Annotated in this window: 101 protein-coding genes and 1 pseudogene (2 of these 102 cut by a window edge); 45 read left to right on the forward strand and 57 right to left on the reverse strand. The window is 73.9% G+C overall.

What is annotated here, in order from left to right:
* The 3 genes in view from ACIP4P_RS15785 to ACIP4P_RS15795 are tightly spaced (each overlapping or abutting the next) and all read left to right on the forward strand, a layout consistent with a single transcriptional unit that may run on beyond the window.
* Nucleotides 1-2011, forward strand: the 3' portion of a protein-coding gene (locus ACIP4P_RS15785) for an adenylate/guanylate cyclase domain-containing protein (RefSeq protein WP_400918381.1). 1190 nt of this gene lie to the left of the window's left edge; the window shows 2011 of its 3201 coding nt (coding positions 1191-3201); its start codon lies off the left edge, out of view; it ends in the stop codon at nucleotides 2009-2011.
* Nucleotides 2008-2904, forward strand: a complete 897-nt coding sequence (locus ACIP4P_RS15790; RefSeq protein WP_400918383.1) for a S8 family peptidase — start codon at nucleotides 2008-2010, stop codon at nucleotides 2902-2904. Before ACIP4P_RS15785 ends, ACIP4P_RS15790 begins: the two co-directional genes overlap by 4 nt.
* Entirely contained in the window at nucleotides 2888-3445 is a 558-nt protein-coding gene (locus tag ACIP4P_RS15795) for a GAF domain-containing protein (RefSeq protein WP_400918386.1), read from the forward strand. Before ACIP4P_RS15790 ends, ACIP4P_RS15795 begins: the two co-directional genes overlap by 17 nt.
* Here ACIP4P_RS15795 and ACIP4P_RS15800 read toward each other — a convergent pair.
* The 8 genes from ACIP4P_RS15800 to ACIP4P_RS15835 form a co-directional block, all read right to left on the reverse strand.
* Nucleotides 3436-3762, reverse strand: a complete 327-nt coding sequence (locus tag ACIP4P_RS15800) for a hypothetical protein (RefSeq protein WP_400918389.1) — start codon at nucleotides 3760-3762, stop codon at nucleotides 3436-3438. The genes ACIP4P_RS15795 and ACIP4P_RS15800 overlap by 10 nt on opposite strands.
* Nucleotides 3763-3768: 6 nt before the next feature.
* The gene (locus tag ACIP4P_RS15805) at nucleotides 3769-4641 is read right to left on the reverse strand and encodes a virginiamycin B lyase (protein WP_350513055.1); all 873 of its coding nucleotides are present in this window, start codon (nucleotides 4639-4641) and stop codon (nucleotides 3769-3771) included.
* Nucleotides 4642-4717: 76 nt separating this feature from the next.
* Entirely contained in the window at nucleotides 4718-5800 is a 1083-nt protein-coding gene (locus ACIP4P_RS15810; RefSeq protein WP_400918392.1) for an AI-2E family transporter, read from the reverse strand.
* An 80-nt stretch (nucleotides 5801-5880) separates the two neighbouring features.
* Nucleotides 5881-6987 (reverse strand): winged helix DNA-binding domain-containing protein, encoded by a 1107-nt coding sequence (locus ACIP4P_RS15815; RefSeq protein WP_400918395.1) that lies wholly within the window; start codon nucleotides 6985-6987, stop codon nucleotides 5881-5883.
* Complete coding sequence (locus ACIP4P_RS15820; protein ID WP_400918397.1) at nucleotides 6984-7727, reverse strand: glycerophosphodiester phosphodiesterase; 744 nt, start codon at nucleotides 7725-7727, stop codon at nucleotides 6984-6986. The genes ACIP4P_RS15815 and ACIP4P_RS15820 overlap by 4 nt, the downstream gene beginning before the upstream one ends.
* Nucleotides 7724-8164 carry a hypothetical protein gene (locus ACIP4P_RS15825; protein ID WP_400918400.1) on the reverse strand — a complete coding sequence of 147 codons (441 nt, stop codon included), beginning with the start codon at nucleotides 8162-8164 and terminating at the stop codon, nucleotides 7724-7726. The genes ACIP4P_RS15820 and ACIP4P_RS15825 overlap by 4 nt, the downstream gene beginning before the upstream one ends.
* Nucleotides 8165-8224: 60 nt before the next feature.
* The gene (locus ACIP4P_RS15830) at nucleotides 8225-8641 is read right to left on the reverse strand and encodes a helix-turn-helix transcriptional regulator (RefSeq protein ID WP_350513050.1); all 417 of its coding nucleotides are present in this window, start codon (nucleotides 8639-8641) and stop codon (nucleotides 8225-8227) included.
* 83 nt (nucleotides 8642-8724) lie between these two features.
* Nucleotides 8725-9909, reverse strand: a complete 1185-nt coding sequence (locus ACIP4P_RS15835) for an ROK family transcriptional regulator (RefSeq protein WP_400918404.1) — start codon at nucleotides 9907-9909, stop codon at nucleotides 8725-8727.
* Nucleotides 9910-9997: 88 nt separating this feature from the next.
* Here ACIP4P_RS15835 and ACIP4P_RS15840 point away from each other — a divergent pair, with 88 nt between their 5' ends.
* Nucleotides 9998-11236 (forward strand): MFS transporter, encoded by a 1239-nt coding sequence (locus ACIP4P_RS15840; protein ID WP_400918407.1) that lies wholly within the window; start codon nucleotides 9998-10000, stop codon nucleotides 11234-11236.
* Nucleotides 11237-11297: 61 nt separating this feature from the next.
* A complete protein-coding gene (locus tag ACIP4P_RS15845; RefSeq protein WP_400918410.1) occupies nucleotides 11298-11837 on the forward strand; it encodes a HEAT repeat domain-containing protein in 540 nt (179 codons plus the stop codon).
* Between the two features lie 4 nt (nucleotides 11838-11841).
* Here ACIP4P_RS15845 and ACIP4P_RS15850 read toward each other — a convergent pair whose 3' ends face one another.
* The 3 genes from ACIP4P_RS15850 to ACIP4P_RS15860 form a co-directional block, all read right to left on the reverse strand.
* Nucleotides 11842-12672 carry a TIGR04222 domain-containing membrane protein gene (locus ACIP4P_RS15850; protein WP_400918412.1) on the reverse strand — a complete coding sequence of 277 codons (831 nt, stop codon included), beginning with the start codon at nucleotides 12670-12672 and terminating at the stop codon, nucleotides 11842-11844.
* A 70-nt stretch (nucleotides 12673-12742) separates the two neighbouring features.
* Nucleotides 12743-13390 (reverse strand): response regulator, encoded by a 648-nt coding sequence (locus tag ACIP4P_RS15855; protein ID WP_400918415.1) that lies wholly within the window; start codon nucleotides 13388-13390, stop codon nucleotides 12743-12745.
* Nucleotides 13375-14634 (reverse strand): sensor histidine kinase, encoded by a 1260-nt coding sequence (locus ACIP4P_RS15860; protein ID WP_400918417.1) that lies wholly within the window; start codon nucleotides 14632-14634, stop codon nucleotides 13375-13377. Before ACIP4P_RS15860 ends, ACIP4P_RS15855 begins: the two co-directional genes overlap by 16 nt.
* A 273-nt stretch (nucleotides 14635-14907) precedes the next feature.
* On the opposite strand from ACIP4P_RS15860, the gene ACIP4P_RS15865 reads away from it, so the two are divergent.
* From ACIP4P_RS15865 to ACIP4P_RS15885, 5 genes are all read left to right on the forward strand, one after another.
* Nucleotides 14908-15708, forward strand: a complete 801-nt coding sequence (locus ACIP4P_RS15865) for a TVP38/TMEM64 family protein (RefSeq protein ID WP_400918419.1) — start codon at nucleotides 14908-14910, stop codon at nucleotides 15706-15708.
* 104 nt (nucleotides 15709-15812) lie between these two features.
* A complete protein-coding gene (locus tag ACIP4P_RS15870) occupies nucleotides 15813-16328 on the forward strand; it encodes a DinB family protein (protein WP_400918422.1) in 516 nt (171 codons plus the stop codon).
* A gap of 272 nt (nucleotides 16329-16600) precedes the next feature.
* Nucleotides 16601-16993: a cell division protein SepF gene (locus tag ACIP4P_RS15875; RefSeq protein ID WP_350513041.1), complete on the forward strand. Its 393-nt coding sequence runs from the start codon at nucleotides 16601-16603 to the stop codon at nucleotides 16991-16993.
* Nucleotides 16994-17129: 136 nt separating this feature from the next.
* The gene (locus ACIP4P_RS15880; protein ID WP_400918425.1) at nucleotides 17130-17759 is read left to right on the forward strand and encodes a TetR/AcrR family transcriptional regulator; all 630 of its coding nucleotides are present in this window, start codon (nucleotides 17130-17132) and stop codon (nucleotides 17757-17759) included.
* Nucleotides 17756-19315 carry an MFS transporter gene (locus tag ACIP4P_RS15885; protein ID WP_400918428.1) on the forward strand — a complete coding sequence of 520 codons (1560 nt, stop codon included), beginning with the start codon at nucleotides 17756-17758 and terminating at the stop codon, nucleotides 19313-19315. The genes ACIP4P_RS15880 and ACIP4P_RS15885 overlap by 4 nt, the downstream gene beginning before the upstream one ends.
* Before the next feature lie 72 nt (nucleotides 19316-19387).
* Here the strand turns inward: ACIP4P_RS15885 and ACIP4P_RS15890 are convergent, their stop codons facing one another.
* The 3 genes from ACIP4P_RS15890 to ACIP4P_RS15900 all read right to left on the reverse strand — a co-directional run bounded on the left by ACIP4P_RS15890 (nucleotide 19388) and on the right by ACIP4P_RS15900 (nucleotide 24325).
* On the reverse strand, nucleotides 19388-21850 hold the full coding sequence (locus ACIP4P_RS15890) for a SpoIIE family protein phosphatase (RefSeq protein WP_400918431.1): 2463 nt from the start codon (nucleotides 21848-21850) through the stop codon (nucleotides 19388-19390).
* Nucleotides 21851-21995: 145 nt separating this feature from the next.
* Nucleotides 21996-22616: a TetR/AcrR family transcriptional regulator gene (locus ACIP4P_RS15895; protein WP_350513037.1), complete on the reverse strand. Its 621-nt coding sequence runs from the start codon at nucleotides 22614-22616 to the stop codon at nucleotides 21996-21998.
* Between the two features lie 107 nt (nucleotides 22617-22723).
* Nucleotides 22724-24325 carry an AMP-binding protein gene (locus ACIP4P_RS15900; RefSeq protein WP_350513036.1) on the reverse strand — a complete coding sequence of 534 codons (1602 nt, stop codon included), beginning with the start codon at nucleotides 24323-24325 and terminating at the stop codon, nucleotides 22724-22726.
* Nucleotides 24326-24548: 223 nt separating this feature from the next.
* On the opposite strand from ACIP4P_RS15900, the gene ACIP4P_RS15905 reads away from it, so the two are divergent.
* Nucleotides 24549-25283, forward strand: coding sequence for a hypothetical protein (locus tag ACIP4P_RS15905; RefSeq protein ID WP_400918435.1), 735 nt, complete (start codon nucleotides 24549-24551; stop codon nucleotides 25281-25283).
* On the forward strand, nucleotides 25270-25950 hold the full coding sequence (locus ACIP4P_RS15910) for a class F sortase (RefSeq protein ID WP_400918437.1): 681 nt from the start codon (nucleotides 25270-25272) through the stop codon (nucleotides 25948-25950). Before ACIP4P_RS15905 ends, ACIP4P_RS15910 begins: the two co-directional genes overlap by 14 nt.
* A 33-nt stretch (nucleotides 25951-25983) precedes the next feature.
* On the opposite strand, the gene ACIP4P_RS15915 is transcribed toward ACIP4P_RS15910, so the two are convergent.
* The 4 genes from ACIP4P_RS15915 to ACIP4P_RS15930 all read right to left on the reverse strand — a co-directional run bounded on the left by ACIP4P_RS15915 (nucleotide 25984) and on the right by ACIP4P_RS15930 (nucleotide 32499).
* A complete protein-coding gene (locus tag ACIP4P_RS15915) occupies nucleotides 25984-27156 on the reverse strand; it encodes an acyl-CoA dehydrogenase family protein (protein ID WP_400918440.1) in 1173 nt (390 codons plus the stop codon).
* Between the two features lie 97 nt (nucleotides 27157-27253).
* Nucleotides 27254-29182, reverse strand: a complete 1929-nt coding sequence (locus tag ACIP4P_RS15920) for an acetyl/propionyl/methylcrotonyl-CoA carboxylase subunit alpha (RefSeq protein ID WP_400918888.1) — start codon at nucleotides 29180-29182, stop codon at nucleotides 27254-27256.
* A 15-nt stretch (nucleotides 29183-29197) separates the two neighbouring features.
* Nucleotides 29198-30796: an acyl-CoA carboxylase subunit beta gene (locus ACIP4P_RS15925; protein ID WP_400918443.1), complete on the reverse strand. Its 1599-nt coding sequence runs from the start codon at nucleotides 30794-30796 to the stop codon at nucleotides 29198-29200.
* On the reverse strand, nucleotides 30793-32499 hold the full coding sequence (locus tag ACIP4P_RS15930; RefSeq protein ID WP_400918446.1) for an acyclic terpene utilization AtuA family protein: 1707 nt from the start codon (nucleotides 32497-32499) through the stop codon (nucleotides 30793-30795). Before ACIP4P_RS15930 ends, ACIP4P_RS15925 begins: the two co-directional genes overlap by 4 nt.
* A 195-nt stretch (nucleotides 32500-32694) precedes the next feature.
* Between ACIP4P_RS15930 and ACIP4P_RS15935 the strand changes: the two genes are divergently transcribed.
* From ACIP4P_RS15935 to ACIP4P_RS15955, 5 genes are all read left to right on the forward strand, one after another.
* Nucleotides 32695-33198 (forward strand): N-acetyltransferase, encoded by a 504-nt coding sequence (locus ACIP4P_RS15935; RefSeq protein ID WP_400918449.1) that lies wholly within the window; start codon nucleotides 32695-32697, stop codon nucleotides 33196-33198.
* A complete protein-coding gene (locus ACIP4P_RS15940) occupies nucleotides 33191-33976 on the forward strand; it encodes a class I SAM-dependent methyltransferase (RefSeq protein ID WP_400918452.1) in 786 nt (261 codons plus the stop codon). Before ACIP4P_RS15935 ends, ACIP4P_RS15940 begins: the two co-directional genes overlap by 8 nt.
* Nucleotides 33977-34055: 79 nt before the next feature.
* Entirely contained in the window at nucleotides 34056-34799 is a 744-nt protein-coding gene (locus ACIP4P_RS15945) for a class I SAM-dependent methyltransferase (protein WP_400918455.1), read from the forward strand.
* Between the two features lie 190 nt (nucleotides 34800-34989).
* On the forward strand, nucleotides 34990-35403 hold the full coding sequence (locus ACIP4P_RS15950) for a VOC family protein (protein ID WP_350513027.1): 414 nt from the start codon (nucleotides 34990-34992) through the stop codon (nucleotides 35401-35403).
* Between the two features lie 118 nt (nucleotides 35404-35521).
* The gene (locus ACIP4P_RS15955; protein WP_400918457.1) at nucleotides 35522-37885 is read left to right on the forward strand and encodes an ATP-binding cassette domain-containing protein; all 2364 of its coding nucleotides are present in this window, start codon (nucleotides 35522-35524) and stop codon (nucleotides 37883-37885) included.
* A 6-nt stretch (nucleotides 37886-37891) separates the two neighbouring features.
* Here the strand turns inward: ACIP4P_RS15955 and ACIP4P_RS15960 are convergent, their stop codons facing one another.
* The 3 genes from ACIP4P_RS15960 to ACIP4P_RS15970 all read right to left on the reverse strand — a co-directional run bounded on the left by ACIP4P_RS15960 (nucleotide 37892) and on the right by ACIP4P_RS15970 (nucleotide 41569).
* Nucleotides 37892-38401, reverse strand: coding sequence for a GNAT family N-acetyltransferase (locus ACIP4P_RS15960; RefSeq protein WP_350513025.1), 510 nt, complete (start codon nucleotides 38399-38401; stop codon nucleotides 37892-37894).
* Between the two features lie 76 nt (nucleotides 38402-38477).
* Nucleotides 38478-40355: an endonuclease/exonuclease/phosphatase family protein gene (locus tag ACIP4P_RS15965; RefSeq protein ID WP_350513024.1), complete on the reverse strand. Its 1878-nt coding sequence runs from the start codon at nucleotides 40353-40355 to the stop codon at nucleotides 38478-38480.
* A gap of 317 nt (nucleotides 40356-40672) precedes the next feature.
* Entirely contained in the window at nucleotides 40673-41569 is an 897-nt protein-coding gene (locus ACIP4P_RS15970) for a Gfo/Idh/MocA family oxidoreductase (protein ID WP_350513190.1), read from the reverse strand.
* Nucleotides 41570-42173: 604 nt separating this feature from the next.
* Here ACIP4P_RS15970 and ACIP4P_RS15975 point away from each other — a divergent pair.
* Nucleotides 42174-42893 (forward strand): annotated as a pseudogene (locus ACIP4P_RS15975) (glycosyltransferase 87 family protein); the annotation flags it as partial.
* A gap of 195 nt (nucleotides 42894-43088) precedes the next feature.
* Nucleotides 43089-44249, forward strand: coding sequence for a glycosyltransferase family 4 protein (locus tag ACIP4P_RS15980; RefSeq protein WP_400918891.1), 1161 nt, complete (start codon nucleotides 43089-43091; stop codon nucleotides 44247-44249).
* Here the strand turns inward: ACIP4P_RS15980 and ACIP4P_RS15985 are convergent.
* Genes ACIP4P_RS15985 through ACIP4P_RS15995 form a run of 3 tightly spaced genes read right to left on the reverse strand, consistent with a single transcriptional unit; the run spans nucleotide 44227 to nucleotide 47148 of the window.
* Entirely contained in the window at nucleotides 44227-44916 is a 690-nt protein-coding gene (locus tag ACIP4P_RS15985) for a response regulator transcription factor (RefSeq protein ID WP_350513023.1), read from the reverse strand. The two genes, ACIP4P_RS15980 and ACIP4P_RS15985, sit on opposite strands and share 23 nt — an antisense overlap.
* On the reverse strand, nucleotides 44904-46181 hold the full coding sequence (locus ACIP4P_RS15990; RefSeq protein ID WP_400918462.1) for a sensor histidine kinase: 1278 nt from the start codon (nucleotides 46179-46181) through the stop codon (nucleotides 44904-44906). The genes ACIP4P_RS15985 and ACIP4P_RS15990 overlap by 13 nt, the downstream gene beginning before the upstream one ends.
* Nucleotides 46182-46236: 55 nt before the next feature.
* Nucleotides 46237-47148, reverse strand: a complete 912-nt coding sequence (locus tag ACIP4P_RS15995; protein WP_400918465.1) for a LysR family transcriptional regulator — start codon at nucleotides 47146-47148, stop codon at nucleotides 46237-46239.
* Between the two features lie 272 nt (nucleotides 47149-47420).
* On the opposite strand from ACIP4P_RS15995, the gene ACIP4P_RS16000 reads away from it, so the two are divergent.
* A complete protein-coding gene (locus ACIP4P_RS16000; protein WP_400918468.1) occupies nucleotides 47421-48803 on the forward strand; it encodes a TolB family protein in 1383 nt (460 codons plus the stop codon).
* A 122-nt stretch (nucleotides 48804-48925) separates the two neighbouring features.
* On the opposite strand, the gene ACIP4P_RS16005 is transcribed toward ACIP4P_RS16000, so the two are convergent.
* The 3 genes from ACIP4P_RS16005 to tdh all read right to left on the reverse strand — a co-directional run bounded on the left by ACIP4P_RS16005 (nucleotide 48926) and on the right by tdh (nucleotide 53112).
* A complete protein-coding gene (locus tag ACIP4P_RS16005) occupies nucleotides 48926-50527 on the reverse strand; it encodes a CocE/NonD family hydrolase (protein ID WP_400918471.1) in 1602 nt (533 codons plus the stop codon).
* Nucleotides 50528-50841: 314 nt separating this feature from the next.
* On the reverse strand, nucleotides 50842-52035 hold the full coding sequence (locus ACIP4P_RS16010) for a glycine C-acetyltransferase (protein ID WP_400918474.1): 1194 nt from the start codon (nucleotides 52033-52035) through the stop codon (nucleotides 50842-50844).
* Between the two features lie 48 nt (nucleotides 52036-52083).
* Nucleotides 52084-53112, reverse strand: a complete 1029-nt coding sequence (gene tdh, locus ACIP4P_RS16015) for an L-threonine 3-dehydrogenase (RefSeq protein ID WP_400918477.1) — start codon at nucleotides 53110-53112, stop codon at nucleotides 52084-52086.
* Between the two features lie 471 nt (nucleotides 53113-53583).
* On the opposite strand from tdh, the gene ACIP4P_RS16020 reads away from it, so the two are divergent.
* The gene (locus tag ACIP4P_RS16020; protein WP_400918480.1) at nucleotides 53584-55056 is read left to right on the forward strand and encodes a serine hydrolase domain-containing protein; all 1473 of its coding nucleotides are present in this window, start codon (nucleotides 53584-53586) and stop codon (nucleotides 55054-55056) included.
* Nucleotides 55057-55127: 71 nt separating this feature from the next.
* Here the strand turns inward: ACIP4P_RS16020 and ACIP4P_RS16025 are convergent, their stop codons facing one another.
* A complete protein-coding gene (locus tag ACIP4P_RS16025) occupies nucleotides 55128-56189 on the reverse strand; it encodes an ATP-dependent DNA ligase (RefSeq protein ID WP_400918482.1) in 1062 nt (353 codons plus the stop codon).
* Nucleotides 56190-56255: 66 nt separating this feature from the next.
* Here ACIP4P_RS16025 and ligD point away from each other — a divergent pair, with 66 nt between their 5' ends.
* Together ligD and ACIP4P_RS16035 are read left to right on the forward strand one after the other, a co-directional pair.
* Nucleotides 56256-57269 carry a non-homologous end-joining DNA ligase gene (gene ligD, locus ACIP4P_RS16030; protein WP_400918485.1) on the forward strand — a complete coding sequence of 338 codons (1014 nt, stop codon included), beginning with the start codon at nucleotides 56256-56258 and terminating at the stop codon, nucleotides 57267-57269.
* Between the two features lie 118 nt (nucleotides 57270-57387).
* On the forward strand, nucleotides 57388-58038 hold the full coding sequence (locus tag ACIP4P_RS16035) for a GNAT family N-acetyltransferase (RefSeq protein ID WP_400918894.1): 651 nt from the start codon (nucleotides 57388-57390) through the stop codon (nucleotides 58036-58038).
* A 44-nt stretch (nucleotides 58039-58082) separates the two neighbouring features.
* Here the strand turns inward: ACIP4P_RS16035 and ACIP4P_RS16040 are convergent, their stop codons facing one another.
* The gene (locus ACIP4P_RS16040; protein WP_400918488.1) at nucleotides 58083-58415 is read right to left on the reverse strand and encodes a putative quinol monooxygenase; all 333 of its coding nucleotides are present in this window, start codon (nucleotides 58413-58415) and stop codon (nucleotides 58083-58085) included.
* 98 nt (nucleotides 58416-58513) lie between these two features.
* On the opposite strand from ACIP4P_RS16040, the gene ACIP4P_RS16045 reads away from it, so the two are divergent.
* Nucleotides 58514-58846: an ArsR/SmtB family transcription factor gene (locus ACIP4P_RS16045; protein ID WP_400918491.1), complete on the forward strand. Its 333-nt coding sequence runs from the start codon at nucleotides 58514-58516 to the stop codon at nucleotides 58844-58846.
* Here ACIP4P_RS16045 and ACIP4P_RS16050 read toward each other — a convergent pair.
* From ACIP4P_RS16050 to ACIP4P_RS16065, 4 genes are all read right to left on the reverse strand, one after another.
* Nucleotides 58830-59327, reverse strand: coding sequence for a hypothetical protein (locus ACIP4P_RS16050; protein ID WP_400918494.1), 498 nt, complete (start codon nucleotides 59325-59327; stop codon nucleotides 58830-58832). The two genes, ACIP4P_RS16045 and ACIP4P_RS16050, sit on opposite strands and share 17 nt — an antisense overlap.
* Nucleotides 59305-59817 (reverse strand): hypothetical protein, encoded by a 513-nt coding sequence (locus tag ACIP4P_RS16055; protein WP_400918497.1) that lies wholly within the window; start codon nucleotides 59815-59817, stop codon nucleotides 59305-59307. The genes ACIP4P_RS16050 and ACIP4P_RS16055 overlap by 23 nt, the downstream gene beginning before the upstream one ends.
* 18 nt (nucleotides 59818-59835) lie before the next feature.
* Entirely contained in the window at nucleotides 59836-60378 is a 543-nt protein-coding gene (locus ACIP4P_RS16060) for an RICIN domain-containing protein (protein WP_400918500.1), read from the reverse strand.
* Between the two features lie 122 nt (nucleotides 60379-60500).
* Nucleotides 60501-61745, reverse strand: a complete 1245-nt coding sequence (locus tag ACIP4P_RS16065) for an 8-amino-7-oxononanoate synthase (RefSeq protein ID WP_400918503.1) — start codon at nucleotides 61743-61745, stop codon at nucleotides 60501-60503.
* A 384-nt stretch (nucleotides 61746-62129) separates the two neighbouring features.
* On the opposite strand from ACIP4P_RS16065, the gene ACIP4P_RS16070 reads away from it, so the two are divergent.
* From ACIP4P_RS16070 to ACIP4P_RS16080, 3 genes are all read left to right on the forward strand, one after another.
* Nucleotides 62130-62903, forward strand: coding sequence for a hypothetical protein (locus ACIP4P_RS16070; RefSeq protein ID WP_400918506.1), 774 nt, complete (start codon nucleotides 62130-62132; stop codon nucleotides 62901-62903).
* On the forward strand, nucleotides 62896-63633 hold the full coding sequence (locus ACIP4P_RS16075) for a hypothetical protein (RefSeq protein WP_400918509.1): 738 nt from the start codon (nucleotides 62896-62898) through the stop codon (nucleotides 63631-63633). The genes ACIP4P_RS16070 and ACIP4P_RS16075 overlap by 8 nt, the downstream gene beginning before the upstream one ends.
* 77 nt (nucleotides 63634-63710) lie before the next feature.
* On the forward strand, nucleotides 63711-66203 hold the full coding sequence (locus ACIP4P_RS16080) for a DEAD/DEAH box helicase (protein WP_400918897.1): 2493 nt from the start codon (nucleotides 63711-63713) through the stop codon (nucleotides 66201-66203).
* A 267-nt stretch (nucleotides 66204-66470) separates the two neighbouring features.
* Here the strand turns inward: ACIP4P_RS16080 and ACIP4P_RS16085 are convergent, their stop codons facing one another.
* Nucleotides 66471-67316: a hypothetical protein gene (locus ACIP4P_RS16085; RefSeq protein ID WP_400918511.1), complete on the reverse strand. Its 846-nt coding sequence runs from the start codon at nucleotides 67314-67316 to the stop codon at nucleotides 66471-66473.
* 273 nt (nucleotides 67317-67589) lie between these two features.
* Between ACIP4P_RS16085 and bioB the strand changes: the two genes are divergently transcribed.
* The 4 genes from bioB to ACIP4P_RS16105 all read left to right on the forward strand — a co-directional run bounded on the left by bioB (nucleotide 67590) and on the right by ACIP4P_RS16105 (nucleotide 71436).
* Nucleotides 67590-68858 carry a biotin synthase BioB gene (bioB, locus tag ACIP4P_RS16090; RefSeq protein ID WP_400918514.1) on the forward strand — a complete coding sequence of 423 codons (1269 nt, stop codon included), beginning with the start codon at nucleotides 67590-67592 and terminating at the stop codon, nucleotides 68856-68858.
* Nucleotides 68859-68876: 18 nt separating this feature from the next.
* Nucleotides 68877-70181: an adenosylmethionine--8-amino-7-oxononanoate transaminase gene (locus ACIP4P_RS16095; RefSeq protein ID WP_400918517.1), complete on the forward strand. Its 1305-nt coding sequence runs from the start codon at nucleotides 68877-68879 to the stop codon at nucleotides 70179-70181.
* The gene (gene bioD / locus ACIP4P_RS16100) at nucleotides 70178-70912 is read left to right on the forward strand and encodes a dethiobiotin synthase (RefSeq protein ID WP_400918520.1); all 735 of its coding nucleotides are present in this window, start codon (nucleotides 70178-70180) and stop codon (nucleotides 70910-70912) included. Before ACIP4P_RS16095 ends, bioD begins: the two co-directional genes overlap by 4 nt.
* Nucleotides 70913-70989: 77 nt before the next feature.
* Nucleotides 70990-71436 (forward strand): hypothetical protein, encoded by a 447-nt coding sequence (locus ACIP4P_RS16105; RefSeq protein WP_400918523.1) that lies wholly within the window; start codon nucleotides 70990-70992, stop codon nucleotides 71434-71436.
* A 21-nt stretch (nucleotides 71437-71457) separates the two neighbouring features.
* Here the strand turns inward: ACIP4P_RS16105 and ACIP4P_RS16110 are convergent, their stop codons facing one another.
* Nucleotides 71458-71940 (reverse strand): GNAT family N-acetyltransferase, encoded by a 483-nt coding sequence (locus ACIP4P_RS16110; RefSeq protein WP_400918526.1) that lies wholly within the window; start codon nucleotides 71938-71940, stop codon nucleotides 71458-71460.
* A 244-nt stretch (nucleotides 71941-72184) separates the two neighbouring features.
* Between ACIP4P_RS16110 and ACIP4P_RS16115 the strand changes: the two genes are divergently transcribed.
* Nucleotides 72185-73285: a UDP-N-acetylglucosamine--N-acetylmuramyl-(pentapeptide) pyrophosphoryl-undecaprenol N-acetylglucosamine transferase gene (locus tag ACIP4P_RS16115; RefSeq protein WP_400918529.1), complete on the forward strand. Its 1101-nt coding sequence runs from the start codon at nucleotides 72185-72187 to the stop codon at nucleotides 73283-73285.
* A 10-nt stretch (nucleotides 73286-73295) separates the two neighbouring features.
* Here ACIP4P_RS16115 and ACIP4P_RS16120 read toward each other — a convergent pair whose 3' ends face one another.
* The 3 genes from ACIP4P_RS16120 to ACIP4P_RS16130 all read right to left on the reverse strand — a co-directional run bounded on the left by ACIP4P_RS16120 (nucleotide 73296) and on the right by ACIP4P_RS16130 (nucleotide 75658).
* Nucleotides 73296-73505, reverse strand: a complete 210-nt coding sequence (locus ACIP4P_RS16120) for a hypothetical protein (RefSeq protein WP_400918532.1) — start codon at nucleotides 73503-73505, stop codon at nucleotides 73296-73298.
* Between the two features lie 284 nt (nucleotides 73506-73789).
* Nucleotides 73790-74293, reverse strand: a complete 504-nt coding sequence (locus ACIP4P_RS16125; RefSeq protein ID WP_400918535.1) for a hypothetical protein — start codon at nucleotides 74291-74293, stop codon at nucleotides 73790-73792.
* 108 nt (nucleotides 74294-74401) lie between these two features.
* The gene (locus ACIP4P_RS16130) at nucleotides 74402-75658 is read right to left on the reverse strand and encodes a helix-turn-helix domain-containing protein (protein WP_400918537.1); all 1257 of its coding nucleotides are present in this window, start codon (nucleotides 75656-75658) and stop codon (nucleotides 74402-74404) included.
* 152 nt (nucleotides 75659-75810) lie between these two features.
* Here ACIP4P_RS16130 and ACIP4P_RS16135 point away from each other — a divergent pair, with 152 nt between their 5' ends.
* From ACIP4P_RS16135 to ACIP4P_RS16145, 3 genes are read left to right on the forward strand one after another with little or no spacing between them, the layout of a single operon-like run.
* Nucleotides 75811-75984 (forward strand): hypothetical protein, encoded by a 174-nt coding sequence (locus tag ACIP4P_RS16135; RefSeq protein WP_350514099.1) that lies wholly within the window; start codon nucleotides 75811-75813, stop codon nucleotides 75982-75984.
* The gene (locus tag ACIP4P_RS16140) at nucleotides 75981-77165 is read left to right on the forward strand and encodes a methyltransferase domain-containing protein (protein WP_400918541.1); all 1185 of its coding nucleotides are present in this window, start codon (nucleotides 75981-75983) and stop codon (nucleotides 77163-77165) included. The genes ACIP4P_RS16135 and ACIP4P_RS16140 overlap by 4 nt, the downstream gene beginning before the upstream one ends.
* A gap of 16 nt (nucleotides 77166-77181) precedes the next feature.
* Entirely contained in the window at nucleotides 77182-77436 is a 255-nt protein-coding gene (locus ACIP4P_RS16145; protein WP_400918544.1) for a DUF6087 family protein, read from the forward strand.
* Between the two features lie 251 nt (nucleotides 77437-77687).
* On the opposite strand, the gene ACIP4P_RS16150 is transcribed toward ACIP4P_RS16145, so the two are convergent.
* Both ACIP4P_RS16150 and ACIP4P_RS16155 read right to left on the reverse strand, forming a co-directional pair.
* Nucleotides 77688-77915 (reverse strand): hypothetical protein, encoded by a 228-nt coding sequence (locus tag ACIP4P_RS16150; protein WP_400918547.1) that lies wholly within the window; start codon nucleotides 77913-77915, stop codon nucleotides 77688-77690.
* An 8-nt stretch (nucleotides 77916-77923) separates the two neighbouring features.
* The gene (locus ACIP4P_RS16155) at nucleotides 77924-78112 is read right to left on the reverse strand and encodes a hypothetical protein (RefSeq protein ID WP_400918550.1); all 189 of its coding nucleotides are present in this window, start codon (nucleotides 78110-78112) and stop codon (nucleotides 77924-77926) included.
* A 273-nt stretch (nucleotides 78113-78385) separates the two neighbouring features.
* Between ACIP4P_RS16155 and ACIP4P_RS16160 the strand changes: the two genes are divergently transcribed.
* Both ACIP4P_RS16160 and ACIP4P_RS16165 read left to right on the forward strand, forming a co-directional pair.
* A complete protein-coding gene (locus ACIP4P_RS16160; RefSeq protein ID WP_400918900.1) occupies nucleotides 78386-79270 on the forward strand; it encodes a helix-turn-helix domain-containing protein in 885 nt (294 codons plus the stop codon).
* Nucleotides 79271-79413: 143 nt separating this feature from the next.
* Complete coding sequence (locus ACIP4P_RS16165) at nucleotides 79414-82215, forward strand: BTAD domain-containing putative transcriptional regulator (protein WP_400918553.1); 2802 nt, start codon at nucleotides 79414-79416, stop codon at nucleotides 82213-82215.
* A 590-nt stretch (nucleotides 82216-82805) separates the two neighbouring features.
* Here the strand turns inward: ACIP4P_RS16165 and ACIP4P_RS16170 are convergent.
* The 3 genes from ACIP4P_RS16170 to ACIP4P_RS16180 all read right to left on the reverse strand — a co-directional run bounded on the left by ACIP4P_RS16170 (nucleotide 82806) and on the right by ACIP4P_RS16180 (nucleotide 85436).
* Complete coding sequence (locus ACIP4P_RS16170) at nucleotides 82806-83450, reverse strand: hypothetical protein (RefSeq protein ID WP_400918556.1); 645 nt, start codon at nucleotides 83448-83450, stop codon at nucleotides 82806-82808.
* A gap of 48 nt (nucleotides 83451-83498) precedes the next feature.
* Nucleotides 83499-84548, reverse strand: coding sequence for an ArsR/SmtB family transcription factor (locus ACIP4P_RS16175; protein ID WP_400918559.1), 1050 nt, complete (start codon nucleotides 84546-84548; stop codon nucleotides 83499-83501).
* A gap of 225 nt (nucleotides 84549-84773) precedes the next feature.
* A complete protein-coding gene (locus ACIP4P_RS16180) occupies nucleotides 84774-85436 on the reverse strand; it encodes a helix-turn-helix domain-containing protein (RefSeq protein WP_400918562.1) in 663 nt (220 codons plus the stop codon).
* Between the two features lie 120 nt (nucleotides 85437-85556).
* Here ACIP4P_RS16180 and ACIP4P_RS16185 point away from each other — a divergent pair, with 120 nt between their 5' ends.
* Nucleotides 85557-87011 (forward strand): aminopeptidase P family protein, encoded by a 1455-nt coding sequence (locus tag ACIP4P_RS16185; RefSeq protein WP_400918565.1) that lies wholly within the window; start codon nucleotides 85557-85559, stop codon nucleotides 87009-87011.
* A 92-nt stretch (nucleotides 87012-87103) separates the two neighbouring features.
* On the opposite strand, the gene ACIP4P_RS16190 is transcribed toward ACIP4P_RS16185, so the two are convergent.
* The 4 genes from ACIP4P_RS16190 to ACIP4P_RS16205 form a co-directional block, all read right to left on the reverse strand.
* Nucleotides 87104-87544 carry a GNAT family N-acetyltransferase gene (locus ACIP4P_RS16190; RefSeq protein WP_400918568.1) on the reverse strand — a complete coding sequence of 147 codons (441 nt, stop codon included), beginning with the start codon at nucleotides 87542-87544 and terminating at the stop codon, nucleotides 87104-87106.
* A 127-nt stretch (nucleotides 87545-87671) separates the two neighbouring features.
* The gene (locus ACIP4P_RS16195) at nucleotides 87672-88346 is read right to left on the reverse strand and encodes a class I SAM-dependent methyltransferase (RefSeq protein WP_400918571.1); all 675 of its coding nucleotides are present in this window, start codon (nucleotides 88344-88346) and stop codon (nucleotides 87672-87674) included.
* A gap of 81 nt (nucleotides 88347-88427) precedes the next feature.
* Nucleotides 88428-89858 (reverse strand): sensor histidine kinase, encoded by a 1431-nt coding sequence (locus ACIP4P_RS16200; protein WP_400918574.1) that lies wholly within the window; start codon nucleotides 89856-89858, stop codon nucleotides 88428-88430.
* Nucleotide 89859: 1 nt separating this feature from the next.
* On the reverse strand, nucleotides 89860-90537 hold the full coding sequence (locus ACIP4P_RS16205; protein WP_350514084.1) for a response regulator transcription factor: 678 nt from the start codon (nucleotides 90535-90537) through the stop codon (nucleotides 89860-89862).
* A 143-nt stretch (nucleotides 90538-90680) separates the two neighbouring features.
* On the opposite strand from ACIP4P_RS16205, the gene ACIP4P_RS16210 reads away from it, so the two are divergent.
* Both ACIP4P_RS16210 and ACIP4P_RS16215 read left to right on the forward strand, forming a co-directional pair.
* Nucleotides 90681-91295 carry a hypothetical protein gene (locus ACIP4P_RS16210; RefSeq protein ID WP_400918578.1) on the forward strand — a complete coding sequence of 205 codons (615 nt, stop codon included), beginning with the start codon at nucleotides 90681-90683 and terminating at the stop codon, nucleotides 91293-91295.
* Between the two features lies 1 nt (nucleotide 91296).
* Nucleotides 91297-92139, forward strand: a complete 843-nt coding sequence (locus tag ACIP4P_RS16215) for a hypothetical protein (RefSeq protein WP_400918581.1) — start codon at nucleotides 91297-91299, stop codon at nucleotides 92137-92139.
* 109 nt (nucleotides 92140-92248) lie between these two features.
* Here the strand turns inward: ACIP4P_RS16215 and paaK are convergent, their stop codons facing one another.
* Nucleotides 92249-93586 carry a phenylacetate--CoA ligase PaaK gene (gene paaK, locus ACIP4P_RS16220; protein ID WP_400918584.1) on the reverse strand — a complete coding sequence of 446 codons (1338 nt, stop codon included), beginning with the start codon at nucleotides 93584-93586 and terminating at the stop codon, nucleotides 92249-92251.
* 277 nt (nucleotides 93587-93863) lie between these two features.
* On the opposite strand from paaK, the gene ACIP4P_RS16225 reads away from it, so the two are divergent.
* The 3 genes from ACIP4P_RS16225 (at nucleotide 93864) to ACIP4P_RS16235 (ending at nucleotide 97218) form a co-directional block, all read left to right on the forward strand.
* Nucleotides 93864-95408 (forward strand): hypothetical protein, encoded by a 1545-nt coding sequence (locus ACIP4P_RS16225; RefSeq protein WP_400918587.1) that lies wholly within the window; start codon nucleotides 93864-93866, stop codon nucleotides 95406-95408.
* Between the two features lie 117 nt (nucleotides 95409-95525).
* A complete protein-coding gene (locus ACIP4P_RS16230; protein ID WP_400918590.1) occupies nucleotides 95526-95807 on the forward strand; it encodes a hypothetical protein in 282 nt (93 codons plus the stop codon).
* Nucleotides 95808-96054: 247 nt separating this feature from the next.
* Entirely contained in the window at nucleotides 96055-97218 is a 1164-nt protein-coding gene (locus ACIP4P_RS16235; protein ID WP_400918593.1) for an ROK family protein, read from the forward strand.
* A gap of 3 nt (nucleotides 97219-97221) precedes the next feature.
* Here ACIP4P_RS16235 and ACIP4P_RS16240 read toward each other — a convergent pair whose 3' ends face one another.
* The 3 genes from ACIP4P_RS16240 to ACIP4P_RS16250 all read right to left on the reverse strand — a co-directional run bounded on the left by ACIP4P_RS16240 (nucleotide 97222) and on the right by ACIP4P_RS16250 (nucleotide 99071).
* The gene (locus ACIP4P_RS16240) at nucleotides 97222-97650 is read right to left on the reverse strand and encodes a hypothetical protein (RefSeq protein ID WP_400918595.1); all 429 of its coding nucleotides are present in this window, start codon (nucleotides 97648-97650) and stop codon (nucleotides 97222-97224) included.
* A gap of 96 nt (nucleotides 97651-97746) precedes the next feature.
* Nucleotides 97747-98175 carry a hypothetical protein gene (locus tag ACIP4P_RS16245; RefSeq protein ID WP_400918598.1) on the reverse strand — a complete coding sequence of 143 codons (429 nt, stop codon included), beginning with the start codon at nucleotides 98173-98175 and terminating at the stop codon, nucleotides 97747-97749.
* A gap of 122 nt (nucleotides 98176-98297) precedes the next feature.
* Nucleotides 98298-99071, reverse strand: a complete 774-nt coding sequence (locus ACIP4P_RS16250) for a GntR family transcriptional regulator (protein ID WP_400918601.1) — start codon at nucleotides 99069-99071, stop codon at nucleotides 98298-98300.
* Nucleotides 99072-99389: 318 nt separating this feature from the next.
* Here ACIP4P_RS16250 and ACIP4P_RS16255 point away from each other — a divergent pair, with 318 nt between their 5' ends.
* Nucleotides 99390-100190, forward strand: coding sequence for an exodeoxyribonuclease III (locus ACIP4P_RS16255; protein WP_400918903.1), 801 nt, complete (start codon nucleotides 99390-99392; stop codon nucleotides 100188-100190).
* A gap of 260 nt (nucleotides 100191-100450) precedes the next feature.
* On the forward strand, nucleotides 100451-104095 hold the full coding sequence (locus ACIP4P_RS16260) for a WGR and DUF4132 domain-containing protein (protein WP_400918604.1): 3645 nt from the start codon (nucleotides 100451-100453) through the stop codon (nucleotides 104093-104095).
* A gap of 48 nt (nucleotides 104096-104143) precedes the next feature.
* Here ACIP4P_RS16260 and ACIP4P_RS16265 read toward each other — a convergent pair whose 3' ends face one another.
* The 6 genes from ACIP4P_RS16265 to argC form a co-directional block, all read right to left on the reverse strand.
* Nucleotides 104144-105430: an MDR family MFS transporter gene (locus tag ACIP4P_RS16265; RefSeq protein WP_400918607.1), complete on the reverse strand. Its 1287-nt coding sequence runs from the start codon at nucleotides 105428-105430 to the stop codon at nucleotides 104144-104146.
* A gap of 112 nt (nucleotides 105431-105542) precedes the next feature.
* Nucleotides 105543-107243 (reverse strand): ABC transporter substrate-binding protein, encoded by a 1701-nt coding sequence (locus ACIP4P_RS16270; RefSeq protein ID WP_400918610.1) that lies wholly within the window; start codon nucleotides 107241-107243, stop codon nucleotides 105543-105545.
* A gap of 217 nt (nucleotides 107244-107460) precedes the next feature.
* The gene (locus tag ACIP4P_RS16275; protein ID WP_400918613.1) at nucleotides 107461-108441 is read right to left on the reverse strand and encodes a transketolase family protein; all 981 of its coding nucleotides are present in this window, start codon (nucleotides 108439-108441) and stop codon (nucleotides 107461-107463) included.
* Complete coding sequence (locus ACIP4P_RS16280; protein WP_400918616.1) at nucleotides 108438-109265, reverse strand: 1-deoxy-D-xylulose-5-phosphate synthase N-terminal domain-containing protein; 828 nt, start codon at nucleotides 109263-109265, stop codon at nucleotides 108438-108440. Before ACIP4P_RS16280 ends, ACIP4P_RS16275 begins: the two co-directional genes overlap by 4 nt.
* Entirely contained in the window at nucleotides 109262-111136 is a 1875-nt protein-coding gene (locus ACIP4P_RS16285; protein ID WP_400918619.1) for a M20/M25/M40 family metallo-hydrolase, read from the reverse strand. Before ACIP4P_RS16285 ends, ACIP4P_RS16280 begins: the two co-directional genes overlap by 4 nt.
* Nucleotides 111133-111388: the 3' portion of an N-acetyl-gamma-glutamyl-phosphate reductase gene (gene argC / locus ACIP4P_RS16290; protein ID WP_400918622.1), read on the reverse strand. The gene runs 812 nt beyond the window's last position; 256 of the gene's 1068 nt are visible here — the last part of the coding sequence; its start codon lies off the right edge, out of view; it ends in the stop codon at nucleotides 111133-111135. Before argC ends, ACIP4P_RS16285 begins: the two co-directional genes overlap by 4 nt.

Here is a 111388-nt window from a genome sequence, read left to right on the forward strand (position 1 = left end):
GGTACTGCTGCTCTGCCTGTCCCGGCCGGAACTCCTCTCCGCTCGCCCGGAGTTGCCGGTCCTCCCGGTCGGCGGCCTGTCCTGGGACGAATCCGCCCTGCTGGCCGCCCAGTTGACCGAGCTGAGCGCCCACCAGGACGCGGTGCCGACCCGGCTGCTGGAGCGCGCCGAGGGCAATCCGCTGCACCTGGAGGAGCTGCTCGCCGCCCTCACCGAGGCCGACGGGCTGAACGGCCCCGCCCTCCCCGACGAACTCCCGCCCACCGGAAGGGCGTTGCTCAGTGCCCAGATCGACGGCCTGGAGCGGGACGAGCGCACCACCCTGGACCTCGCCGCCGTCCTCGGTCGCGTCTTCACCGCCGCCGAGCTCGCCGAACTCGCCCACGGCGGCACCGATCAGGACGCCTTCGCCGACCCCGAGGACGACGTGTTCACCGGCCCGATCGACGGCCTGCCCAGCACCCCGCCCGGCACCGGCGACACCACCCCGCCCCGAATGCACGCCGCACTGGCCCGACTGGCCGACCGCCGCCTGATCGAGCCGACCGACGGCATCACCCCACCCCGCAGCTCCGAACCGCCCACCACCGGCTACCGGTTCAGCAGCGGCCTGGTCCAGGAGTCCGTCTACCAGTCGATGTCCAAGCGGGCCCGCGCCGAGCGCCACGAGCGCGCCGCCGACCTCCCCGCCGTCCGGGCCGCCGGAGACGCCGCCGTCGGCGGCCACCTGGAGCGCGCCCACCGCTACCGGCTCGAACTGGGCCTGCTGGACGCCCGCACGGACACCCTGCGCACCCGGGCCGCCGCCGCCCTCGGCGCCGCCGGGGCCCGCGCCCTCGCGGGCGCCGAACTGCTCAAGGCCGCCGACCTGTTGGAGCGCTCGGTCCGGCTGCACTACCCCAACGAGCGCACCGCCGGCCCGGTGCTGCGCCGCCTCGGTGAGACCCGGCTGGCGCTCGGCCGCGCCGACGAGGCGCTCCCGGTGCTGGCCCAGGTGCGGGAGGCCGCCGCCGATCCGCTGGACGCCGCGCACGCCCGCCTCGCGCTGGCCGCCCGGGGTCTGCCGCCCGGGCCGGAGCAGCCCGCCGCCACCGCCCGCGCCGTGCTGCCGCTGTTCACCGACAGCGGTGACGCCCTCGGCCTGGCCCGCGCCCGGCTGCGGCTGGCCGAGGAGCACCTGTTGGCCGGCCGGCACACCGAGGCCGAGCGGCTGCTCGACCAGGCGCTCGACGAAGTCTCCGGCACCGACGCCGAGTTGGACCGCGCCGCGGTACTGGCGGCGCTGGCCGCCTCGCTGCTGGCCGGCCCCGAGCCCGCCGCCGGCGCGACGTTCCGGCTGCGTGCCCTGCTCGCCGAGCACGGCACCGGCCGGCGCACCGTCCGCGTGGCGCTGAACGGCCCGCTGGCGGTCCTGCTCGCCCTGCGCGACCGTCCGGACGAGGCCGAGCTGCTGCTCGCCGAGGCCAACGGGCTGGCGGGCGAACTGTCGCTGGCCGAGGCGATGGTCTCGCTGCCCGCGCTGACCGCCCAGGCCGCGGCCGCCACCGGCCTGACCGCCCACGCCCTGGACCTGCTGGCCGACGCCGCCGAGATCGCCCGCCGCCAGGGCAGCGCCGCCCCGCTGCCGCGGCTGGCCCTGACCACCGCCCGCGTCCTGCTGGACACCGACCGCCCGGCCCAGGCCGCCCGGCACCTGGACGGCGTGGACGCGGCCGCCGCGCTGCCGCCCGTGCTGGCCGTCGAACTGGACTCGCTGCGCGGCCGGTTGGCGGCGACCCGGGGCGAGTCCGAAGCCGCGCTGGAGCTGACCGAGCGCGCCCTGCGGGCCGCCGGGGCCACCGAGTCGGTGCTGCTCCAGGCGCTGACCGCGCTGGACCGGGCGCACGCCCTGCTGCTGCTCGACCGGCCCGCCGAGGCCGCGGTGGCCGCCGCGACCGCCCGGGACCGCTTCGCGGCCAAGGGCCACCTGCCGGGCGTGCGCCGGGCCGAGCGGCTGGGCGGCGGGCGATGACCGCCCCGGCGGGCCTGACCTGGAGCCTACGGGAGCGCCGCAGCGACGAACTGCCGGTGCTGGCCGACCTGGTGGACCGGTACGACCTGAAGGACCGGCGCGACCCGGCGGACCAGCACGCCCCGCAGGGCGACCACGCCGGCGGCACCGGCCGGGGCGTGCGGGTGTGCGTGGTGGACTCCGGCATCGAGCCCGACCATCCGCTGATCGGCCCGCTGAACGGCTCCTGGGCGGTGGTCCGGGACCCGGTCACCCGGGAGCTGGCCGTCCGCCCCGACACGGTCGGCGACGCCTGCGGCCACGGCACCGCCTGCGCGGGCATCATCCGCCGCACCGCCCCGGACTGCGAGCTGTACAGCGTCCGGGTGCTCGGCGAGCGGTTCACCGGCACCGGCGACATGCTGATCGCCGGGCTGCGCTGGGCCGTCCGGCAGGGCTTCGACGTGATCAACCTCAGTCTCTCCACCACCCGGACCCGCTTCCTGGAGGAGCTGCACGCGATCGCCGACGACGCCTACTTCGCCCGCACCGCGATCGTCGCCTCCGCCCACAACACCCCGGTGGAGAGCTTCCCCTGGCGGTTCTCCTCGGTCATCTCGGTGGGCAGCCACCAGGAGGCGGACCCGGAGCTGCACCTCTACAACCCGGCGCCGCCGGTCGAGTTCTTCGCCCCCGGCCAGAACGTCCGGGTGCCCTGGCTCGGCGGCGCCACCATCCGCACCACCGGCAACAGCTTCGCGACCCCGTACGTGGCCGGGCTCTGCGCCCGCATCCTGTCCCGGCGGCCGCGGCTGACCACCTTCCAGTTGAAGAGCGCGCTCTACCTCACCGCGGCCAACGTCCAGGTCCCGTCCACCCCCACCCCGGAGGCGTCCGATGACCCTCAGCACTGACCCCGCCGTCGACCCGCTCGCCCGCGAGCTGCTGCAGTCCGTGGTGGACGTCGCCCGGGCGATCTTCGGCGCCCAGGCGGGCTCGGTCTGCCTGCTCGACGAGGCGTCCGGCGAGTTGGTCTTCCGGGCCGTCTCCGGGCGCGGCGAGGAGTCCCTGGTCGGCCGCCGCTTCCCGGCCGGCCGGGGCATCGCGGGCTGGGTGGCCGCCTCCGGCGAGCCGATGGTGGTGGACGACCTGGCCGCCGACCGCACCTTCGACCGGGCCTTCGCCGAGTCGACCGCCTACGTCCCGAACTCCCTGATGGCCGCCCCGCTCACCCACGGCGACCGGGTGCTCGGCGTGCTGGAGGTGCTGGACCCGGCCCCGCAGGCCCGCGCGGGCCTGACCGAGCTGGACCTGCTGGCGATGTTCGCCCGGCAGGCGGCGGCCGCCCTGCGGGTGGTCGCCGAGCGCTCCCCGGCCCCACGGCCGGTGCCGGACCGGGCGGCCGCGCTCGGCCTGCTGGCCGACCTGGAGGAGCTGCTGCGGCGTCAGCCCTGAGGCTCCTGGGCGTCCTGAGGCCCCCGGACGTCCTGAGCCCCCCGGGCGTCCTGAGGCCTGTCGTTCAGGCGGCGCATCCGCACCTGGTACCAGGTCGGCCGCACCAGCCGCCCGCAGAGCATGTCGCAGGCCAGCTCGACGTCCTCGGGGAGCCCGCCTTCGTGCAGCTGCCGTACGAAGGCCCGGTGCTCCGCCGGGTCCTGGGTGCTGAACAGCACCTCCCACGGCCCGGCGGTGGCCTCGACGGCGGCCCGCCGCTCCTGCCGCCGCCGCCGCTCCTCGTCGCGCTTGCGCCTGCGGGCCCGCTGCCCCGGCACGGCGGCTCAGCCCGCCAGCCGGGCGATCTGGCCGCGCTCCAGCGCCGCGTACACCGCCCCGTCGGGGCCGACCGCGATCCCGTGCGGCTCGGCGTCCGCGCCGGGGATCGGGTGGCCGTCCAGCCGCCCGTCCGGGTCCAGCACGCCGATCCGGCCCGAGCCCCACTCGGTGAACCAGAGTCGCCCGTCCGGGCCCGCGGTGATCGCGTGCGGTCTGGCGGACCGGTCGGCCAGCGGGTATTCGGTCACCCGCCCGTCCACCGTGATCCGCCCGACCAGCCCGCCGCCGATCCCGACGTACCAGAGCGCCCCGTCCGGCCCGGCGGTGATGCCGACCGGCGCCGTCCCCTCGGTGGGGAGCCGGTGGACGGTCACCTCGCCCTGGAGGCTCACCCGCGCCACCGCGTCCGCCTGGTTGAGCGTGCACCACAGCGCGCCGTCCGCCCCGGCGGTGATCAGGGCGGGGAACGCCCCGGTCACCGGCAGCGGGTACTCCGTCACCTCGCCGTCCACCGTGATCCGTCCGACCAGGTCGACGTTGAGCTCGGTGAACCAGAGCGCCCCGTCCGGCCCCGTGGTGATCCCGCCCGGCCCGACGCCCGGGCCGGACAGCGGAAACGAGGTGGCCTGCCCGTCCAGGGTGATCCGGCCGATCGCGCCGGCGTTCAGTTCGGTGAACCAGAGCGCCCGGTCCGGCCCGACGGTGATCACCGACGGTGCGCACCGCGGCCGTCCCAGGTCGAAGCGCCGCACCGTCCCGTCCGCGGCCAGCCGTCCGATCTCGCCGGTGTTGATGAGCGTGAACCACATCCCGCCGTCCGGCCCCACCGTGATCCCGTACGGCCTGGCCCCCCGCTCGGCCACGTCGAACAGTTCCATGCCCACCCCTCGCTACTATCGCGAACCTTGTCGCATTAGTGATGCTGTCACGCCCACCCGCCGAGGGCAACCGGTTTCACGTCCCCCCGTTCGCCACGCCCCGGAGCACCGAGATCACGCCCATCCCCGCCGCGCACACCGGCACCGCCAGCAGCGCCCCGATGATGCCCGCGATGCCCGAACCGGCCACCACCGCGACCATGATGGTCGCCGGGTGCAGCTCCACCGTCCGGCTCTGGATCATCGGCTGCAGGATGTTGCCCTCGATCATCTGCACCGTCAGCACCACCCCGAGCGCCCACAGCGCCGTCCCCAGCCCGCCGTCGGCCAGGGCCACCAGCACCGCCACCGTCCCGGACAGGAAGGCGCCGACGAACGGGATGTACGCCCCCATGAACACCAGCGCGCCCAGGCCCGGCGCACCTGGGACGCCCAGCGCGAGCAGCCCGACGGTGATGAAGGCCGCGTCGATCAGCGCGATCAGGGTGGTGCCGCGCATGAAGCCGGCCATCGCGTCGAAGGCCCGTTCGGCGCAGGCCACGACGGTGTCGGCGCCGCGGCCGGGCAGGTAGGAACGGATGGCGTCGCCGGTGCGGTGGCCGTCGCGCAGGAAGAAGAAGACCAGGGCCAGCGCCAGCACCCCGCCGGTGATCACCTGGGTGAGCAGGCCGAGTCCGGACAGCACGCCGTTGGTCAGGGTGGAGACCAGCGAGTTGGTCTCGCCCTTGGCGTTGGTCAGCGCGTGCTCGATCTTCGCGCCGAACGGCCCCAGCCAGTCGGCCAGCCGCCGCCCCGCGGTCGGCAGCGAGGCGGCGATCTGCGGGGCGCTGTGCACCAGGGAGTTGACCAGCAGCACGATCACCCCGGCCACCGCCGCCACCAGCAGCACGCAGGTCAGCGCGGCCGCCAGGCTCCGGCCGACCCCGCGCCGGACCATCCAGGGCACCACCGGGTAGAGCAGCGAGGCGCCGAGCAGGGCGAGGATGAACGGCACCGTCGCCGCCCGCAGCTCGACCAGCGCGAAGACCACCAGCGAGCCGACGGTGATCAGCAGGATCACCGCCACCGACCAGGCCGCCGCCTGCCGCACGGCGGGCGGCAGCATCAGGTACGGCCTGCGGTGGTCGGGCCGCCCACCGGGCGGGCGCTCCACGGACACGGCAACCTCCGCCGGGGATCGTCGTTGGGTCCCAACCGACCCAGCTCAGCAGAGAACCTGACGATCCGCCCGTCGTGCGCCTAGCGGGCGTCCCCCTCGAACCGCACCTCGCCGCCCCCGCCCGCGAAGGCCAGCACCCGCCGCGCCTCGGCCTCCGCCGCCTCCCGCTCGGCCCGCGCCAGCCGCCCGAACGGCCGCACCACGACCTCCGCCGCGCCGGTCAGCTGCCACGTCCCCGCGACCAGCCCGTCCACCAGCAGGGTGCCGGCCACCAGCCCGTTCACCGTCATCACCCGCTCCTTGTACTCCTCCGGCAGCACCCGGCCGCGGTCGGCGTGCGAGAGCAGCAGGTTGTCGAACGGCGCGACCAGCCGCACCGGCGCCGGGGTGTCCGGAGCGGGCCGGGGCGCCTCCGGCAGGTCGTACAGCAGCCGGCCCCGCTCGTCCCGGAAGGTCAGCAACTGCGGCGTCAGCCGCTTCAGCACCGGGGCGAGCCCGCCGAGGCCGGACCACTTGCGCAGGTCGGCCGCGCTCGCCGGGCCGAAGGCGGCGAGGTAGCGCAGCACCAGGGCGTCCGGCGCGGCGGCGGGCGCGGGGTCGAGCGGTCGGCCGAGCCAGGCCTCGGCGGTGGTGTGGGCGGCCGGCCCGGTGCGCCCCCACAGTCCGCGCGGCGGCACCTGGACCAGCGGCAGCAGGCAGCGTGCGGCCTGGGCGAGCGCCGCCGGATCGCGTTCCGGGCGACCCGCCGCCAGTAGCGCGCCGAGCTGCTGGAAGGTGCGCGGCTCGGCCTCGACCAGGGTCCGCGCCTCAGCGGCCAGCGCGGCGAGGTCGAGCCCGGCCAGCCGCTTGCCGTAGGTGGTGGTCAGCGCCTGGTCCAGGACGGGCTGGAGCAGCGGGCGCAGCGTCCGGCAGTCCTCGGCGGTGACCAGGTGGATGGTGCCGCGCTGGAGCGCGATCCGGACCGCCGCCCGCTGCTCCAGCAGGGTGCTCAGCCCGTCCGGGGTGAAGCCGTCCAGCCGGGAGAGCAGCCCGAGGTACGGCGGCTGGGGTGCGGCCTGGGCCTGGAGGCCGCCGAGGTGGTGGAGGAGTGCGGCGGGCGTCAGGTCGGTGCGGGCGAGCAGGTGCTGACGGGCCAGCAGGGCCCGGCCGAGCGCCCGCCGTCCCAGCACCGGCGACGGTTCGGTCACCGGCGGCCGTCCAGCACCGTGCGCAGCACGGAGATCCGGTTGCTGGTGATGGAGGCGGCCCCGGTGTCGCGCAGCCGGCGCATGGTGCGGCGCAGGTCGGCGGTCCAGGTGGAGACGGCGAGGCCCTGCTCCGCGGCGGCGGCCACGAACGCGGGGGTGACCAGCCCGAACGGCGGGTTGAGGAAGCGCGGGCGCAGGTCGCGCAGCAGGGCGGGGGCGGGCATCCGGGGCTGCTTCCAGGTGAGCGAGATCTCGGCGTCCGGGCTGAGGGCGCGCACGGCGAGCATGGCGGTGACGGGGCCGCAGAAGGCCACCACCCGTTCGGCGCCGAGTTCGGTGACGACGGACCAGGTGGCGGCGGCCGGGCCGGGTTCGTCCAGGTCGATCAGCAGCCGGGGGCCGTTCGCGGCGGCCACCGCCTCGACGGCCTCGGCCAGGGTGGGGACGGCCAGTTCGCCTTGGCGCAGCTCGGCCAGCTGCTCGGTGGTGACCCGGCCGATCGCCCGCGGGTCGCCCCAGAGCCGTTCCAGGGTGGTGTCGTGCAGCAGCACCGGCACCCGGTCGCGGGTGAGCTGGACGTCCACCTCTACGGCGTCGGCCCCGGCGGCGAGCGCCGACCGGACGGAGGGCAGGGTGTTCTCGCGGTACCGGTAGGGGTCGCCCCGGTGGGCGACGGCGAGCACCGGGCGACGGTCGGCGGGGGTGGTCGCGGCGGTGGCGGTCGCGGCGGCGGTGGTCATCGGATCCTTCCGGAGAGCCAGGGGGTGAGGTCGCGCGGGCCGACGGCCTCGCGGTAGCCGGGCTCGCCCGGGACGGTGACGATCAGGGTGGTGGAGGGCGGGAAGGCCCGGGCCTTGACGTGCACCAGGTCGGACCAGACGGAGTTCAGGAAGGCCGGGACGCTGTCGCGCGGGACGTCGAACTCGATGCCCTCGACGGTCACCACGGCCTCGTCGTGGGTGAACAGCCGGACGCCGGTCGCCGGGGTCCCGCCGAACTCCAGCAGCGCCTCGTGAGGAATGGCGTCCGGCTCCCCGGCGTCCTGGCCGACCAGCCCGGCGAAGGTCTGGTCGCGCCCGATGTCGTGCTGGGCGCGGACGGCCCGGCCGTGGCGGGCGGCCAGCGCCTCGATCGCCAGGACGGCGGCCTGGGTGGTCGGCAGCTTCGGAGGGGTCATCGGGCCTCTCGATCAGGAACGGGTGCGGCCGGTACGACGGGTGCGGCCGGTACGGGACGACTAGCGCCGCTCGATCATCACATTGGTCGACTTGATGACCGCCGTGGCGGGGGCGCCCGGCACCAGGTCCAGCTCCTCCGCCGACTCCCGGCTGATCAGCGACACCACCCGGAACGGCCCGGCCTGGACCTCCACCTGCGCGGCCACGTCCCCGAGCCGCACCTCGGTGACGATCCCGGGGAAGCGGTTGCGCGCGGAGGACGGCCGGCCCTCCGCCTCGGCGATCTCCGGCCGGGCCAACTCCCGGGCGAAGGCCGCGAGTTCGGCGCCGGGGATGATCCGGTGCCCGTGCTCGTCCCGCACGGCGGCGAGCTTCCCGGCGTCCACCCAGCGGCGCATGGTGTCCGCGCTGACGCCGAGCAGCGCCGCCGCCTCACCGATGCGGTACGGGTTGACCGGCACGTCGGGCTGGCCCATGTGCGACTCCTGACGGTGGTTCGAGGTACGGGGTACGTGCCCCCCGACCGCCATCCTGCCGTACCGGGGAGGGCGACAGAGATCTAGGGTTCCCCGAAGAGGTCCCGCCGCGCGGCGTCGCCGGCGGTGAGCACCGCCCCGGCGAGCACCGCGCCGCCGCCCGCCGTTCCGGCCCGGACCTCGGTGCGCAGCGGGGAGAGCCGGGCCAGTCGGCGTTCCACCCGGCCGGCCAGCTCGGCGCCGCCGGCCCGGCCGACCTCGCCGCCGAGCACCACGCAGCCCGGGTCGAGCACCACGCAGACGGCGGCCGCGCCGAGCGCGATCCGCTCGGCCAGTTCGTCCAGGAAGGCCGCGCCGTCCGGCCCGGCGGCGAGGGCGGCGCGGACGGCGGCCTCGGCGGCGGGCGCGTCCCCGGCCAGGTCGGCGGGCAGCCCGTGGGCGCGGGCGAGCGCGCACAGCGCGGCGCTGCCGACCAGGCCGTGGAAGCCGCCCTCGCAGCTGTCGGCGCTGGGCAGCCCGGTGGCGCCGGGGACGGGCAGGAAGCAGATCTCGCCGGTGCCGCCGGAGAAGCCTCGGCGCAGCCGCCCGTCCAGGATGACGGCGGCGCCGACGCTGTGGCCCAGCCACAGCAGGACGAAGGTGTCGCGGTCCCGGGCGGCGCCGACCCGGTACTCGGCGCGGCCGGCCAGGTTGACCTCGTTCTCCAGGATCACGTCGGTGCCGGGCAGTGCTCTCAGCGCGGTGAGCAGTTCGGCGTGCCAGCCGGGGAGCTGGCCGGTGCTGTGCAGTCGGCCGGTGGCGGGGTCGACCAGGCCGGGGGCGCCGACCGCGACGGTGTGCAGCCGTTCGACGCCGGCCGCGCGGGCGGTGTCCAGCAGGGTGCGGACGACCGCCGGGGCGGTGTCGGGGGCGCCGGCGCCGTCGACCGGGATCTCGGCGGTGCCGAGGGTGCGCCCGGCGAGGTCGGCGACGACCAGGCTGACGCCGGCTTCGCGGACGTCGAAGGCGGCGAGGTGGGCCCGGGAGGCGACCAGCGCGTAGAGCCGGGCGTTGGGGCCGCGCCGCTGTTCGCCGCGTTCGCCGACGAGGGCGACCAGGCCGGTGCGCTGGAGGCGGTCGAGCAGGTCGGCGACGGTCGGCCGGGACAGGCCGGTGAGGTCGCGCAGCTCGGTCGCGGTCAGCGGGCCCTGTTCGAGCAGGAGGTTGAGCGCCAGCCGGTCGTTGATCGCCCGGGCGGTGCTCGGCGTGGCCGTACGCGCGGTGGTCATGGCCGATCATCCTTCCAGAGTGTTTCTATCAGGGTCCCTTCCTGATAGTTTATCCAACCGTTCGGACCATCCGCGGGAGGGAACGCCCATGCCAGCCAATGCCCTCGAACCACTCGCCGACCCCCGCCGCTCCCGACTGGGCATCGCGCTGGTCTTCGGCGTGCACGGCGCCGTCAGCGGCACCTTCGTCACCCGCATCCCGTGGCTCCAGGACCGGCTGGACCTCTCCCCCGGACAGCTGGGCCTCGCCCTGGTGATGCCCGCCGTCGGCTCCTCGCTGGCGATGCCGCTGGCCGGGCGCTTCGTCCACCGCTACGGCGGCCGGGCGGCGGTGCGCGGGCTGATCTCGCTCTGGTGCCTGGCCCTCGCCCTGCCCGCGCTCGCCCCCTCGCTGCCGGCGCTGTGCGCGGTGCTGCTGGTGTACGGCGCCACCGCGGGCATGGCGGACGTCGCGATGAACGCCCAGGGAGTGGAGATCGAGCAGCGGCTCGGCCGCTCGATCATGTCCGGGCTGCACGGGATGTGGAGCGCGGGCGGCCTGGTGGCCTCCGGCTTCGGCATCCTGGCCGCCCACCTCGCCCTCGACGCCCGGCTCCAACTCGCCGTCACCGCTCTCGTGTTGGTCGTCCTGGCGCAGCCGGTCTGCCGGATCCTGCCGGACCTGCGGGCCCCCGAGGAGGCGGAGGAGCCGCCGCGCTTCGCCCTGCCGCCGCGCAGCTCGCTGGTGATCGGACTGGTCGGCTTCTGCGCGGTGTTCGCCGAGGGCGCCTCGATGGACTGGAGCGGCGTCTACCTCAAGGACATCACCCACGCCTCCGCCACCGTCGCCGCCGCCTCCTACACCGCCTTCGCGCTCACCATGGCGGTCAGCCGGCTGGCCGGGGATGCGGTGATCCGCCGCCTCGGCGCCGTCCGCACCACCCGGCTGAGCGGCGCCGTCGCCACCCTCGGCGGCCTGCTGGTGGTGGCCGCCGACACCCCGGCACTGGCCGTCCCGGGCTTCGCCCTGATCGGCATCGGCATCGCGGTGATCGTCCCGCTCGCCTTCGCCGCCGCCGGACGGACCGGCGGCAACCCCAGCCAGGCCATCGCGGGCGTCGCCACCGTCACCTACACCTCCGGCCTGATCGCCCCCGCCGTGATCGGCGCCCTCGCCCAGGCCACCTCGCTGACCGTCTCCTTCGGCCTGGTCACCCTGCTCGCCCTCGCCCTGCTGCTGGGCGCCGGCGCACTGCGCCGGGCCGAACCGAACGCCCCGACCGAAGCCGCCGCCCCGACGGCCCGCCCCCACACCCCGACCGAGGACTGCGCCACGAGTCGGCCGTGACCCCCGACCCCGGCCCGAAATCCCTTTGCCCGTACGGGCGTTGCGGTCCCACACTGACGGCATGCTCGGATTCGTACGGACCGACGACCAGGCCCTGGTCTCCTGCCTGGGCGACCCCCAGCGCACCGTGGCCGCCTACCAGGAGCTGCTCCGGCGCGGAGCGGGCGCGCTCGACGCCATCCGGGCCGGACTGGACGACCCTCGCGCGGCCGTCCGGGAGGGCTGCTGCCGGCTGCTGGACCACCTGGTCGACAGCGACTCCATGGACCGGCTGATCGCGATGGCCGACGACCCGGACGCCGGGGTGCGGATCGCCGCGTTCCACGCCCTGGCCTGCGACCGGTGCAAGGGCGACACCTGCGCGCCGGGCGCCGACCGGGTGCTGGACCCGGCGCTGCGGCACCTGGCCGGGGACCCCGACCCGGCGGTCCGAGCCCGGGCGGCCGAGCTGGTCGGCAGGTTCGCCCACACCGACCCGCGCGCCGCAGCCGCCCTGGAGGCCGCCCACGGCGGCGACCCGAGCCCGGCGGTCCGCAAGAAGGCGGGCTGGTACGCCCCCGGCGGGACGATCCACCGACGGACCGCGCCGCGACCGGGGTAGTGGGTCAGACCCCGCCGAGGCCGCCGTTGCCCTTGTCCTCCTCCCGCCGCCGGCGCTCCGCCAGCCCCCGGGCCTGGGAGGCCCGCCAGGCGGTCCTCAGCGGGTGCCCCGCCGGCAGCCCGTGGTAGCCGCGCAGCGCGACCCGGCCCGGCACGTCCTGCCACCGGGGGTCCCGCCGGGCCAGGACGAGCACCCGCTCGCCGTGCGGCGTGGTCCGCCGGTCCTCCCCCTTGAGCGTCCGCTCGCCGACCAGCAGCACGAGCCCGGACAGCAGCACGAACGCCACGATCGGAAGCAGCACGTTGTGGTGCTCCCGCGCCACCCAGATCACACTGACCGTTCCGAGCACCACGACCAGCGGGACGGCGCAGCCGCCCCACTCCACCGCCCGGTTGAGCTGCCGGCGCAGCTCCTCGTCGCGGAGCAGCCCGCGCTCCGCGAGCCCCCGGCGGACCTCCCGCAGCGCCGGTCGTCGGCCCAACTCGGCCTCCACCGCGAGCAGATCGCCGCCCGGGCAGCTCTCCACCACGGTCGGTACGGCGGTGCGGAGGCCGTCGCCACCGGGCCGTTCCAGGACCGTCAGGCGACCGTCCGCACCGGCCGCCACGGCTCCGCGCTCCACCGCCTCGTACAGCAGCAGCTGCGCCGAGTGGCCCGCCGTCGCCGCCAGTTCCTCCAGCGTCAGCGTCAGCTCCGGCCCCGACTCCGGCTTCGACTCCGGCCCGGCACCGGCCCGCTCGGACCGGTACAGCTCCGCCCGCGCCGTCCGGTACCACAGCACCGTCCAGCCCAGGTACGCCGTCATGCCGACGAAGAGCACCAGGAACGCCGTCACACCGCCACCCCCTCCACCCAGTCTGGGGACGCCCGGCCCGCCCGGCAACTCCCCCGGTGTCAGCGGTGGTTCACGACTGGTTCAGGTACGCCAGCACCGCCCGCACCCGCCGGTTGGTGTCCTCGTCGTCGTCGATCCCGAGCTTGCCGAACATCGAGGTGGTGTACTTGCCGATCGCGCTGTCGCTGAGGAACAGCCGTCGGGCGACCGCCTGGTTGGACAGCCCCTCGGCCATCAGCCCCAGCACCTCGTACTCCCGCGCGGTGAGCTGGCCGAGCCCGCGCTCCGGCGGGCTCGCGGACAGCAGCTTGGCGATCACCGCCGGGTCCATCGCCGTCCCGCCCGCCGCGACCCGCTCCAGCGAGCCGATGAACTGGTCGGCGTCGAACACGCTCTCCTTCAGCAGGTACCCGACCCCGCCGGAGCCGTCGGCCAGCAACTCCCGCGCGTACAGCTGCTCGACGTGCTGGGACAGGATCAGCACCGGCAGGCCGGGCACCTCGCGGCGCGCCTCCAGCGCGGCCCGCAGTCCCTCGTCGGACTGGGTCGGCGGCATCCGGACGTCGACCACCGAGACGTCCGGACGGTGGGTCCGCAGCGCTTCGAGCGTCTCGGGCCCGGTGGCGGCGGTGGCCACCACCTCGTGCCCGCAGGCCTCGATCAGATGGACCATCCCGTCGCGCAGCAGGTAGAGGTCTTCGGCTACGAGGATTCGCATGGCACCGTCATCCTGACATTGGTCGGTCCGCCGGGCGGACTGGTGATCTCCAGGGAGCCGTCGAAGGCGTCCAGGCGGCGGCGCAGGCCCGCGAGCCCGCCGCCGGGCCGTTCCCGGACCCCGCCCGAGCCGTCGTCCTCGACCTCGACAACCAGCCCGAGTTCGTCCTGGCGGAAGGTCACTCCCGCCCGGGTCGCGCCGCCGTGCCGGACGGCGTTGGTGAGCAGCTCGGCGACGCCGAAGTAGACGGCGGACTCGATCGGCGGGTCCACCCGCACCGGGGCGGCGGCCTCGACGGTCACCGTCAGCCGCAGGTCCAGGGCCAGCGCGCGGACGGCGTCCACCAGCCCGCGTTCGGTCAGCACCGGCGGGCTGATCCCGTGGACCAGCTCGCGCAGTTCGGCCAGCGAGGCCCTGGCGCCGTCCTGGGCCTGCCGCATCAGCGCCTTGGCCCGCTCCGGGTCGCGCTCCACCAGCCGCTGCGCGGTGGCCAGCGACAGCCCGAGCGCCACCAGCCGGGCCTGGGCGCCGTCGTGCAGGTCCCGCTCGATCCGGCGGATCTCGGCGGCCTGGGCGACCGTGGCGTCCGCCCGCTGGGCGGTCAGCTCGGCCACCCGCTCGGCCAGCGCCATCGCCCGGGAGGGCCGCAGGAGGCGGACGGCCACCGGCACCACCACCCGCCAGGCGTACGGGGCGCAGCCCACGGCCAGCGGCAGGCCGAGCGCCCCGAGCAGCCGGGCGGGCCCCTCCGGCCGGGTCAGCGCGTAGCCGGCGACGGCCAGCGCGACCGGCGGCAGCGCGGCGACCGGGCCCGCGCCGAACGACGCGATCGCGACGAACCGCAGATCGCGCAGGTTGGCGGGGTCGCGCCAGCGGACCCGCCAGCGCTGGTCCATCAGCGCGTCCCGCCGGGTCCGCTCGTAGCCGAAGCCGTTCCACCAGTACCCGGTGGACATCCGGACCACCGGCGGGGTCTGCCGGTACCCGTCGGGCAGCACGGCGCCGTCCCAGCGGGCGACCAGGGCGCGCACGGCCCGGCACACCGGGCGGCACAGCGCGAGGGTGCCGGCGACCACCAGGACCAGCGGCAGCAGCCACGACCACGGGTTGGCCGGCCCCCAGTACCACCCGAGCGCCGCCGCGCCCGCCCAGCAGAGCGGGACCGCCAGGAGCACCGCCCCGACGGCGCACGCCCGCACGAATCCCACCGCGGCCCGCGCCGCCCACCTGCCCGAACGCCCCATAACCCTTCCCAACCCCCGTCCCGCGTCGATGCCGCCACTGTGCACCACGCCGCTCCCCCGGCCGACCCGTTCGGGCGGGAAGTGTGGTTGGCCCCACCCGGGTGTGGGTCCAGCCGGACCCGGGGTCGTCGACGGACATCATGCCGATCATGATCACCGGCGTCGACTCCCGGCCCGGTCGGGGCCCGACCGCTCCCCCGGCCCGGTCCCGACCGGTCCGGTCCGGTCCGGTCCGCCGATCGGCCCGCGCCGGGCAGCGGTTAGGCTCGGCGCGTGTCCGCAGCCCTGACCACGCCCCCCGCGCCGAGCGCCACCGACCCGGCCGTCACCGACCCAGCCGTCGGTGGGACGGCCACTGGCGGGACGGCCGCCGGTGGGACGACCGCCACCGGGACGGCCGCCGGCGAGCCCGCGAAGCAGCGTTCGCCCTGGTGGCGCTTCGGCCTGCTGGTCGTCCTGCTGGGGGCGTGCGCCGGGTCGCTGCTGCTGTGGAGCCCGACCGAGCTGCTCTCCGGCGGACTCGCGGACCGGATGCCCGGGTACTGGTTCGCGCCGCTGTTCGCCGTCGTCTACGCGGTCGGCACGCTCGCCTTCGTGCCCCGGCCCGCGCTGAACGCCCTCGCCGGGCTGCTGCTGGGCATCCAGCAGGGCGTGCTGCTCGCCGTGCTGGGCACCACCCTCGGCGCCGCGCTGGCCTTCGGCCTCGGCCGGGGGCTCGGCCGCCAGGCGCTGAAGCCGTACCTGCGCGGCAAGGTGCTCGGCGCCCTCGACCAGCGCTTCACCGACCAGGGCTTCCGCAGCGTGCTGGTGCTGCGGCTGCTGCCCGGCCTGCCGTTCCAGGCGGGGAACTACGGCGCGGCCTTCTCCGGGGTGCGCTTCCTCCCCTTCCTGTTCGCCACCGCGATCGGCGTGGTGCCGACCACCGCCGTGTACGTCGTCGCGGCGGCCAGCGCCGACCGGCCGGGCTCGGCGGCGTTCCTGGTCTCCGCCGGGGTGATCGCCCTGCTGGTGCTGGGCAGCCTGGTCGGGCTCTGGCGGGCGGCGGCGGCCCGCCGCCGGGCCCGGACCGCCTGAGCACCGACCGGCCGCCGAGCACCGGGCCACCCGGCCCACCGGCCCACCGGCCCACCCGGGAAATCGGTCGCGCGCGGGAATCCCCCGGCGCGACGATGACCGGCATGACCGAACTCACTCCGCGGCTGGACCCGCCGCTGGCCGCCGACGAGGCCGCCATGCTCACCTCCTGGCTCGACTTCCACCGCAGCACCCTCGCGCTCAAGTGCGCTGGCCTCACCGACGACCAGCTGCGGCTGCGGTCCGTCCCGCCGTCCACGCTCTCGCTGCTCGGCCTGGTCCGGCACATGGCCGAGGTCGAACGGCACTGGTTCCAGGGCATCCTGCTCGGCGGGGAGGTCGCCACCGGCCACTACTGGACCGAGCAGGACCCGGACGGCGACTTCGACCACGTGGACACCGCCGACGCCGCCGCCGACTTCGCCACCTGGCGCGCCGAGATCGAGGGCGCCCGCCGGGCCTCGGCCGGTCTTCCGCTGGACACGGTGGGCAAGCGGCTGCGCCGCGGCGAGGAAGTGACGCTCCGCTGGATCCTCGTGCACATGATCGAGGAGTACGCCCGGCACAACGGGCACGCGGATTTGCTGCGCGAACTGGTGGACGGTTCGACCGGCGAGTGAAATCGTTTCCGCATTGTTGACAGAAGGTCAATTACCCGGTGACCGCTACCGATATGGTCTACGCGCGCAACCGTACCGAGCCGCACCGCGTCGCTCTCTTGTGCCCGGGTTGCCCCGGGTTTCCGACGCGGCACAACTCGCACGGGGGCCGCGAGCGGGCACGGGACCGGTGAACAGTGCGATACTCGGACAGTTCCGACGAGTGGATGACGTGTCAAAAAGGACACGCCACCCCCGGGGGACGAGGACGGGACGAGGCAGGGAGGCGCGGCATGGGAGCACTTCGCGACGAGCACCACAACGGGTGGCTGATGCCCTCCGGGAACTACCCGGCCGCGGTGTACGACGACGACGAGTGGGGAGACCGGGACACGGTTCCCGTCCCCTCGCCCGCGAAGATCGTCTCCCTGCGGCCGACGGGCTTCGAGGCGGCCCGCACGGTCGGTGAGCACATCCGGGCGAGCACCCCGGTGGTCATGGACCTCACCGAGATGAACGAGGCCGAGGCCAAGCGGATGGTCGACTTCGCCTCCGGCCTGATCTTCGGCACCCGGGGCGGCATCGAGCGGATCGCCCGCCGGGTCTTCCTGCTCACCCCGGCGGACGTCGAGGTGATGGTGATCGACCGCCCGCTCGACGAGACCGGGTTCTACAACCAGAGCTGACCGGCTCCACCCCGACCGGGGACGGCACCCGCCGTCCCCGGTTTTTTGCTGTCCGGAGGCCGGACGGCGAGGCCTCATGTGAGAGCCGGAGAAGTATTCTGAGACATAGATGTCTCATCTGATCTACACTGGGCTCATGGCCACCGACCGCGACACCGTACTCGAAGCCGCCGTCGGCGTGCTCTCCCGCCGCCCCGGCGCCCACCTGGACGAGATCGCCCGCGCCGCGCACATCAGCCGGGCCACCCTCCACCGGCTGTTCCCGGGGCGCGACGCCCTGATCCGCGAGGTCGGCCTGCTCGGCCTGCGGCGCTTCGCCGCCGCTCTGGACACCGCCGCCATCGAACGGGACGACGCCCAGACGGCCCTGCGCCGACTGGTGGACGCCGCCGTCCCGGACGCCATGCTCTGCGCCTTCCTGGCCGGCGAGAACCAGCTCTACGAGAACGACGAGATCAACGACCTCTGGGAGGTCCAGATCGAACGGCTGCACGCGCTCTTCCTGCGCGGGCAGCGGGAGGGCGCCTTCCGGGTCGAACTCAGCGCCGCCTGGCTCAGCGAGGCCTTCTTCGACCTGGTGGCCGGCATCGGCTGGGCCATCCAGGACGGCCGGCTCGCCCCGCGCGACGCGGCCTTCTCGCTCGCCGAGCTGTTCCTCGGCGGCGCACTGCGCCGACCGGACGCCCCCGTCCCCGTCCCCACCACCCGCACCGCCCCCCTCACCCACAGCACCTCGGACCGGAAACCGGAAACCGATACACCATGAGCAGCACCCCCGCCCTGACCGCCCGCCAGCGCTGGACCGGCCTCGCCGTCCTGGTCCTGGCCGTCACCGTGGTCGCCCTGGACGCGACCGTCCTGTCCCTCGCCATCCCCTCCATCAGCGAGACGCTGCACCCCAGCGGCACCCAGCTGCTCTGGATCGGCGACTCCTACTCCTTCGTGCTGGCCGGCCTGCTGGTCAGCATGGGCGCGCTGAGCGACCGGATCGGCCGCAAGAAGCTGCTGCTGATCGGCGCCACCGCGTTCGGCGCGGCCTCGCTGCTGGCCGCGTACGCGCCGAGCGCCGGCTGGCTGATCCTGGCCCGCGCGCTGCTCGGCGTCGCCGGGGCGACGATCATGCCCTCCACCCTCTCGCTGATCCGCAGCCTGTTCCCGGACGACCGGGAGCGGGCCACCGCGATCGGCATCTGGGGTGCGGCCGCCACCGCCGGCGCCGCGCTCGGCCCGGTGGTCGGCGGGGTGCTGCTGGGACACTTCTGGTGGGGTTCGGTGTTCCTGCTGAACATCCCGGTGCTGCTCCTGCTGCTGGTGTTCGGCGCCTGGCTGCTGCCCGAGTCCAAGGACCCGAAGCCGGGCCGCTGGGACGTGCTGAGCGTGGTGCTCTCGCTGGCCGGTGTGATCGGGATGGTGTACGCGATCAAGGAGGGCGCCGCGCACGGCGTCGCCCGCTGGGACGTCCCGGTCACCTTCCTGCTCGGCGCCGCCGCGCTCACCCTGTTCGTCCGTCGCCAGCTGCGGCTGGAGACCCCGCTGCTGGACGTCCGGCTGTTCCGCGACCCGCGGTTCACCGCCGCCGTCACGGCCTCGCTGATCTCCCTGGTCGGACTGTCCGGCGTGATCTTCGTGGTCTCCCAGTACCTCCAGCTGGTGCGCGGCTACCAGCCGCTCCAGGCCGGTCTGGCGGAGCTGCCGGCCTTCGCCGGCTCGGTCGCCGGTGGTCTGCTGACCGCCCGGATCGCCCGCCGCTTCGGCGCCCGCAAGGCGCTCACCGCCTGTCTGCTGACGATGGGCCTCGCCACCGGCACCCTGGGCTGGCTGGGGCAGGACACCACCTACCTGCTGCTGGCGGCCGCCTTCCTGCTGGTCGGCACGGCCGAGGGCGTGGTCTACACGCTCGGCGCCGACCTGGTGCTGACCGCCGCACCCGCCGACAAGGCCGGTGCCGCCTCGGCCGTCTCCGAGACGGCGTACGAGCTGGGCACCGCGCTCGGCATCGCGCTGGTCGGCTCGGTGGTCGGCTCGATCTACGCCGGCGGGCTGGCCGTCCCGGCCGGGACGGACCCGGCGGCCGCCGCCCGGGCCGGGGAGTCGCTCGGCGCGGCCGTGGAGACCGCCCACGGGCTGGCCCCGGAGCTGGCGCAGCCGCTGCTGGCGAGCGCCCGGGCCGCCTTCGTGGACGGTATGAACACCGCCGGGCTGCTCGCCGGGGCCCTGCTGGTGGCGGCGGCGCTGCTGGCCTGGCGCCTGCTGCGCGGGCTGTCCGCCCCGACGGCGGACGAGGCCGCCGCACCCGTCGAGTCGCCGAAGGTGCACGCCTGACGATCACCCGCGAGAACGACCGTTCCCCTGAGGGGAGCGGTCGTTCTCGTCTGCGGAACGCCCGTTCCGGACCTAGGAGGCCCCGAAGGGCAGTTCCAGCTCCGCCCAGACCACCTTGCCGTCCCTAGTCAGTCGGCTCCCCCAGCGCTGGGCCAGCTCGCTGACCAGGAACATCCCCCGCCCGCCCTCGTCCTGCTCGGCGAAGGGGCGCAGCTGCGGGGTCGAGCCACCGGCGTCGGAGACCTCGACGGTGAGCACCCGGTCGCGGAACAGCCGCAGCCGGCGCGGGGCCTCGGCGTGCAGCAGGGCGTTCGTGACCAGCTCGCTGACCAGTAGCTCGGCGTAGTCGGCGAGGGCGTTCAGGCCCCAGGAGTCCAGGGTGGCGCGGGTGAAGCGGCGGGCCTTGCCGGGCAGCTTGCCGCCGCCGGTGAGCGGGAGGGTGGCGATCCGGTCGGCGGGCACCGGCAGCGCCCGGGCCATGATCATCGCGATGTCGTCCTCGGTGCCGTCGGTGACCAGCGCGCCGATCACGGCGTCGCAGCTCTCCTCCAGCGTCCGGCCGGGTCCGCCCAGGGTGCGGGCCAGCCGGTCGATGCCGTGGTCCAGGTCCTGGCCGCGCCGCTCGACCAGGCCGTCGGTGTAGAGGGCGAGCAGGCTGCCCTCGGGGAGGGTGAAGCCGATCGACTCGAAGGCGACCCCGCCGACGCCGAGCGGGACGCCGGGCGGCACCTCGATCCGACGGGCGACGCCGTCGGTGCCGACCCGGACCGGCGGCAGGTGTCCGGCCGAGGCGACCTGGACGGTGCGCTCCAGCGGGTCGTAGACGGCGCAGATGCAGGTGGCGAACTGGCCCTCGCCGATCCCCGAGGCGGTCTCGTCCAGTCGGGTGAGCACCTGCTCGGGCGGCATGTCCAGGGTGGCCAGGGTGCGGGCGACGGTGCGCAGCTGACCCATCGTGGCGGCGGCCCGGATGCCGTGGCCCATCACGTCGCCGACCACCAGGGCGACCCGCCCGCAGGACAGCGGCACCACGTCGAACCAGTCGCCGCCGACCTCGCTGACCACGCTGCTGGGCAGGTAGCGGTAGGCGATCTCCAGACCGAGGGTGCGGTGGATCTCCTGCGGCAGCAGGCTGCGCTGCAGGGTGAGGGCGGTCTCCCGCTCCCGGCGGTAGAGCCGGGCGTTGTCCAGGGCCAGGGCGGTGCGGGCGACGAGTTCCTCGGCGAGCGCCACGTCGGCCTCGTTGAAGGGCTCGGGGTTGCGCATCCGGATGAACTCGGAGCCGCCGAGCACCATGCCCCGGGCGGTGATCGGCACCATCAGGTACGAGTGGATGCCGGCCGCGATCCCCGGGGCGACCCGGTCCTCGCTGGAGACCAGCCCGCGCAGCACCTCCTCGTCCACGTGGGCGCGCAGCAGCGGGCGGCCGCTGCGCAGGCACTGGGTGTAGCTGCGGTCGGGGGTGTACTCGGAGGTCTCGCCGACGGCGTCGACGGCGTGCGCGAGGCCGGTCTCGTACTCCTCCCCGACGGCGACGGCCCGCAGCGTGACGGACCGGTCGGCGGGGATCGGGGTGGGCTCGGCGCCGCGCAGCACCGGTTCCAGCAGGTCGACGGTGGCGAAGTCGGCGAACCGGGGGACGACCGCCTCGATCAGCTCCTCGGCGGTGCGCTGGAGGTCGAGGGTGGTGCCGATCCGGGCGGTGGCCTCGGCGATGGTGGCCAGTCGTTCCTGGGCCCGGGAGGCCCGGGCCTCGGCCTGGAAGCGCTCGGTGACGTCGATGATCGAGGAGCAGACGCCGAAGACCCGGCCGGTGGAGTCCTCCAGCCGGAAGTAGGAGGCGGACCAGGCCCGGTCCCGCCTGGGGTCGCCCGGGACGCGGCCGTGCGAGCGGGCGTCCACCACGGGCTTGCCGGTCTTGAGGACCTGCCGCATGGTCTGTTCGATCTCGGCGCTGTTGATGCCGGGCAGGACGGCGGATATCCGGCGGCCGAGGTGGGCGGCGACGGGGACGCCGTTCATCCGGGCCAGCGCCTCGTTGATCCGGACGTAGCGCAGGTCGGTGTCGTAGACGGCCATGCCGATCGGGGAGCGGCCGAAGATGCCGTCCAGGACGGCGAGGTCGGCCTCGATGGCGTGGATGGCCCGGGTGTCGGAGGCGGTGGCGAGCAGCAGCAGGGTGCCGGTCGGTCCGGCGATCGGGTAGGTGCGGAACTCCAGCTCGACCTTGTGGCCGTCGCGGTGGCGGACCGGGAAGACGAAGGAGGTGTCGGTGCCGGTGAGGATCCGCTGGAAGATCGCGAGCACGTCGGCGCGGTCGCTCTCGTCGGTGAGCAGTCGGGCGGCGTAGCTGCCGATCGCCTCTTCGGCGGTGTAGCCGAGCAGGACCTCGGCGTCCTCGCTCCAGTGCAGGATCAGACCGTCGCCCTGGACCAGGACCGTGGCGAGCGGGACGAGTCGGTGGCCCTCCGGGCGTGCGGGGTCACCGTCCGGCGCGGGGCCGGTGTCGGTCGCGTCCCACTCTTCTCTGTGCATTCAGGCAGCACCCCGGTTCGGCTCGGGCCCGGCCGGGTGGGCCTCGCGGTCGGTGCCGGCCGGGGTTCTTCTCCAGACTGCCCGGACATCGGCCGCCCGGCGACCCCTTGGTCAGGGGGCGTCCGGTCGCTCGGGTGTACGGGCGTCATGGGCGTACCGGCCGCAGCGTACTCTCCAGAACGCCGGCCCACTGCCGGATCACCCCGGAACGTCGAAGGCTGTCGTCCGTGAGCAGATTGGCCAGGCCGAGGCCGCGGGCGAGGTCGAGGGTGGCCTGCACCGATTCGCGCACACCCGGGCGGGTCTCGTCGGCGTCCAGGAACTCCACGGCGGCCCGGTGGGCCTCCCGGCCGACGTGGCCCTCCAGGGCGACGATCCGCTCGCGCAGGGCCTCCTCGGTGGCGGCGGCGGTCCACAGGTGCAGGGCCGCGCGGAACAGCGGGCCGGTGTAGAGGCGGACGATCATGTCGACCACGGCCAGGGTGCGGTCGGGGCCGGCGGCCGGCAGGTCGTCCGCGTGGGCGCGGACGGCTGCCAGCCGCTCGGCGGTGACCTGCTCGACGGCCGCGGTGAAGAGGTCCTCGCGGGTCGGGAAGTGGTGCTGGGCGGCGCCCCGGGAGACGCCTGCCCGTTCGGCGACCACGGTGACGGTGGAGCCCTGCCAGCCGAGCTCGGCCAGGCAGTCCACGGCGGCCGCGAGCAGCCGGGCCCGGGTCGCGCGGCTGCGGTCCTGCTGGGGGGTGCGGACGGCGGGGTGGCTGGTCATGGCGGGTGGCGGTTCCTGTATCGACGAGGTCTGTTCCGGTCGGGGCGCGGCGGGTCGATCCTCACAGACCGGCCGCGGTCTTCGGCCGCCGGGTGGGTCCTGTGCGCTCAGGAGGCGGCCCCGGTGCGGGAGGCCTCGCGGGCGCGCAGTTCGCGGCGGAGGATCTTGCCGGCCGCGGACTTGGGGACGGCGTCCACGAACTCCACCGCGCGCACCTTCTTGTACGGGGCGACCTGCCCGGCCACGTAGCCGGTGACCTCCTCCGCGGTCAGGCCGCTGCCCGGGGTACGGACCACGAAGGCCTTGGGACACTCCGTCCCGTCGGCGTCCCGGACGCCGATCACGGCGGCGTCGGCGATCTGCGGGTGGCCGAGCAGCACGGCCTCCAGCTCGGCGGGGGCGACCTGGTAGCCCTTGTACTTGATCAGCTCCTTCACCCGGTCGACGACGTACAGGTAGCCGCGCTCGTCCACGTAGCCGATGTCGCCGGTGTGCAGCCAGCCCTCGGCGTCGACCATGGCGGCGGTCTCGGAGGGGCGCCCGAAGTAGCCCTTCATCACCTGCGGGCCGCGGATCAGCAGTTCGCCCTGCTCGCCGGGGCCGAGGTCGTCGGCGGAGCCGTCCAGGGCGGCCACCCGCAGTTCGGTGGAGGCGATCATCCGGCCGACCGAGCCGGGCGCGGGGTCGGCCTCGGTCGGCGAGACCACGTGGGTGACCGGGGACAGCTCGGTCATCCCGTAGCCCTGGAGCAGGTGCGGCAGGCCCAGCCGGCGGGCGCAGGCGTCGGCGAGGGCCTGGTCCAGCGGGGCGGCCGCGCAGAGCAGGTACTCGACGGAGGAGAGGTCGAAGCTCTCCACCACGGGGTGCTTGGCCAGGGCGAGGACGATGGGCGGGGCGACCACCAGGCCCTGTACCCGGTGCTGCTCGATGGTGCGGCAGAACTGCTCCAGGTCGAAGCGGGGCAGCACGACCACGGTGGCGCCGCACCGCAGCGGCTGGTTGAGCAGGGCCGTCAGGCCGTAGATGTGGAAGAAGGGGAGGACGGCGAGCACCCGTTCGCCGACCGACGGGCGGTAGAGGGCGTCGGTCTGGGCGAGGTTGGTGGCGATCGAGCGGTGGGTGAGCATCACGCCCTTGGGCAGTCCGGTGGTGCCGCTGGAGTAGGGCAGGACGGCGACGTCCTCGCCGGGGGTGATGGCGGGCTCGGGGGCGGGGCCGGTGGTGGCGAGCAGGTCGGCGAGCGAACGGTGGCCCTCGGCGCCGTCCAGGACGATGATCTCGGTCAGCGGGCGGCCGGCCCCGGCCAGTTGCTCGGCGGCGGTGCGGGCGGTCGGCAGGAACGGGGAGACGGTGATCAGCCAGCGGGCGGCGCTGTCCGCGAGTTGGCCGGCCAGTTCGCCGGGGGTGCACAGCGAGGACACCGTGGTGACGGTGGCGCCGGCCCGGGTGGCGCCGTAGTAGGCCATCGGGTAGACGACCGTGTTGGGGCTGAACAGGGCCACCACGTCGCCCTTGCGCACCCCTGCCTCGGCCAGCGCGGCGGCGACCCGCTCGACGGCGGCGGCGAGCCTCGCGTAGCTGACCTGCTCCCCGGTGAGGCCGTCGATCAGGGCCGGCCGGTCGCCGTACCCGGCGGCGGCGGCGAGTACCGCGTCATGGATCGGCAGGTCGATGACGGGGACGTCCGGGAACTCGCTTCGGAACACCAAGGTATGCCTCCAGTAAGGAAGTTGACGTCGCAACTAAACCGGGCGGGGGGTGGTACGGGGTGCGTTCAGGAGCATACGGACAGTAGGGGAGGGGGCTGGGCCATTGTGGGGAACCGGGGACGGAGCACGCGTGGCACAGTTGCTCCGCGGGGCGCCCGACCGGACGGTGTTGCACCACGGCCGCCCGCCCCCTGGCGCGGCCCAGGACCCTGGAGCAACCCCCGTGAGAGCCACCTCCCCCGCCCTGCCGTCCGCCCGCCGCCTGGTCGCCACCGCCGCGGCGGCCGCCGCGATCGCCCTCGGCACGGCGCCGGTCGCGCTGGCCGCGCCGGGTGACAACGGCGACGTCAAGGTGCACGACAGCACCACTCCGGTGAGCAGCCAGAACGACGACCCGAAGGTCTGCAGGTTCTACTTCGACGCCTTCAACTTCGACACCGTCCAGCAGGTCAACTGGACGGTCGAGCAGCAGCCGCCGACCGGCACCGCCCAGGTGCTGTCCGGCTCCATCACCCTGGTCGGCGGAACCGGCGCCACCGGGCTGTTCAGCCTCCCGGACGGTCACTACAAGCTCGAATGGACGTTCGTCGGGGAGAACGGCAACGCGAAGCAGAAGGTCTTCGACGTCTCCTGCGCCACCTCCTCGCCGTCGCCCTCGGGCTCGCCCTCGTCCTCGCCATCCGGTTCACCGTCGCCCTCCTCCTCTCCGTCGTCCTCGCCGTCCGGCTCCACCAGCCCCTCGGTCTCGCCCTCCGGCTCGCCGTCCCCGGGCCACTCCCCGAGCGTCTCGCCCAGCGGCGGGCCCCACGGCGGGGTGGGCACCGGTGGCGGCGGCACCTCCGGCAGCTCCGGGACGGCCGCCGTCGAGGTGATCGGCGGCCTCGCGCTGGTCGTCGGCGCCGGCGGACTGGGCATCCGCGCGATGCGCCGCCGCCCCGGGCGCAATGCCGAGTCCTGACCGGCCCACCCGAGCGCCGAGCGGCGGCTCCGGCCCCTGGCGGGCCGGGGTCGCCGCGCTGGCGCTGGCCGCCTGCGGCGCCTGGCTGGTCCACGACGGCAGCACCGGACGGACCGGACCGCCGCTGCCGCCCGCACCCAGCGCCGCGGCCGCCACCGGGCCGACCCCGGCGGCGCCGGCCACCGGCGCGGCCCCCGCCCGGCCCCCGCTGCCGGCCTCGGTGCCGACCCGGATCCGGATCCCCGCGATCAAGGTCGACGCCCCGCTGACCGGACTCGGGCTGACCGCCACCCGGCAGCTGAACACCCCGCCGATGGACCAGCGCAACCTGGTCGGCTGGTACCGGGACGGCAGCACGCCCGGGGCCGCCGGGAACGCCCTGCTCGTCGGGCACGCCGACAACCACACCGGACCGGCGGTGTTCTACCGGCTCGGGCTGCTGCGCCCGGGCGACACCGTCGAGGTGACCCGCCGGGACCGGCGCACCGCGGTGTTCACCGTCGACCAGGTCCGGGTCTTCCCCAAGCGGGACTTCCCGGACGCCCTGGTCTACGGCGCCACCGACCGGGCCGAGCTGCGGCTGATCACCTGCGGCGGGAAGTTCGACCGGCGCACCGGGTACGAGTCCAACACCGTGGTGTTCGCCCACCTGTCGGCCGTGCGGTGAGGCCTGCCGGAGCGTCCGCCACCGGCGGATCCGTCAGTAGGACTTGGGCAGGCCCAGGGTGTGCTGGGCGACGTAGTTGAGCACCATCTCCCGGCTGACCGGGGCGACCCGGCCGACCCGGGTGGCGGCCAGCAGGGCGCCCAGCCCGTACTCCTGGGTCAGGCCGTTGCCGCCGAGGGTCTGCACCGCCTGGTCGACGGTGCGGGCGGCGGCCTCCCCGGCGGCGTACTTGGCCATGTTGGCGGCCTCCCCGGCGGCCTGGTCCTCGCCCGCGTCGTAGAGCAGCCCGGCCTTCTGGGTCATCAGCCGGGCCAGCTCGATCTCCACCGCGCACTGGGCCAGCGGGTGCGCCAGGCCCTGGTGGGCGCCGATCGGGGTGGACCAGACGGTACGGGTCTTCGCGTACTCCACCGCCTTGCCGAGCGCCTGGCGGGCCAGGCCGAGCGAGAACGCGGCGGTCAGGATGCGCTCCGGGTTGAGGCCCGCGAACAGCTGGAGCAGGCCGGCGTTCTCGTCCCCCACCAGGGCGTCGGCGGGCAGCCGGACGTCGTCCAGGAAGACCTGGAACTGCTTCTCGGGGGCGACCAGTTCCATCGGGATCGCCCGGTACTCGAAGCCGGGGGTGTCGCGCGGGACGACGAACAGACAGGGCTTGAGCTTGCCGGTCCGGGCGTCCTCGGTGCGGGCGACGAACAGCACGGCGTCGGAGTGGTCGATGCCGGAGACGAACACCTTGCGGCCGGTCAGCAGCCAGTCCTCGCCGTCCCGGCGGGCGACCGTGGAGATCCGGTGCGAGTTGCTGCCCGCGTCCGGCTCGGTGATGCCGAAGGCCATCTTGCGGCTGCCGTCGGCGAGTCCGGGCAGCCAGCGCCGCTTCTGCTCCTCGGTGCCGTAGCGGGCGATCACCGTGCCGCAGATCGCCGGGGAGACGATCAGCAGCAGCAACGGGCAGCCGGCGGCGCCCAGTTCCTCCAGCACGATGGCGAGGTCGCTGATGCCGCCGCCCCCGCCGCCGTACCCGGCGGGCAGGTTGACGCCCAGGTAGCCGGCCTTGCCGGCCTCCGCCCAGAGCTCCTCGGCGGGCTCGCCGGCCCGCGCCTTGGCGAGGTAGTAGGCGGAGCCGTAGCGGCGGCCGAGGTCGCCGACGGCCTGGCGCAGGGCGGTGCGCTCGGGGGTTTCGAGGAGCTGACTGCCGATGGACGACATACGTGGTCCTTCCGCTGTGCGGGTGGGCGGGCGGTGCTCGGGCGGGCGGGGCTCGGTCAGGCGGTGATCGGGCGGGCGGCGCTCGGGCGGGCGGGGCTCAGGACTCTTCGGGGGACTTGACGACGGCGAGCAGGGCGCCGAGCCGGACCTGCTCGCCCGGGGCGACCCGCAGTTCGACCAGGACGCCGTCGGCGGGGGCGGTGACGCGGTGCTCCATCTTCATCGCCTCCAGCACCAGCAGCGGCTGACCGGCGGTGACGGTGTCGCCGACGGCGGCGCCGGTGCGCAGCACGGTGCCCGGCATCGGGGCGAGCAGGGCGCCCGGATCGGTCCGGTCGGCGGGGTCGGGGAAGCGGGGCAGGGCGGTCAGCGCGGTACTGCCGGTCGGGCTGTCGACGTACACCCGGTCGCCGTAGCGGGCGACGTCGTAGCGGCGCCGGACCTCGCCCTCCCGGAGGACAACGAAGTCCGGTGCCACGTCGAGGAGTTCGGCGTCCGGGTGGTCGGCGGACTCCAGGCCGGCCCGGGTCCGGCGGTAGCGGACCGCCAACTCCCTTCCGTCGGCGGTCCGGTAGCGCTTGGCCTGGGGCTGGGAGGGCAGGTTGCGCCAGCCGGAGGGCAGCGCGGTGCCGCGGGCGGCGGCGTCGGCGAGGGCGGCGGCCAGCGCGGCCCGCTCGGGTCCCCCGGGGTCGGGCGCGGTGAGCTCGGCGGCGTGCTCGGCGAGGAAGCCGGTGTGCAGGCGTGCGGCCAGGAAGGCCGGGTGCCGCAGTGCCCGGACCAGCAACTCCCGGTTGGTGGCGGGCCCGTGGATCCGGGCCCGGGCGAGCGCGTCGGCCAGTCGGCGGGCGGCGGCGGCGCGGGTCGGGGCACTGACGATGACCTTGGCGAGCATCGCGTCGTAGTGCGGGGTGATCTCGTCGCCGGAGGCCACCCCGGAGTCCAGCCGCACTCCGGTGCCGCCGAACTCCCGGTGTTCCACGGTGAGTTCGATCCGGTGCAGGGTGCCGGTGGCGGGCTGCCAGTCCTTCGCCGGGTCCTCGGCGTACAGCCGGGCCTCGATCGCGTGGCCGGTGCTCGGCGGCGGGGTCGCCGCGGGCAGCTCCTCCCCCTCGGCGACGGCGAGTTGAAGGGCGACCAGGTCCAGGCCGGTGACCGCCTCGGTGACCGGGTGCTCGACCTGGAGGCGGGTGTTCATCTCCAGGAAGAAGAACCGGCCGTCCTCGGCGAGCAGGAACTCGGCGGTGCCGGCGCCGACGTAGCCGATCGCCCGGGCGGCGCTGACCGCCGCCTCGTGCAGGGCGGCCCGGACGGCCGCGGGCAGGCCGGGGGCCGGGGCCTCCTCGATCACCTTCTGGTGCCGGCGCTGCAGCGAGCAGTCGCGGTCGCCGACCGCCCACACGGTGCCGTGGGCGTCGGCCAGCAGTTGGACCTCGACGTGCCGGCCGGTGGGCAGGTAGCGCTCGCAGAACACCTCGTCGGAGCCGAAGGCCTTGGCCGCCTCGGCCCGGGCGGACTCCAGTGCGGCCGGGAGGTCCGCGAGCCGCTCGACCACCCGCATGCCGCGGCCGCCACCGCCCGCCGCGGCCTTGACCAGCACCGGCAGGTCGGCCTCGGCGGGCTCGGCGAGCGCGCCCAGCACGGGCACCCCGGCCCCGGCCATCAACCGCTTGGCGGCGGTCTTGGAGCCCATCGCCGCGATCGCCTCCGGCGGCGGGCCGATCCACACCAGCCCGGCGTCCAGCACGGCGCGGGCGAACTCGGCGCTCTCGGAGAGGAATCCGTAGCCCGGGTGGACGGCGTCCGCCCCGGCCTGGAGGGCGGCCCGGACGATCAGCTCGCCGCGCAGATAGGTGTCGGCGGGTGCGGCCCCGGGCAGCCGGACGGCGGCGTCGGCCTCCCGGACGTGCGGGGCGGCGGCGTCCGGGTCGGAGTGCACGGCGGTGGTCGCGATGCCGAGCTCCCGGCAGGTGCGGAACACCCGGCGGGCGATCTCGCCCCGGTTGGCGACCAGGACATTGGTGATCATCATCTGGGGTTCCCCCTACATCCGGAAGACGCCGTAGCCACGCGCGCCCTCGACCGGCGCGTTGTGGATCGCGGACAGGCACAGGCCGAGCACCGTACGGGTGTCGCGCGGGTCGATCACGCCGTCGTCGTAGAGCCGCCCGGACAGGAAGACCGGCAGCGACTCCGCCTCGATCTGCTGCTCGACCATCGCCCGGATCGCCGCGTCCGCGTCCTCGTCGTACGGCTGCCCCTTCGCCGCGGCCGACTGGCGGGCGACGATGGAGAGCACCCCGGCGAGCTGCTGGGGGCCCATCACCGCGGACTTGGCGCTCGGCCAGGAGAACAGGAAGCGCGGCTCGTAGGCCCGGCCGCACATCCCGTAGTGGCCGGCCCCGTAGGAGGCGCCCAGCAGGACGGACAGGTGCGGGACGGTGGAGTTGGAGACGGCGTTGATCATCATCGCGCCGTGCTTGATGATGCCGCCCTGCTCGTAGTCCCGGCCGACCATGTAACCGGTGGTGTTGTGCAGGAACAGCAGCGGGATGTTCCGCTGGTTGGCCAACTGGATGAACTGCGCCGCCTTCTGGGACTCCTGGCTGAACAGCACGCCCTGGGCGTTGGCCAGGATGCCGACCGGGTAGCCGTGCAGCCGGGCCCAGCCGGTGGCCAGGCTGGCGCCGTAGAGCGGCTTGAACTCGTCGAAGTCGGAGCCGTCGACGATCCGGGCGATCACCTCGCGCGGGTCGAAGGGCACCTTGAGGTCGCCGGGGACGATGCCGAGCAGCTCCTCCTCGTCGTACTTCGGCGGCTCGGCGAAGCGGTCCGGGTCCGGGCCGGGCTTGCGGTGGTCCAGCCGGGCGACGATCCGGCGGGCGATCCGCAGCGCGTCCGGCTCGTCCACCGCGAAGTGGTCGGCCAGGCCGGAGCTGCGGGCGTGCATCTCCGCGCCGCCCAGCGACTCGTCGTCGGCCTCCTCGCCGGTGGCCATCTTCACCAGCGGCGGGCCGCCCAGGAAGACCTTGGCCCGCTCCTTGACCAGCACGGTGTGGTCGGACATCCCCGGCACGTAGGCGCCGCCCGCCGTGGAGTTGCCGAACACCACGGCGACGGTCGGGATCCCGGCGGCGGACAGCCGGGTGAGGTCCCGGAACAGGGCGCCGCCGGGGATGAAGATCTCCTTCTGGCTGGGCAGGTCGGCCCCGCCGGACTCGACCAGGTTCACCACCGGCAGCCGGTTGTGCAGCGCGATCTCGTTGGCCCGCAGCGCCTTGCGCAGCGTCCACGGGTTGCTGGCGCCGCCGCGCACCGTCGGGTCGTTGGCGGTGATCACGCACTCCACGCCCTCGACCACCCCGATGCCGGTGACCAGCGCGGCACCCACCGGGTAGTCGCTGCCCCAGGCGGCCAGCGGGGACAGCTCCAGGAACGGCGAGTCCGGGTCGACCAGCAGCTCGATCCGCTCCCGGGCCAGCAGCTTGCCGCGCTTGCGGTGCCGCTCCACGTACTTGGGGCCGCCGCCGGCCAGCGCCTTGGCGTGCTCGGCGTCCAGCTCCACCAGCTTGGTGATCATCGCGGCGCGGTGCTCCGCGTACTCGGCGCCGGCCGGGTCGACCCGGGTGGACAGGGCGGTCATAGCAGTACCTCCGGGATGTCGAGGTGGCGCGAGCGCAGCCACTCGCCCAGGGCCTTGGCCTGCGGGTCGAAGCGGTGCTGGGCGGCGACGCCCTCGCCGAGCAGGCCGGTGAGGGTGAAGTTCACCGCCCTGAGGTTGGGCAGCAGGTGCCGGGCGACGGGCAACTCGGCGGTTTCGGGCAGCAGTTCGCGCAGCCGGTCGACGGTGAGGGTGTGCGCGAGCCAGCGCCAGGCGTCCTCGCTGCGGGCCCAGACGCCCAGGTTGGCGTCACCACCCTTGTCGCCGCTGCGGGCGCCGAGCAGCAGGCCGAGCGGGGCCCGGCGGGTCGGGCCGGGCGGCAGGGGCGCGGGCAACTCGTGCTCGACGGCCCCGGGTTCTGAGGTCACCGGGGCCGGCGGGACGGGGATCCGGCTGCCGTCCGGCAGGACGGCGGTGTGCTCGACCAGCCCGGCGTCGACGTGCGCGGCGGTGAACACCCCGTACGGGGCGCCCGGGCCGGGCGGGGCGGTGAGGTGGAAGCCCGGATACCCGGCGAGGCCCAACTCCACGGCCGACTTGCCGAGTTCACGGCCGACCTTGGCCGGATCCCGGTCCCGGGCGGTCAGCCGGAGCAGGGCCGAGGCGGCCTCCTCGGTGGCGGCGTCCGGGTGGTCGGTGCGGGCCAGCGTCCAGCGCAGCTCGGCGGGCCGGGACTCGGGCGGCAGGGCGGCGGCGAACTGGCGCCGCACCAGGGCGGCCTTGGCCTCGATGTCCAGGCCGGTGAGCACGAAGACCACCTCGTTGCGGTGGCCGCCGAGGCGGTTCAGCCCGACCTTGAGGGTCGGCGGCGGGGCCTCGCCGCGCACCCCGTCGATCCGCACCCGGTCCGGGCCCTCCTCGGTGAGCCGGACGGTGTCCAGCCGGGCCGTGACGTCGGGGCCGAGGTAGTGCGGTCCGCCGGTCTCGTACAGGAGTTGGGCGGTGACGGTGCCGATGGTGACGGCGCCGCCGGTGCCCGGGTGCTTGGTGATCACACTGGAGCCGTCGGCGTGCAGCTCGGCCAGCGGGAAGCCCGGACGGTCCACGTCGTGCTCGCCGAAGAAGGCGTAGTTGCCGCCGGTGGCCTGCGCCCCGCACTCCAGCACGTGCCCGGCCACCACCGCCCCGGCGAGCGGGTCGAGATCGGCGGCGGTCCAGCCGAAGTGGGCGATCGCGGGCCCGGCCACCAGTGCGGCGTCCGTCACCCGGCCGGTGACCACCACATCGGCGCCCCCGGCCAGACAGGCGGCGATGCCGAAGCCGCCGAGATAGGCATTGGCGGCCAACAGGCCCTCGGGCAGCCCGAGTTCGGCCCGGCGCGGCAGCAGGTCGTCGCCCTCGACCCGGGCCACGGCGGTCGGCACGCCCAGCCGCTGGGCCAACTCCCCCAGCCGCTCGGCGAGTCGGGCCGGATGGAGACCGCCCGCGTTCACCACGATCTTCACGCCGCGGTCGCGGGCCAGCCCGAGGCACTCCTCCATCTGCCGCAGGAAGGTCCGGGCATAGCCCAGCGACGGGTCCTTCAGCCGGTCCCGGGCCAGGATCAGCATGGTCAGCTCGGCCAGGTAGTCCCCGGTGAGCACGTCCAGCGGCCCGCCCGTGAGCATCTCCCGCACCGCCGCGAAGCGGTCCCCGTAGAACCCCGAGGCATTGCCGATCCGCAGTACCGAGCTCGTGCGCGTCAAAGCGCCTCCCCTGCCGCTGGGTTGACGGCACTTCGCACGAGCGCCGCCGGGCAGCAGCGTGGCACCGGCCGAAGAAAAAAGCAATCATGCCTGCTTGTTTTTCGGTCAGCGGTGTCAGCGGTGTCAGCGGTCCCCGGTTCGGCTCCGCGCGATATTCGGTGCGTTCACGGCCGGGTCGCGGCTAGCCTCGGCGGCATGACCTGGCTTCCTGCTGACTTCGTCCATCCCGTCCACGTGCCGCTGCTCGACGGGGCGTACCACCTGCGGCCGATCCGGGAGGCCGACGCGCCGATGGACTATCCGGCCGTGATGGGCTCGCGGGAGCGGCTGTTCGGGATCTTCGGGCCGGCCTGGGGGTGGCCGGCGGAGACGATCACGGCCGAGGCCAACCGGATCGACCTGGCCCGGCACGAGCGGGAGATCGCCGCGCACCAGTCGTTCAACTACGCGCTGCTGGACGCGGCGGAGACGGCGGTGCACGGGTGCGTGTACATCGACCCGCCGGAGCGGGTGGGGGCGGACGGCGAGATCTCCTGGTGGGTGGTGGACGGGCTGGTCGGCAGCGAGGTGGAGCAGGCCTTCGACGCACTGGTGCCGAAGTGGATCGAGAGCGACTGGCCCTTCGAGCGGCCGCGCTTCCTCGGGCGCGGGATCAGCTGGCAGGACTGGCTGGCGCTGCCGGCGGCCCCGGATGCCTGAGCGGCCCGAGCCGCCCGAGCCGCCCGAGCGCGCACTGAGTTTCGGCACGGTGGCCCAGGCCTACGAGCGGTACCGGCCCGGGTATCCGACCGCGCTCTTCGACCTGGTCGCCGAGTACGCGGGCCGCCCGCCGCGGACCGCGCTGGAGATCGGCGCCGGGACGGGCAAGGCGACCCGGATGTTCGCCGGGCAGGGCGTCGCCGTCACCGCGACCGAGCCCGACGGCGCGATGCTCGCCGAGCTGCGCCTGCACACCCCGGCGGGCGTCCGCGCGGTGCGGGCGGCCTTCGAGGAGCTGCCGGCCGACGGACCGTACGACCTGGTGTACGCGGCGGCCTCGCTGCATTGGACCAGCCCGCGCGGGCGGTGGCCCCGGATCGCCGAACTGCTGGCGCCCGGCGGGGTGTTCGCCTCCTTCGGCGGGCCGGTGGAGCTGGCCGATCCGGCGGTGGCGGAGGCCGTCCGGACGGCCCGGGCGCCGTTCCTGGCGAGCGACGACGTCCCCTCCCCGGACGGCACGCCGCCGGAGCGGGCGATGCGGTGGCCGGGTACCGAACTGCTGCGCTCCGCGCTCTTCACCGACGTCCGACAGGCCGTGATCGCCCGGCGGTCGACGATCGGCGCGGCCGAGTACGTCGGCCATCTCTCCACCGTCTCGGCCTACTTGATGCTGTCGGCCGAGACCCGGGAGGAGGTGTTCCGGCGGATCCTGGCCGTGCTGCCCGCGCGCGTGGAACTGGACGCCGACATCACCGCGCACCTCGCCCGGCGCCGTTGATTCGTCACTTCCGCCAGTACGACGGCCCGTCGGGCTGCGCGAGACTTCCGGAACGACCGCGGAACGGAAGGACGGCGCGATGGGCGTGCAGCAGTACGACGGGATCGGCGAGGCGTTCGAGGGTTTCAAGGCCCTGCCGCTGACGCGGTTCGGTGAGGTGCCGAGCTTCCTCGCCATGGTCGGGGACGTGCGCGGCAAGGCCGTCCTCGACCTGGCGTGCGGGACGGGCTTCTACAGCCGCGAGGTCCGACGGCGCGGCGCGACGGAGGTGCTCGGGGTCGACATCTCCCCCGAGATGATCGCGGCCGCGGAGTCGTTCGAGCGGCGGGAGCCGCTGGGGGTGCGCTACCAGGTCGGCGACGTGGCCGAACTGCGGGAGCTGGAACGGAAGTTCGACGTGGCGCTGGCGGTGCAGTGCCTCAACTACGCGGAGGACCGCGCGTCGCTGGACCGGATGTGTCGCAACGTCCACCGCAGTCTGGTGCCGGGCGGGGAGTTCTTCGTCTTCGCCCAGAAGCCGGACTACGCCTTCGACTGCGCGTCCCTGGAGCGGTACGGGTTCCGCTGCGAGCCCACCGGTGACCACGTCGAGACCGGCCCGCGGGTGCGGGTCACCGCGCTGCTCGACCCGCAGCCGATCAGCATCCTCGGCACCGTCCCGCGCCGCGAGGTCTACGAGGAGGCGCTGGGCGCGGCCGGGTTCTCCGGGCTGGAGTGGGTGCCGCTCGGGATCTCCGAGGAGGGCCGGCGCGAGTACGGCGAGGACTTCTGGGCGGACCTGCTCGCCCACCCGCCGCTGGAGATGCTGCGCTGCCGCGCCTGAGCGGCCGCCGCATCCGAGCGGCAACGCCCCGGAGCCCGACGGCCCGGCCCCCGGACACCGGTCCGCACGGGGTCGGGCCGTCCGGCCGTCCGGCGGATTCTCCGGCAGGCCCCCGGCGGGATTCCCGGCCCGGGAAGGCGATCAGTTTTCGAGAAGCGCCCGCCCGGGCCCCGCGCCTAGCGTGGCAGTCATGAACGACATCAGCATTCACTGGACCTTCCTCCCGCACACCGACCCCGAGGCCAGCCTCGCCTTCTACCGCGACCTGCTGGGCTTCGAGGTCCGCCAGGACGTCGGCGGCGGCCCGATGCGCTGGATCACCGTCGGCCCGGTCGGCCAGCCGAGCGTCTCCCTGGTGCTGGAGCCGCCGTTCGCGGACCCGGGCATCACCGAGGACGAGCGGCGTACCATCACCGAGATGATGGCCAAGGGGACGTACGCCCGCGTGGTGCTCGCCACCGCCGACCTGGACGGGGTGTTCGACCGACTGAAGTCCGGCGGCGCCGAGCTCGTCCAGGAGCCGACCCAGCAGCCGTACGGCGTCCGCGACTGCGCCTTCCGCGACCCGGCGGGCACCATGGTCCGCTTCAACGAGGTGCGCTGACCCCTCCCGGGCCCGGCCCCAGCTGAGCCCTCCCGGGCCCGCCCCGACCCCGACCGGCCGGGGCGGGCCCGCCCACCCGTCCGTAGCAGCAGCACGACCGCCAGGAGCGAAGAGAACGATGGCCGAGCCGCACGTCGCCGACAGCCACGACCTGATCCGCGTGCACGGTGCCCGCGAGAACAACCTCAAGGACGTCAGTGTCGACATCCCCAAGCGCCGGCTGACGGTGTTCACCGGGGTGTCCGGCTCCGGCAAGAGCTCACTGGTCTTCGACACCATCGCCGCCGAGTCGCAGCGGCTGATCAACGAGACCTACAGCGCCTTCGTCCAGGGCTTCATGCCCTCGCTGGCCCGCCCCGAGGTGGACGTGCTGGAGGGGCTGACCACCGCGATCATCGTCGACCAGCAGCGGATGGGCTCCGACCCGCGCTCCACCGTCGGCACCGCGACCGACGCCAACGCGATGCTGCGGATCCTGTTCAGCCGGCTCGGCACCCCGCACATCGGCTCCCCCAAGGCGTTCTCCTTCAACGTCCCGTCGATCAGCGGCGCCGGCGCGGTGACCGTGGAGCGCGGCGGCCGGACGGTCAAGGAGCGGCGCAGCTTCAGCATCACCGGCGGCATGTGTCCGCGCTGCGAGGGCCGGGGCCGGGTCTCCGACATCGACCTGACCCAGCTGTACGACGACGGCAAGTCGATCTCCGAGGGTGCGATCACCATCCCCGGCTGGAAGGTCGACAGCTGGTGGACGGTAGGCGTCTACGCCAACTCGGGCTTCCTCGACCCGGACAAGCCGATCCGCAGGTTCACCAAGAAGGAACTGCAGGACTTCCTGTACCGGGAACCGACCAAGGTCAAGGTCAACGGGGTCAACCTCACCTACGAGGGCCTGATCCCCAAGATCCAGAAGTCCATGCTGTCCAAGGACAAGGACGCGCTGCAGCCGCACATCCGGGCCTTCGTGGAGCGCGCCGTCACCTTCACCGCCTGCCCGGACTGCGAGGGCACCCGGCTGAGCGAGGCCGCCCGGTCCTCCAGGATCGCCGGGATCAGCATCGCCGACGCCTGCGCGATGCAGATCAGCGACCTCGCCGACTGGGTCCGCGCGCTGGCGGAGCCCTCGGTGGCACCGCTGCTCTCCGCGCTGCAGCAGGCGCTGGACTCCTTCGTGGAGATCGGCCTCGGCTACCTCTCCCTGGACCGCCCCTCCGGCACCCTCTCCGGCGGCGAGGCCCAGCGGGTCAAGATGATCCGCCACCTGGGCTCCTCGCTCACCGACACCACGTACGTCTTCGACGAGCCCACCACCGGGCTGCACCCGCACGACATCAGCCGGATGAACGACCTGCTGCTGCGGCTGCGGGACAAGGGCAACACGGTGCTGGTGGTGGAGCACAAGCCGCAGACCATCGCGATCGCCGACCACGTGGTGGACCTCGGCCCCGGGGCCGGGACGGCGGGCGGCTCGGTGTGCTTCGAGGGCGGGGTGGCCGGGCTGCGGAAGAGCGGCACCGTGACCGGCCGGCACCTGGCCGACCGGGCGGCGCTGCGGACGGCCGTCCGCAAGCCCACCGGCACGCTGGCGATCCGCGGCGCCAACACCCACAACCTGCGGGACGTGGACGTGGACGTGCCGCTCGGGGTGCTCACCGTGGTCACCGGGGTGGCGGGCTCCGGGAAGAGCTCGCTGATCCACGGCTCGATCCCGACTGAGGAGGGCGTGGTCTCGGTCGACCAGGGCGCGATCAAGGGCTCCCGGCGCAGCAACCCGGCCACCTACACCGGGCTGCTGGAGCCGATCCGCAAGGCCTTCGCCAAGGCGAACGACGTCAAGCCGGCCCTGTTCAGCGCCAACTCGGAGGGCGCCTGCCCGACCTGCAACGGCGCGGGCGTGGTCTACACCGACCTGGCGATGATGGCCGGGGTGGCCACCACCTGCGAGGACTGCGAGGGCCGGCGCTACGACGCCTCGGTGCTGGAGTACCGGCTGGGCGGCCGGGACATCAGCGAGGTGCTGGCGATGTCGGTGACCGAGGCGGAGGCGTTCTTCGGCGCCGGGGAGGCGAAGCTTCCGGCCGCGCACCGGATCCTGGCGCGGCTGGCCGACGTCGGCCTCGGCTACCTGAGCCTCGGCCAGCCGCTGACCACGCTGTCCGGCGGTGAGCGGCAGCGGCTGAAGCTGGCCACCCACATGGCGGACAAGGGCGGGGTCTACGTCCTGGACGAGCCGACCACCGGGCTGCACCTGGCGGACGTCGAGCAGCTGCTCGGCCTGCTGGACCGGCTGGTGGACTCCGGGAAGTCGGTGATCGTGATCGAGCACCACCTGGCGGTCATGGCGCACGCGGACTGGATCATCGACCTCGGCCCGGGCGCCGGGCACGACGGCGGGCGGGTGGTCTTCGAGGGCACCCCGGCCGAGCTGGTCGCGGCCCGCTCGACGCTGACCGGGGAGCACCTGGCGGAGTACACGGCGGGCTGACCCCGATCACCCCAGCGGCAGGACCATCTCCAGGATCCGGGCCCGCTCGTCCAGCACGTACGGCGTCTCGGCGCCGTTGTAGGTGAAGCCGCGCCGCCGGTAGAAGGCGGCGGCGCGGTGGTTGGCCTCGTGCACGCCGAGCAGCATCCACCCGGCGCCGCCGTCCCGGGCCCAGGCGATCACCGCGTCCAGCAGGGCGTCGGCGACGCCGTGCCCGCGGCCGCGGTGCGCCGGGTCGACCCAGACGCCGATCAGGTCGACGGTGGCCTCCTTGCGGCTGGGGACGGCGAGCATGGTGGCGACCCACTCGTCGGTCACCGGGTCCACCGCGACCAGGCCGATCCGGCCGGGCTCGTTCAGCCACTCGGTGCGGGCCCGCCAGTTGCCCTCGCCCTGCAGCCGGGCGTAGTCGAGGGTCTCGCCGAACGCCATGGGGGTGTCGAGGAGTTGGGCCAGCCGGATGGTGCGCAACCGCTGCCAGTCGTCCCGCCCGATCCGCTCGATCCGGTACTCCACGCCGTCCCCCGTCGGGTGCGAATGCCTCCGCCGCCGGTGACCACCGGCGGCGGAGGCAGGATAACCGGAACGGATGCTACGGCTTGATCCGGACCACCTGCGGGTCGTGGTCGCTGGCCTGCTTCGCGAACTCGGCGTTGATGTGCACCACGTCGTACTTGGCGTAGCCGACCTCGGGGCTGACCAGGATGTGGTCCAGCACCTGGGAGTTGCCCTGGTAGACGTAGGAGTACTGCTCGGTCTCCGGCAGCTCGTTCACCAGGTCGCGCAGCACGCCGTCCTTGGTGAGGGCGGCCAGCGCGGGCGAGAACTGGTAGTCGTTGAAGTCGCCGAGCGAGACCACCTTGGCCTCCTTGTCGGCGGCCAGCAGCTTGGCGACGAAGGCCTGCTCGACGGTGGCCTGCTTGAGCCGCTGCACCTCGGAGCTACGGGTCGGGGCCTGGAAGCGGCTGTCGATGCCCTGGTCGCCGCCCTTGCTGTTGAAGTGGTTGGCGATCACGAAGACCTTCCGGCCGCGGAAGGAGAACTGGCCGACCAGCGGCTTGCGGCTGTTGGTCCACGCCTCGTCGGTCGGCTCGATCCGGCCGGGCGAGGCGGTGAGCGCGGTGGATGCGCCGGTGCCGGTGACGCCGACGGCACTGGTGGCGGCGCCGCCGGGGATGTCGGTGAAGGAGACCCGCTGGGGGTTGAACAGGAAGACCTGGCGGATGTTACCGCCGGGCTCGCCGCCGTCCTTGCCGTCCTGGGGGTCGACCGAGCGCCAGTCGTAGGCGGGGCCGCCGGCCGCCTTGATCGCGGCGAGGAACTTGGCCACGGTCTGGCTCGCGTCGACCGTGCCGTCGTTCTTGGCGCCGTTGTTGTCCTGGATCTCCTCCAGGGCGACGATGTCGGGCGAGCGCAGGTTGGTGACGACGCCCTGGGCCAGCTCGGCGAACTTGGCGTCCGGGTTGGTGGCGGCCAGGTTCTCCACGTTGTAGGTGGCGATGGTGAGTTCGCGCTCCCCGGCCTGGGCGGTGACCTCGCGCTGGAGGTGGTTGTCCTTGAGGGTGCCCAGGGTGCCGGCGACCAGGGTGTAGCCGCCGAACTGGTTGTAGTCCAGCGGTCCGGTGGTGGTGCCGGTCAGCTCGTCGCCGACGTTGGCCACCGGGAACGGCTGCTGGGAGACCGGCGCCTGCTGCTGCACCATCAGGCGGCCGACGTTGGGCTCGCGGTAGGACTCGTACAGCACGCCGCCGCGCTTGCTGCGCTGGTCCTGCCGGTCGGCGGCGACCCACAGCTCGTTGTACTTGTCGGTCGCCTGGATCACCCGGACGTCCTTGACCTGGACGAGCATGCCCTCCAGCGACTCGTAGAAGTCCAGGGCGTACTTCTCCGGGTTCAGCTGCCCGGCGTCGATGCTGCCGTCGGGCCCGGCCGGCGGGGCGTAGGTTCCGGGGATGTTGCGGGTGTCGACGACCACGGGGGCGGGCAGCGGGTTGCCGGCCGAGAGCACCGTGACGGCGGGGCCGGTGAGTTCGGTGATGGACTGCGAGCCGCCGGAGTAGTTCGGGTAGTACTCGCTGACCTTGCCGCTCACCAGCACCGAGTCGCCGACCTGCACGGTCGGGTTTCCGCCGGTGTAGACGAAGATGCCCTCGCTGGTGGCGGGGTTCGCGTCCGGATTCGGGTCCTGCAGCCAGAAACCCTTGACGCTGCCGTAGGCGCGCACGCCGGTGACGATGCCGGGCACGCCGGTGACGGGCTTTCCGGCCTGCGGGGATATCCGGGTGGTGCCCTGGATGTCGTGGATCCGCAGCGGGCCGGCCTCGGTCGGCGCGGGCGGGGCGGCGGCCGGGCCGGCGGCGTCGGCGGCCGGCAGCGGGACGAGCACCAGCGAGACGGCCAGGGCGGCCGGGGCGATCGCGGCGCGCAGCAGGGCGGTTCTGCGGGGGCGGGGTGCGGGGGCGGTGGTCACCGGGGCATGGCTCCTGGCTCGGGCAGCGGACGCTACTCGCGTAGAAGAAGGGTGCGGAGAGAGCGGGGGACGGCCTCCGTCCCCCGCGGCGCCCTCAAGATACGCGCGTAGAAAATGCCCCGACAAGACCTCGTCAATGAACTGTCGGTTCCGACCGGATGACGCGCAAAGGCGTCAATTCAGTTTTCTCCCAGGCTCCTTGCAGCTTTCACCAAGCTTGACCCCGCCTTTGCCCTGCTTTACCCGTTCCGTTCCGTACGCGTAGGCGTAGGCGGACGTGTACGCCTACGTCTACGCCTACGCGTACGCCTACGGCCTCAGCCGATCCGCTCCACGATCAGCTCGCACAACTCGTGGGTGCGCAGCGCGTCGTGGGCGTCCAGGGTCTTCCCGGCCCGCACCGCGTCCAGGAAGCCCAGCACGCACTGCTCGATGCCGCGCTGGCGGGCCACCGACACCCAGTCACCGCGCCGGCGCACGGTGGGCTGGCCGCGGTGGTCGATCACCTCGGCCAGGTTGCGCACCTCGCGCTTGGAGTCGCCGCCGGAGACCTCCAGCACCTCCTCGGTCGAGCCGGAGAGCCGGTTCATGATGCCCAGCGCGGTGAACCCCTCCCCGCCGAGCGTCAGCACCACGTGCTCGACCAGTCCCTCCCGGTCCTTGCGGGCCCGGACGTCCACGTGGTCGATCTCGCCGGGCACCAGGAACCGCAGGGTGTCCACCACGTGCACGAAGTCGTCGAAGACCAGGGTGCGGGCGGCCTCGGGGAGGCCCTCGCGGTTCTTCTGCAGCACGATCAGGTCACGTGGACGCTCCAACGCCTGGGCGTAGCCGGGCGCGTGGCGCCGGTTGAAGCCGACCATCAGCGAACGGCCGGTCCGGTCGGCGAGGTCGACCAGCTTCCGGGCGCCGTCCACGGTGTAGTCCAGCGGCTTGTCCACGTACACGTCGACCCCGGCGCGGAGCAGCCGCTCGGTGATCGGCACGTGCTGGTCGGTGGCGGCGTGCACGAAGGCGGCCCGGATGCCGCTGTCGATCAGCTCGTCGAGGTCGGTGAACCGGCTCCCGGCGTCGACCCGGTAGGTCTCCCCCAGCCGGTCCAGCTTGGCCCGGTCCCGGGTCATCAGCCGCAGGTCCAGGCCCGGCAGGGCGGACACCACCGGCAGGTACGCCTTCTGTGCGATGTCGCCGAGGCCGATCACACCGACCGGCAGCGGACCGGCGGGGACAGCGGTCGAGGGCATGGAGGTCTCCTGAGGGGTGCGGCCGTCGTTTCCCGCCACCCTACGCGGTCCCCCCGCGCCGCCTCGGGCCCGATCACGGGCCCCCACGTGCGCGGATGGTAGGGGAAACCCGACCATCGGGTCTCGACCTGGCCGTCATGACGTCGCCTCCGCGCGCGGCTGGAATGAACGGGTGCTCACTCCTCCGAACGACCGGGCCCACCCGGCTCCGGAGGCGGTCGGACGCAGGTGGTACTGGTGCGCCGGATGGCTCGCCTGCGCCGCCTGGGCCGCCGTCTTCCCCCTCGACTCCTCCCTCGGACCGCACCGGACCTGGGGCACCGTCGCCGCACTCGGCTACCTCGGCGCGGCGCTCACCGTCCTGCTCCCGTCGCGGCGGGACGCCCGGGCCCGCTCGGTCGCCGTCGCGCTCGCCGGTGCGGTGGTGCTGCCGCTGCTCCTGCTGGTGCACACCGGGGCGGCGCAGAGCGAGGTCGGGGTGATCGAGCGCTCCGGCTCGCTGCTGCTGCACCAGGTCTCCCCGTACCTCGACGACCCCCGCACGGTGGACGAGGTAACGCCCTATCTGCCGGGGATGGCCCTGCTCGGGCTGCCCCGGGCGCTGCTCGGCACCCAGGGGCCGCTGGCGCAACTGGCGGGCGACGCCCGGCTCTGGTGCGCGACCGTGTTCCTCGCCGCCCTGTGGACCGCCCACCGGCTGCTGCGCGCCGCCGCACCCGGCGCCGCACCGCGGTGGCGCACGGTGTCGCCGGGGACGGTACTGGCCGCCCTGCTCGCCTCGCCGGTGGTGGCGCTGCCGCTCGCGGTCAGCGGCGTCGACCTCCCGCTGACCGGCCTGCTCTGCCTGGCCCTCGCGCTCGCCGCGGTACGGCGCCCGGCGGCGGCCGGGCTGGTGCTGGCCGCCGCCTGCGCCATGAAGTGGACCTGCTGGCCCGCGGTCGCCGTCGCCGCCGCCCTGCTCGCCGCCACCGCCGGGCGACGGGCCGCGGCCCGCTGCCTCACCGTGGCGTTCCTCGGCACCGCCGCACTGGTGCTGCCCGCCGCGCTGCTCGCCCCCGGGCCGATGGTCGACCAGGTGCTGGCCTTCCCGCTCGGCCACGGCGAGCTGCGCACCGAGGCCGCCAGCCCGCTGCCGGGCCGGCTGCTCGCCGGCCTCGGGCCGGCCGGCTGGTATGCGGCGGTCGCGCTGCTGCTGCTCGGCGGCCTGGCCGTCGCGGGCTCGCTGCTGCGCCGGCCGCCCCGTGACCTGGTCGCCGCCGCCGACCGGCTGGCCCTCGGGCTGGGCCTCGCCTTCCTGCTGGCCCCGGCCGGGCGGTTCGGCTACCTCGCCCTGCCCGCGGTGCTGGCGGTCTGGGCCCGCCTCGTACCGGAGCCCGTTCGCGGGCTGCCGCTGCCCGCGCAGGCGGCCGCACCCGCCACCCGTGTCACCGTCCGACCCGCCCCGCCCCACCCGACCCCACTCCACCCCGGAACCGAGGCATCGACTCCCATGGGCACCACCCTGATCGTCACCAACGACTTCCCGCCCCGGCAGGGCGGCATCGAGACCTTCGTGCACGCGATGGCGGTGCGCGTCCCGGACGACGACGTGGTGGTCTATACCTCCGCCGAGCCCGCGGACACCGGTTGGGCCGCCACCCTGCCCTTCCCGGTGGTCCGGGACCGCAGCCGCACCCTGCTGCCCACCCCCCGGGTCACCCGTCGGACGCTGGAGATCGCCCGCGCCCACGGCTGCGACCGGGTCTGGTTCGGCGCCGCCGCCCCGCTGGCCGCGATGGCGCCCGCGCTGCGCCGGGGCGGCATCGAGCGGATGGTCGCCACCACCCACGGCCACGAGATCTGGTGGGCCCGCGCCCCGATCGCCCGACGACTGCTGCGCCGGATCGGCGACCACGTCGACGTGGTCACCTACCTCGGCGAGTACACCCGGCGCCGGATCGCCCCGGCGCTGGGCCCTCGGGCCCGGCTGGCACGGCTCGTCCCGGGCGTGGACGCCGAGGCGTTCCGGCCGTCGTCGGCGCACCGCCGAGTGATCCGCGAGCGGTACGGGCTGGGCGACGCCAAGGTGGTGCTCTGCGTGTCCCGGCTGGTCCCGCGCAAGGGCCAGGACACCCTGATCCGGGCACTGCCGCTGATCCGCCGAGAGGTCCCGGACGCCGTCCTGCTGATCGTCGGGCACGGCCCCGACGAGCCCCGGCTGCGCCGACTGGCCGGCCAACTCGCCCCGGGCGGCGTGGTGTTCGCGGGCGGCCAGGACCACGCCTCGACGCCCTGGTTCTACGCGGCGGCGGACGTCTTCGCCATGCCGTGCCGGACCAGGAGGGCCGGCCTGGAGGCGGAGGGCCTGGGCATCGTCTTCCTGGAGGCCGCGGCCGGCGAACTGCCCGTGGTGGCGGGCGACTCCGGCGGCGCCCCGGACACCGTGCTGGACGGCCGGACCGGCAGCGTGGTGGACGGCCGGTCCGTGCCGGCCGTCGCCGCGGCCGTGTCGGCGGCCCTGCTGGACGCCGACCGGGCCCGGGAGTTCGGGCGGCGCGGCCGGGAGTGGGTGTCCGAGCAGTGGTCCTGGGACGCCTCGGCGCAGCGGCTCAACCGGCTGCTCAGCCCCGGGGCGGACCTGCGGGCCGTCACCGTCCCGTCGGTGGACTGACCTCGCCGCTCCCCCGGCCGCGCAGGTGGGCCAGCACCGCCAGCACCCGCCGGTTGCCCTCGACCGGGTCGAGGTCCAGCTTCATGAAGATGTTGCTGGAGTGCTTGACCACCGAGGCCTCGGTGACGGTCAGCCGCTGGGCGATCGACTGGTTGTTGAGCCCCTCGGCCATCAGCCCCAGCACCTCCCGCTCGCGCGGCGTCAGGCGCTTCAACGGCTCGTCGGCGGTGCGCTGCCGGAGCAGCACCCGCACCACCTCCGGGTCCAGCACGGTCTGCCCGGACGCCACCCGCTCCAGCGCGTCCAGGAAGTCGGCGACCTCGCCGACCCGGTCCTTGAGCAGGTACCCGAGGCCGCCGTCGGTGGACGCCTCGTCGCTGAACAGCTGGGTCGCGTACGCCGTCGCCACGTACTGGGAGAGCACCAGGACCGGCAACCCCCGGTGCCTGGACCGAAGTTCGACGGCGGCCCGGAGCCCCTCGTCGCGGAAGTCCGGCGGCATCCGGACGTCGGTGATGACGATGTCGGGCCGCTCGGCGTCGACGGCGCGGGCCAGTTCCCCGGCCTCGCCGACCGCGGCGACCACCTGGTGGCCGACCCGCCCGAGCAGCTCCACCAGGCCGGCCCGGAGCAGGACGGCGTCCTCGGCGAGCACTATCCGGAGCACGGGACCTCCACGCGCAGTCGGGTCGGTCCTCCGACCGGGCTGGTCACGATCAGTCGTCCTTTCAGAATGGCCACCCGGTCGGCCAGCCCCTGGAGGCCGGCGCCGGCGGCGGGATCGGCCCCGCCGCGGCCGTTGTCGGTGACGAGCAGCACGAGTGTGCCGCGGTCGAGGTGGGCCACCACGTCGATCCGGTCCGCGCCGCTGTGCTTGGCGGCGTTGGTGAGCGCCTCGGTGACGGTGAAGTAGGCGGCCGTCTCCACCGGGCCGGGCAGCCGGTGCGGCAGGTCGATGTCGACGGTCACCGGGACGGGGTGGCGCAGCGCCACCTCGGCGACCGCCGCGGGCAGCCCGTGGTCGGTCAGCACCTGGGGGTGGATCCCGCGCACCAGGGTGCGCAGCTGCGCCAGGGCCTGCTTGGCCTCGCCGCGGGCCCGGGTGACCAGCTCGGCCGCGGCCGGGTGCTGCCCGCGCAGCTCCAGTTCGGCGAGCCCCAGGGTCATGCTCAGGGCGACCAGCTGCTGCTGGGCGCCGTCGTGCAGATCGCGTTCGATCCGGCGCCGCTCGGCCTCGAAGGCGTCCACCAACCGGGCCCGGGAGCGGGTGAGTTCGACCACCCGGCCGCCGAGGTCCTCGTCCCGGAGCGCCAGCAGCCACCGCGCCGTCCACACCTGGGCCCCGGCCAGCAGGCACCCGGCGTAGGCGGAGAGCACCAGCCCGACCGCGCCCGCCGCGCTGCCCGGCAGGGCCGCCAGCGGCTCCGAGATCGGGTGGCCGGGGATCAGCATCACGGTGTCCGGGCTGATCGCCCACACGATCAGCGGCGTCACCAGCAGTATCAGCGACAGCCCGAGCAGCGCGACGAAGCCGAGACCGCTCGCCGTGAACAGCACGCTGTGCAGCAGCAGATGGGCCAGCTCGCGCCAGGTCGCCCGCTCCCTCAGCCGGGTCCGCAGCCAGGCCGCGGCGCCCGCGCCGGGCAGCGAGCCGTGCGGGTCGGGCAGCGGGACGGGCTCGACCAGCAGCAGCCGGCGCCGCTCCAGCGCGCCCAGCGGCACCCCGAGCACGGCCACCCCGGCCAGCACCAGCAGCCCGACGCCGACCACGGACAGCGCGACCCCGAGGACCAGCAGCACGGCCAGCACCAGCAGCGAGACGGCGCCCTGGAGGGTGCCGGTCAGCAGGAACGCCCAGGCCCGCAGCGGCCACCGCGACCACAGGAAGGCCGTCGGCCGCCGTCGCACGGCCGCCCACACGGCAACCGCCATGGCGTCGCCCCCTCCCCCGCACGCGTACGAACTCCCGGCCGACCCTATCCCCCGCTCAGGCCCCGGCGGCGGCGGCCTCGGCGAGGGCGTCCAGGACGGGGCGGATCAGGGGGTGGCCGTCGGCGCCGGCCCGGACGGCGGCGAAGACCCGGCGGGTGGCGAGGTCGCTGTCCACCGGGCGGACCGCGACCCGGGCCAGGTCCACGCCGCGCAGCGCGGAGCGCGGGACCAGGGCGACCCCGGCGCCGGCCGAGGCCAGTGCGACGACGGCGCGGAAGTCGTCCGAGGAGTGCAGCAGCCGCGGCTGGAAGCCGGCGTGCTCGCAGGCCAGCAGGACCACGTCGTGGCACGGGTTGCCCGGGTACGGGCCGATCCACGGCTGGTCCGCCAGGGCGGCCACCGCGAGCGGTCCGGCCTCGGCGGCCAGCGGGTGGGTCAGCGGCAGCACCGCCTCGAAGGGCTCGGCGTACAGCGGGACCCGGGTGAGCCGGGCGTCGTCGCCGCGCGGGGCGCCCCGGTACTCGACGGCCACCGCGAGGTCGGCCCGGCCGTCCAGCAGCATCGGCAGGCTGGCGTCGCCCTCGGCGTCCAGCACCTTGAGCCGCACCCCGGGCGCCCGCTCGGCGAGCAGCCCGATCGCCGGGGCGAGCACGTGCGAGATGCCGGTGGCGAAGGAGGCGACGGTGACCTCGCCCGCGACGCCCGCGCTGTAGGCGGCGAGGTCGGCCTCGGCGCGCTCCAGCTGGGCGAGCACCGCGTCGGCGTGGCCGAGCAGGATCTCCCCGGCGGCGGTCAGCCGCACCCCCCGCCCCTCCCGGGCCAGCAGGTGGTGGCCGGTCTCCTGCTCCAGGGCGGCGAGTTGCTGGGAGACCGCGGAGGGGGTCAGGTAGAGCGCGGCCGCCGCGGCGGTCACGGTGCGGTGGTCCGCCACGGCCCGGAGGGTCCGCAGCCGTCGTGCGTCGATCACAGCCCAATTCTGCCAGCGTGGCGGAGCGGGCCGTCCGGGGTCGGCTTCGGGACTGGCTCCGGGGGCGGTTTCGGGCCCGGCTCCCGGGTCGGCTCCGGGCCCGGCTCCCGGGTCGGTTTCGGGGCCGGAGGGGCGCAGTACCACCCGTGGCGTATTTCGGGACGAGATCGCTTCGGCCCGTTGACCGTCCCGCTCGGTCGGCGCTTGGCTCGTGGCCGAGCCGGGCCGGCGGGGATCCCCGGGCCCGGCACCGTCATCAGGGGAGGCTGTCCATGATCACCGCTCGTTCCCGCCGCCGACTGGCCCGTACCGGCTGCGTCCTGGTGGCCGCCCTCGCGGTCGGTGCCGTGCTGCCGGCCTCGGCCGAGGCCCGGCCGCCCAAGGGCGACACCGCCCGGGTCAGCGAGGGGCCGAAGGGCGAGCAGCTCGACGGCCCCTCGTACGCGCTCGGGCTGAGCGCCGACGGCCGCTCCGCGCTGTTCTCCTCGACCGCGACGAACCTGCTGCCCGACGGCGCCGCGAACGGCGGTGACGTCTACGTCCGGGACCTGCGCAACGGGCACGTCGAGCGGGCCAGTGTGGCCGACGACGGCTCCCGGCTGAACGCCGCCACCTCGGACGCCTCGATCAGCGGCGACGGCCGCTACGTCGCGTTCAGCACCGCCGCCACCAATGTGCTGCCCGGCCAGGCCCGGCACCGGAGCGACGTCTACGTCCGGGACCGCTGGACCGGCCGCACCGAGCTGGTCTCCGCCGGCCGCCTCACCACCACCGACGACGAGACCATCCGCGGCGCCGACTCCCCCACCCTGAGCCGGGACGGCCGCTACGTCGCCTTCGCCTCCGACCGCACCGACCTGGCCGCCGGGGTGCACCGCGGCAAGCAGAACGTGTTCGTCACCGACCGCTGGACCCGCACCACCCGGCTGGTCACCGTCGGCACGGACGGTCAGGGTGCCGACAACAACTCCTTCCGCCCGACCATCAGCGCGGACGGCGGCACGGTCGGCTTCATCTCCCGGGCGGGCAACCTCCTCCCGACCGCGCCCGCCCCCAGCCCCGCCGCGGCTCCGGAGGCCGCCGCCGCGCTGGCCGGCCCGCGGTTCTACCCGTACTACGTCTGGAAGGCCGCCACCGGGAAGACCACCGGCGCCAGCCTGGATGCCACCGGCGCACTGACCGGCAGCGGCAACGACGCCCGGATCAGCCCCGACGGCCGCTTCGCCCTCTACGCCCTGCCGGTCTACGGCGTCGGGCGGCCCGGCACCCACGGCATCCGGATGGACCTCTACGTCCGCGAGCTGGCCACCGGCCGGACCACCCTGGTCAACACCCCGCTGCCCGGCACCACGACCACCGAGGGCGCCTACGACCCGGCCATGACCGAGGACGGCCGCTGGGTCTACTTCGACTCCGGCGCCGACGACCTGGTGCCCGGCGACACCAACGGGCAGAGCGACGTCTTCCGCCGCGACCTGCGGACCGGCCGGATCGAGCGGGTCACCGCCGCCCTGGACGGCTCGCAGAGCACCGGCGGCTCCGACAGCCCGTACGTCGACGCCACCGGCGACACCGTCGTCTTCACCGCCGAGGACGCCAACCTGGTGCCGGGCGACACCAACACCCAGCTGGACGTGTTCCTGCGCCGGCTCTGATCCGACTGCCGCTTACGACAGCTGACGTATATTCCGACCGGCTCCACCTCAGCTGTTGACCCGGCCGACCCGGCCGACCTGGTCCCACCCGGCTCTCCTGCCACCGGGTGGGACCGGGTCCGTCAGCGGACCGGCAGGGACAGCTCGGCCGGGCCGAAGGTCACCGTGGCGTCCTTCGGGGTCTCGCCGCCGTACAGCCCGTCGTGGGTGCCGAGCACCAGCGCCAGCCGGTGCCCGGCCGGGAGGTCGTAGGCGGTCGGGAACAGCGTGACGTCCAGCGGGAAGGGCTGCCCGGCCGGCCGGCCGCTCCAGCTCTGCGGGGCGTGCGCGATCAGCCGGCCCACGCCGAGGGCGTCCACGTCGTAGAGGTAGGCGATCGCCGTGCCCTGCGGCGCGGAGGCGGTGACGGTGGTGTGCACCCGGGCGGCGCCGCGCACCGCGAGGCCCTGCCGGTACGGCTCCGACTGCCGGACGGCGGCGGCGGAGCGGTCGAGCAGCGGCACCAGGACGGTCGGCGGCTGGTGCAGCCACTGGTCGACCAGGCCGGAGAGCAGCACGGTGCCGCCGCTGGCGCCGGAGGGCTCGTCGCCGCGGACGGTCGCGGTGTCGCCGAACGTCACCCGCTCGGTGCGGGAGCCGACCGAGCGCCAGTCCGGGTACGCCTCGTGGCCGCCGTCCGGGCGGACCTCCAGGTCGACGCCCGGCGGCAGGTCGTTCGCGCCGGGCGCGCCCTTGAGGTAGCGGTCGAGCCAGCCGCGGGCGTTGTCCCAGGTGGCGTTGGAGAAGCCGAGCAGGCCGGTGAACTCCTGGCTGGCGTGGTCTCCCGGGCGCAGTTCGAGGCGCTTGGGGACGGTCAGCCGCTGGTAGAAGTCGGTCATCTGGCCGGGGTTGAAGAAGCTGTCGCTCCAGCCGTTGGCGAGGTAGACCGCGGCGCCGTTGGCGTTGATCCGGTCCAGGTAGGTGGCCGGCGAGCGGACGTCCGCCCACTTCACCACCTCGGGCAGGTCGTGGTCGCCGAACAGGTCGTCCAGGGCGGTCGCGAACTCCGGGCTCTTGCGGCCGGTCAGGCCCTCGATGGTGGCCAGCCGGGTGGCGGCGGAGGTGTGCCGGGTCTGCCCGCTGTACAGCGCGTCGGTCAGGTCGGCCCAGCCGCTGAGCGAGGCGACGGCCTTGATCCGCGGGTCGAAGGCGGCGCCGAGCAGGGTGAGGCCGCCGCCGAGCGACAGCCCGATCATGCCGACCCGGTCCGGGTCCGCCGCGGTGTGGGCGAGCGCCCAGTCGATCACCGTCGAGATGTCGGCGACGTCCTTGGGGCCGGCGACGTCCACCTCCCCGCCCGAGCCCCAGAAGCCGCGGACGGTGTACGTCACCACGACGTACCCGGCGGCGGCGAACTTGTGCCCCTGGGCGACGTACTCCAGGTCGTTCTGCCCCCAGCTGGCGGGCTGCACCACCACCGGGTAGCGGCCCCGGGCGTCCGCGCCCGGGGTCCCGGCGGGCGGGGTGAACACGTCGGCCTTGAGGACCACGCCGTCCGCGGCGGTGATGTCGGCCAGCCGGAAGCCGCCGAACGCCGACGCGGTGGCCGGCGCGGCGGCGAACTCGGGTGCCGCGAAGGCGGGTTGGGCCACCACACCGGTCCCGAGCCCGACGCCGAGCCCGAGTGCCAGGGCGAGCACCGCGCTCGCCGTCCGGTGGCCGCCAGTCCGACGGGGTCGTGCCATCACGCTCTGCTCCCTCAGTTCACCCGATGTGATCATGAGCGAGCCTATGAGCTGACGACCCCTCAGAGGAGGCGATGATCAGCCAAATTACTGGCCGGTAACGTGAGGTCGCCGCAGCTCGGGCGCCGGAAACCGCGAACGGGGGCGGGACACCGGTACGGGCCGGCGTCCCGCCCCCGATGCGGGAGGGTGGGGCAGGTGGTTCGGGGGCCGTGCGGCGTGGGGAGTCGATTCAGCCACGCCGCACGGCGGTTGTGGGCCCGCGGGCCGGTCCGGTTCCGAGCGGTCCGGCCCGCGGGCAGTCGGTGGGGCGGTCAGCCCTCCAGCGCGGCCCGGGCGTCCACGAAGGCCGCGACGGCGCGCTCGACGTCCTCGGTCGAGTGGGCGGCGGACAGCTGGACCCGGATCCGGGCCTGGCCGTGCGGCACCACCGGGAAGGAGAAGCCGATCACGTACACGCCGCGCTCCAGCAGGAGTTCGGCCAGCCGGCCCGCCTTCGCCGCGTCGCCGATCATCACCGGGGCGATCGGGTGGTCGCCCGGCAGGATCTCGAAACCGGCCTCGGTCATCTTCGAGCGGAACAGCGCGGTGTTGGCCGCCAGCCGCTCGCGCAGCTCGTTGGACTGCTCGACCAGGTCGAGCACCTTGAGCGAGGCCGCCGCGATCACCGGGGCCAGCGAGTTGGAGAACAGGTACGGGCGGGAGCGCTGGCGCAGCAGGGCGACGATCTCCCGGCGGGCGGCGACGTAGCCGCCGGAGGCGCCGCCGAGCGCCTTGCCCAGGGTGCCGGTGATGATGTCCACCCGGTCCATCACGCCGTGCAGTTCGGGGGTGCCGCGGCCGCCCGCGCCGACGAAGCCGACGGCGTGCGAGTCGTCCACCATGACCATGGCGTCGTAGCGGTCGGCCAGGTCGCAGATCTCGCGCAGCGGGGCGACGTAGCCGTCCATCGAGAACACGCCGTCGGTGACGATCAGGCGGCGGCGGGCGTCCTGGGTCTCCTTGAGCTGCTGCTCCAGGTCGGCCAGGTCGCGGTTGGCGTAGCGGTGGCGGCGGGCCTTGCTGAGCCGGATGCCGTCGATGATGCTGGCGTGGTTGAGCGCGTCGGAGATGACGGCGTCGTTGGCGTCCAGCAGGGTCTCGAAGACGCCGCCGTTGGCGTCGAAGCACGAGGAGTAGAGGATGGTGTCCTCCTGGCCGAGGAAGGCCGAGAGGCGGTCCTCCAGCTCCTTGTGCACGTCCTGGGTGCCGCAGATGAAGCGCACCGAGGCCATCCCGTAGCCCCAGCGGTCCAGCGCGTCCTTCGCCGCGGCCAGTACCTCGGGGTGGTCGGCCAGGCCGAGGTAGTTGTTGGCGCAGAAGTTCAGCACCTCGCCCGGGCGGCCGCCGGAGGTGACGGTGACCTCGGCGTTCTGCGGGCTGCCGATCACCCGCTCCGGCTTGAACAGGCCGGCCTCGCGGATCTCGTCGAGGGTGGTGGCGATGTCGGCGCGCACGTTGTCGAACACGAACGGTCTCCTAGTGGATCGCGGGCTCGGGCGGGTGGATCGCGGGGATCAGGCGGTCCAGTCGAGGATGATCTTGCCGCAGTTGCCGCCGGCCGCGTCGTCGAAGGCGGCCTCGAAGTCGTCGGCGGCGTAGCGGCCGGTGATCACCGGGCTGAGGTCCAGGCCGCCCTCCAGCAGCACGGACATCGCGTACCAGGTCTCGAACATCTCGCGGCCGTAGATGCCCTTGATGGTGATCATCGAGGTGACGATCGAGGCCCAGTCCACCGGGAACTGCTCGGCCGGCAGGCCCAGCATGGCGATCTTCCCGCCGTGGGTCATGTTGGCGATCATCGACTGCATCGCCTCGGGGCGGCCGGACATCTCCAGGCCGACGTCGAAGCCCTCGCGCAGGCCCAGCTTCTGCTGGCCCTCCTCGATGGTGTGCTCGGCGACGTTGAGCGCCAGCGTCACGCCGACCTGCCGGGCCAGGTCCAGCCGGTACGGGGAGACGTCGGTGATCATCACGCTACGGGCGCCGGCGTGCTTGGCGACGGCGGCGGCCATGATGCCGATCGGGCCCGCGCCGGTGACCAGCACGTCCTCGCCGACCAGCGGGAAGGACAGCGCGGTGTGCACGGCGTTGCCGAAGGGGTCGAAGATCGCGGCCACGTCGAGGTCGACCGGCACCCGGTGCACCCAGACGTTGGAGGCGGGCAGCGCCACGTACTCGGCGAACGCGCCGTCGCGGTTGACGCCCAGGCCGACCGTGTTGCGGCACAGGTGGCGGCGCCCGGCCAGGCAGTTGCGGCACTTGCCGCAGACCAGGTGGCCCTCGCCGCTGACCAGGTCGCCGATCGCGATGTCCGCGACCCCGGCGCCGATCTCGGCGACCTCGCCGACGAACTCGTGGCCGATCACCATCGGGGTCTTGATGGTCTGCTGGGCCCAGCCGTCCCACTTGCGGATGTGCAGGTCGGTGCCGCAGATGCCGGTGCGCAGCACCTTGATCAGCACCTCGCCGGGGCCGATCTCGGGCTTCGGGACGTCGATCATCCAGAGGCCGGGCTCGGCGTTCTGCTTGACGAGTGCCTTCACGGCGACGGCTCCTGACGTGCTTCGGGGAACGGCCCGCGAGGGTTGCGGCAGGCCGAGGTGGCGCGGTTCGGCCGCTCCTGACGGGCGCGCTCCGGCAGGCAGAAATCTGCCTGGTGGGAGGGGGTGCGGTCCATCGAGGAATTCTTAAGGGCGGCCACAGCTGGGCTAAACGATCGTGCCCGAGCAGGGCCCGGGCGCCGTCGCGGCGTGCCGGTGCTCACCCGTCCGGCGGAGCGCGGGGCACCGGTCCCGACACCAACCGGCCGCCCGGGCCGGGTACTTGACAGCGGCCGCCAGCCGGGTTGGGGCAAAGGGCTGACGGCGGTCCCGTTCGGATCAGCCGGGCGCCGAACCGCGCGCGGCCGGGCGGCCACGGTGCTTACGGTGGCGACGCTCCCTGCGGCCCCGTGGAGCAGCGGCCCGTGTGCGCGCTCCGGAGCCGCCCACTCAAGGATGAGGCGCTCTCGACCCATGACCAAGATCCGACGGCCGCGTCCGGCCGCCCCCCGCCCCGCCGGTCGCGCCGCCACCGGTCGCCGCACCGCCGGCCGCGCCACCGCCGCCGCCCTGGCCCTGACCGGTCTGCTCACGACCGCGGCCTGCTCCGGCTCCTCCTCCGCGCCGAAGGCCGACAGTCCGGCGATCACCGCCGAGCCGGCCGCGCTCAGCCCGTCCGCCGGCGGCAGCCCGGGCGCGAACAGCCCGTCCGCCGCCTCCGGCTCCGCCTCCAGCAAGGTGGTACCGCTCACCTCGGACGTCACCGCCAAGCTGGACAGCGCGATCCAGGCGGTGATGAGCCAGGCCTCGATCCCGGGCGTGACGGTCGGCTACACCACCCCCGACGGCAGCTACCAGAAGTCGTTCGGGGTGGCCGACAAGAGCGCCGGGACGCCGATGTCCACCGACCTGTACCAGCGGATCGGCAGCGTCACCAAGACGTTCACCGCCACCGCCGTGCTGGAACTGGTCGACCAGGGCAAGGTCGGCCTGGACGACCCGGTCTCCAAGTACGTCCCCAACGTGCCGAACGGCGACGGCATCACCATCCGCCAGCTCGGCGACATGCGCAGCGGGCTGTACAACTACAGCGACGACCCGGACTTCCAGCGGATCTTCTTCAACGACCCCGACCACGTCTTCACCCCGGACCAGTTGCTGTCCTACTCCTTCAAGCACCCGGCGAACTTCGCGCCGGACAGCAAGTTCGAGTACTGCAACACCAATTACGTGCTGCTCGGGCTGGTCGTCGAGAAGGCCGGCGGCCAGGCGCTGGGCGACTACCTGAAGGCCCAGGTGTTCACCCCGGCCGGGCTCACCAAGACGGTCTTCCCGACGGACGCGACCTTCCCGGACCCGCACGCCCACGGCTACACCGACCAGGACGCGAACGGGCAGCTCACCGACGCCACCACCTGGAACCCGTCCTGGGGCTGGGCGGCCGGCGCGGCGATCTCCAACCTGGCCGACCTGACCACCTGGTCCAAGGCGCTGGCCACCGGGAACCCGCTGCTCAAGCCCGCCACCCAGGCGGAGCGGCTCAAGGGCCGCGCCACCGGCACGCCGGGCGTCGGCTACGGCTTCGGGATCTTCAACACCCACGGCTGGATCGGCCACAACGGCTCGCTGCCCGGCTACCAGACCGTCGTGGTGTACCTGCCGGACGCCCAGGCCAGCCTGGTGGTCCAGCTCAACACCGATGTGCAGTACCAGGGTTCGGAGCCGTCGACGCTGGTGGCCAAGGCGGTCACCCAGATCGTGTCGCCGAACAACGTCTACACGCTGCCGAGCGCGGCCACCGCGTCGCCGAGCGGTACGGCCTCCGGCTCGGCCTCGACCTCCTCCTCGGGCTCGCCGTCGGGCTCGGCCTCGGCCTCCGGGTCCGGCTCGCCGTCCGGCGGGGCGACGGCCACCGGCACCGCCCCGGGCTCGCTGCGCGTCTCCTGAGCAGCCGGGGACACCCCGGACACTCCGAGGGCCCGACCGGTCGTCCCGGTCGGGCCCTCGGAGCTTGTCCGTCAGAGCCCCAGCACCTTGCCGAGGTCGTACGAGACCGGCTCCTCCAGCTGCGCGTAGGTGCAGCTCTCCGGCGTGCGGTCCGGCCGCCAGCGGCGGAACTGCGCGGTGTGCCGGAAACGCGTGCCCTCCATGTGGTCGTACGCCACCTCGACCACCCGCTCGGGGCGCAGCGCGATCCAGGACAGGTCCTTGCCGCCGGTCCAGCGGCTGACCGCCCCCGGCAGCCGCCCCTCGGCCTGCGCGGACTCCTCCGCCCATGCACCCCAAGGGTGTCGGGAGAGGTCGTCGATCCTGAGCGGGGCCAGCTCCTCGACCAGTTCGCGGCGCCGGGCCATCGGGAAGGCCGCGCAGACGCCGACGTGCTGGAGCCGCTGCTGCTCGTCGTGGATGCCCAGCAGCAGCGAGCCGACCACCGGGCCGCTCTTGTGCTCGCGGTAGCCGGCCACCACGCAGTCGGCGGTGCGCTCGTGCTTGATCTTGTACATGGTCCGCTCCCCCGGCCGGTACGGCTGGTCCAGCGGCTTGGCCACCACCCCGTCCAGCCCGGCGCCCTCGTACTCGGCGAACCAACTCTGCGCCAGCTCGCGGTCGGTCGAGGCGGGGGCGGTGAACACCGGGTCGGCGGCGTGCGCGAGGGCCGTCTCCAGGGCCGGGCGGCGCTCCGACAGCGGCCGGTCGACCAGCGCCTCGTCACCGAGCGCGAGCAGGTCGAAGGCGACGAAGGAGGCCGGGGTCCGCTCGGCGAGCAGCCTGACCCGGCTGGCCGCCGGGTGGATCCGCTCCAGCAGCTCCTCGAAGCGCAGCCGCCCGTCCCGGGCGATCACCACCTCGCCGTCCAGCACGCAGCGCGGCGGCAGCTCCCGCCGGAAGGCCTCGACCAGCTCGGGGAAGTACCTGGTCAGCGGCTTGCCGGTGCGGCTGCCGAGCTCCACCTCGTCGCCGTCGCGGAACACGATCGCACGGAAGCCGTCCCACTTGGCCTCGTACTGCATCCCCGGCGGGATCCTGGCCACCGACTTGGCGAGCATCGGCGCCACCGGCGGCATCACGGGCAGGTCCATGGGTCCGATCCTCGCCCCGTTCACCCCGGGGCGCGCGCCGGGCACGGCGCCCTTAGCGTGGGGGGCATGGGCTCAGCCGTCGAACTGGAAGTCGCCGGGCGCACCGTCCGGCTGTCCAACCCGGACAAGGTGTACTACCCCGAGCGCGGCTTCACCAAGCTGGACGTCGCCCAGTACTACCTGGCCGTCGCCGACGGGGTGCTGCGCGGGCTGCGGGACCGGCCGACCACCCTGCAGCGCTTCCCGGACGGCGTGGACGGCGAGTTCTTCTACCAGAAGCGGGCGCCCAAGAACCTGCCGGACTGGCTGCCCACCGCCCGGATCGAATTCCCCAGCGGCCGCTCCGCCGACGAGATCTGCCCCACCGAGCCCGCCGCCGTGCTGTGGGCCGCCAACCTGGGCTGCCTCACCTTCCACCCGTGGCCGGTGCGGCGCACCGACACCGACCACATCGACGAACTGCGCATCGACCTGGACCCGCAGCCCGGCACCGACTTCCACGACGCCGTCCGCGCCGCCCACGAACTGCGCGCCCTGCTGGCCGAGTACGGGCTGCGCGGCTGGCCCAAGTCCTCCGGCGGGCGCGGCCTGCACGTGTACGTCCCGCTGGTGCCCGAGTGGACCTTCACCGACGGCCGGCACGCCGTGATCGCACTCGGCCGGGTGCTGGAGCAGCGGATGCCCGGCGAGGTCACCACCGCCTGGTGGAAGGAGGAGCGCGGCGAGCGGATCTTCGTCGACTACAACCAGATGGCCCGCGACCGCACCATCGCCTCCGCCTACTCCCTGCGCGCCCGCCCCCGCGCCACCGCCTCCGCCCCGCTGCACTGGGAGGAGCTGGACGACGCCTCGCCCGAGGACTTCGACCTGCGGACCGTCCCCGCCCGTTTCGCCGAACTCGGCGACCTCAACGTGGAGATGGAGGGCCACGCGTTCCGGCTGGACGGCCTGCTGGAGCTGTACGACAGGCAGCTGCACGACGAGGGGCTCGGCGAACTCCCGTACCCGCCCGACCATCCGAAGGCCGCCGGCGAACCGCCCCGGGTCCAGCCGAGCCGGGCCCGGAAGAAGCCCGCCTGAGGGCGGCCCGGGCGGCCCGGGCTCCGACTCCGTTCAACTGCCCTTCCGGTGTTGTCCGTTGGTCCGGCTCCGCGACTAGTCTGGTGATCATCGATCAACAGAAGGGGCGCGGCGCGTGATGGGCGTACGGGGGCTGGCGGAGATCCTGGCGGACGCGGCGGGCGGGGTGTTCCCGCCCTCGGACGGCACGGTGACGGTGGTGCCGCAGCCGTCGCCGCGCGAGGCCGGGGTGATCGGCTTCGCCGCGCACGCCGTGGTGTTCACCGACCAGGACCCGGCCTGGGTGCACGCCACCCTCGCCGACGACCCCGGCGACCCGCTGGCCGCGCCGCTCTGCCCGCCCTTCCTCAGCGCCTTCGCCGCCCGGACCGGCCGGACCGTCAACAACATCGACCTGCTCACCGTCGCCGACCGCCTCCCGGGCGGGCCGCCGCTGCCGCTCACCCTCGTCGAGGACCGCGAACACCCGCGCGTGGTACGGGCCCTGCGCTACCGGGAGGACGTCCGGGTGTACCGGGCCGAGGGCGGCGTGCTCATCCTCGGCCGCGGCGTCGCGGGCCGCTGGGAGGCCGCCGTCGAGGTCGACCCCACCGCCCGGGGCCGCGGCCTCGGCCGCGCCCTGGCCACCGCCGCCCGCCACCTGGTGCCCACCGGCGAGGTCCTCTGGGCCCAGCAGGCCCCTGGCAACGCCCCCAGCGTCCGCGCCTTCCAGGCCGCCGGCTACCGCCCGGTGGGCGCGGAGGCGCTGCTCGTCCCGGGCCGGCCGTAACGCACCCGGTCGGCCGGGTGGTCGCGCGGTCGTACCCGAGGAGGTCAGCGACGCGGGGCACGCTCCTCGTACGGGCTGTGCATGGTGAGGTAGCGGATCTCCAGGTCCCGCTCCAGATAGTCCATCCGGTGCTCCCAGAAGTCCAGGAGGTGCGGGAGGGCCAGGTGGGCGTCGAGGTCAGCCCGGCTCCGCCAGGCCTCGTAGAAGACGAAGACGCCCGGCTCGTCGCGGTCCTCGTGGAAGTGGTATTCGAGGCAGCCGGGCTCCCGGCGGGTCGGCTCGACGAAGGAGAGCAGGAGTCGGCGGAGCTCCTCGGCGCGTTCGGGCTTGGGGCGGGCGGTGCCGACGAGGGTGAAGGGCTGGTCCAGCTGGTCCATGGGTGTTCCTCGATCTCAAGGTAAGACGTGCGTCGTACCTTGGGTACGTTAGGGCCGCCACGAGGTACGATGCAAGCCGTACCTGGGAGGTGGACGCGATGCCCGACGACGAGGGGCACCCCGCGCCGGAGGAGATCGAACTCGGCCGGGTGCTGTCCGCACTGGCCGACCCGCTGCGACGGCGCGTCGTCCGGGAGCTCGCCACCGGACCCGACGGCGAGGCCCGCACCTGCAGTTCCTTCGCCCTACCGGTCAGCAAGGCGACGGTGACCCACCACTTCCGGACCCTCCGCGAGGCCGGGCTGGTCCGCCAGGTCGACCGGGGCAACAGCCGGATGGCCACCCTCCGCCGGGCCGACATCGAACAGCGCTTCCCCGGCCTGCTGGCCCTGCTCACGGCGGAGACGGCCGAGGTCACCGAGGAGGCGTGACGCCCTCCGGAGGGGTCCACAACACCCGGACCCGGTCGGCTTCGAGGTCGTACCCGAGGAACGGGCCGCCGCCCTCGACGGGCGTCGGCACCGCCCGGTTTAGTCGCCGCCCGACAGCGGCCAGGAAGCCGCACAACACGTCCAGCCCTTCCTGGCCGCCGAGTTGCTCGACGTTGACATCCAGATCGATCCGTCCCGCACGGCGGAACCGGAAGACCGCACCGACCCCCGGCCCCGGGTTCACGCTCAGCACCGGACGCGCCGGCCCGTCCGGCCAGGACAGCACCTCCTCGGCGGGCGGCAGCGCCATCTCGAAGCAGCCCACGACGAACGTCCGCTCCCACCCCCGCTCGACCACCAGGTCGAGCAACGCCTGCCAGTCCGCCACCGTGGTGTCCGCGACGCCGTCGCCCGGCAACCACCCGTCCAGAGCCGGATCGAGCAGCCACCCGGCGTGGTCAACCCAACGCAGGTCGGCCATCCCGCTCCTCCGGAGGGGTCCACAACACCCGGACCCGGTCGGCTTCGAGGTCGTACCCGAGGAACGGCGCCCGGGTGTCGCCCTCGAAGTACATCGGAACGGGCTTGCCCAGCCGCCGCCCGATCGCCGCCAGGAACCCGCACAGCACGTCCAGCCGCTCCTGGCCCTGCAGCTCGCGCAGGGCCAGGTCGAAGTCGATCTCCTCCTCGCCGAGGAACCGGAAGATCGCGCACACCCCCGGATCCGGCCACACCCGCAGGTAGGGGCACTCGGCGCCGACGGGCCGGGACAACACCGCCTCGGCCCGGGGCAGCGGCAGCACCGTGTCCCCCACGGCGTACTCGAAGGCCCAGCCCCGCTCCACCACCAGGTCGAACAGGGCCTGCCAGTCGGCCGCCGTGGTGTCCGCGATGTACACGTCCGGCAGGCAGTCCCCGCCGGCCGGGTCGAGCAGCCAGGCCACCTGGTCGTCCCAGAGCAGATCGGCCATTCCCTCATCCTCTCCGGCTCAGCGTGCGATGGTCTCCCACCGCTGGTTGTTCCCGCCGTTGGAGGCCCACTGGGTCGCGTTCACGCCGTTCGCCGTGTCCCAGCCGGCGATCTCCAACACCTTCACGCTGTTGTTGTTGGTGATCAGCCACCCCTCGTTCGGGCTGTTGCGGCCGAAGGCCCAGCTCTGGTTCATGCCTCGGGTGCACGTCCACTGCCGGGCGGGCGCTCCGCCGTCGGTCCGCCAGTCGGCGATCTCCAGGCACAGGCCGCTGTTCACGTTGACGAACGCGCCCGGTATCCCGGAGACGAAGTTCCACACCTGGTTCGCCCCGCCGTGGCAATCCCACTGGCGCACCGGCGCTCCGGGGTCGGTGCGCCAGTCCGCGACCTCCAGGCACTTGCCGCTGTTCACGTTCCGCAACATCGCCACCTGCGGGGGAACACCGTTGGGGAAACCGGGCGGGAAGGAGTCGGCGGTGGCCGCCGGGGCGCTGACGGCCACCAGTACGGCGGCACCGAGGGCGGCGGGCAGGAGTGAGCGGCGAACGGCGTGGTTCATGTGCGGAGTCCCATCGAGGATTCGGGCGGTCGCTGTCCGACGGGCACCCGCGTACGACGGCACGGCACCCCGGGGCCTACGACCCCGCCCGCCGCCCGGCTCCCCCCGAACGATCCCGAACCCTACTGCCTGCTACCGACACGATCCACCGGAATTGCACCCGCCGGGGCCAGGTCGGCGATGGTGCGGACGGCCTGGGTGATCTGGGTGTCCGTGAGGTCCGCGCGGGCGGTCAGGCGCAGGCGGGAGATGCCGTCCGGGACGGACGGCGGGCGGAAGCAGCCCACCGCGAGGCCGGCCCGGCGGCAGTCGGCGGCCCAGGCGAGGGCGGCTTCCGGGCCCGGGGCGCGGACCGAGACCACGGCCGCGTCCGGCGTGCAGGCGTGCAGGCCGGCGGCGGTCAGCCGGGCGGCCAGGCCGCGGGCGACCTCGCGGGCGCGGTCGGCGCGCTGCGGTTCGGCGCGCAGCAGGCGCAGGGCGGCGAGGGCGGCCCCCGCGGCGGCCGGGGCGAGGCCGGTGTCGAAGATGAAGGTGCGGGCGGTCTCGGTGAGGTGGCGGATCACCCGGTGCGGGCCGAGCACCGCGCCGCCCTGGGAGCCGAGCGACTTGGACAGGGTGACGGTGGCGACGGTGTCCGGCTGTCCGGCCAGTCCGGCGGCGGCGAGGGCGCCGCGGCCGCCGGGGCCGAGCACGCCCAGTCCGTGGGCGTCGTCCACCAGCAGGGCGGCCCCGCCGGTGCGGGCGGCCTCGGAGAGTGCGCGCAGCGGTGCCGCGTCGCCGTCCACCGAGAACACCGAGTCGGTCACCACCAGGGCGCGCCGCTGCTCCCGCGCGGCCAGCACCTCGGCGACCGCGGCCGGGTCGCTGTGCGGCGCCCGGTGGACGTCGGCGCGGGCGAGCCGGCAGCCGTCGATCAGTGAGGCGTGGTTGTAGGCGTCGGAGACGATCAGGGTGTCCGGGTCGGTCAGCGCGGTGAGCGCGGCCAGGTTCGCCGTGTAGCCGGAGGAGAACACCAGGGCGGCCTCCGCGCCGCAGAATTCGGCCAGTTCCCGTTCCAGTTCGGTGTGCAGCGCGGTCGTCCCGGTGACCAGCCGCGACCCCGTCGACCCGCCGCCCCAGCGCAGCGCCGCCTCACCGGCCGCCCGGGTCACCGCGGGGTGCCTGGTCAGCCCGAGGTAGTCGTTCCCGGCCAGGTCCAGCACCTGGTCCTCCGCCGTCCGGCTGCGCAGCGTGCGGGTCAGCCCGGCGTCCGCCCGCAGTGCGGCGGCCTCGTCGAGCCAGTCGAAGACCTGCGCCGGGGCGGACGGGGTGGTCGGGGCGGTCGGGGCTGACGGGGCGGAGGAGGCAGAGGTCAGGGGGAGGGTCATGCCCGGCACTCTGGCACGCCCCGCGAGACGGCGGCAATGTGCGAATCGGCACAACCCGGTCGGCGTGTTCTTGTCGCCGTCCACACCGCTTAACCGTGGCGGAATACCGCGAATATCGAATCTTTCGTTCCGGATCTTCATTCCCGACATTCCCACCGGATTCGCCGACGGAGCGTCGATGATTTCGATACGCTCCGTGCCGGTCCCCTTCCGAAGGACGGACACATGACGAATTTCGAATTCGATCGTCGAATGCACCCCGGGCGCTTAGCCGATTCGACCGATTCAGCCGATTCAACCGATTCAGTCGATCCGGTCGGGACGACGAGCCGAATATGCCCGCCGCACGCCCCGGCAACCCCGACACGGACGGAACGCTGAACCATGGTCGACGTCGCGCACACCCCGAACCCGTTCCCGAACCCGCTCGACAACCCCCCGAAACCGCCCGGGCGGCGCTGGCTGCCGTGGTCCGTGGGGCTCCTCGGGGTGGCCCTGATCGGGGGCAGCGTGCTGTGGGCCCTGCGGCCGGAGCAGTCGCTGGAGATCCCGCGCAGCGCCTGCTGGTCGGCGCTCTCCGAACGGGACCTGCGGCCGCTCGCCGGAGCGCACGGAACGCTGTCCGAAGTGACGCCGCACCCCCGGATCCAGACGCCGACCTCGCCGGAGGAGAACGAGATCCGCAGCAATGCGTGCCACCTCTCCTGGCACGGGGACGACGGCCGCCACGGCCGGCCGCTGGCCGTCAAGGTCGACCCCGCCTGGGACGGCATCGAGGCCGACCGCGCCCAGGACGCCGCGCACGACCGCCGGGTCACCCCGCTGGACGGCGGCCCCGGCGCGGCCTGGCTGGCCACGGCGGACAGCAGCCACCGGGTCCGGCTGTACGTGCGGTGCGACTTCCAGGTCCCCGCCGGGAACGACCCCAAGCGGAAGACGGCGCCGCCGTACTTCCGGGTCGACGTCGGCAGCGACAGGGGTACCACCGGGGGCACCACCGCACCGTCGGAGCAGGAGCGCCAGGCGTACGGCGACATCGCGCTGAAGGTCGCCCGGGCCGCCTCCGCCGAGTACCGGTGCAGCAACCGGGTGCAACTTCCCGCCACCGCACCGGCGATCCCCGACCTCGGGCAGCAGCAGGCGGCGTCCCATGGCTGAGCACCCGCGCCGGCGCGTGCTGCCGGCCGCCCTCGGCGCGGCCGTGCTGGCCGCCGGCCTCGGCGGCGGGACCTGGTGGTGGCGGTCCGCGCACGCCACCGACGTGCCGCCGGACGCCTGCTGGAACGCCTTCAGCCACGAGGACCTCGCGGCGCTGTCCGGCCCGGGCCACCAGGCCGTGGTCTGGCAGGGGAAGGACCAGCTCGGCAGCCGGAACGCCCTGGCCGATCCGGTCTGCGCGGTGGACTGGCAGGGCGACGACGCCCGGAGCCACTGGGTCGCCAAGATCGAGGTCGCGCACGCGGACGAGCGGTTCCTGAAGGCGAAGACCGACGCGGAGTCCACCGGCTGGGAGCCGATCCGCCCCGCCACGCTGGCGTTCGGCTCCGGCGCCCAGGGCTGGCTCTTCCACGACGGCACGGTGCAGCTGCTGGTCCGCTGCGACTCCCCCGCCGCCGCCGCCGTCCCGGCGACTCCGACCGCGCCCGCCGCACCGGCGACCCCGACCGCCCCCGGCACCCCCGCCGCCCACGACCGGAGCGGCACCGCCCCGCCCCCGTACCTCAAGATCACGATCACCGGCGACCGGGGCTCCGCCGACACGCCCGCCGTCCGGATCCACCAGATCAGGGTCGACGCCGCGCTGCGCACCGCGCGGGAACTCGTCGGCGCCCAGGGCTGCGCCAACGATCCCCGGTTGGCCGGGCAGTCACCCGTCGCACCGTTCTGACCGGCCCGCCCCGCCGCCGGGCTTTGCCCGGGGTGGCGGCGAGCAGGCAAGATAGCCGGGTGACGCTCCTTGACCTGATGCCGAAGCCCGCCACGCCCGATGCGCTGTACGAGACGTTCGCAGCCTGGGCGGAGGAGCGGGGGATCACGCTGTACCCGGCTCAGGAGGAGGCGCTGATCGAGCTCGTCTCCGGGAACAACGTGATCCTGGCGACGCCGACCGGGTCGGGCAAGTCCCTGGTGGCGGCGGGCGCGCACTTCGCGGCGCTGGCGGAGGGGCAGCGGACCTTCTACACCGCGCCGATCAAGGCGCTGGTGTCGGAGAAGTTCTTCGACCTGGTGAAGATGTTCGGCACCGAGCAGGTCGGCATGATGACCGGCGACGCCAGCGTGAACCCCACCGCGCCGATCATCTGCTGCACCGCCGAGGTGCTGGCGCAGATCGCGCTGCGGGACGGCACCCGGGCCGACATCGGCCAGGTCGTCATGGACGAGTTCCACTTCTACGCCGAGCCGGACCGCGGCTGGGCCTGGCAGGTCCCGCTGCTGGAACTGCCGCAGGCGCAGTTCCTGCTGATGTCGGCGACCCTCGGCGACGTGCGCCGCTTCGAGGAGGACCTGACCCGCCGCACCGGCCGGCCGACCACCGTGGTGCGCAACGCGACCCGCCCGGTGCCGCTGTTCTACGAGTACCGCCGCACCACCATGCACGACACCCTGGAGGAGCTGCTGCAGACCGGTCAGGCGCCGGTCTACGTCGTGCACTTCACCCAGAAGGAGGCGGTGGAGCGGGCGCAGTCGCTGATGAGCATCAACATGTGCTCGAAGGCGGAGAAGGACGCCATCGCCGCCCTGATCGGCAACTTCCGCTTCACCACCAAGTTCGGCCGCAACCTGTCCCGTTACGTGCGCCACGGCATCGGCGTGCACCACGCGGGCATGCTGCCGAAGTACCGCCGACTGGTCGAACGCCTCGCCCAGGCGGGCCTGTTGAAGGTGATCTGCGGTACGGACACGCTCGGCGTGGGCGTCAATGTGCCGATCCGCACGGTGCTGTTCACCGCGCTGTCCAAGTACGACGGACAGCGCGTGCGGATCCTGCGCGCCCGCGAGTTCCACCAGATCGCCGGGCGGGCCGGCCGGGCCGGCTTCGACACCGTCGGCCAGGTGGTCGCCCAGGCGCCGGAGCACGTGATCGAGAACGACAAGGCGATCGCCAAGGCCGGGGACGACCCGAAGAAGAAGCGCAAGGTGGTGCGGAAGAAGGCGCCGGAGGGCTTCGTCGGCTGGACCGAGGAGACCTTCGACAAGCTGATCGCCGCCGACCCGGAGCCGCTGGTCTCCCGGTTCAAGGTGAGCCACGCGATGCTGCTGTCGGTGATCGGCCGCCCGGGCAACGCCTTCGAGGCGATGCGCAAGCTGCTGACCGACAACCACGAGGACAAGGCCGCCCAGCGCCGCCACATCCGCACCACGATCGCCATCTACCGCTCGCTGCTGGAGGGCGGCGTGGTGGAGCGGCTGCCGGAGCCGGACGCCGAGGGCCGGATCGTCCGGCTGACCCTGGACCTCCAGGAGAACTTCGCGCTCAACCAGCCGCTGTCCACCTTCGCGCTGGCCTCCTTCGAGCTGCTCGACCCGACCTCGCCCTCGTACGCGATGGACGTCGTCTCGGTCGTCGAGGCGACCCTCGACGACCCGCGCCAGATCCTCGCCGCCCAGCAGAACAAGGCGCGCGGCGAGGCCGTCGGCGAGATGAAGCGGGACGGCATCGAGTACGAGGAGCGGATGGAGCGGCTCCAGGAGATCACCTACCCGAAGCCGCTGGAGGAACTGCTCACCCACGCCTACGAGGTGTACCGCCGGGCGCACCCGTGGATCGGCGACCACCAGCTCCAGCCCAAGTCCGTGGTGCGCGACCTGTACGAGCGGGCGATGACCTTCTCGGACTACGTCGGCTTCTACGAGCTGGCCCGCACCGAGGGCATCGTGCTGCGCTACCTGGCCGGGGCGTACAAGGCGCTGGAGCAGACCGTCCCCGAGGACGTGAAGACCGACGACCTCAAGGACGTCATCGCCTGGCTCGGCGAGCTGGTCCGCCAGGTCGACTCCAGCCTGCTGGACGAGTGGGAGCAGCTGGCCAACCCGACCGAGGCGGCCACCGCCGAGGTCACCCTGGACGACAAGCCGGCGCCGGTCACCGCCAACGCCCGGGCCTTCCGGGTGCTGGTGCGCAACGAGATGTTCCGCCGGGTCGAGCTGTGCGCGCTGGAGCACTGGAACGAACTCGGCCAGCTGGACGGCGAGTACGGCTGGGACGCGGACCGCTGGGCGGACGCGATGGACGGCTACTGGGACGAGTACGACGACCTCGGCACCGGCCCGAACGCGCGCGGGCCCAAGATGCTGATCATCGAGGAGGAGGACTCCGCCTGGAAGGTCCGGCAGATCTTCGACGACCCGGAGGGCGACCACGACTGGGGCATCAGCGCCGAGGTCGACCTGTACGGCTCGGACGAGGAGGGCCGGGCGGTGGTGCGGGTGACCGCGGTGGACCGCCTCGGCGGCTGACCCGGCGTCGGGGGCGGGCGGGGGGGGCGGGGGCGCCCCCCCGGCGGGGGGGCGGGGGCGGGGGGTGGTGGCGGGCGGGGGGCGGGGGGGGGGGGGGGGGGGGGGGCCGGGGGGGGGGCCCGGCCGGGGGGGCCGCCGGGGGGGGCGGGCGGGGGGGGGGGCCGGGGCCCCCCCCCCCCGGCCCCCCCCGCCGTTCGCCACGGCCCGTTCGTCACGGCCCGTTCGTCACGGCCCGTTCGTCACGGCCCGTTCGTCAGGTCCCTGTTGTCACATCCACACGAACGGCTGCCCCGCCGCGTACGACAGTGCGCGGGTGGCCTCGGCCAGGTTGAAGTCGCCGGCCGAGGCGCTCGGCGTCGGGCCGGCCGACGCCGGGGTCGAGGCGGTGCCGCTCGGGCGGCTGTCGCCGGGGCGGGAGCCGGTGACGGTCACGTAGTGCCCGACCGCCTCGATCCGCTGCTCGCTGCCCGGCTTGGCCTCACCGCCGGACTGTGCGGGCGCGATGTTGGTGTCGGCGAGCATGAAGGCGACCACGCCGGGCTTGCCGCGCAGGGTGTCGGCGGCCCGGGCGGCGGCGGACTGGTCGGCGAAGCGCAGCACGGTGACGCTGCTGAGCACCGGGTGGTCGACACCGGTGAAGCTGACCGTCAGATAGGCCCGGCAGCCGCTGTCCTTGAGCAGCTCCTGGGTACGGTCCAGGAGCACCTCGTCGCACTTCTCACCCTGCCGGATGCCGCCGCGCCGGGCCTTGTAGCCGGCGACCTCGACCGGGCGCTGGGCGGGGAACAGGTTGTCGGCGTTGAGGCCCTCGGGGTCGGTGGTGGGCGGCGGGGCGCCGACCACGGGGGGCGTGCGGGTGGCGTCCTGCCTGGACGGGCCGAGGCCGGGTATGTAGTCGCCGGGCGTCGGGCGGGTGATGATCCATCCGCCGGCCACGACCACGCCCACCATGACGACCCAGCCGACCGCCCGGCGGCCGGCCGGCAGTCGGCCGCGCCGGGGGTCCGCCGGTCCCGCCGCCGTCGCCTGGCCGAGGCCCCCGCCTATTCGCTGTCCTGCCCGGCCGTCCTGGCCCTCTCCCGGAGTCGGGGTGTGCTCCCCCTGCGTGGTCATGGCGCAGATTCTAAGCACCCGTCGAGTGGCCGGGATCACGGGGTCGGGGGCTTGTGGATCTTCGCCCCGGCGGCCGCCGCGGCACCCCCGCGGGCACTCCGCCGACCCCCGCCCGGCTACCCGTCGGTAACCGTCCGCCGCGGCCACCGTCAAGCGCGTGACCTGCACCGACGCCGTGAGCTTCGACACTGTGGCAATCGGCACATCCTCGCCGGGATCTTCTGGTGGGTTTGCTCTGGCGCCATTCGCGCGCGAGCAGGCAGGATCGGCCCCATGGATCTGCTCGATACCCTCACCGCCAAGGGCCTGCGCGGCGAAGTCCCGACCCGCGAGGAGGCCCTGGCCGTCCTCGCCACCACCGACGACGAGCTGCTCGACGTGGTCGCCGCGGCCGGCAAGGTGCGCCGCCGCTGGTTCGGCCGCCGGGTCAAGCTCAACTACCTGGTGAACCTGAAGAGCGGGCTCTGCCCCGAGGACTGCTCCTACTGCTCCCAGCGGCTGGGGTCCAAGGCCGAGATCCTCAAGTACACCTGGCTCAAGCCGGAGCAGGCCGCCGACGCCGCCCGCGCCGGGGTGGCCGGCGGGGCCAAGCGGGTCTGCCTGGTCGCCAGCGGCCGCGGCCCGACGGACCGTGACATCGACCGGGTCACCGACACCATGGCGGCCATCAAGGACGCCGACCCCGAGGTCGAGATCTGCGTCTGCCTCGGCCTGCTCTCCGACAACCAGGCCGAGCGGCTGAAGGCGGCGGGCGCCGACGCCTACAACCACAACCTGAACACCTCCGAGAACACCTACGGGTCCATCACCAAGACCCACACCTACGCGGACCGGGTGGACACCGTCCAGAAGGCGCACGGCGCCGGGCTGTCCGCCTGCTCCGGCCTGATCGCCGGCATGGGCGAGAGCGACGAGGACCTGGTCGACGTGGTGTTCGCGCTGCGCGAGCTCGGCTCGGACTCCGTCCCGGTCAACTTCCTGATCCCCTTCGAGGGCACCCCGCTGGCCAAGGAGTGGAACCTCACCCCGCAGCGCTGCCTGCGGATCCTGGCGATGGTCCGCTTCGTCAACCCCGACACCGAGGTGCGGATCGCCGGCGGCCGCGAGGTGCACCTGCGCTCGATGCAGCCGCTGGGCCTGCACATCGCCAACTCGATCTTCCTCGGCGACTACCTGACCAGTGAGGGCCAGGCCGGGCAGACCGACCTCGACATGATCAAGGACGCCGGCTTCGAGGTCGAGGGCGCCGGCGAGGCCACCCTGCCGCGCCACCGCGCCGACGTCGCTGAGGCCGTCGCCGCCTCGTCCTGCGGCACGACCGCGTCGTCCTGCGGCACGGCCGCGTCTTCCTCCGGCACGGCGGCCTCGGCGTGCGGCAGCGGCGGCGGCTGCGGGCCGTGCGGCGGGCACGCGCACACCCCGGCGGAAGCGACCACCGCGGAGGGCACCGAGGCCGCCGTGTCGCAGGACGACGAGCTGCGCAGCGACCTCGTCAAGGTCCGCCGCCGCGGCGCCGGCACCGAACTCGCGCCCAACGCCTGACCCTCGGAGAGAACCACCATGTCCCAGCTGTCCGCGGACACGCTGCTCAACCTCGACCGGGCGCACGTCTGGCACCCGTACGGTCCGATGCCCGGCACCGTCACCCCGTACCTGGTCGAGTCCGCCTCGGGCGTCCGGCTGCGCCTGGCCGAGCCCGTCGCGGGCGGCCGGCGCGAGCTGGTCGACGGGATGTCGTCCTGGTGGGCGGCGATCCACGGCTACCGGCACCCGGTGCTGGACGAGGCGGTGCGCGAGCAGCTGGGGCGGATGAGCCACGTGATGTTCGGCGGGCTCACCCACGAGCCCGCCGTCCGGCTGGCCGCCCGGCTGGTGGAGATCACCCCGGAGCCGCTCCAGCACGTGTTCCTCGCCGACTCCGGCTCGGTCGCGGTCGAGGTCGCGATGAAGATGTGCCTGCAGTACTGGCAGTCGACCGGACGGCCGCAGAAGCGCCGGCTGCTGACCTGGCGCGGCGGCTACCACGGTGACACCTTCCACCCGATGTCGGTCTGCGACCCGGACGGCGGGATGCACCACCTGTGGGGCGGGGTACTCCCCGGGCAGCTCTTCGCACCGCAGCCGCCGGCCGGCTTCGACGCCCCGCTCGACCCCGAATACGCCGCCCGCTTCGAGGAGTTGATGGCCCGTCACGCGGACGAGCTGGCCGCCGTCATCGTCGAGCCGGTGGTCCAGGGCGCGGGCGGGATGCAGTTCCACTCCCCCGCCTACCTGCGGATGCTGCGCGAACTCTGCGACCGGTACGGGGTGTTGCTGGTCTTCGACGAGATCGCCACCGGATTCGGCCGCAGCGGCGCCCTGTTCGCCGCCGACCACGCGGGCGTCTCGCCGGACGTGATGTGCCTGGGCAAGGCCCTCACCGGCGGCTACCTCACCCTGGCCGCCGCGCTGTGCACCGGCGAGGTCGCCGACGGCATCAGCCGCGGCGAGGTGCCGGTGCTGGCCCACGGACCGACCTTCATGGGCAATCCGCTGGCCTGCGCGGCCGCCAACGCCTCGCTGGACCTGCTGCTCGGACAGGACTGGGCGGTCGGGGTCAAGCGGATCGAGGCGGGGCTGCGGGACGGCCTCGCCGCGGCCGCGGACCTTCCCGGCGTGCACGACGTCCGGGTCCAGGGAGCCATCGGCGTCGTCCAGTTGGACCACCCGGTGGACGTCCCGGCGGCGACCGAGGCGGCCGCCCGGGAGGGCGTCTGGCTGCGCCCCTTCCGGGACCTGATCTACACCATGCCCCCCTATGTGACGGAGGACGAGGACGTGGCCCGCATCGCCGCCGCCGTGACCGCCGCGGCGGTGGCCGGATGAGCGCCCGCATCCTCTTCGTGACGGGGACCAACACGGACGTCGGCAAGACCGTCGCCACCGCGGCCGTCGCCTCGGCGGCCCTGCGGGCGGGCCGCACCGTCGCCGTACTCAAGCCCGGGCAGACCGGCGTGGCCCCGGGCGAGCCCGGCGACGCGGCCGAAGTCCGGCGCCTGGCAGGCGAACTGACGATCCGTGAGCTGGTGCGCTACCCCGAACCGCTGGCCCCCGACACCGCCGCCCGGCGGGCCTCGATGCCGTACCTCTCCCCCGCCGAGGTGGTGGCCGAGGTCCGCGAACTCGCGGCCACCCACGACCTGGTACTGGTCGAGGGCGCCGGCGGCCTGCTGGTCCGCTACGACGACCGCGGCCGCACCCTGGCCGACCAGGCCCGGGCCGTACTCGACGCGGGTCTGGCCGCCGAGGTCCTGCTGATCGCCTCGGCCGGACTCGGCACCCTGAACATCGTCTCGCTCACCGCCGAGGCACTGGCCGCCCGTGAACTCCCGCTGGCCGGCGTGCTGATCGGCTCCTGGCCCGCCGACCCCGGCCTCGCCGAGCGCTGCAACCTCGCCGACCTGCCCCGCTCCGCGGGCGCCCCGCTGCTCGGCGCCCTGCCCGAACGCGCGGGAACCGCCGAGGACTTCGCGGCCCTGGCCGCCGCCTCACTGGCCCCCGCGCTCGGCGGCGACTGGGACGCGCAGCACTTCGCCCACGTCCACCGGCCGGAATAGGCCGGGCTTCGCTCGAAGGGGTGAGCCGGTCCCCGAACCGTGCGCGGTACGGGGGCCGGCTCAATACCGTTCCTCCCATGACAGACGGGCTGACCATGGACGAGGCCCTCCGGGCCTTGGCCGCCCTGGAGGCGGCGTGGAAGGACGACGACGAGGCGCTGTCCGCCCTGGCGATGGGCGGGGCCGAGGAGCGTTCACTGCCGTCGCTGGTCGCCGCGTACGGCGAGCACGCGATGGACACCCTGATGGCGCTTGCCTTCGGGCTCAGGTCGAGCATGAGCGACGAGGAGATCGCCGAGCTCTCCGACGCCGTCAGCGCCAACATCGGCGCACGGATGAGCGCCCTGCTCACCCAGACCCTCAAGGCCTGGGGCACCGTCGCCACCCCCGACGACCTCGCCATCACCAAGATCATCGCCCACGCCGTGATCGACGCCATGCGGGCCGTGACCGAGGACCCGAGCAAGACCGAGGTGCTCCCCCTCCTGGCCACCTTCCGCAACTACGCCCTCAACGGCGTCTGACCCCGGGCCGATCCCGGGGCGTCAGAGCGGTAGGGACATCACCAGGTCGGTGGTGGCGAAGCCGAGCGAGGTGTACAGCGCGATCGCCGTCTCGTTGTGCGCGAAGACGTGCAGTCCGAGCCGCACCGCGCCGAGTTGGCGCGCGAGGTCCGCGCCCGCGAGCATCACCGCCCGGCCGTAGCCGCGGCCGCGCAGCCCGGCATCGACCTCGATGTCATGGACGAAGGCGGCGGTCTCCGTCCCGTGCGGGCGCAAGTGCAACCAGAAGATGCCCACCCGCTCGCCTCCCACCGCGTCCCGGGCCAGACAGAGCCGAGTGTCGGGGGTGGCGAGCCCCTCGGGCAGCAGCTCGTCCAGCTTCTCCCGGGACTTCCCGGCGGCCTCCTCAGCCGTCCAGTTGCCCGATCTCACGTTGCTGGCCGCGTACTTGGCCACGATGTGGTCGAAGTAGACCTGGAACTCGGCCTCGTTCATCGGGTCGAGTCGTACCTGAGCAGTCGTCATCGTTCGGAGGCTACCCCAGGCCCGGCAACCGCTCCGGGCCGGGGTGCGCCACGGCTCCGAGCGGGGGCTTCGAGAGTCCTCGAAGCCCCCGCTTTCACTACAGTAGTTGGGGGCAGCTGCCTGTATCGTCCGGTCTGTCCGCCACCCTGTAGATCGGGAGTTCTTCGTGACCAGCGACGCCGCCCAGCGGGCCTTCCGGTTGATCGTCACCGGAGGCGGGACCGGAGGCCATACCTATCCGGCGTTGACCGCGGTTCGTACCGTACGGGCGCGGCTGGGCGCCGATGGGCGGGGCCTGGAGGTGCTGTGGGTCGGGACGGCGGACAGTTTGGAGTCCCGGGTCGCAGCGGGTGAGGGGATCGAGTTCGCGGCGGTGGCCACGGGGAAGATCCGGCGCAGCAGCAACCCGATCAAGATGATCTCTCCGGCAAATGTGCGGGACATGGCGCGGGTGCCGCTCGGCGTCGCCCAGGCGCGCTCGGTCGTCTCCCGCTTCCGCCCTGACGTGGTGCTGGCGACGGGTGGGTACGTCGCGGTGCCGGTGGGCCTGGCCGCCTCGCTGTGCCGTCGCCCGCTCGTCGTGCACGAGCAGACCGTGCGTCTGGGGCTGGCCAACCGCACGCTCGCGGGGAAGGCGGCGCGCATCGCGGTGTCCTCGGAGTCCACGCTGCCGCTGCTGGCGGAGGCGTCCCGGGCGCGTGCCCTTGTCACGGGCAATCCGGTGCGTCCGGAGGTGCTGGCCGGGAGTGCGGACAAGGCCGTCCAGGCCCTGGGACTGCACGGCTTCCGCCATGACCTTCCGACCGTGTACATCACCGGCGGCGCCCAGGGTTCGGAGCAGATCAACGGCCTCGTGGCGGACGTGCTGCCGTGGCTGCTGACCCGTGCCAACGTGGTCCACCAGTGCGGGCCGGCGAACGTGGAGGCCCTACGGGCCCGCGCCGCAGGTCTCCCGGCCGACCTGGCCGCCCGGTACCTGCTGACCGGGTTCGTCGGCCCTGAACTGCCCGACGTCCTCGCGCTGGCCGATGTGGTGATCTCCCGCAGCGGCGCGGGCACCATCGCGGAACTGACCGCGCTCGGCAAGGCCTCCGTGCTGATCCCGCTGGCCACCTCCGCCGGCAACGAGCAGGCCCACAACGCCCGGCACCTGGAGGAAGCCGGGGCTGCCGTGGCGCTGCTGGGCGAGGTCACCGCCCAGCAGCTCCAGCAGGCCGTGGAGCCGCTGCTGGGCGACCCCGGCCGGTGCGCCGCGATGGCGCAGCGCTCCCGGGCGCAGGGCCGCCCGGACGCAGCCGAGCGGCTGGTGGACGTGCTGCTGTCCACGGCCGCCGACCACGGCTAGGGCAGGGTGTTCACCGGGCGCCCCCGGCCGTCTTGACGGCCTGCGCCAGAGCGGCGGCGACCTGGCGGGCTTCCTCGGTCGTCAGGTGCTGGTGGAACGGCAGCGACAGAATCTCCTGGCCGTAGCCGCGACCGCGCAACCCGGCGTCGACCTCGATGTCGTAGACGAAGGCGGCGGTCTCCGTCCCGTGCGGGCGCAGGTGCAGCCAGAAGATGCCCACCCGCTCACCGCGCCCCGGGCCAGACAGAGACGGGTGTCGGCGGCGACGAGGCCCTCGGGCAGCAGCTCGTCCAGCCTCTCCCGGGAATTCGCCTACTCCTCCTCGGCCGTCCAGTTGCCCGATCTCACTTTGCTGGCCGCGTACTTGGCCACGATGTGGTCGAAGTGAACCCGGAACTCGGCCTCGGTCATCGGATCGAGTCGCACCTATGCAGACGTCATTGTCCGGAGGCCAGCCGAGGCCCGGTCACCGCTCCGAGCCGGGTACCGGGTGCCGGCCGCCGGTCAACGGCGCTGGGCGGCCGGGCCGAAGCAGGCGACCAGGAAGCAGAGCACCCCGGCCACCGCCGCGACGACTGGCCCCGCCTGCATCGACGGGGCGAAGCCACCGCCGCCCTGGAGCACATGGTGGAACTGCACCAGCGAGCCCGCAGCGGCGGCGCCCAGCGCGGCCGCCACCAGCAGGGTGAGGCCGGCCAGCCGGACGACGGAGGCCACCAGGCGCAGCACCGACAGCACGATCAGGGCGACACCGATCCACTGCAGGGCCCGCATCCAGGTCCCGGCATCGTCCAGAAAGGCCTCCGACCACCGGTGGTTGCTCCCCAGGATGTCGAAACCGGACCACTGCAGACTCCCGCTCTCCCCGCTGTACGAGGCCCAGGGCAGGGCGAGTGCACCGACCGCCACAGCCGCGAGCAGCAGCACGGTGACGGCGTTGGCCCGGGAGCCTCCCGGGCGCGGCTGCTGCGGGGCGTAGGACGGCCTGGGCGGCGGAGGCACGGTCATGGCACCGAGGATCCGCCGCCGGTCCGAACCGGTCAAGGGGCGGAGCGCGGGCTTCGAGACCCCTCGAAGCCCGCGCCGGATACTCGGAGGTTGTGTCGTGCGCTCCCCCTACCCCTGGGCAAGGGCATCGCCGAGGAAGGTGCGTGCGCGCCCAGTGAGCTGCCGGTGCAGCAGCTCAGCCCGTGACCGGATCAGGCCTTCCCGGTAGCCGCTCGGCAAGCGGTCCCAGACACCCGAGGCCATCTCGGCTGCTCCAGTCTGATCACCATCGATTCGCAGGCACGCGGCGGTGTCCATCGCCAACAGCGCCCGCGTCATCACGGACGGGGAATCGGTCAGGTGCAACGCTTCCTCCTGCGCGGCACAGGCACGGTCTGAGTCACCGAGAAGCAGGTACGCCTGCGAGAGGTGAACAAAATGCTTCTGCTCGCAGTAGCCGAACCACGTGTCCGCCGACTCGGCGCCGTCCAACCGCTCCGCGAGCGTACGGACATCGTCGACCGCCCGCGAAGCCCCCTCCAGATCGCCGGAGGCTGCGAGGGCACGAGCGGTGACTGCCGCAGCCAGGGCACCGGCCGCCGTCGGACCGTCGCCGGCCTCGAACCGCGCACGCTCGGCAATCCGGGCCGCCGACTCAGGAGCCCCGTAGTTCAGTGGCACCATGGCATGCCGCGCCAGTACCCACGCGAGCATCCGCTGGTCACCCGATTCCCGCGCAGCCCGGTCGGCAGTGGCGAACCACTGGAAGGCGCCACGCTGGTCGCCACGGTCGTGTTGAACGATGGCGACCAGACCCGCGATCCCGGCAGCAGTTCGGGCCAGGTCCGCTCGGGCGCGCGCGGGGTGCGGGCGGTGGAGGACGTTCTGCAGGAGGCCGAGGTCGGACAGCATCTCGGCGAGGACCCTGTCGGGCGACCGCCCACGGTAGCCGCCCCGGTGCCGCTCGAAGGCTGCCTCCAGGTACGCGAGATCGCCGTCGCCGGATGGCGCGAGCGCTGACTCGATCCCCTCACGTGCCTGGGCAATACCAGGCAGCACCACAACACCGGCGGCCGCGGCCACGCCCGCCCCGATGAACTTCCGCCGGTTCACCATGTCCTCCGTGCCGTGCTCGCGCCGATACCGCCGAGAGCGGGCTGCAGCCTCGACAACCTGCCCCTTGGGAAGACCGTAGGCGTCGGCAATGCCCTGAAGCGAGGGCTGTCGCGGAATCCGTTTCTCCGTCTCCCAGTTCTTCACCGTGTCCGGGCTGCACCACTCGCCCGTCGCTCCTCCGACTACGGCAGCCTGTTCCTCCCGCGTCAGCCCAGCTTGCTCGCGACGCCCGCGCAACAGCTCGCCGATCCCGTTCGGCGTGACGGTCACAGGCCCTCCCTCGATCAGAGGTGACGAGACCTCAATTGTGGCCCAGGGTCCGGCACCGGGGCCGGTGGAACGGCCCCCTTTCCGGCCCCTCCCTTCGGCATGCCCACGGAGTTGACTGTCAGCGGCACCACCACGACCAGGTAGGAGTTCCCATGGGATGGGGTATCGGCAAGGGCAGCGGCACCTCCGGCGGCGGCAGCGGCTCCAACGACGGCGGTAACGGCAAGCACTCGGGGAGGAAGGACTTCAGCCCCTCCAAGCCGAGCCCCGACACCGCGAAGGCGCCCGAGGGCGGCAAGCACAGCAAGGACGGCAAGAGCAAGTGACCCAGCAGCACCGGGAGCAGGCCGCTACGCGTGGCCTGCTCCGCGCCGTTTCCCGTTCCCTCGGCTACGAGGTCACCCCGGAGTGGCGCCGGGCTGCTGCGGCCGTCCCGCGGCACCGGTTCCTTCCCGACCGCATCTGGCTTGCCGCCGGCGACGGCTACGAGCTGTGCGATCGCCGGAGCGAGCCCGACCGGTGGCTCTCTGCGGCCTACTCGGACGAAGCCGTCGTGACGCAGATCAACGACGGCCAGGAACCCGACGATCCTGCGGACGCATGGCCGTCCTGCTCGGCGTCCGCGCCATCGATCGTCTTCACGATGCTCGACGCCCTCGACCCCACCCTGGGCACCCGGGTACTGGAAATCGGCACCGGCACCGGCTGGAACGCCGCGCTGCTGGCACACCGGCTGGGCGACGCCAACGTGACCACGATCGAGGTCGACTCCGGCCTGGTCGCCCGCGCCAGGAGCTCGCTCGGCAAGCTCGGCTACGCTCCTGCCGTTGTGTGCGGCGACGGGCGCCACGGCTGGCCTCCCGGGGCGGTCTACGACCGGGTTCTGGCGACCTGCTCCGTACGGCGGGTGCCGTCGGCATGGATCACGCAGACCCGATCCGGTGGCATCATCCTCACCCCGTGGGACAACCCCTGGGCCTGCGGCGGTCTCCTCCGACTGACGGTCGACGGCGACGGCAGCGCCACCGGCAGGTACACCCCGGACAGCGCGTTCATGCTGATGCGGACCCAGCGCCGGGACCTGCAGCTGTTCCGGGACGTGGTTATGGAGGACCACGTCCCGACCGAGTCCACGACCGCCCTCGCCCCCTGGGCTGTCGCCGACTCCGCGTTCGAGACCCGGTTCGCTCTCGGCCACCGCCTCGGCGACCTCTGGTACGCCTGGGATCACGATCCGGGCATGGCCGGCGTGGTCACCCGACTGTGGACGGCCACGACCGACGGTGGTTCCTGGGCAGCCGTCGACTGGGACGGCGCCGAGAACTCCGCCCGGTTCACGGTGTGGCAGCACGGCCCGCGCCGCCTCTGGAGCGAGGTCGAAGCCGCCCACCACTGGTGGTTGGAGAACCACCAACCCGGTCCGGGCAGGCTCGGTCTGACCGTCGCACCCGACGGCGGGCACCGGGCATGGCTCGACACTCCGGCGGACAGCTGGCCGCTGGAGTAAGGAGTACGCTCCCGCCGTGGAGAGGAGTGGCGTGGACGAGGACGAACCGCTGGAGCTGTGGGCCGAGTGCCGGTCAGCCTTCCGACGCCCCGCTGGAGAACTGCGAGCCGTACACCTCGACGAGATCGACCGCCCCGCCCATGTGAACCCGGCAGCGCCTCGGCTCATCGAGCGGTGGGACGGCGTGCAGTGGGTGCCCGAGACGATCGCCACCGACTTCGCGGCCGCCCAAAGGCTCGTCCACGGCATCCGGGGCGACGGCTCGTTCTGACGCGGACGGGCAACTGGCTCAAGGCGCCACCCTTCTGTCATGTGGCGCGGGCTTCGAGAATCCTCGAAGCCCGCGCCTTCGCTAGTCGATCCCCATCCACCCGGCGGCGAGTGCGAAGCCACCCGTGGAGGTGGCGAGGAAGGTGAGGACGAACACCAGGATGCTCGCCGTGGGAGGAGTGTCGTCGGGCAGCAGGAGGGCGACGACGCCCGCGAGCAGGAAGCTCCCGACGGCGATGGCCGTCGCGGCGACTACGGTCGCATGCCCCTGCGGAGGATGAGGACCAGCCGCTCGATGACGTCCGGCCTGGCCGCGCCGAGGTCGATCAGGATGACGCCGGTGTCCTTGACCAGGCGCCAGTCGATGCCGAGGGAGGGAAGCTTCACCTCGGCGGCGTGCAGGACGGTTTGGAGGTCGTCGAGGATGTCGGCCGCGTTGCGACGGTCCTCGGCCGTGATCTTGTCGATCATGCTGCTCATGGGGCATCTCACTGTTCGGTGTTCGTGATCCAACGCGGTTCGGTGTCCCACTCGATGCCGCCGCCCGGGGGCCGGAGGAAGGCACGCCCGTGCTGCCAGCCCATGAAGGCGGCCCAGCGCCCGGAGCGGGCGTCGAAGACCCGCTCGCCGGGGGTGGAGGGGCGGTAGGGCTCGGAGGGCGGCGCCGCCCATCCCACGGGCGGCGCCGGGGCGATGCTGCGGGTGTCCAGTCGGGCTTCGGGGATGGCATCGCCGCACTTCGGGCACCGACAGGGCGGGAAGTTCCGCCGCAAAATCAGGCTCTCACCGGAATACCTTCTAGTCATATTTGCATGCTCCTCTCGCCATTCTCCACTCCTCTCCACGGCGACCACCTCGGGGTTTGACGATCGCCCTTCAAGGGTCGTCTCGCACCACTACGATGGGAAGACGTTTCAACTCAACACTCGATGCGTTGAATTAGGATGATCATGAAGGATGATTCGCCAGAGCCGTACAGGTCGCGACTTGAGGCCTTCGGGAGAACTCTTCGAAGCCTCCGCCGGGCCAGGGGCCTGACACAAGCCCAACTTGGGAGATTGATCAACTACTCCGGCGCTTTCGTCTCCTATGTCGAACTCGGGGATCGCCCACCCCCATTCGCGTTCGCCACCCGCGCCGACTCCGTCCTAGGATCCGGCGGCACGCTGGAGTCACTGTGGTGGGCCCTTGAGCACACTTCGATGCTCAAGGGCTTCTTCAAGTACGCCTCTTACGAGTCCAAGGCTGTAGAGATCAGGCATTTTCAAGAAAGAGTCATCCCCGGACTTCTCCAGACCAGAGAGTACGCAGCAGCAATCCATAATGCTGCCGCCAACCAGGGGTCAATCAGTCAAAATCAAGCCGATGAACGGACTGAATTCGCAATCTCTCGACAGCGGATTCGAGAGAGGCGCGACCCGCCCCACTCCCATTTCATCATGGATGAGAGCTGCATCCACACAAGAATCGGCAGCCCAGATGTGACCATTGCCCAGCTTCAGCACCTTGAGGATCTCGCCGATGATCCAAGCATCACCATTCAGGTGTTCCCGTTTGCGCGTGGCGAAGCGTGCTCGTTTGCATGGCCAGCGATCATGCTCACGCTTCCCGATCGGTCAACCATGCTGTACTCGGAATCCAAACTCGGAGCGCATTTCTCCAAAGATCCCGACGAAATCCTGCGCTGGGAACAGGACTGGAGACACCTTCAGAACAACGCGCTCTCCCCCGCTGAATCCCTCTCCGCGATCCGCGCCATTCGAACCTTCGGCCAGTTCGACACGGCCCGACCAGCTGGCCCTATCGCAACGACCCCCGCGACGCGGATGCCGTGACCGAACAGCAACTGACTGAAAGTCGAATGCATGTTTGTGTACGGGTGCCACCGCCAGCGAGGATGTGGGGTCAGCCGGTGGTCCGACGCCGAGTTCAGCACCTTGGGGAGAACACCTTGCGGCCAGTTGGTGGTCCGGATCCGTTGAGCTTCGCGTTACTCGGCGCGCTGCGGGTGCAGCGCGCCGAGTGCACCGTCGAGCTGGGAGCGCCCCGGCAGCGGGCGGTGCTGGTATCTCTCCTCCTCCGGCCCGACTCGGTCGTGTCCATGGACCAGTTGATCGCGGACATCTGGGGCGAGGAGCCGCCCGGTTCGCCGGTCGTCGCGATCCGGTCCTACATCTCGCAGCTGCGGAAACTGCTGGAGCCGGTGCGCCGGACCCCCACCGTCCTGCTCTCGCAGGCGGGCGGCTACCGGCTCTCCGTTCCCCCTCACCACATCGACCTGTTCCAGGCCAGGCGCCTCCGTGAACTCGCCCGGAGCTGCGCCCCCGAACAGGCACGGGAGCATCTTCGGCAGGCTCTCCAACTCTGGCGCGGGGAACCGCTCCTCGGCCTGCCCGGCCCCCTCGTGGAGCGCGAGCGGCAGCGGCTCGCCGAGCTGCGCCTCACCCTCCTCGAAGAGCGCCTCGCCCTCGACGAACCCGCCGACTGCCTCACCGAGTTACAGGCCCTCGCCGCCGAACACCCGTTCCGCGAACAGCTGCAGGCCCTGCTCATCCGCGCCCTGCAGCGCACCGGCCGCACCACCGAGGCCCGGGCCGCCTACGACGCGTTGCACTCCCGACTGGTCGAGCACCTCGGGATCGAGCCAAGCCCCGAACTCACGGCCCTCCGCGACGAGTTGGATCCGGACCAACTCCCTTCGGATCCGGCCCACTTCACCGGCCGACAGCAGCATGTCGCCGCCATCGCCCGGGCGCTCACCGACCGCGCCACGCCCGGGCTGCGCCTGGTGACGATCACCGGCATGGCCGGCGTCGGCAAGACGGCCCTCGCGCTCCGCACCGCCCACACCCTGCGCCCCGACTTCCCCGACGGCCGTCTGCACGCCGACCTGCGCGGTGCCGACCTGGTGCCCGCGAGCGCCGCCGACATCCTGGCCGACTTCCTCACCGCGCTGGGCGTGACCCCGCCGTCCATCCCCAGGGACCTCGCGGGCCGGGCCGCGCTGTTCCGGACAGCCAGCGCCGGGAAGCGTCTCCTCGTCCTCCTCGACAACGCCCGCGACGACGCCCAGATCCAGCCGCTGCTGCCCGGCTCCTCCGACTGCGCCGTCATCGTCACCAGCCGCGCGATGCTCACCGGCGTCTCCTCCGTCCTGCACGTCCCGTTGGACGTCTTCGACACCCGGGAAGCACTCGCCCTGCTCGACTCCGTCATCGGTACAACACGCCGGTCCACGCAACCCGACGACGCCGAACTCCTGGTCGAGGCCTGCGGTTTCCTCCCCCTCGCCGTCCGGATCGCTGCCGCCCGGCTCGCCGCCACCCCCGACCAGCCGATCGCCGACCTCCTCGCCCGCCTCGCCAACGACCGTGAGGGCATCTCCGTCCTGCGCACCCGCGACCTGGCCGTCGAGCAGGTCTTCGACCTCAGTTACCGCCTCCTCCCGCCGCCCCTGGCCACGGCCTTTCGCCAACTCTCCTGGGTGGAGCCGGACATCGGCACGGCCGCGGCCGCCGCCGTCCTCGACCTGCCCGAGCACCAGGCGGAGCACCTCGCCGAAGCACTCGTCGACCAGGCCCTGCTGGAGTCGATCGGCGCCGGCCGCTACCGCTTCCACGACCTGGTCCGCGCCTTCGCCCGCCGGACGTCCCTACGCCTCGAAGCGGACGAACGCGCCACCGCCCAAAGCCGGTTGCTCACCCTCCTCCTCGGCAATGCCCGGACCGCCTTCGCCCTGGCCGTCCCCGGCGACCCGGTGGCCGATGTCTTCGGCGAGCCGATCACCCGGCCCGTCTTCGCGGACCTGCCGGAGGCTCGCCACTGGGCCCGGTCCGAGACCCCCGGCGCCATCGCCCTCGCCGCCGCCGTCGCGACGGTCTCCCCCGCTCTCCTCCGGGAGGCCGTCGACCTGCTGATCGCCCTCAGCCCGCTCGGCCTGGGCGCCTTCGCCGGCCGGGCGGAGGAGACCGCCCGGCTCCTGATCGCCGCCGCCATGAGGGCCCGGGACCGCGCCGCCGAGGGCCGTGCCCGCTTCCTCCTCGGCACCGTGCTGCTGGGCCGGGCCCGGCTGGACGAGGCCGCCGAGCAGGCCCGTCGGGCAGCCCTGGCCTGTCAGGAGGCGAACGACCCGGCCGTCCACCGGCAGGCCCTCAACGACCTGGGCGTGATCGCCCAGGCCCAGGGCCGGCACCAGGAGGCGATCACCGCCTTCGACCAGGCGGCGGACCTCGCCCGGCGGCTCGGCCACCGTTCCGGCGAGGTGGCGAGCACCGCGAACGCGGCGCTGTCCCGGATCCGCAGCGGTCGGGTCGAGGACGCGGTGGAGACCTGCCGACGACTGCTGACCGAACCCGGCGACGCCGCGATGACCGCGTACGTGCACTACGTTCTCGGCCTCGCCTACCAGGAACTGGGCCGACTCGACGCCGCCGCCGTGCAGTTGCAGTGCTGCGTCGACTGCGCGGGCCGCGCCGGGGACCTGGACCGCGAGTCGGCGGCCCGTAGCCGGCTGGCCGACGTGCTGCGGCTGCTCGGGCGGGTCGACGAGGCGGTGCGGGAGGCGGAAGAGGCGCTGCGCCTGGCAACGCAAGGTGGGCGACAGCGCGAACGCGCTCTCGCCCACCTGGTGTTGGCCAATGCGATGACGGCACTAGGCGATCACCGCACCGCCCGGGACCACGCGACGGAGGCGCACCGACTGCTCAGCGGCCTCGGTGCCCCGGAGTCCGCCGACGCCGAGTCCCTGCTGACCGCGCTGGCCACCGCCGCCGGCTCCTAGGAACCCGTCACCGGATCCGGATCACCAGCCCGGTGCTGTTCCAGGCGATCGTGCTCGCCACGCACCTCACCTCCGCAGACCCCCCGCAGGCCTGCGCCGGCGGCGCCGTCGGCGAGCCGTGCCGCACCGGATCCCCCGCCGCCACGGCGAAGATCCCCGCGCCCACCGCCATGACCGCCGCACCGGCAACCGCCGTACGGACCACAACCGTTCGCAACACTTCCGATATCTCCCTGCTCACGTGCCGTACTCGGCCCTACTCAAGCGCCCGCACGTTCTCAGGGCCCGGTAGACGGACGATCAACGGCCGCTCCCCCGATGATCGTTGGCAGGCCGTCTACCGCCGTCGGTGAACGTTGGGCCCGGCGCCGCGATCCGAGCACCCCGTTCCATCGGGTCCGGCGCCGAGCACCGTCTGACGGGGAACTTCCACCCCCGTCAGACCCCCGCACCACCTCCGGGCGTCCTGGGCACGGACCCGGTGCGGGGTCCGTCCGAGGCGCCGGGCCTTCCCCGTCCTGGCGCCTCGGCGGCGTTCCCGCCCGTCCCCGCCGTCCCCGCCGCCCCCTCCGCCGCCCCCGCCGCCTCCGTCAGGCGGTTTCCAGCAGCACCGCAGGCAGTTCGCCCTCCAGCACCGGGCCGCGCGGCAGGGTCAGGCCGAAGCGGCGCCCGAGCACCTCCAGGCAGAGCCGGTGGACCTCGCGGTTCGGGCGCTCCGGGTCGGGCAGCCCGAGGGCGGCCAGGTCCGCGGTGACGGCGGCCGCGACCGCCGGCTCGCCGTCGACCCCGGCGAAGCCCCAGCTGCCGTCCAGGTGGAGGTTGAAGCCGCAGAGCGGCTGCCCGTCCCGCGAGGCCCGGTAGAACGGCGGCACCGGCTTGCCGTTCTCCTCCTCGTACTCCAGGTGGTGCACCTCGACGCCGTCGCCGCGCGAGACGCTCTCCGGGAGGTGCAGCTCGCCCTGCCAGTAGCCGTACGCGACCGCGTAGGAGAGGCCGTCGGCCTGCCCGTGGCGCAGTGCGATCGCCTCGAAGTCGCCCGCGAAGTCGAGGTCGTGGTCGTCGATCAGGTCCTCCCCGGTGTACGGGCCGAGCGGCCGCACCGTGTGCCCCGGGAGAGCTTCCGCCGCGATCCGGGCCACCAGTTCCTCCGGGGCCAGGCCTCGGGCCAGCACGACGCTGTACCCTCCGTAGGCGATCGAGTAGGGCTGGGCGAGCCAGCCGAGCATGTCCGTCATGGTGATCATCCTGCTCGATCCCACTGACAGAGCCCCTGACAGCAGGCGCTACCCCGCCCGCGCGACCTCCGGGTTGTCGAGCAGCAGGTCGTGCCCGACCGCGCTGAGCGCGTGCCGGACCTGCTTGCCCTGGCGCTGGGTGGTGATCAGGCCGGCGGCACGCAGGGCGGCCGCGTGGGCGGAGGCGGAGGGCGGGCTGATGCCGAGCAGCCGGGCGAGTTCGGTGGTGGAGCAGGGCCCGCCCTCGACGGCCCGCAGGGCGCGGGCCCGGGCCGGGCCGAGGACGGCGGCCAGGCCGTCGGCGACCGCGGGCGCCGCCTTCGCCGGGGTGGAGCCGCGAGCCGGGGTGGAGCCGCGAGCGGGGGCCCGGGCGGCGAGCGGGTGGATCAGCAGGCTCTGCCGGTCCTCGGCGAGCAGCATGCCGATGCCGTTCTGCACGAAGTAGTTGGGGCGCAGCTCCAGCCCGTGGCCGCCCAACGCGAACTCGCCGGTGGGCCCGCCGGTCGGCCCGCCGGTCGCGTACTCCAGCACCCCGTCGTCGTGCCAACGGGTGTGCGGGTGCAGCGAGTCGAGCATCGCGCCGACGCCGGACCGGGCCGCGGTGCGGGCCCGCTCGGCCACGTCGGCCTCCAGCAGTCGGCGGAGTTCGGGCCAGTCGGGGGCCAAGCAGGACCGGTACAGCGCCCAGGCGCCGTCGGCGACCCGGCGCAGCCCGTCGGGGCCGTCGTCGCGCAACCGGGCCAGGGCGACGGGCAGTTCGGCCGGGTCGCCGTACACGGCGAGGTCCTGTGCGAAGGTCGGCGAGGCGACGGCGAGGACTTCGTCGAGTTCGTCGGCGAGGTCGCGGCGGACGCCGTCGATGTCGGCGCCCATGAACGCCGGGACGCCCGCCGTGCTGGCGTTGACCAGGTCGAGGAAGGGGGCCGCACGGTGCGGGACGTGCCGGCGCACCTCGCGCCACCAACGGTCGCGGCGCATTCCCAGGCAGCCGGACGGCGCGTCCCGCCGGCTGGCGCCACCGGTCATCAGGTGGTCCAGCGGGGAGACGGCGAAGCGGGTCCTGGCGAGGTCGGCGACCCCGAACCTGATGCTGAGCACACCCCTCCTGACCTGGCGCTCCCTTGACCATTAGGCCCAGAGGCTAATGCATGGCCGATGCGCCGTGGGCCTTGGCATCCTTCCCTGGTCAGCGTCCGGTCCCCCGCCACAGGGGAGCGGGGGAACGGGCGCGTCGATCCGTCGCGACCCCTGGGACGGATACGGATCGTTCGTCGAACCGAACGATCCGGCGGCCGGGCGAACCTCACCCATCCTGGGCGGACCTCACCGTCCCACGCAGGGCGGAGCCGCCTCCCTGGCCTCCTTCGCCTCCCCGGCCTCGCCCGCCTCCCCCGTCTCCCCCGGTCCGGCCAGGTGCAGCCGCCGCTCGGCGCGGTACTGCAGCAGGAGCACCGAGCGCACCGGCTCCCCGCTGAGCGCGGTGTAGGAGTGCGGGAGCGAGGCGTCGAAGCCGATGTAGTCGCCCGGGTCGAGCTCCACCTCGCAGCGGCCCGCCCGGACCCGCAGCCGGCCGGACTGCACGATGGTGTGCTCGGTACCGGTGTGGCCGCCGGAGATCTGGGTGCCGTCGGTGCGCACCTGCTGGTCGTAGACCTCGAACACCACGTCACCGGCCTCGATCCGGCGCAGCGGGCGCAGGTCGACGCCGCGTCCGCTGAGCACCTCGGCGTCGGCCGCCCGGACCACCGTCACCTCGCCGGACGGCTGCCCCTCGACCAGGTCGGAGATCGGCACGCCGAGCACCCGGGAGAGCCCGAGGACGGTCTCCAGGGTGGGGTTCCCGGCGCCGGACTCCAGTTGGGAGAGCGTCGCCTTGCCGATCCCGGCCCGTCGGGAGAGCTCGGACAGCGAGAGTCCGTGCTGGGCCCGGATCCGCTTCAGGTTGGCGGCGAGGACCCCCCGCACCGATCCCTCGGAGTCGTTCATCCTCAGCCTCTTCTCTCCGGACGCCGTTCGATATACCGTACAAAACGCTTGTTGCGCACTCGGCAGGACAGCGTAGCGAAGCGCGCACCGTCTCCCCCTCCCCCCTCTGGAGAGTCCCCAGTGACCGAGCCGACCGGGCCCACCGAGCCGACCGAGCCCATCAAGTACCGCAAGAACGGCCTGACCCGCGGGGTCACCGAGGAACTCGCCCAGAACATGACCCAGGGCTGGGCCGACACCGAGCGCCACGCCCTGGAGCCGATCGCCCAGGCCGCGCACACCGAGCGCCGCCGGGCCGCGCTCTCCGCCGCCTTCCCCGGCGAGCTGCTGGTGGTCCCGTCCGGCAACCCCAAGGTGCGGGCCAACGACACCGACTACCCCTTCCGCCCCTCGTCCGACTACGTCTATCTGACCGGCGACCAGTCCCAGGACGCCGTGCTGGTCCTGGAGCCCGCCGGGGAGACCGGCCACCACGCCGTGCTCTACCTGCGCGACCGCTCCCGCACCGACAACGGCGAGTTCTGGCTGGACAACCACGGCGAGCTGTGGGACGGCCGCCGCAACAGCCTGACCGAGAGCGAGAAGCTGTTCGGCCTGCCCTGCCGGGACGTCCGCACCGTGCGCGCCGACCTGGCCGCGGCCACCGCACCGGCCCGGGTGCTGCGCCGGCACGACGCCGGGGTGGAGGCGGCCCTCCGGGAGGTGGCGGTCGACGAGCGGGACGCCGAGTTCGAGGTCTTCCTGTCCGGGATGCGCCTGGTCAAGGACGAGTTCGAGATCGCCGAGCTGCGCCTCGCCTGCGACGCGACCGCCCGCGGCTTCGAGGACGTGGTGCGCGTCCTCGGCACCGACACCGCGACGCCGGAGCGGCTGATCGAGGGGACGTTCTTCGTCCGGGCCCGGCTGGAGGGCAACGACGTCGGCTACAGCAGCATCGCCGCCGCCGGTCCCCACGCCACCACCCTGCACTGGGTCCGCAACACCGGCCAGGCCCGCCCCGGCGACCTGCTGCTGCTCGACGCGGGCGTGGAGACCAACGAGCTCTACACCGCCGACGTGACCCGCACCCTGCCGGTGTCCGGCCGCTTCACCGAGATCCAGCGGAAGGTCTACGACGCGGTGTACGCCGCCCAGGAGGCCGGCATCGCGGCGGTCGGGCCCGGCGCCGACTTCCGCGACTTCCACCACGCGGCCCAGCGCGAGCTGGCCGAACACCTCACCGCCTGGGGCCTGTTCGGCGACCTCACCGCCGACAAGGTGTACGAGCTGGGCCTGCACCGCCGGTTCAGCCTCGCCGGGACGGGCCACATGCTCGGCATCGACGTCCACGACTGCGCCCACTCCCGCACCGAGGAGCACCTCGACGGGCAGCTGCTGCCGGGCATGGTGCTCACCGTCGAGCCCGGCCTGTACTTCCAGCTGAACGACCTGACCGTGCCGCAGGAGTACCGCGGCATCGGCGTCCGGATCGAGGACGACATCCTGGTCACCGAGGACGGCAACGAGAACCTCTCCGCCGCCCTCCCCCGCCGCTCCGACGAGGTCGAGGCCTGGCTCGCCCACCTGCGCGGCTGACAGCTGACAGCTGACAGACGAAGGCTGACGGCCGACGGCCGACGCGCGGCCCCCGGCTCCCCGTCATCGGGTGAACCGGGGGCCGCGGCGACTCAGCCGTCCGCCAGCGGCTTGACCCAGCGGCTCCACTGGGGTTCGGGGTGGTAGCCGGCCGCCTGCCAGGTGCGGTGGCCGAGGGCGTTCTCGTCGAGCACCATGGCGTCGGCGCGGCGGCCGCCGAGGGCGGTGAAGCGCTGTTCGGCGGCGGCCAGCAGGGCGGCGCCGATGCCCTGGCGGCGGTGGGCGGGGTCGACGGCCAGGCGGTAGAGGTGGCAGCGCCAGCCGTCCCAGCCGGCGATCACGGTGCCGAGCGGGGTGCCCGGGTCGTCGGCCGCGGCGGCGACGATCAGGCACTCCGGGTCCCGGGCGAGCAGAGCGGCCACGCCCGCCTCGTCGTCGGTGATGCTGGTGCCCTTGGCGGCCCGGGCCCAGAGGTCGAGCAGGGCGGGGATCTCCTCGGGCGCGGCGGGGCGCAGCACGATCTGTGGGGTCATGTCGGCCTGTCTAGCAGGGTGTTCGGCCGGGCCGCCCGGCTTTTCGGATCATGGACAGTTCCGGATCACGGACGATTCGGATCGCGGACTTCTCGGGTCATGGACCTCCGGTCATGGACCTCTCGGGTCAGGCAAGCAGGCGCCACACCGTGGTGGTCTTGACCGAGGCGTCCTCCAGGTCCGCGACCACCGGCACCTGGTAGGCGGCCACCGCGGTGAAGCGGTCCCGGGGCAGGTAGGCGCGGCCCGGGTCGCCGACGATCACGGTGGCGCCGCGGGCGGCGGCGCGTTCCAGGAACGGCAGGAACCGGGCGGCCATGGCCCGTTCGTAGAACACGTCGCCGGCCAGCACCACATCGGCCGGGGCGCCGTCGCCGTCCACCAGGTCGACCAGCGCGCCCGTCACCCGGACGCCGTTGGCCTCGGCGTTGAGTCCGACGGCGGCCACCGCGTAGGCGTCGATCTCGGCCGCCCGGACGTCCCGTGCGCCGCGCAGCGCGGCCGCCACCCCGACCAGGCCGGATCCGGCCGCGATGTCCAACACCGCCTTGCCGTCGACCAGTTCGGGATGGTCCAGCACGTAGCGGGCGACCGCGACCCCGCCGGCCCAGGCGAACGCCCAGAACGGCGGCGGCAGTCCGGCCTCGCCGCGCTCGCGCTCGGTGGTCTCCCAGAGCGCGATGGCGTCCGGCGCCATGTGCAGGTGGATCTCGGGCACGAAGGGGACGGGCGTCAGTTCGGTCTCCCGCAGGATGAACGCCCGGTCGGTGTCCGCTTGATGAACTCGCAGCTCACTCGGCATGCCCCGCAGCATAGGGCCAGCCGACGCCCGGTCGCGCCGACTGCTCACACCACGCCCACGCCGGCCGCTCACACCGGTGGCTCACACCGGCCCGGCCGCCAGCGGGATCTCGGCGGTGAGCCGGGCGCCGGCCGGGGTCGGGGTGACGGTGAGGGTGCCGTGGTGGTGGCGGGCGATGTCGCGGGCGATCGGCAGGCCGAGCCCGGTGCCGCCGTGGTCGCGGGAGCGGGCGTCGTCGAGCCGGGTGAACCGCTCGAAGACCCGCTCGTGGTCGGCGGGCGGGATGCCGGGGCCGTCGTCCTCGACGTCGAGCAGGGCGAGGCCGCGCCCGGGGTCGGTGGCCAGCCGGACGTGCACGGCGGTGGCCGCGTGCCGCTCGGCGTTGTCCAGCAGGTTGGTGAGCAGCCGGCCGAGCCACAGCGGGATGCCGTCGACGGCGACCCCGGGGGCCAGGTCGGTGGTGCGCCGGTGCGGGCCGGAGGGGCGGGCCAGGACGGTGCCGGCGACCAGGTCGGTGAGGTCGATCCGCTGGCGGGGCCGGTCCTCGGCACCGCCCGCGTCGAGCCGGGCCAGCAGCAGCAGGTCGGTGGCGAGGTTCTGCAGCCGGTCGGTGTCCGCGAGGGCGCCGTGCACCAGCTCGGCCCGGACGGCCGGGTCCGGGTGGGTGTCGGCCACCTCCAGCTGGGTGCGCAACACCGCCAGCGGGCTGCGCAGTTCGTGCGAGGCGTCCGCGATGAACTGGCGCTGGCGGCGGCCGGAGGCCTCCAGCCGGTCGAGCATCGCGTTCATGGTGGCGGCGAGCCGGGCGATCTCGTCGGCGGTGCCCGGTTCGGGGACCCGGCGGTGCAGGTCCTGGCCGGTGATGGCGTCGACCTCGGCGCGGATCGCCTCCACCGGGCGCAGCGCCTGCCCGGTGACCTTCCAGGTGACCACCACCCCGGTGAGCAGCAGCAGCGGGCAGGTGACGGCCAGTCCGGCCTGGGTGATGTCCATGGCCTCGTCGGCGGCGCGCAGCGAGGCGCCCGCGTAGACGGTGACCGGGCCGGTCGTGGTGTCGGCGGTGACGGCGGTGAGCCGCTGGGGGTGGTGGTCGTAGAGCGGGTCGACCGCGTCGGTGGTGCGCGAGCCGGTGTGCCGCTCGGTGGCCAGCGCGGGGCGGCCGGCCAGGTTGGGGCTGGCCGCGAGCACGGCCCCGCGGGCGTCGACGACCTGGAGGAAGTCGGCGCCGTGGGCGGTGTGCAGGACGGCCGGCAGCCGCCCCTGGACGGCGAGTTGGGCGACCGACTCGGCCTGCTGGCGGGTCGCCGAGGCGGCCGAGGCGACCAGGTCGGCGTGCACGGCGGCGAGCAGTCCGGCCCCGGCCAGGGCGAGCGCGGCGGCCAGCACCGTACCGGCCGCGGCGGTGGCCCGGGCGCGCACCGTGCGCGGGACGAACCGGCCGGCCCAACGGGGGACGAACCGGTCGGCCCAACGGGGGACGAACCGGCCGGCCCGGCGCGGGAGTCGGGGCACCTCAGCCGCCCGCCGGGTCGAGCCGGTAGCCGGCGCCGCGCATGGTCTGCAGGGCGGCCCGGCCGAAGGGCGCGTCGATCTTGCGCCGCAGGGCGTGCACGTGCACCTCGACGATGCTCGGGTCGGCGTCGTGGTCGGCGTCCCAGACGTGGTCGAGGATCTCGCGCTTGGAGACCACCGTGCCGGCCCGGGCGGCCAGGTGCTCCAGGATCGCGAACTCGCGGGCGGTCAGGTGGGTGGGGGTGCCGGCCCGGGTGCAGGTGCGGGCGTTGGCGTCCAGGACCAGGTCGCCGAGGGTGTGCAGCCGGGGGCGCTGCTGGTCGATCCGGCGGTGCAGGGCGCGCAGCCGGGCGAGCAGCACCACGAAGGAGAAGGGTTTGGCGAGGTAGTCGTCGGCGCCGGTGTCCAGCGCCTCGGCCTCGTCCCACTCGCCGTCCTTGGCGGTGAGCATCAGGATGCCGGCCCGGCAGCCGCCGGCCCGCAGCCGGGCGCAGACCCGGTAGCCGTTGAGGCCGGGCAGCATGATGTCCAGGACGATCACGTCGTAGGGGTGGCGCTCGGCGAGGGCGAGGCCCTCGGGGCCGTTGTGGGCGGTGTCGACGGTGTGGCCGTCGGCCTCCAGTCCGCGCCGCAGCGCGGTGGCCATCCGCTGTTCGTCCTCCACGACGAGTATGTGCATCCGTTCAGGGTGCCAGGTGCGTCCGGGAACGTCCGAGCGGGCTTAAGCGGGGGTTCAGGTACGGTCCGCCATGATCACCGGGCGCGGCCCGGGCGGAACCGGGCCGGGAGCCGATCGCAGCCCCGAGGCAAGGAGCACGCCCGATGACCGATCCGCTGTCGTCCCCCGTCCCGCCCGCCGGGGAGGAGCCGGAGATTCCCGACGTGCCGCCGCTCGAACCCCGGCGCCGCCGCGTCCAGCGGCTGCGTGCCTGGACGGGCGGGCGGGAGCGGCGGATGGCCGCCGGGCTGGTGACGGTGGCGCTGCTGGGCGCGGGCGGGCTGGCGGTCGCGGTGGCGGCGCACGAGGGCTACGGGGAGCGCGGGCACCGCGAGGCGGCCGCCCTGGCCGGGGACGGCGCCGGGTACGGGGCCGGGCACGGCCATCGACAGGGGCACGGGCGCGGACACGGGAACGGGGCCGGGGATGGGTCCGGGGACGGCGGGGCGCCCGCCGCGCTGCCCGCGGTCGCGGCCTCCGCCGCGCTGGAGAAGGCCCAGGCGGCCGTGCCCGGCGGCCGGGTCGAGTCGCTGCGCAGGGTGGGCGAGCAGGGCGGCGGCGCGGCCTGGGCGGTGACCGTGGTCGGCCCGGACGGCGTGCGCCACCTGGTGACGGTGGACGGCTCCGGCGGGCAGCTCACCTCGAACACCGTCGTCTCCGGCACGGCCGCCTCGGGCACGGCCGTCTCCGACACCGCCTTCGACGACTCGGAGCGCTGAGATGGCCCACTCGTCCGTACCGACGACGCCCCGCCCCGCAGCTCCCGGTGACACCCTTCCCGGTGACACCCTTCCCGGTGACACCCGGGCCACCGCCGGCGCCAGCAAGGTCCCCGCCGTGGACGGCTGGTTCTGGGTGGTGAAGGTGCTCACCACCGGCATGGGCGAGACCCTCTCCGACTTCCTCGCCCACACCGTCGGCCCGGTCCCCGCGGTGGCCGCGGCCGGGCTGCTGCTGGCCGTGGTGCTGCTGGTGCAGCTGCGGACCGGCCGCTGCCGGACCGGGCTGTACTGGGCGGTGGTGGTGCTGGTCAGCGTGTTCGGCACGATGGTCGCCGATGTGGCGCACGTCGCGCTCGGCGTCCCGTACGCGCTGTCGGCGGGCTCGCTGGCGGTGGCGCTGGCGGCGCTGTTCGTGCTCTGGCACCGGGTGGAGGGCTCGCTGGCGATCGACCGGGTGACCGGGCTGCGCCGGGAGCTGTTCTACTGGGCGGCCGTGCTGCTGACCTTCGCCCTGGGCACCGCGCTCGGCGACCTGACGGCGGCCACCCTCCAGCTCGGCTACCTGGTCGCGGGCCTGGGCTTCGCGGTGCTGATCGCGATCCCGGCGGTGGCCGCCGGGGCCCGCTGGGTGGGCCCGGTGGCGGGCTTCTGGTGGGCGTACGTGCTGACCCGCCCGCTGGGCGCCTCGTTCGCGGACTGGCTGGGCGTCGGGGCCGACCGCGGCGGTCTGGCGCTGGGCACCGGCCCGGTCAGCCTGGGTCTGGCGGTGCTGATGGCGCTGGCGCTGGTGCTGTCCGCACGGGCCGACCGCCGGTCGGCGGCTGGACTCTCCGCCCACTGACCGTCTACATTTCTGTAGACGTCGGAGGCGCACGACATCACCCCCCGGACAGCCGTGCGCCTCCGACCTCGTCGTTCCGGCGGCCCGCCGGCCCGCTCAGCCGGCCCGCTCAGCGGGGCCGCTCGTCGACCACCCGCTTGATCTTCCCGACCGAGCGCTCCAGCGTGTACGGGTCCACCACCTCGACCGCGACCGTCACGCCCACCCCGTCCTTGACCGCCCGGACGACCGCCTCCCGGGCCGCCTCGCGCAGGTCGGCGGGCGCCTCCGGCCGGGCCTCCACCCGTACGGTCAGGTGGTCCAGCCGCCCCTGCCGGGTCAGCCGCAGCTGGAAGTGCGGGGCCACCCCCGGGATGCGCAGCAGGATCTCCTCGATCTGGGTCGGGAACAGGTTCACCCCGCGCAGGATGATCATGTCGTCGCTGCGCCCGGTGACCTTCTCCATCCGCCGGAAGGCCGGCCGCGCGGTGCCGGGCAGCAGTCGGCTGAGGTCGCGGGTGCGGTAGCGGATGACCGGCAGCGCCTCCTTGGTGAGCGAGGTGAAGACCAGCTCGCCGCTCTCCCCCTCGGGCAGCACCTCGTCGGTGAAGGGATCCACCACCTCCGGGTAGAAGTGGTCCTCCCAGATGTGCAGCCCGTCCTTGGTCTCCACGCACTCCTGGGCGATGCCGGGGCCGACCACCTCGGAGAGGCCGTAGATGTCGACGGCGTGCAGGTCGAGCCGTTCCTCGATCTCCCGCCGCATCTCCTCCGTCCAGGGTTCGGCGCCGAAGATGCCGATCCGCAGCGAGCTGGCGCGCGGGTCCAGGCCCTGCTTCTCGAACTCGTCCAGCAGGGTGAGCAGGTAGGACGGGGTGACCATGATGACCTCCGGCCGGAAGTCCTGGATCAGCTGCACCTGGCGGGCGGTCATGCCGCCGGAGGCCGGGATGACCGTGCAGCCGGCCCGTTCGGCGCCGTAGTGGGCGCCCAGGCCGCCGGTGAACAGTCCGTAGCCGTACGCGATGTGCACCTTGTGGCCGGGCCGGCCGCCGGCCGCGCGGATCGAGCGGGCAACCACGTCGGCCCACATGGAGAGGTCGTTCTCGGTGTAGCCGACCACGGTCGGGCGCCCGGTGGTGCCGCTGGAGGCGTGGATCCGGCGGACCCGCTCCATCGGGACGGCGAACATGCCGAAGGGGTAGCCCTCGCGCAGGTCGGCCTTGGTGGTGAAGGGGAAGCGGGCGAGGTCGTCCAGCGTCCGGCAGTCCTCGGGGCGCACCCCGGCGGCGTCGAACTTGCGGCGGTAGAGCTCGACGTGGTCGTAGGCGTGCCGCAGGGTGGCTTGGAGCCGGTCGAGCTGGTGGGCCCGCAGTTCGTCGACGCCCATCCGCTCGCCGGCGTCCAGCAGGGCGGGAGGAATGCGCTCCCCCAGGCGTCGGTCCGGGTGGGGTGCGCTGCCGGTCATCGTCGCTCCTCCGCTGGTCGGCCGGGGCCGAACGGCCAACCGATCGTTCGGTCAGGCCAAGCCCAGGCCAAGTAATCCAGCACCCGAACCACCTGTCAAGGGATGCCGCAACGGTTCCGGAATGTGAACTTCCGACGCGTTCGTGGCGGGGCCGTGCCCGCCGCTTGGATGGCCGATATGAAAATCATTACGGAAGTTTGACTCTGCGGCGGCCTCCACCGGCCCGGACGCATGGTTCAGTAGTGCGGCTTCTCCCCTGCACCCCGGAGTGATCACCTTGGCCTCGACCCCTGCGCTGGTCAGCGCGCTGCGTGAGCTCGGCGACCGGCCCGCCGTCGTCGCCGACGGACGCGCGATCAGCGGCATCGGCCTGCTGCTCGGCGTCTCCCCGCCGGGCGGCCTGCCCCGGGCCCTCGCCGAACGCGTCGCCGAACACGCCGCCCTGCCGCCCTCCACCGCCCGCGCCGCCGAGGAACGGCTGCGGCACTGGGCCGGCGTTCTCGGCCCGCCGCCGATCCGGCACACCGTGCTGCACCCGGCCACCGACCTCGCCGTCGAACTCGCCCTGGCCACCCTGCTGGCCGGCGGCACCGTGCACTGCGCCGACCCCGAACTGCGGCCCGAGGAGCAGCTCAGCGCCCTCGCCGCCAACGGCACCACCCACCTCAGCCTGCCCTCCGCCCTGCTCTGGCGGCTCAGCCGGCAGCCCGGCCTGACCGACCACGACCTCGGCGACCTGCGGCTCGTCCTGCACGTCGGGCCCGAACCCCGCCAGGACGACGTCTACGCCGCCGTCGACGCGCTCGGCGCCGTGCTCGCCCACGTCCGCGCCCCCGACAGCCAGGCCGAGGCCGCCGACCGCCGGCTGCGCGCCGACACCGAGGCCGCCACCGCCGCCGCCTGGAAGCACAGCATCGGCCTCACCGCCGAACAGATCACCGGCTTCGGCGCCCACCTCGACCGGGCCGTGCTCACCGCCCTGCTGCACGCCCTCCAGCAGGCCGGGGTGCTCACCGACCCCCAGCACGGCTGCTCCGAGGCCGAACTCCTCGCCACCGCCCAGGTCACCCCCGCCCAGCGCCCCCGGGTCGGCCGCTGGCTCGACGCGCTCGCCCGGCACGGCCTGATCACCCGCCGGGACGGCGGCGCCCAGGGCCCGGTCTACTCCGGTGCGCCCGAACTGAGCTCCGCCGAGGTCCGGGACGCCTGGCGGCCCGCCACCGAGGCCTGGGCCGACGGCCTCGGCACCGGCGCCGTCCTCGACCGGGTCCGCCGCGGCGCGCTGCGGCTGCCCAAGCTGCTCAGCGGTGAGGAGGCGCCCCGCGCGGCCGCCGCCCCGGTCCGCTGGACCGCCGCCCGCGGCTACCTCGGCACCGCGCTCGGCGCCCTGGTCCGCGCCACCGGCGAGGCCCACCGCGGGCCGCAGCCGCTGCGGGTGCTCGAACTCGACCGCGACGGCGCAGAGACGGCGATCACCCGGGCCCTCGCCGCCCGGCCCCGGCAGAACGTCGACCACCACCTCGCCCCGGACGGCGGGCGCTACGACGTGGTGGTCGCCACCGCCGTCGGCAGCCCGGCGGAGGAGGTCCCGGCGCTGGTCGGCCTGCTCGCCGCCGGCGGGCGCCTGCTGCTGCTCGCGCCCGTCACCGAGCAGCTCGACCTGCTGATCACCGGCGACTCCCGGGGTCTCACCGCCCACCCGGCCGACGACTGGCGGGCCGCCCTCACCGCCGCGGGCTGCCCGACCGTGCTCACCCTGCCGGAGGACGGGCACCCGATGGGGCTGCTGGGGCAGGGGCTGTTCGTGGCGCGGGTGGACTGAACGCGGGTGGACTGAGCCCGGGTGGACTGGGCGCGGGTGGACTGAGCCCGGGTGGACTGAGGACCGGCCGGGCCGAGGGGCGGGTGCGTCGGCCGGGTCGCGGCTACCATCGGGCGCATGGCCGCTCCCGCCTCCTCGCGCTCGATCCGCTCCCGGGCCTCGCTCGGCTCCGTCGCCTCCCTCGGGTCCATCGGCTCCCTGCTGTCCATCGGCTCGATCGGATCCGTGCTCTCGATCGGATCCGTCGGCAGCGTGCTGTCCATCGGCTCGGCCGGCTCGGTGGTCAGCGCCTTCTCGGCGTGCTCCTGGCTCAGCGTCGGCTCGCTGCTGTCGGTGCGCTCGCGCTGGTCCCTCCGGGGCCGGCGCCCGCAGCGGGGGCCGTCCGTGGCCGACCGGTGAAGCCGGGTCACGTACCACCACCCGATCCGTACCATTTCGATACCGAAGCCCGGGTGAGCTGCGGGAATCCTCGCCGCGCGGGGCGGTCCCCGGGTAGGCTCCGGACAGTCCTCCGGGCCCTCGTACGGGCGGCGGCGCGCCGCCCGTGCCGTGTCTCCGGGGGCGGACCCCCGCGGGCCACTCGGTGGGCCCCGCGCACTCGACACCGCGCGCCAGTGCAGTCGCGCGAACGGCGAAGGGCATCGCTTTGGCGGATCGGCTCACCGGAGGAGACTCCTCGCTGCTGCGGCGGATCAACGCGGCGGTCACGCTTCGGGCGCTGCGGACCGGCCACTCGGTGACCCTCACTCAGCTCGTCGGCGAGACCGGGCTCTCCCGGCCGACCGTCGAGGGCGTGATCGAGGGCCTGGTCGATACCGGGCTCGTGGCCGAGGTCGAACAGCCCCGGGAGGACGGCCAGCCGGGCACCGGCCGCCGCGGCCGCCCGGCCCGCTGGTTCCGTTTCCGGGCCGAAGCCGGACACATCCTCGGCATCGAGATCGGCGTGCACGACATCCGGGTCATCCTCGCCGACCTCACCGGCGAGGTGGTGGGCAGTCACTTCAAGCCCGTCGACGAGACCCTGGAGGCCGAGGACCGGCTCTCCGCCGTCCGCACCGCCGTCGCCGAGGTGCTGCGCAAGGCCGGCATCTCCCGGGACAACCTGTGGGCCGTCGGCATCGGCACCCCCGGCATCGTCGACCGCGAGGGCACCGTCCGGCTCGGCACCGCGATGCCCGGCTGGACCGGCCTCGACCTCGGCGCCCGGCTGCGCCGTTCCTTCCGCTGCCCGGTCCTGATCGAGAACGACGCCAACCTCGCCGCCATCGCCGAACACTGGCAGGGCTCCGCGGTCGGCGCCGACGACGTGGTCTTCGTGATGGCCGGCCTCAGCCCCGGTGCCGGCTCGCTCATCAACGGCCGGCTGCACCGCGGCTACGGCGGCGCGGCGGGCGAGATCGGCGCCCTGCACCTGCTCGGCCAGGAGGTCACCCCGGAGCGGCTGCTCTCCACCACCGGCAAGCCGCTCAACCCCCTGGACGAAGCCGCCGTCGCCCGGGTCCTGCGACTGGCCCGGGAGGGCGACGAGGTCGCCAAGGTCGCCATGGACCGCTTCCTCACCCGCCTCGTCCAGGGCGTCGCCGCCCTGGTCCTCGCCATCGACCCCCAGCTGGTGGTGATCGGCGGCTGGGCCGCCGGCCTGGACGGCGTCCTGGAGCCGCTGCGCGAACGCCTCGCCCAATTCACCCTGCGGGCACCGGAGGTGGCGCTCGCGGCGCTGGGCTCCGAGGTCGTCTCGATGGGCGCCCTGCGGGTCGCCCTGGACCACGTCGAGGACCAGCTCTTCGCCGTCGACCCGCCCCGGGTGTGAGGGCTACGGGGCGGCGTACTCGGGGTCGGTCAGGTCGATGGTCAGCGTGTTGTCCCGGTTGTTGGTGAACGTCGCCAGCGGCCACTCGACGTCGATCCGGACGAACTCGTTGGCCAGCAGGTGCACCACCCAGACCAGGTTCCGGTCGGCGTCCAGCCGCGCGAAGAACCCGTCGGACCCGTGGGAACCGCCGCCGCTGCACAGATGGCCCGCGCCGTCCGGGAGTTCGGCCTCCGCGAACACGTCGGCCCCCGTCGTCCACTCCGGGTCCTCCGCCAGCAGGGCGTCCAGGTCGAGCGCTCCGCCCAACCCGTAGCCCGTCAGGTTCGAGGAGTCGCAGTCCGCCGCCTCCCGCCCGGTGCCGTCGGCCCGGAACAGCCCGCATTCGATGGGCACTTCACCCGCACGCCACAACTCGACGATCCTGGTCACCGCTCCAGGTATAGCCGATCCCGGCCGCGCCCGCTCCGAATATCCGGCGGCCACACGACGCCAACGACACCGGCCCGGAGGCCAGTTGGCGCTGGGCTACGGGGCGGCGTACTCGGGGTCGGTCAGGTCGAGGGTGAGGGTGCTACCCCAGTCGTTGACGAAGTGCGCCGACGGCCATTCCACGGTGGCCCGCAGGAACGGGTTGCCGGTCGAGGTGGTCAGCAGCCACACCAGCTCACGGTCCGGGCCGAGTCGGGCGATGAAGCCGAGGTGCCCCAGGCCGCCGTCGCCGCACTGCAAGTAGCCTCGACCATCCGGCAGTTCGGTCTCGCTATTGAGGGAGAGATCAGGCTCGCCCGACGACGGCTCGGCTGCCAGCTCCGCCACATCCACCGGGTCGCCCAGCTCCAGCCGGAGGTGTTCCGGTCCGTCGAACTCCGCCTCGCGGGCCGTGCCGTCCGCCCGGAACAGGCAGTCGAACGCCAGCACTTCGCCCCTTGCCCACCACTCCAGCACCGGGTTCACCGGCCACCCCCTCCTGAGTCCGTCTCCCGCACGGTAACCAGCCATCGGGGTGGCGGTCAACGACACCGGCCCGGACGCCAGTTGGGCGTCCGGGCCGGTGTCTGAGGGTGTCGGGAAGTGGTTCAGGAGGCGGTGCGGACCTCGGAGGTCGCACCGACCGGGGTGACCTCGACCAGGCCGGTCCCGCCGAAGGTCAGCTTGCAGGTGTCCGCCCGGTAGGTGGCGACGGCGAGCGCCACCAGGCGGCCGGCCGCGGCGTACTGGGTGGTCATGACCAGCACCGGGGTGCCCGGGGGGCGCTCCAGCAGCACGGCCTCGTCGGCCTCGGCGACGCCGAGCTCGACGGAGCGAGACTCGCCGTCGACGTCCAGGCGCTCCAGCTGGCGCAGCACCGAACGGGCGCGGTCGCTCTCGGCGCGGAAGCCGGGCAGGTGCGGCAGGGCGGCGGCCGGGACGTGCAGGGACTCCGAGGCCATCACCCGGCCCTCGACCAGGCGGACCCGGCGGACGGTGTGCACGGTGGCACCCTCGGTGATGCCGAGGCCCTTGGCCAGCTGCGCGGAGGCGGGGGCGGAGGTGCAGTCCACCGTGCGCCAGGCCTGGCTGCGGCCGACGCCGGGCCAGCCCTCCTCCTGCCGGTTGACCGGGACGCCGACCCGCGGCGCGGCGATCAGGGTGCCGATGCCCCGGCGGCGGACCAGTCGGCCCTCCAGCTCCAGCTGGTCCAGGGCCTGCCGCAGCGTGGCCCGGGCGACCCCGAAGCGGGCGGAGAGCTCGCGCTCGTTCGGCAGGACCTGGCCGGTGGAGAACTCCGTGTCGATGGCCCGCAGCAACACCGTGCGCAGGTGCCAGTACTTCGGCTCCGGCACCGCCGAGAGCTGTCCTGTCGTCCCCACCGTGTCCTCCACCCTGCTGTTGTCCGCCCTACGACAAGGAGGGCGGATCCCCGGCCCGCTGCCCGCTGTTGCGGCAGGTGGGAGAGCGGGCCTTTATCCGTCCTTCTTTATTAAAGGTCCTTGCAGTAAGTGACCCTAGGTGCTCCGTCCGGAGATGGTCAAGACCAATGGCACGGCTTGACGGGGCCGTCGCGAACATTAATGCCACGTTCACGACAGCTCTTCCCGGGCCTCCCGGAGCAGCTCACGACAGCTCGGCACCGCGCGCCGGACTTCGGGGCGGGCCGGGCCAGTGGGTAGGCTGCCCGGGTGATCGTGGTGACGAGTGTGAACGTAAACGGAATCCGGGCGGCGGCCAGGAAGGGCTTCGTCGAATGGCTGGCCGGCACCGAGGCTGACGTGATCTGCCTCCAGGAGGTGCGCTCGGAGCCCGGGCAACTGCCCGTCGAGCTGCGCGACCTGGACGGCTGGCACGCGCTCTGGGCCCCGTCGGTCGCCAAGGGCCGGGCCGGCGTCGCGATCCTCTCCCGCCGGGAGCCGCAGCGCAGCGTCATCGGCTTCGGCTCGGAGGAGTTCGACGACACCGGCAGGTACGTCGAGATCGACCTGCCGGGGCTGACCGTCGCCAGCCTCTACCTCCCCTCCGGCGAGGTCGGCACCGAGCGCCAGGAGGAGAAGGAACGCTTCATGGCGGAGTTCCTGGTGCACCTCACCGCCCTGCGGGCCCGCGCCGCCGCCGACGGCCGCGAGGTCGTGGTCTGCGGCGACTGGAACATCGCCCACCGGCCCGAGGACCTCAAGAACTGGAAGGCCAACCAGAAGTCCGCCGGCTTCCTCCCCGAGGAACGCGCCTGGCTCTCCCGCGTCTACGACGAGGCCGGCTACGTCGACGTCGTCCGCGCCCTCCACCCCGACCGCACCGGCCCCTACTCCTGGTGGTCCTACCGCGGCCGCGCCTTCGACAACGACTCCGGGTGGAGGATCGATCTCCAGGTCGCGACCCCCGGCCTGGCCGCCAAGGCGGTCGAGGCCTACGTCGAACGCGCCGAGACCCACGCCGAGCGCTGGAGCGACCACGCGCCGGTGACGGCCGTGTTCGATCTCGACGAACTCTCCTGAGTCTGCCGGGTACTACGGCGGCCCGGCGCGGTCGGGCCGCCGCCCTCGACACTCCTTCGAGTGACCGGCTACGGGCCGGCCGCCCGGGAGAATCGAACGTGCCGCCCGGCGGTCCTGGGCTCCCGGCCGTGACCGTCCCCCACAGTCGATCCCGCCGCAGTCCGTCCCCCCGCAGTCGCGAGGGCGGTCGGCCCGGGCTTGTCGGTGGGGCTCGCTAGCGTTCGTCTCCGGATCATCAGTGCGAGGAGAGGGGCGGGGCTGTGCGGCGCTGGGAGTTCGTCGAGGGCGGCTCGGACAAGTTCTGGGAGGCCGCGGTCGACGGTGCCGCGGTGACGGTGCGGTACGGGCGGTGCGGTACGGACGGGCGGGAGCAGGTCAAGGCGTTCCCGACGGTGAAGGAGGCGCGGGCACACTTCGCCAAGGTGGTCGCCGAGAAGGAGCGCAAGGGCTACCGCGAGATCGGTGCGGGGGCGGGTACGGAGCCCGATGCGGCGGCGATTCCGGTGCCCGTGGTGCAGGCCGGCGTGTCCGCGCCCACGGCCGAGGCCCCCGGTCCCGGGGACGAGGACGTCTTCGTCATGCCGGACGCCTGGCGTCGGGCCCTGATCCCGCGCCGGGGCGGCATTCCCCGCAAGCCGTCCGCGCCGGGGAAGGAGCCGGTGACCTCGTACCGCGACGGACTGCGGCAGATGGGGGACTGGCTGGAGCAGACGCTCACCTCGGAGCGCAGTGACCCCGAACTGGTCGCGGCCGCCCGCGCCCACCGGTCCGGCAGCCGGGACCCGCTCGGTGCGGCGGTGCTCGCCGCCGTGTTCTCGTATCCCAGCAACAACGACGTCCGCGTCGCCGTGGACGCCTGGGTGGCCGAGTTCGGCCTGCCGTTCGCGGCCAGGGCCACCGTCGAGCTGTTCACGACGGCCGTCGAGACCGACTGGATCCACCAGATGTCCGTCCACCCCCGTGTCCGGCGCGGGGCCAACCACAGGCACGGCAGGATCCGTCCCGCCGCGGACCGGGTCCGGTCGCTGCTGGCGGACTGCGACGAGGAGACCCACCGCGCGGCGGTCGAGGCCCTGGCGGGCTGCCGGAACGACCTGACCCACCGGGTGGTGGCGGCGTACCTGGTGCCGTCCGAGACCGCCTGGGTCGAGGAGTGCGTCGCGTCGGGCTCCCGGCTGGCCGTCGTCGAGTGGTCGATGCTGCTGTGCTCGCTCTCCTCGGCGGAACCGCTGGAGAAGCTCCCCCCGCTGCCGAGCCTGAGCTATGACGGTTGGTCCGCCGAGATCATCGCGACCGTGGCGGAGGGCCTCGGCGGCGACCTGGCACCGGTGCTGCTGCACGACCTGACCACCAGCTACCACCACAAGGACGGCAAGAAGCGGATCCTGGACGCGCTCGCCGAGCTCCCCTCCGACCAGGGCTTCCGGGGGCTCCTGGCCCAGCAGGACGGCATCAAGTCCACCCGCGCCGCCCTCATGGCCGGTCTCCGCCGCTTCCCCCGGCGGGCGCTGCGCCTGCTCGCCGAGGCCGCGGTGGCCCCCACCGCCCCGGCCGCGCAGCAGCTCGCCCGGCAGCTCCTCACCGGCCACGTCGCCGTCCACCGCACGATCGCGCTCGAACTGCTCCCGGAGCTGACGCCCGAGCAGGCGGCCCTGGTCGAGCCGCTCACCGACCTCGGCGAGCGGGTGCCGGAGGTCGGCCCCGATTCGCTGCCGGAGCTGTTCACCAGCCCGCCGTGGACGCGGCCGCGCTCCACGGCCAGGCCCCGCGTGCTGACCGACCTCAGCGCGCCTCGGGAACCGCAGATGCGGTGGCTGCCGGGTGAGCGCGAGGCATGGGCGTCGAGCACCGAGCCCTGGTACACGAGCTGGTCGGAGGAGGACTGGCAGCGGGTCGCGGCCACGATCCGGGCCAGGATCGGGCAACCCGAGGACGCGCGGCTGCGCGACGGACAGCACGCCGAGCTCGCGCTGTTCGCCTACGGCGACGAGGAGTTGGCCCGGCCCCTGCTCGCGCAGTGGCGCGTCGGTGAGCGCATCTGGCACTCCGGGGACTCCCTGCGCCGAGTCGCCGCCCGCTTCGGGACGGACGCCGTCGAACCTCTCCGGGCCGCCGCGGTGGGGAACCCGGCCACGCACGCGCCCCTGCTGCTGCCGTACCTGGACGTGCGGGTGGCCGAGACCATGGCGGACTGGCTGGTGCGCCTCAAGTCGGCCGGGAGCACCGCGCGTTCCTGGTTCGCCCGGCACGGCCTGGACGCGGCGCGGCTGCTGGTGCCCGCCGCGACCGGCAAGGCCGGGGCGGCCCGACGCGGCGCCGAGCAGGCCCTGCGGGTGATCGCCGAGACGCACGGCGCGCAAGCGGTGCGGGCCGTGGCCGGGGAGTACGGGCCGAAGGCGGAGGAGGCCGTGGCCACGCTGCTGTCGGCCGACCCGCTGGTGACCGCGCTCCCGGCGAAGCTTCCCCCGCCCTGCGACTGGACGGAGCCGGTGATGCTGCCGCAGCTGCTGGTGCGCGGCGGCCGGGCCGCCCTGCCCGCCGAGGCGGTGCGGCACGTGCTCACCATGCTCGCGCTGTCGCAGGCCGGGGCGTTCTACCCAGGCCTCGATCAGCTGGCGGAGGTGTGCGAGCCACAGTCGTTGACGGAATTCTGCTGGGCGGTGTTCGAGCAGTGGCGGCTGGCCGGCATGCCCGCCCAGGACGGGTGGGCGCTGCACGTGCTCGGCCGGTTCGGTGACGACGGGACGGTCCGCCGGCTGACGCCGGTGCTGCGGGCGTGGCCCGGCGAGGGGGCGCACCACCGGGCCGTGGACGGTCTGGAGGTGCTGGCCGCCATCGGCACCGACGTCGCCCTGCTGCATCTGCACGGCATCGCGCAGCGGGTGAAGTTCAAGGCCCTCAAGACCCGGGCGCAGGAGAAGATCGCCGAGGTGGCGGCCGGTCTCGGCCTGTCCGGGGAGCAGCTGTCCGACCGTCTGGTGCCGGATTTCGGGCTGGAGGCCGACGGGACGACGGTCGTCGACTACGGCTCCCGGAGATTCACGGTGGGTTTCGACGAGCAGTTGAAGCCGTTTGTGCTGGATGCGGCCGGTGTGCGTCGCAAGGATCTTCCGGTGCCAGGGGCGCGGGACGACGCCGAGCTGGCGCCGGCCGAGCGCAAGCGCTTCGCGGCGTTGAAGAAGGACGTCCGCACCGTGGCGGGGGATCAGATCCGCCGCCTGGAGGAGGCGATGGTCAGCCAACGCTCTTGGACGGCGCAGGAGTTCGAGCAGCTGTTCGTCGGGCATCCGCTGCTGTGGCACCTGGTGCGTCGCCTGGTCTGGCTGGCCGGGACGGACGGCACGGTGACGGCGTTCCGGGTCGCCGAGGACCGCACCCTGGCGGACCTCCGGGACGAGACGTTCGCCCTGCCCGCCGGGGCCTCCGTCCGGCTGGCCCACCCACTGCTGCTCGGGGACGAGCTCGCCGCCTGGTCGGAGCTGTTCGCCGACTACGAGATCCTGCAGCCGTTCCGCCAGCTCGGCCGAACCGTGTACGCGCTGACCGACGAGGAGCGGGCCGGCCACCGCCTGACCCGCTTCGAGAACGGCCCCGTGCTGCCCACCGCCCGACTGGTCGGCATGGAACGGCGCGGCTGGCAGCGCGGCGAGCCCCAGGACAACGGCGTCGAACGCTGGCTGTCCCGCCGGGTCGGGCCCGACCTCTATGTGGTGATCGCCCCGGAGGAGGGCATCGCGGTCGGCATGCACGACTCGTACCCCGAGCAGCAGCTGGAAACGGTGTGGCTCGACAAGCGCCCGGACGACTACTGGACCCTCAACCGGACCTTCCCGACCTTCGCCGAACTGGACCCGGTCATCGCCTCCGAGGTGATCGCCGACCTCACCGAGCTGACCACGCTGTGACACCCCGCCGCCCTCTCGACCACCACCCCGGGGTTCCGGCGGACGGGGTCAGTCCACCGCGGCCGGGGTCGGGGTGGTGGTCGGGGCCGGGTCGGCGGTGGTGATGCGGCGGGCGACGGCCGGGCCGAGGAGGAGTTGGGCGACGGCGGCGAGCAGGCCGATGGCGGCGCAGGTGAGCCAGAGGGCGGCGGAGCCGTGGTCGAGCAGCCAGGCGCCGACGACCGGGGCGGGCAGGCCGCCGAGGGACCAGGCGAAGCCGTAGGCGCCGCTGTAGCGGCCGCGCAGGTGGGGCGGTGCGAGGGCGACGGCGGTGGCCGCGCTGGCGCCGGTGAAGGCGATCTCGCCGAGCGACCAGAGCACGGTGGTGAGGCTGTAGCCGAAGACCGAGGAGGCCAGGGCGTTGAGGCCGAAGCCCAGGCCGACCAGCACCATGCCGACGGTCAGCACCCGGTTGGGGTTGGCCCGGCTCAACCGTCCGACGGCCAGCGGCTGGACGACGCTGATCACCACGCCGTTGACCGCCATCGCCGTACCGAAGGCGGCGGGCGACAGGCCGTCGGCCCGCATCGCCAGCGGGAGGGTGGACATGGTCTGCATGTAGACGAAGGCGTAGCCGCCGGTGATCAGGATGAAGGCGCACATCACCCGGTCGCGCAGCACCGCGCCGAAGCCGGAGCCGGCGGTGGAGCCGTCCGGCCCGGTCGGGGCCGGGGCGGGCGGGGCGGCACGGTCGTCGACGGCGAACCAGACCAGCAGCCCGAAGGCGGCGCAGGTGGCCGAGTTGACCCAGAACAGCGTGCTGAAGCCGAGGGCGACCAGCGCCCCGCCGATCAGCACACCGGCCGTGTAGCCGAGGTTGACCGCCCAGAACAGCAGGCCGTACGCGCGGGTGCGGTCCCGTTCCGGGATGAGGTCGGCGACCAGTGCGGTGGAGGCGGGGCGGTAGACGTCGATCGCCAGGCCGAGCAGGAACAGTTCGACGGCGAAGGCGTACAGGCTGCTGCTGAGCGCGATCGTGACCATCAGGGCCGCACTGGTGAGCATCCCGCCCAGCAGGGTGGCGCGCCGGCCGAAGCGGTCGGCCAGCCAGCCCGCGATGAGCTGGGAGAAGAGCATGCCGACCGCGAAGACGGTCAGCAGAGTGCCGGCCACGGCGGTGGAGAAGCCGCGGCCGCTCGTCAGGTACAGCGCGAAGAAGGGCTGCACCATGGTGCCGATGCGGTTGACCAGGGTGCCGACCCACAGGGCCCAGAAGGCTCTCGGCATCCCGCTCAGGCCGGCCTTCAGCCGGGGCGCAGCGGATGTCGGGATCCAGGTCAACAGCTGTGTCAGCACCTGGTCATCCTCCTCAGTTCACGAACGACGGGCAACCCCGGGGCCGCGGGCGGCGGACCGTCCCGCGGGCCCCGGAGTGGAACCTGACGGACTGTCAGGAATGGGAAAGGCGTCAGGACTTGACGTGCACCCGGGTCAGGTTGGGGAAGGAGTACAGCGAGCTGATGAACAGGCCGCCAACCTGCGGGCCGACCAGGGAGAACTGGCGCTTGTAAAAGACCGGGATCAGCGGCGCGTGCTCGGTCATGATCTCCTGGTCCAGCTCGGCGTAGCCCTGGGCCGCGGCGGACCGGTCGGTCTCCTTGCCCAGTGCGGCGAGGCGCCGGCTGATCTCCGGGTCGTCGAAGTAGGAGAGGTTCATGTTGCCCGTCTCGGCGAGCCGGTCGCCGCGGAAGAGCACGTCCATCACTCCGGCCGGGTCCGGGAAGTCCGGGCCCCACACGCCCCAGATCAGGTCGACGTCGGTGTCCCGGCGGCCGACCGTGCTGTAGTAGGCGGCCCGGTCGACCGGGACGAGTTCGATCTCGAAGCCGGCCCGCTCCAGCCCGGTCTTGACCACCGGCGCGAGCTTGCGCAGCGGGGCGATGTCCTGGAAGGCGTACCGCAGCTTCGGCACCTCCTTGCCGGCCAGCAGCTGCTTGGCCTTCTCCGGGTCGCCGTTCGGGCCGGTCGGGTAGGCGTCGTACGGGCGGTAGCCGGGCAGCAGCGGGGCCAGGATGGTGGTCGCGGGCTCGGCCGCGGCCGGGCCGCCGGCCGCCTCGACGTAGGAGTCCCGGTCGAAGGCGTAGATCAGCGCCCGGCGCACGTCGGGGTCGGGGACCCGCTGGGTGTTGATGTAGACGTACATCGCGTAGGCGGTCGGGCCGTCGAGCACCCGCTCCAGCTTCCGCGGGTCGACCTGGATGGCGAGGATGTCCGCCGGGGCCACGTCGGTGGTCGCGATCGAGGTGGCGTCGGCCTCGGTGGGCTCGGCCAGGCGCTCGGTCTGGGCGGTGCGGTCGACGCCGAACTCCCAGCGGACCTCGTCGACGTACTGCCGGCGGATCGGGTCGCTCGCGGGCGACCAGTGCGGGTTGCGCTCCAGCAGGATGTACTCGCCGGGCTGCTCCTCCTTGCGCCGGTAGGGGCCGGTGGACAGCCAGGTCGTCTCGTACTCCGCGCCGGGGGCCCGGTCCGCGGGCACCGGCGTGGTGGTGGTGGTCGCCGCGAAGAACGGGAAGTCGGGGTACGGCTCGCTGAGCCGGAAGACGATGGTGCGGGCGTCGGGGGTGGTCACCCCGGGGGCGGGCCGGCCGTCCTGGCCCGGGCCCCGGTAGGTGCGCTCGGGGTCCAGTGCGCGCTGGATGAACTGCGGCCCGTAGTCGCCGAGTTCGGAGAAGGAACGGGCGACCGCGTGGGCGACGTCGGCCGAGCTGATCGGGGTGCCGTCCTCGAAGGCCAGGCCGTCGCGCAGGGTGTAGGTCCAGGTCAGACCGCCGTCGAGGGTGCGGCCCGCGTCGGTCGCCAGGTCGCCGACCAGGGTGAGCACACCGTTGTCCGGGTCCTCCACGTAGCCGGTCAGGGCGCGGTGGAAGAACGCCGTCGCCACGGCGAGGGTGGTGCCGATGTAGGTCTGCGCCGGGTCCATGTGCTCGGGCGGGGCGTCCGCGAGCAGGGTGACGGACCCGCCGCGCCGGGCGCCGGGCACCTCGGAGGCGGGTGCGGTCGCGGCGCCCTGGTGGTCGATCACGAGGCGCTGGCCCACCGGGAGGGAGGTGCGCTCGGCGTCCAACGCCGGGCCGCGCAGTTCCGGGGAGTCACCCTGGTTGGTCACGGTCGATCGGTCCTTCGTTCTGGTCGGCGCGCTGCCGACGGTGAGATGGGGTGAACGGGGTGGGGAAGGAGCTCCGGGGCCGGCCGGCCGGGAGGGCGGCCGGCGGATCCCGGTGCGCCCTCCTCGGCGGGTGCCCCGGCCGGTGGCGTCGGGACGCGGCTCGGTCCCGGGCCGTGGTGTCGGGCCGTGGTGTCGGGACGCGGCCTCGGGCCGCGGCTCAGTCCCGCGCCGCGGCGTCGGCCGCGGACAGCACGGCGGCCGTGTCGAGGCCCAGTTCGGCGAGCACGTGCTCGTGGTCGCCGCCGTGGGACGGCCAGTCCTGGCCCGCGTTGACGCCGCGCACCGAGCACTGCGGCAGCAGCAGGGCGAGCGCCGAGGCGACGCCGCCGGCCGGGCGGTGCTCCTCGACGACCACGAACCGGGAGTACTGCCGGGCCAGTTCGCCGGCCGCCTCGGCCAGGTGCTGCTGGTCGAGGTAGCAGAGGTGGGCGTGGGCCAGTTCGGGCCGCTGCCGCCGGGCCTGGACGGACAGGTCGGTGCCGACCTCGCCGACCGAGACCAGGCAGACGTCCGCACCGGTCCCGCCGGCCGGGCCGTCCCAGCGGACCGTCGGCACCTCCTGCCCGGCGGGGTGCAGTCCGACCGGGTTGGCGTTGCGGCCGGTGCGGATGTAGTGCGGACGGCCGGTGGCCGCGGCGGAGCGGATGACGGCCCGCATCTCGGCCTCCCCGTAGGGGGCCGCGATCACCACGCCCGGGACGCTCGACAGGACGGCCAGGTCCTCCAGGCAGTGGTGGGTGGTGCCGAACCAGCCGCCGGAGACGCCCGCGTACGGGGCCACCACGCTGACGCCGGCGCCGAGGTAGCCGAGCCCGAGCTTGAGGCTCTCCGCCGCCCGCAGGGCCGCGAACGGCGCGAAGGTGCTGACGAAGGGCCGGAAGCCCGCCATCGCCAGGCCCGCGGCCATGTCGATCATCGCGCCCTCGGCGATCCCCAGGTTGAAGAACCGGTCGGGGTGCTCCTCCGCGAAGGGGTGGCGGCGCCCGCCGAGGTCGGCCTCCAGGCACAGGATCCGCGGGTCCGTCCGGGCCAGCAGGGTCAGTTCGGCCCGGTAGGCGTCCCGGCCGGAGAGCACCGCGGGCTCGGCGGGCTCGGCCTGCGCCTCCGCCCGGACGGGGAGCACCTGAGTGGCAGTCATTTCACGAACCGCTTCCACTTGGCCGCCCGGGCGGCATCGATGGTCACATAGTGGGACCCGGCCTTGCCCTCGACGGCGGGGACGCCCTTGCCCTTGACCGTCGCGGCGATCACCGCGAGCGGGCGCCCGTCCGTGGGACGGTCGGCGCTGAACACCGCGTGCAGCTGCGCCAGGTCGTGGCCGTCCACCTCCAGGGTGTCGAAGCCGAAGGCCGCGAACCGCTCCGCCAGGTCGGGCAGCGGCGAGATGTCCTCGACCAGCCCGTCGTTCTGGCCGCCGTTGCGGTCCACCACCAGGACCAGGTTGCCGAGCCGCTGGGCGGCCGCGACCTGGCAGGTCTCCCAGATCAGCCCCTCCTGGAGCTCGCCGTCGCCGACCACGGCCACCCCGAGCCCGGACCCGCCGGACAGCCGCCGGGCCAGTGCCCAGCCCGCCGCGTAGGGCAGGCCGTGGCCCAGGCTGCCGGTCGGGAAGAGCACCCCTGGGACGGCGTGGTTGGGGTGGCCGGTGAAGTGGTGCCCGGGGTCGGCGTACAGCGGCGCCGGGTTCTCCGGCAGGACGCCGCTGACGTGCAGCGCCGCGTAGAGCGCGGCGGCCGCGTGCCCCTTGCTGAGCACCACCCGGGTGCCCTCGTCCTGCCCGGCCCGGTGCAGGGCGGCGATCAGGACGTCCGTCACCGAGAGGCTGCCGCCGAGGTGGCAACCGCGCGGACCGGCGGCCATGTCGATGATCAACCGGCGTGCCTCGCGGGCGCGTTCGGCGAGCCGGGCCGGCACCTCGTCGGTACCGGCGGCCGGCGCCGCGCCGTCCAGCAGGACACTCATGACCGCTCCCCCTGTTCGATCGGATCCGTTCCGGCCGGCCGGGCCGCGAACCACCCGGCCACCGCGCCCGCCAGCACGCCGCGGGCCGCCCGGTACTCCTCGGCCGTCACGTGCTCCCGGTCGGTGTGGTCCAGCGCGGCGTCGCCGGCGCCGTAGGCGACCATCGGCACGCCCTGCCAGGTGGTGGCCAGGGTGTTCATGTCCGAGGTGCCCTTCTTCACCAGGAACCTGGGACGGACGCCGGCCTTGGCGAAGGCCCGACCGAAGGCCTTGGCCAGCGGGCTGGTGCGGCCGCCGCTGACACCGGGCGTGGCCCGCAGCTCGGTCACCTCCACGCCGTCGCCGGCCTGTTCCCGGGCCGCGGCCCGGAGCGCGGCGAGGTCGGCCTCCGGCGGCACCCGGAAGTTCAGCACGCCGGTCGCGTGCTGGACGCCCCGGTCGGCGCCGTTCTCGATGCCGATCACCGCGTCCAGCGCGGTCGGCGCCTCCTTCAGCACCGCGGTCCGGATCCGCTCCAGGGCGCGCAGCAGGGCGTCGGGGGCCGACAGGGCGTCGTACCCGGCCGAGTGCCCGCTGCTCACCGTCGCGGTGACCCGCAGCTTGAACAGGCCGAAGTAGCCGATGGTGAGGGCGCCGGCGCCGCTGGGCTCACCGACCACCACGCCGTCCGCCGGGTAGTGGTCGCGGACGTGGAAGGCGCCCTTGGAGGAGGAGATCTCCTCCTCGACGGCGCCGACCACCCGCAGCTGCCCGTCCGCCGGGACGTCGGCCCCGGCCAGCACCTCCAGGAAGGCGACCAGCGAGGCCTTGGCGTCCACGCTGCCCCGGCCGTGCAGGGTGTCGCCGTCCCAGTGGGCCGGCCAGTGGAACGGCACGGTGTCGAGGTGGCCGAGCAGCAGCAGCCGGCGGGGGCCGTCGCCGCGGACCGCGACCAGGTTCCCGGCCTCGTCGATCCGGGCGTCGATGCCCCGTTCGGTGCACCACTGCACCAGGTGGGCGGCGAGCTCGCGCTCGTCCTCGGAGACCGAGGGGATCTGCACCGCGCGGCTGAGCAGTTCGAGGTCGGCGGCCGGTTCCCGGGTGCGCCAGAACCGGGTCCAGCCGTCCGGCCGGGCCAGGGTGTGCGGCCCGGTGATCGCGACGTCGGCGGCGCCGGCCAGGGCCAGCTCCGCGGCCCGGACCTTCTGGCGCATCCGCCCGGCGGCGTACCCCGCGCCCTCGCCCTCGTGGGCGTGCCGCAGCGTGGAGCCGGGGTCGGCCGGGTCGGTGAGCAGCCCGGCGGACCCGGTGACCAGCCGCAGGTGGTCGGCGGCCACGGCGTTGGACACCTCGGCGGCCAGCACGTCGGCGTCCACGTTGATCGCGGCTCCCCCGTCCACGGCGAGGACGGGCGGGCTGACGCAGACCACGTCGAAGGCGTCGAGCAGGGTGGTCAGGCGCTCGGCGTCGACCTCCGTGACCACGCCGGCCCGGTGGTCGCGGACGATCCGGGTCCGGCCGTCGGAGACCACCTTGAGCGGGCGGTTGGCCCGGCCGGACACCAGGCCGGTGCGGGCCGCGACGCCGGTGAGGACCCGCAGGCCCCGCGCGGTCAGTCCGGCCTCCACCAGCGGGAGGGTGTACTGCTCGTAGGCGGCGATCACGTGCGGGACCTCGTCCGGCGACATGTGCCGGACCCGGTCGCCGTTGGGCAGGTCGAGCCACGGGATGGGCCGCTCGGCGGCCCGGTAGTGGTGCTCGATGCCGGCCGCGCCGCCGGACACCAGGAGGACCCGGGCGCCGCGGCGGGACAGCTCGGCGACCTCGTCGAAGATCTCCGGGTGCTCCAGGGTGCTGCTGCCGAGCTTGAGGACGTACAGCGGCCTGGTCACGGCGCCACCGCGGTGAACGGGAGGCCGGTCGCCTCGGGCAGCCCGTGCAGCCGGTTGAAGACCTGCACGGCCTGGCCGGCGGCGCCCTTGAGCAGGTTGTCCAGCGCGGCCACGGTGACGCAGCGGCCGTCGCGCACGGAGACCGCCACCTCGGCCACGTTGGAGCCGACCACCGACTTCAGCATCGGGAAGTCCTGCGGGGACTTCGGCGACTGCCGCAGCCGGACGAACGGCGTGCGGGCGTACGAGGCG

Source organism: Kitasatospora sp. NPDC089509, from assembly GCF_044749365.1.
Taxonomy (GTDB): Bacteria; Actinomycetota; Actinomycetes; order Streptomycetales; family Streptomycetaceae; genus Kitasatospora.

What these genes read in the sequence shown, in the direction of transcription:
- ACIP4P_RS15895 (WP_350513037.1), bottom strand. Translation starts at nt 22,616, where the DNA reads ATGACCAGCCACCCCGCCGTCCGCACCCCCCAGCAGGACCGCAGCCGC.
- ACIP4P_RS16055 (WP_400918497.1), bottom strand. Translation starts at nt 59,817, where the DNA reads ATGGCCGATCTGCTCTGGGACGACCAGGTGGCCTGGCTGCTCGACCCG.
- ACIP4P_RS16020 (WP_400918480.1), top strand. Translation starts at nt 53,584, where the DNA reads ATGACCAAGATCCGACGGCCGCGTCCGGCCGCCCCCCGCCCCGCCGGT.
- ACIP4P_RS16110 (WP_400918526.1), bottom strand. Translation starts at nt 71,940, where the DNA reads ATGACGACTGCTCAGGTACGACTCGACCCGATGAACGAGGCCGAGTTC.
- ACIP4P_RS15980 (WP_400918891.1), top strand. Translation starts at nt 43,089, where the DNA reads ATGGGCACCACCCTGATCGTCACCAACGACTTCCCGCCCCGGCAGGGC.
- ACIP4P_RS16065 (WP_400918503.1), bottom strand. Translation starts at nt 61,745, where the DNA reads ATGACCCTCCCCCTGACCTCTGCCTCCTCCGCCCCGTCAGCCCCGACC.
- ACIP4P_RS15825 (WP_400918400.1), bottom strand. Translation starts at nt 8,164, where the DNA reads ATGACCCCTCCGAAGCTGCCGACCACCCAGGCCGCCGTCCTGGCGATC.
- ACIP4P_RS16095 (WP_400918517.1), top strand. Translation starts at nt 68,877, where the DNA reads ATGTCCCAGCTGTCCGCGGACACGCTGCTCAACCTCGACCGGGCGCAC.
- ACIP4P_RS16085 (WP_400918511.1), bottom strand. Translation starts at nt 67,316, where the DNA reads ATGACCACGCAGGGGGAGCACACCCCGACTCCGGGAGAGGGCCAGGAC.
- ACIP4P_RS16075 (WP_400918509.1), top strand. Translation starts at nt 62,896, where the DNA reads ATGGCTGAGCACCCGCGCCGGCGCGTGCTGCCGGCCGCCCTCGGCGCG.
- ACIP4P_RS16025 (WP_400918482.1), bottom strand. Translation starts at nt 56,189, where the DNA reads ATGGACCTGCCCGTGATGCCGCCGGTGGCGCCGATGCTCGCCAAGTCG.
- ACIP4P_RS16275 (WP_400918613.1), bottom strand. Translation starts at nt 108,441, where the DNA reads ATGACTGCCACTCAGGTGCTCCCCGTCCGGGCGGAGGCGCAGGCCGAG.
- ACIP4P_RS15795 (WP_400918386.1), top strand. Translation starts at nt 2,888, where the DNA reads ATGACCCTCAGCACTGACCCCGCCGTCGACCCGCTCGCCCGCGAGCTG.
- ACIP4P_RS16135 (WP_350514099.1), top strand. Translation starts at nt 75,811, where the DNA reads ATGGGATGGGGTATCGGCAAGGGCAGCGGCACCTCCGGCGGCGGCAGC.
- ACIP4P_RS16070 (WP_400918506.1), top strand. Translation starts at nt 62,130, where the DNA reads ATGGTCGACGTCGCGCACACCCCGAACCCGTTCCCGAACCCGCTCGAC.
- ACIP4P_RS16170 (WP_400918556.1), bottom strand. Translation starts at nt 83,450, where the DNA reads ATGACGGACATGCTCGGCTGGCTCGCCCAGCCCTACTCGATCGCCTAC.
- ACIP4P_RS15835 (WP_400918404.1), bottom strand. Translation starts at nt 9,909, where the DNA reads ATGACCACCGCGCGTACGGCCACGCCGAGCACCGCCCGGGCGATCAAC.
- ACIP4P_RS16210 (WP_400918578.1), top strand. Translation starts at nt 90,681, where the DNA reads ATGACCGATCCGCTGTCGTCCCCCGTCCCGCCCGCCGGGGAGGAGCCG.
- ligD (WP_400918485.1), top strand. Translation starts at nt 56,256, where the DNA reads ATGGGCTCAGCCGTCGAACTGGAAGTCGCCGGGCGCACCGTCCGGCTG.
- ACIP4P_RS16080 (WP_400918897.1), top strand. Translation starts at nt 63,711, where the DNA reads ATGCCGAAGCCCGCCACGCCCGATGCGCTGTACGAGACGTTCGCAGCC.
- paaK (WP_400918584.1), bottom strand. Translation starts at nt 93,586, where the DNA reads ATGACCGGCAGCGCACCCCACCCGGACCGACGCCTGGGGGAGCGCATT.
- ACIP4P_RS15935 (WP_400918449.1), top strand. Translation starts at nt 32,695, where the DNA reads ATGACCTGGCTTCCTGCTGACTTCGTCCATCCCGTCCACGTGCCGCTG.
- ACIP4P_RS15820 (WP_400918397.1), bottom strand. Translation starts at nt 7,727, where the DNA reads ATGACCACCGCCGCCGCGACCGCCACCGCCGCGACCACCCCCGCCGAC.
- ACIP4P_RS15910 (WP_400918437.1), top strand. Translation starts at nt 25,270, where the DNA reads ATGCCGAGTCCTGACCGGCCCACCCGAGCGCCGAGCGGCGGCTCCGGC.
- ACIP4P_RS15805 (WP_350513055.1), bottom strand. Translation starts at nt 4,641, where the DNA reads ATGGAACTGTTCGACGTGGCCGAGCGGGGGGCCAGGCCGTACGGGATC.
- ACIP4P_RS16280 (WP_400918616.1), bottom strand. Translation starts at nt 109,265, where the DNA reads ATGAGTGTCCTGCTGGACGGCGCGGCGCCGGCCGCCGGTACCGACGAG.
- ACIP4P_RS15920 (WP_400918888.1), bottom strand. Translation starts at nt 29,182, where the DNA reads ATGATCACCAATGTCCTGGTCGCCAACCGGGGCGAGATCGCCCGCCGG.
- ACIP4P_RS16005 (WP_400918471.1), bottom strand. Translation starts at nt 50,527, where the DNA reads ATGGCACGACCCCGTCGGACTGGCGGCCACCGGACGGCGAGCGCGGTG.
- ACIP4P_RS16125 (WP_400918535.1), bottom strand. Translation starts at nt 74,293, where the DNA reads ATGACCGTGCCTCCGCCGCCCAGGCCGTCCTACGCCCCGCAGCAGCCG.
- ACIP4P_RS16050 (WP_400918494.1), bottom strand. Translation starts at nt 59,327, where the DNA reads ATGGCCGACCTGCGTTGGGTTGACCACGCCGGGTGGCTGCTCGATCCG.
- ACIP4P_RS16040 (WP_400918488.1), bottom strand. Translation starts at nt 58,415, where the DNA reads ATGGACCAGCTGGACCAGCCCTTCACCCTCGTCGGCACCGCCCGCCCC.
- ACIP4P_RS15950 (WP_350513027.1), top strand. Translation starts at nt 34,990, where the DNA reads ATGAACGACATCAGCATTCACTGGACCTTCCTCCCGCACACCGACCCC.
- ACIP4P_RS15880 (WP_400918425.1), top strand. Translation starts at nt 17,130, where the DNA reads ATGGCCACCGACCGCGACACCGTACTCGAAGCCGCCGTCGGCGTGCTC.
- ACIP4P_RS16035 (WP_400918894.1), top strand. Translation starts at nt 57,388, where the DNA reads ATGGGCGTACGGGGGCTGGCGGAGATCCTGGCGGACGCGGCGGGCGGG.
- ACIP4P_RS16060 (WP_400918500.1), bottom strand. Translation starts at nt 60,378, where the DNA reads ATGAACCACGCCGTTCGCCGCTCACTCCTGCCCGCCGCCCTCGGTGCC.
- ACIP4P_RS15855 (WP_400918415.1), bottom strand. Translation starts at nt 13,390, where the DNA reads ATGCGAATCCTCGTAGCCGAAGACCTCTACCTGCTGCGCGACGGGATG.
- ACIP4P_RS16105 (WP_400918523.1), top strand. Translation starts at nt 70,990, where the DNA reads ATGACAGACGGGCTGACCATGGACGAGGCCCTCCGGGCCTTGGCCGCC.
- ACIP4P_RS16150 (WP_400918547.1), bottom strand. Translation starts at nt 77,915, where the DNA reads ATGAGCAGCATGATCGACAAGATCACGGCCGAGGACCGTCGCAACGCG.
- ACIP4P_RS15790 (WP_400918383.1), top strand. Translation starts at nt 2,008, where the DNA reads ATGACCGCCCCGGCGGGCCTGACCTGGAGCCTACGGGAGCGCCGCAGC.
- bioD (WP_400918520.1), top strand. Translation starts at nt 70,178, where the DNA reads ATGAGCGCCCGCATCCTCTTCGTGACGGGGACCAACACGGACGTCGGC.
- ACIP4P_RS16205 (WP_350514084.1), bottom strand. Translation starts at nt 90,537, where the DNA reads ATGCACATACTCGTCGTGGAGGACGAACAGCGGATGGCCACCGCGCTG.
- ACIP4P_RS15940 (WP_400918452.1), top strand. Translation starts at nt 33,191, where the DNA reads ATGCCTGAGCGGCCCGAGCCGCCCGAGCCGCCCGAGCGCGCACTGAGT.
- ACIP4P_RS16195 (WP_400918571.1), bottom strand. Translation starts at nt 88,346, where the DNA reads ATGCCGAGTGAGCTGCGAGTTCATCAAGCGGACACCGACCGGGCGTTC.
- bioB (WP_400918514.1), top strand. Translation starts at nt 67,590, where the DNA reads ATGGATCTGCTCGATACCCTCACCGCCAAGGGCCTGCGCGGCGAAGTC.
- ACIP4P_RS15845 (WP_400918410.1), top strand. Translation starts at nt 11,298, where the DNA reads ATGCTCGGATTCGTACGGACCGACGACCAGGCCCTGGTCTCCTGCCTG.
- ACIP4P_RS16215 (WP_400918581.1), top strand. Translation starts at nt 91,297, where the DNA reads ATGGCCCACTCGTCCGTACCGACGACGCCCCGCCCCGCAGCTCCCGGT.
- ACIP4P_RS15925 (WP_400918443.1), bottom strand. Translation starts at nt 30,796, where the DNA reads ATGACCGCCCTGTCCACCCGGGTCGACCCGGCCGGCGCCGAGTACGCG.
- ACIP4P_RS16190 (WP_400918568.1), bottom strand. Translation starts at nt 87,544, where the DNA reads ATGACCCCACAGATCGTGCTGCGCCCCGCCGCGCCCGAGGAGATCCCC.
- ACIP4P_RS15860 (WP_400918417.1), bottom strand. Translation starts at nt 14,634, where the DNA reads ATGGGGCGTTCGGGCAGGTGGGCGGCGCGGGCCGCGGTGGGATTCGTG.
- ACIP4P_RS15915 (WP_400918440.1), bottom strand. Translation starts at nt 27,156, where the DNA reads ATGTCGTCCATCGGCAGTCAGCTCCTCGAAACCCCCGAGCGCACCGCC.
- ACIP4P_RS15840 (WP_400918407.1), top strand. Translation starts at nt 9,998, where the DNA reads ATGCCAGCCAATGCCCTCGAACCACTCGCCGACCCCCGCCGCTCCCGA.
- ACIP4P_RS15830 (WP_350513050.1), bottom strand. Translation starts at nt 8,641, where the DNA reads ATGGGCCAGCCCGACGTGCCGGTCAACCCGTACCGCATCGGTGAGGCG.
- ACIP4P_RS15990 (WP_400918462.1), bottom strand. Translation starts at nt 46,181, where the DNA reads ATGGCGGTTGCCGTGTGGGCGGCCGTGCGACGGCGGCCGACGGCCTTC.
- ACIP4P_RS15870 (WP_400918422.1), top strand. Translation starts at nt 15,813, where the DNA reads ATGACCGAACTCACTCCGCGGCTGGACCCGCCGCTGGCCGCCGACGAG.
- ACIP4P_RS15945 (WP_400918455.1), top strand. Translation starts at nt 34,056, where the DNA reads ATGGGCGTGCAGCAGTACGACGGGATCGGCGAGGCGTTCGAGGGTTTC.
- ACIP4P_RS15885 (WP_400918428.1), top strand. Translation starts at nt 17,756, where the DNA reads ATGAGCAGCACCCCCGCCCTGACCGCCCGCCAGCGCTGGACCGGCCTC.
- ACIP4P_RS15875 (WP_350513041.1), top strand. Translation starts at nt 16,601, where the DNA reads ATGGGAGCACTTCGCGACGAGCACCACAACGGGTGGCTGATGCCCTCC.
- ACIP4P_RS16230 (WP_400918590.1), top strand. Translation starts at nt 95,526, where the DNA reads ATGGCCGCTCCCGCCTCCTCGCGCTCGATCCGCTCCCGGGCCTCGCTC.
- ACIP4P_RS15955 (WP_400918457.1), top strand. Translation starts at nt 35,522, where the DNA reads ATGGCCGAGCCGCACGTCGCCGACAGCCACGACCTGATCCGCGTGCAC.
- ACIP4P_RS16000 (WP_400918468.1), top strand. Translation starts at nt 47,421, where the DNA reads ATGATCACCGCTCGTTCCCGCCGCCGACTGGCCCGTACCGGCTGCGTC.
- ACIP4P_RS16180 (WP_400918562.1), bottom strand. Translation starts at nt 85,436, where the DNA reads ATGAACGACTCCGAGGGATCGGTGCGGGGGGTCCTCGCCGCCAACCTG.
- ACIP4P_RS16160 (WP_400918900.1), top strand. Translation starts at nt 78,386, where the DNA reads ATGAAGGATGATTCGCCAGAGCCGTACAGGTCGCGACTTGAGGCCTTC.
- ACIP4P_RS15890 (WP_400918431.1), bottom strand. Translation starts at nt 21,850, where the DNA reads ATGCACAGAGAAGAGTGGGACGCGACCGACACCGGCCCCGCGCCGGAC.
- ACIP4P_RS16045 (WP_400918491.1), top strand. Translation starts at nt 58,514, where the DNA reads ATGCCCGACGACGAGGGGCACCCCGCGCCGGAGGAGATCGAACTCGGC.